The organism is Photobacterium atrarenae (assembly GCF_024380015.1).
Lineage (GTDB): Bacteria > Pseudomonadota > Gammaproteobacteria > Enterobacterales > Vibrionaceae > Photobacterium > Photobacterium atrarenae.
Window position 1 is genome coordinate 2494015 of the sequence record NZ_CP101508.1, and the last position, 115343, is coordinate 2609357.

Below are 115343 nucleotides of genomic sequence, written 5' to 3' on the forward strand. Positions count from 1 at the left end.
CGAAGGCCCATTTACCCAGGCTTTGCCAGAAAGTCAGTAAACTCAGCGGGAAGTACAAGCCATCGACATAATCGCCGGTCCCTTCACGCAGAGTGGTCGGGCCATAGAAAGGCACCATGAAATACTGACCGTTCGGCACGCCGTGATAACCCATCGCATCGCCAAAGCCAGGCTCGGCGGGTTTACGAATATCGGCGGCCGAGGCAATATCGATCAGGCCACCAATCCCGAACACGGTATTGATCCAGAACCGGTTGAAGTGAGTGACCGCTTGCTCGCCATCGAGCATGATGATGCTGTTGACCATGTTGGCCGGCTCATCCAGGTTAGAAAGAAAGTTGCGAATGCCTGTTCGTAACGGTGAAGGGACATAGTCAACGTAAGCCAGCGACACCGGACGCGCGATATATGGGTCAAGGTAGTTATAATTCAAATCCCACATCGTGCGGTTAAAACCTTCAAAGGGATCATACGTCCCTTCGACGTTATAAGCCGGGCCTGCTTCAGCCAACTCCGCATTGGTTTCTGCATCCACCGTGCTTACGGTGTCATCGTTGGGTGTCTCAGCACATCCTGTGAGCAACAATGCGAATAAAAAAGTGAGTAATGTTATTTTTTTCAATGAGATACCCTATGAAACAAAAAAGCAGACCGGACAATGATATCCAGCCTGCTCGAATTGTGCCAGTGTTGTGATCAGTATTGTTTATTGATCAGGACATTGGTTGAACCGCCCAGAGGGATCACGTCACTCTGACCATACCAGTCACCCTGTTTGGTCATCACATTGCCGTCGGTATCAATCCGTGCTTTCACGATCATGCTCGGCAGCGAAGACATCTGCCGCTCCGGGATCATACTGTCCCCATCGGTCAGAGTCAGAGAGATCGGGAACTGGGACAGTGGGATCCGCCGCGCCGCAACCGGCATCGGGGCACCGTCTGCTGAATGAACCGACACAATTACCACGCCCTCAGTCGGCAGATTCACCGTCGGATCCAGCTCAATCTTCACCGCCACAGAGGCATCGCTATTAGCTGCATTGTTTGCGGCCTGAAGCTGTGCCTGTGCCCGCTCAATACTGCGCGTCAACATTTGCGCACGCGAGTCCTGGTCACCAATCAGGTTTTTCATCATGGTCCAGTAAGACACCGCCTGCTCATAGTCTGCGCGTTCGTATGCATCAAAAGCCAGTAGCGACATCGCACGCAAGTTGGTGTGATCTTGCTTGACCACAGCTTTCAACAAGCGGCGAGCTTGCTCGCTCTGTGCCGGATCGCCAATCATCATCAGCGTCTGAGCATAGCTGAGCTGAACTTCCGGGTTATTCGGATCCAGCGCATAGGCGCGCTTCATCGCCCCCTGCGCCGTATCAGCATCGCGATTGGCCATCCCAATACGACCCAACAACAACCACCCCGTGGCATCATCCGGCGTTTCATGTAAACGGGTACGCAAGCCCAGCGTCATCGCATCCATTTCCTGATCGGTCAGTGGCTCGCCCTGATTGCCCTGCATCAGGCGCTTTGACAGCTCCGGAAGCTGCTGCACCGTCTGTTGCCAGCTGTCGACTTTATCGATGCTGCCGACGCTCAGGTAAGCACCATAACTGACCCCAACCAGGATCAGAAGTCCCGGGATCAAAATCGCCGGACTGCTCTTAGCTGTGCGCTGATCCGAGTTCGCCGGAACATCATCAAGCAGTGATTGCTGCAACTCAGACACCAGCTCTTCACGATTGGAGACCAGGCCCTCGCTGGCTTCAGATTCAAGCTCGCCGACCCGGTCTTTAAAAAATGCCTTGTTTAACTCATCACGGCTGGCGGTATCATCCTGTGCCTTACCGAAAAAGACCGGCGCGACAAAAATCAGGGCCGCCAGTAAAACCAAAGCGACGGTTACTAGCCAAAACAACGTCATTTCTTCACCTTCCCGTCGTGATTTGGTTTTAAGGGTTCCATTTCATTCAGCAACGACTTCAGTCGCTCTGCTTCTGCAGCATCCATGGTCGCTGATGATTTGGCCGCGCTGCTTTTACGCGAGCGCACCACCAGCACAGTAAAGCCAATGACAATAAACAACAAAGGCCCCAGCCACAGAATGATCGTCGAAAGCATCAACGGGGGATCATAAGTGACAAAGTTACCGTAGCGGGCAATCATATAGTCCACCACGTCCTGCTTGCTTTTGCCCTCACTGAGCATCTCAAATGCTTTCTGGCGCATATCTTTGGCCAGCTCAGCGTTGGAATCTGCAATGCTGTTGTTCTGACACTTAGGACAGCGCAACGTTGCGGTCAGCTCATGGAAGTCATCTTCCTGTGCAGCGCTCTCAAACTCATAAACATCAATGGCTGCGGACGTCGGCAAAGCCGCCCCAAGCACGAGACTCAGTCCAAACAGCAACGCTGCGAATTGCTTCATCATCCTTTGGCCTCCTCCAGTAATTCCTGGTACATCGGCCCCAGCGTGTCAGTCCAGTTACGGTCATTGACATCTCCGACATGGCGATAGCGGATGATCCCGTTGGCATCAATCAGAAACGTCTCCGGCGCACCATAGACGCCCAAATCCATCCCCAGCATACCGTTACCATCGAACAGGCTATGAATATACGGGTTGCCCAGATCATTAAGCCAACGCACCGCTTTCAGCCGCTCATCTTTATAATTCAGGCCGATGATTTTCACGCCCTGAGCCGCCAGCTCATTGAGATAGGTGTGCTCGGCATAACAGGTCGGGCACCAGGTCGCCCAGACATTGAGCAGCAACGGCTCCCCTTTAAAAATATCCTGCTCATACAGTTTTCCGGCTTCCACCAGATCCTCGAGCTTAAAGGAGGGCACCGGCTTACCGACCAACACAGATTCCAGCTTGGTCGGATCATCACCCTCGGCATTGCGAGTCAGCTGGATCATCAGTACCACGGCCAGGGCCAGAAACGCGACCAATGGAATAAATAACAATTTCTTATTCATCAGTGAACCTCAGCTTCTCGGGTCATCTTCGCTTGTTGCGCTGCTTTGGCCGTTTTGCGGAAGCGATAGCGCTTGTCGCTGATCGCCAGAGCCCCGCCCAGTGCCATCAGGGTTGCACCAAACCAGATCCAGTTCACGAACGGCTTATAATAAATGCGGATCGCCCAGGCATCATCGGTCAGCCTTTCTCCCAGCGCAACATAGAGATCGCGGGTCACACCGCTATCAATCGCCGCTTCGGTCATCATTGAGCCAGCCACGCTGTAGAAGCGTTTCTCAGCATGCAGCACCGTCACCATTTTGCCTTCGCGACGTATACTGATATCAGCAATGTAGCCGTCGTAGTTCGGACCATCGGCATCGCGCAAGCCATCAAAATGAAACTCATAGTTCTGAAGTGTCACCGTCTCGCCGGGTGCCAGGCGAACATCTCGTTCGATATCGTAGTTCGACACCAAGGTGATCCCAATCACCGAGATCGCCAAGCCGATATGGCCCAGCACCATGGCCCAGTGGCTGCGGCCGAGTTTGCCCAGCCCGGCCATCAGCGTGTGACGATGGGTCGCACGCTCATAGAGTTCGAAGCCGTGCATAATGATGATCCAGATGGCCATCACCATCCCCAGCACGGCCATCGGCTCAAGATGATCCGTCAAACCTACAATCAGCGCGAAGGATAAAGGCACCGTGATCACCGCAGAGATGATCATCTGCTTACTCAGGTTCGCCATCTTGTCACGCTTCCAGCGCACCAGCGGACCGATGCCGAGGAAGAAAGCAAACGGGATCATCAGCCAGGTGAACAGGGTATTGAAGAACGGCACCCCGATAGAGACCGAGCCCAGGCCAATTTGTTTATGCACCAACGGTAGCAAGGTGCCGATCAGCACCACCAGCAAGCCGGCGACCAGCAGCAGGTTATTGGCCAACAACAGGTTTTCCCGCGACAGCAGGCTGTAGTTACCTTGAGAGCGGATCTGGCCGCCCCGCAGGGCATAGAGTAGCAAGGAGCCACCAATCACCACGATCAAAAAGCCCAGAATGAACATCCCCCGCGCCGGATCGGATGCAAATGCGTGAACCGACACCAGCACCCCGGAACGAACCAGGAAAGTACCCAGCAAACTCAGGGAGAAGGCAGAAATCGCCAGCAGGACGGTCCAGGCTTTAAAGGTACCGCGTTTTTCAGTCACGGCCAGCGAGTGCATCAGCGCGGTCCCGGCCAGCCATGGCATAAAGGAGGCGTTTTCCACCGGATCCCAGAACCACCAGCCGCCCCAGCCAAGCTCATAGTAAGCCCACCATGAACCCAGTGCGATCCCCAGCGTCAGGAACGACCAGGCCGCAATCGTCCACGGACGCGACCAACGTGCCCAGGCGGTATCGAGACGTCCCGTCATCAGCGACGCAATCGCAAAGGCGAAGGCAACCGAGAACCCGACATACCCCATATACAGCATCGGCGGGTGAATAATCAGGCCCGGATCCTGCAACAGCGGGTTCAAGTCGCGCCCTTCTACCGGGAAGTACGGCAGGGTACGCAGGAACGGATTCGAGGTCAGAATGATAAACAACAAAAAGCCGACCGAAATCATCCCCATTACGGCCAGTACGCGGGAGACCGACTCTTGCGGCATGCCACGGCTGAACATCGCTACCGCTGCTGCCCAGGCTGCCTGGATCAATACCCACAGCAGCAAGGAGCCTTCATGGGCCCCCCAAACCGCAGTGATCCGATAGTACCAGGGTAAAATACTGGTCGAGTTGCTGGCGACGTAACCGACGGTAAAGTCATTGCTGTAGAAGGCGTAACACAGGATCACGAACGACAACAGCAACATACCGAAGATCCCATAGGTCAGCGGCCGCGCCATCCGCATTAAGGTTGAGTTACCGGTAGATGCACCGTATAAGGGGTAGATACTGACCAAGAGCGACAGCCCCAGGGCAATAATCAGGCTGAAATGCCCTAATTCTGCAATCATTGAACACTTCCCTGCATCTGCGCTTCAGTGTATTGAAGCGGTTCATGGGTCTTCTTCATCGCTTCGGCAATTTCTGGCGGCATGTACTCTTCATCGTGCTTGGCCAGCACTTCATGCGCCTCAATCGTCGTTGCGTCAACCAGAACCCCCTGGGCGACAATCCCCTGCCCCTCACGGAACAGATCCGGCAGAATACCGTCATACACAATCGTCACCGCCGGGCCAACATCAGCAACCTGGAAGCTCACTTTCAGTGAATTTGGATCGCGAGAGACCGAACCATCCACCACCATGCCCCCAATCCGCAGTCGCTGACCGACCGATGGTTTGGTGCCATCCGGTTTTCCCTGCACCAGTTCGGTCGGGGTATAGAACAAGTCCATATTCTGATTCAAAGCATAAAGCATTAAACCAACCGTTGCGCCGAGGCCCACTACCAACGCTACAATTAACGTCAGGCGCTTTTTCCGTCTCGGGTTCATAGTGTGTTCTCCAGTTTTTTCGCTGCTTTAATCCGATGCTCACGAGCGATTTTATTTTTGATCTCGGCCGACAGGCGGCGCGTCTTGCCCAGGCTTGAAAGTAAGATCCAAAGCAAAGCTGCAAAAGAGATCCCGTAGGCGGCCCAAACGTAGGAGGCATAGCCGCCCATCGCCAGAAAGTCACTGAAAGAGTCAAAATGCATAATGGCCTCACTTCATTAATTCACGTACCCACGGACGGTGGCTTTCCCGGGTAATAATTTCATTCCGCAGCCGGATCAGAGTCACCGCACCGAAGAAACAGGCAAAACCAACAATATTGAGCAGCAGCGGCCACAACATTGAGCTGTCGATTGAAGGCTTATCAAACTTGGTGATTGTCGCACCCTGGTGCAGGGTATTCCACCACTCTACCGAGAAGTGAATAATCGGCAGATTAATCACCCCGACAATCGCCAGAATACCGGCCGCCTTAGCAGCCGTTTTTTGATCATCAAAGGCGCTATAGAGAGCGATCACCCCCAAGTATAGGAACAGCAGGATCAACTCAGAAGTCAGGCGAGCATCCCACACCCACCAGGCGCCCCACATGGGTTTCCCCCAGATTGCGCCGGTCAGCAATGCAATCGCAGTAAAGACCGCACCAATCGGCGCCATCGCCGCAGCCGCCATATCCGATAATCGAATTTGCCACACCAGCCCGATAAAGGCGGCGATCGCCATCGACATATACGCGCCCATAGACCAGATGGCTGCCGGGACGTGCAGGTAGATGATCCGGAAACTGTCACCTTGCTGATAATCGGTCGGCGCGAACATCAGCCCCCAAAGGGTACCGGCAAGAATAGCCGAGAAGGCAATCACAGAAAACCAGGGCAATAACGTACCGCACAGACGGTAGCAATTTTCAGCTTTCGCGTAGGGATGTAACCACTTCCACATATTTCTGCTCTACTTGTGTAATAGTAATGAATACGTTTATTACCGGCCCATTGCTCACAGCCGGGGGAACAGGGCTTCAGCATATGACCTGATCATTCAGCCAGTGTACCGAAAGCAAAATACCCCTTTAAGGGTAATCGCTGCGATATCTGCCGCTTCCTTGTTCTCGCTCAAAGTTGTCGCACGAGATTTTGTCTCATGAGACGGTTTTGATGTGTGTGTAATTGTAATCTTTTATTGCACACTAATGCGTAGCGAAGCTGCGACAGCAAATGGAGACAAGGTTGCCGATCCGACCAACATCGCGCCCATCAACGCCAACTGACCGTTATATGCCATGCCCAGGCTGGCTGCATCAATCGCCGAGGTCGCAAAAATCAATACCGGAATATAGAGCGGCAGGATCAACAGGCTCAGCAGCACCCCGCCCTTACGCAGCCCCACTGTGAGCGCCACCCCTATCGCTCCGAGAAAGCTCAGGGTCGGCGTGCCCACCAGCAACGTCAGCACCACAGCCAGCCAGGTTTGCCAGTCGAGTGAGAGCAAAATCGCCAGCAGCGGGCTGATCAGCAACAGAGGCAACCCGGTCAGCATCCAGTGCGCGATCATCTTGGCAAATGCCAGCACCGGCAACGGGGTCGGCATCATCAGCATTTGTTCCAGCGAGCCGTCGACAAAATCGTCGCGAAACAGCCGCTCCAGAGACAGCAAGGCCGCCAGCAACGCCGCAACCCAGATGATCCCCGGCGCAATCCGGGCCAGCAGGTTCGGTTCCGGGCCAACCCCCAGCGGGAATAAAGTAATGGCGATAATAAAAAACCACAACGGATTGAACACATCCGCCTGGCGGCGAAAAGCGATCAGCAGCTCACGGCGGATCACCTGTACAATTGCATACATCATGAACGGCTACCCAGTTTAATTTTTCGAAGGTGATTGCTGTCGGTAAACATATCCTGATGGGTCGTCAGCAATACAATTCCGCCCCGCTCAACGTGGGACAGAAACAGCCGTTCAAGCACTTTCACCCCCTGCTTATCAATTGCTGTCAGGGGCTCATCGAGGATCCACAGGGGATGATTACTGATCCACAGGCGGGCCAGGGCGACCCGGCGCTGCTGCCCGGCCGAGAGTTGCCCGGCCGGGACATCTTCACGCCCGGCCAGGCCAACATGGGCCAGCGCTTGCCATAAATCCTCCTTTCCAGACACCTGGGCCTGGCCCTGGAGGGTCGCGGTGTCGCTTTCACTGTGCATGGCCTGGAAATAGGCCAGATTTTCATAAGCGGTCAGTTCCCGTTTCACCCCGGTTTGATGGCCGAGAAACAGCAGTGCCTGATAATAGTCTTCCCGGGCAGATTCGATTTTTTCATCGTGCCATAACACATCACCACTATCTGCCCGCCCAAGACCGGCTATAATCCGCAGCAGGGTGGTTTTACCGGCGCCGTTGTGCCCTTCTATCTGAACCAGCTCGCCCGATGACACAGAAAAGTTTAAATCATCGAACAAGACCCGCTCATCGCGGACACAGCTTAACTCTTGTACAGATAACATATGAAATGATGTATCCTAGGTGTCACAATTTAGCGGGCATATTACCACACTGGATCGCGATTATGTTAGACACCCTATGGGATACTTCTATCACCAAGATCATTAAATGTGACATCTATGCGTATCGATAACAGCCAGCACACCGCTTTCACCCCGAGTGAAACGTCAAAGCTGAAAAAAACGACGGCGACAGAGGTAAATCATAAAATACCTCAAACAGTTAGCACCATTTCATCCCCCCAGAGCCAGATCCCGCAACTGAGGAACCTGCTCAAGCAAATGAATGTGCTGCAACGATTTTTTACAACTTTTATTGCACACGGCACGCACACCAGCGCAACACCACCGCCGGTATTCACCCAGGCAATGGCCCAGCTCCTGATGCCGGAAAATCAGGCAGCCCTGATCCAATGGCTGCGCCAGGGCGCCGGCAAACAACCGTTGGCCCAATTGCTGGCCCAGAGCAACCAGCCAAGCAGCCCGCTCCATCAATGGCTGATGCAACTGACGCCTGAGCTAAAAGAAGAATTTCAGGCGATGCTCCGGCTGTCTGCCGAGCAACGGCTGGCCCCGGCCCACAAAGAGACAGAACAAGTTGTATTGCAACTGCCCTTACTGCACCCAGACGGTCGTGAGAGTAAACTGACCATCGAGAAAGACGCAGAACAAACGCGACACGGCAAGCCGGCACCGCCACGATGGACTGTTCGGATCGCACTACCGGTTGGCGAGAAAGACACCGTCTTCGCCACCGCATTATGGGATCAGCACAAACTGAGCCTCGGGTTTGAATGTGACAACCTGCAATTGCTAAAACGGGCACAATCACTCACGCCGTTGCTAACTGAGCGCCTCACCACCATGGGGATCCGCTGCGACACCACACAATTTAAACTCCGCCAACCCGAATCACCTCAACCAGAAAGCAAAGGGCTACTGATCCGGGTGTAGAGGTATCACAATGACCAATAAACGTGCAATTGCGCTTCATTATGATGGCGTCCAAACGCCGACCGTCGCCGCCAAAGGCTATGATCAGCTCGCCGAGCACATTATTACCCAAGTGAAACAACAGGGCGGCTTGATCCACGAAGACAAAGCCCTGAGCGACTTCCTGAATAATCTGGAGGAAGGGGATGAAATCCCCGAGAGCTTGTATCGTATCATCGCAGAGCTGATTGCGTTTTCCTGGCTCCTGAACGGAAAAACCCCTCCCGGATGGGAAGGGCTTTCAGGAATTGATGAGCAAGTGTAAGCCTACACGCTAAGTTGCCAGCCCCCTTGATGGCAGACTTCGGTTAACGGCGCCGGGGCTGAGCCATTTTCTGTTGCAATCGTAACAACAGCTCAGCTTCAGCCTTAGGCAAATCGCATTCTTCCATCAACTCATTGACATCAGCACCCAGCTCCACCATTTTGCTGGCACGGCTGTACAGCTTACCGTCTGGGTCAAGCATTGCCATTTCCCCCTGACGGTCATCCAGCACCTCCAGGTGCTCAGCCATGTCCGCCAGTTTCTGACTCATCCCAATTGTCCCGGCACGCAGCTCATTAAACTGCTTCAACAAACTTTCGTACTGTTGGCGGGAGTTTTTCAGAACCAGCTCCGTCGCGGCAAACTTGGCTTCGAGCGCCTGTCGGGCCTTGCGTTCACGGCTCACCAGCAGCCATGCCAAGATGACTGCCAGCATCGCAACCACCAAAGGAACCCATTGCAGAACCTGTTCCAGCATTACAGGTACGCCATCTCATCCCATTCTTCGTCAGACAGCAGTTTGTTCAAGTCAACCAGGATCAGCAGCTCACCGTCACGGTTGCTGACGCCCTGGATAAACTTGGCACTCTCTTCTGTACCCACACTCGGCGTGCTGTCGATTTCAGAGCTGCGTAGGTAAACCACTTCCGCAACACTGTCGACCAGGATCCCGATCACTTGCTTTTCAGCTTCGATGATCACAATCCGGGTGTTATCAGACGTCTCGCCTGGCATCAGGCCAAAGCGGGCACGGGTATCAATCACCGTCACCACGTTCCCACGCAGATTGATGATCCCCAGTACATAATCCGGCGCCCCCGGAACCGGCGCAATTTCGGTATAACGCAAGACTTCGCGTACTTGCATCACGTTAATGCCGTAGGTTTCATCTTCCAGCTGGAAGGTGACCCACTGCAGGACCTGATCGTTCCCGTCTTCTTTCTGTATTTCGGCTACACTAACCTGAGACATGCTGTTTCCTCTTCGGCCTTGCTCATATTACACTCTTAACATCTAAGCCCGCATTCAGCATAGATATTAGTTCGTTAACATGAATTAGAGCACACATTTTTTCTTTAACCATTCCGGCAAGCCACGGGCGTTTACCCGCCTGCTCCCGCCAACGAACACTTTGTGCTGTCAGGGTTTCAGTTCCATGAAGGACATGGCACGCAAGCCCCCATTTACTTTCCCCCAACATCACGATATAGCGATAATCTTCCTGATGTGCATCAGAGCTCAGCCTTTCCGGCATGACCCAGCGCGCGGTGTCGACCACATCGAGCTGGTGCTCACGATTTGTCATCAACCCTAAATACCAAGGCGGCCGCCCCGGCAAATTATTGACCTGGGTGAGCTGATGGATCCCCCCCAGCTCCGTCAACGGCACGGCAAAAACCACACCATTGACTTCAAAAAACAGTGCCTGAAACTCAGCGCCCAAGTCCTGCCCCGCCTGCCAAATCTGTGGCGGCTCATTCTCGCCGGCCTGGGTTTCCAGTGCAACTTCGATCTCAGGCTCATCCACCTCAGCTTCAGTCGCCAGAACTTCCGGTTCAGCACTCGGCACGGCCGTTTCTGCCGTAACCGCCTGGGACATTTCAGCTTCTTCCCGAAACACATCGTCCCAGGTAACCTCAGGCTCAATGCTCTCCGGCGCTGTGATCTCCGGTGCAACGTCAGCAAGCTCGACCGCAACCGCAAGATCTGTCTCAACCTGCGTTTCATGATCCGGCGACAACTGGCCGACCTGGCTGAGCAGACGCTGCACTGTCTCCAAATCCGGCTTATCGGCAAAGGTGACCGTTTCCGGCGCGGTATCCGGGAGCGTCCATTCCCGGGAGGCTGGCTGGGCCTGCGGCTGCGGTGCCCACCCCGACACATTCCCGGCGGGCGCCGACAAGTCCAGCGCGACAGACAGCGGCTTGCTGGCCGCAACGACCGCTTCATCCTCAGCGCTGGCCTCACTCAGACAATCAAAGTCAAACGGCGCGGCCGGCTCAGAAGCTGTCGGCGTTTGATGGCCTTCAGCAGTATCACTGTCTCTCTCACGGAACGTAGCTGCATCAGCGGCTTCTGTATCCATCACCGCATTGTCTTCGGCAGACATTACAGATGAAGCATCTGGTTCAGTCTTTTCAATCGCTGCACTCAGATCTTCCAATTCATCAGGTGTTTCTTCAGGGGACGCCGATTCGGCCACTTCACGCGCGTCACCCGGCAGCGAGGCCAAGGTGTCATCCTGTGCCGGCTCCTGAGGCGTCGCTTTCGAGGGCTCATCCGGGACAGGGACAATTTCTGGCTCTGGCGCCGCTTCCTCTGCCGGCTCCGCCAGCAGATCAAAAAAGTAATCATCCAGCGCCTGTTCACTGGAAAGAGGCTGTTTATCGTTCATCTTGCTCCAGGCGCTGTAAATAATTTAACAAAGTTTTATAGGCAAAAACCCCACGGCAGCTCCGCGCATACAACGACGGCGGCATGTGCTTGATACTGGCATCACGGAATTTGGTATCAATCGGTACCGCCGATGCCCAGACCTGCTCAGGAAACCGCACTTTCAATTCCTGCAGCGTTTGCAGCGAGGCGCGGGTTCGTTTGTCATACATGGTCGGGACAATCGTGACCCGAAAGCTCGACGCACGGGATTTTTGCATGATCTGCAAAGTCCGCATCATCCGTTCCAGCCCTTTCATGGCCAGAAACTCAGTTTGAACCGGGATCAGGATCCGATCACTGGCAGCCAATGCATTGACCATCATCACCCCTAGGATCGGCGGGCAGTCGATGAGGACATAATCATAGTCCTCGGCCAGGCTCTGGAGCGCCTTTTTCAGGATCAGCCCCATCCCGCCACGGTTTCCCATCACCCGATCCAGCGTCGCCAGCGACATATGCGCCGGAATAATATCAATGTTCTTGAACTGGGTCGGCAAAATGATCGGTTTGACCGTATCGCGCGATATCTCCTGCAATTGAAACAAGTCAAACAGACTGGCCGATACGGCATCAGCATCAAAATTTAAGTACGTTGTCAGCGATGAATGCGGATCGGTATCCACCAGCAACACCCGCTGATTACGTTCACTCAACAGGCCAGCCAGACTCACGGTCGTCGTCGTTTTCCCGACCCCGCCTTTCTGATTGGCAATGCTCCAAACGATCAAAGCGTGCTCCCTAGGCCATGCCGATCTCAACCAGGATCCGTTCGGCAATCCGCTCAAGCGGCAGATCTTCACTGGAAATCCCGGCTTTCGCAACCGCCTGCGGCATCCCGTACACCACACAGCTCTCTTCGTCCTGGGCCCAGATCGTGGAGCCGTTCGCTTTCAGCATCCGAGCCCCTTCACGCCCGTCGGCCCCCATGCCGGTCAGAACCATCGACAGCACCTTGTCATGGTACACTTTGGCCGCCGAGCCGAAGGTCACATCGACGCAGGGCTTGTAATTCATCCGATCGCCCCCGTCTAGGATCCGGAGCCGGGCAGCCCCCGGACGACCTTCCAGCATCATCTGCTGACCGCCCGGTGCCAGATAGGCCATCCCCGGTTTCAGGGTGTCGCCATCTTCGGCTTCCTTCACCCCGATCTTACAAAGGTTATTGAGACGTGAGGCAAACGCCGCGGTAAACGTTGCCGGCATATGCTGGATCAGGACAATCGGATACGGAAAATTAGCCGGCAGCTTGGTGAGAATTTTCTGCAGCGCCACCGGTCCACCGGTCGAGGTGCCAATCGCCATCAGCTGATATTTCTTTCCGGACGCTTTAAACCGTGCAGCCGGCCGTGCAACACGCGCCGCCGGACGAGCCGGTGCCGCCGTGGTTGCAGCACTGGTATGGCCGGCCAAAGGCTTGCGGATATCCCGATCGGCTGCCGGCGCTGCCGCAGCACTGATGGCCGGACGCGCCGGGCGGCGCATCAGCAGACGCTTGCGGGCGAGCTCCCCGACGCGTTTCTGAAGCAGGCTGACCGCTTCATCCCGGTTACGGGCAATGTCTTCAAATTTCTTCGGCAGAAAGTCCAGTGCCCCGGCATCCAACGCATCGAGGGTGGCTTTCGCCCCTTCATGGGTCAAGGAAGAGAACATCAGGATGGGCGTCGGCGTCTGCTGCATGATTTCACGCACAGCCGTAATGCCGTCCATCACCGGCATCTCAATGTCCATCGTGATAACATCCGGCTGCAGCTTACGGGTGAGTTCAACTGCTTCTTTACCATTCACAGCACTGCCGATCACCTCAAGTCGTGGATCGGCATTAATAATTTCGCTGACACGGCGGCGGAAAAAACTCGAATCATCCACCACCAATACTTTTACTGCCATGTCGTTTCTATCCCGTGATATATGAGTTACCCAGCCGAACAACAAGCTGAATCATTCCCAGTCCTGAGCCAAACAAGGGTTCAAAACCAGCGCATGATTCAACCCGCTTGTGACGGGTTAGGGGCTCAACGCCCCTAACTTTTTTCTTGGTTATGATTTGCCAGAGGGGGACGCTGCGTTTAACGTCCTGCGTAGTGTTTCAGCAGGTTTGGCACATCCAGGATCAGCGCAATATGGCCGTCACTGGTGATCGTGGCACCCGCCATACCCGGCGTTCCCTGCAACAGCTCATCAAGCGGCTTGATCACCACTTCTTCCTGGCCAATCAGGGTATCGACGACAAACCCGATACTCTGGTGGCCGATCTGAACGATGACCACATGGCCATGATCCCGATCCCGCTTCGGCAGGCCGACCGCTGTCAGCCAGTCTTGCAGATAGAACAACGGAATGGCTTTGTCGCGGACAATGATCGTCAGCTGCCCATCAACGGTGTTGGTTTTGCGCAAGTCGAGATGGAAGATCTCATTCACGCTGGCCAACGGCAGCGCAAATGGCTGCTCGGCAACGCCCACCATCAGGGTCGGCAGAATCGCCAGGGTCAGCGGCACTTTAATGTCGATACGCGTTCCGCGGCCCAGCGCCGAATCAATGCTGATCGAGCCATTGAGCTGGCTGATCCCGGTTTTCACCACGTCCATGCCGACGCCACGACCAGAAATATCCGAGATATCTTTCTTGGTTGAGAAGCCTGGGGCAAAAATCAGGTTGTAACACTCGCTGTCGGTCAAACGGGAAGCTGCATCCGTGTCCATCAGGCCACGCTCGACCGCAATCCCGCGCAGACGATCAGGATCCATACCGCCCCCATCATCCTCGATGGTCAGCAGAATATGATCGCCTTCCTGGGACGCCCCCAGCAGAACCGTCCCCACCCGGGGCTTGCCGGCTTTCTCACGTACATCCGGCATTTCAATCCCGTGGTCGACCGAGTTGCGCACCAAGTGAACCAGGGGATCGGCCAGGGCCTCGACCAGGTTTTTATCCAGGTCGGTCTCTTCGCCACGCATTTCCAGCACGATTTCTTTCTTCAGGCTGCGGGCTAAATCACGGACTACCCGAGGGAAACGGCCAAAGACTTTCTTAATCGGCTGCATCCGGGTTTTCATTACCGCGCCTTGCAGATCAGCCGTCACCACATCCAGATTCGAGACCGCTTTCGACATCTCTTCATCATTGGTGTTCAGGCCCAGGCTGACCAGGCGGTTACGCACCAACACCAGCTCCCCGACCATGTTCATAATGGTATCCAGGGTTGACGTATCAACACGCACGCTGGCCTCTGGCGCCGGCTTGGCCTTCTCTTTCGCACCGGCCGGTTTCGGCTTCGATGCAACAGGCTGTGGCGCAGGTGCAGCAGCCTCAGGCTGCGCAGGCGCACTGACCGGAGCTTGGGGCTGTGGCGATGCCGCCGGAGTCGGCGCGGGCTCGGGCTTCTCGGCCAGCATCTCTGCGACCGGCTTGGTCGCCATCTCCAGCTCTTCAGCGCTCGGGCCTTTGCCACTGCCATGTAGCTCATCTAACAGACGCTCGAACTCGTCATCTGTCATCAAATCATCATCACCGTCGCCGCCAACAGCTGGCGGTGTCGGCTGAGCCGGCACGGCTGGCACATCACTATTCCCCGGGCCTTTTCCGGCACCGTGAAGTTCATCCAGCAAGCGTTCAAATTCATCATCGGTGATGTCACCGGACTCGGGTGCCTCGACGGCCTGCGACTGGGGCGCGGCTTGCGGGGCGGGTGCCGGAGTGGCCGAGGCAGATGGTCCACAACCATTACCGTGCAGCTCATCGAGCAGACGGTCAAATTCATCCTGGGTAATTTCATCTACCGAGTCGCCAGCAATCGCCTTAGGATCAGTTGTCGCAGCCGGCTCTGGTGCAGGGGTCGGCTCAGCAACGGGCTCCGGAGCCTCAACCACCGGCTCTGCAACCGGTGCAGCAGCCTCAACCAGCTCTTCCTCACCCGGCGGCTGGCTAAAGCGGTGCAGGGCATCGAGCAGGTGCTGGTCGGCCGGATCAACCGGTTCACGGTCCTGAACCTGGCTGAACATCGCATTGATGGTGTCCAGCGCTTCCAGGATCACATCCATCAGTTCCGGTGTGACACTGCGCTTGCCCGTGCGCAATAAATCAAAAACGTTTTCGGCCCCGTGACAAGCATTCACCAGCGGAGTCAAAGAAAGGAAACCAGCACCGCCCTTGACGGTGTGAAAGCCACGGAAAATCGCATTGAGCAAATCGGAGTCTTCCGGGCTGCGTTCCAGCTCGACCAACTGCTCAGACAGCAACTCAAGAATTTCCCCTGCTTCAATTAAAAAGTCCTGCAGGATGTCTTCGTCTAAATCAAAGCTCATATATTTCCCCTAAAATCCAAGACTAGACAGCAAGTCGTCAACATCATCCTGGGAGGACATGACATCTTCACGATGCTCGCTGTTGACGATTGGGCCCTCGGGAGAAAGCTCACAGACGACGTTTTTCGCCTCAGCCCTGTCTTCTTGTTCCATGCCAAAGGCTTTAAGGATATCGACTAATTGATCTTCCACCTCGTGCACCAGTTCGATGACACGACGTATGATTTGTCCGGTCAGATCCTGAAAGTCTTGAGCCATTAAAATTTCAGTCAGTTGACTGCGAAGCGCATTGTTGTCGCTGTCGACCTGCTCCAGCAATCGATCGATTTCATGACAGAGCGCCTTAAACTCATTGAGCGCAATTTTCCCGCCCATCAGGCGTTTCCACTGCGGATGTACCTGGCTGAGCGTCTCACTCATCCGGTTGGCCAGCGGTTCGATATTGTCGATCGCATCCATGGTGGTGTTAGCCGCAGCTTCCGTTTTATCTATGACATAAGATAAACGGTCGCGGGCATCAGGAATTTCGTTTTTCGCAATATCGCTGATACGGGGATCAAGGCGAAAATTGGCCAGAGAGTTGTGCAGTTGGCGAGTCAACTTGCCCACTTCTGCGTAGACAGGATCACGGCTGTCAGAGACCAGTGATTGCACAAGCGTATTGGCTTCGTCTTGCTTGCCCTCTTCAAGCAGGCTGACAAGCTGTTTCGCCTGATCGAGTGAAATCATTTTTGTATTACCCTATTAGCGCCTGACGAAAATGATTACTGCATGCGCTCGAAGATCTTATCCAGCTTCTCTTTCAGTGTGGCAGCAGTAAATGGCTTCACGATATAGCCGTTTACACCCGCCTGAGCCGCTTCAATGATTTGCTCACGCTTTGCTTCTGCGGTAATCATCAACACAGGGAGGTGTTTCAATTCATCGTCGGCACGAATGTGCTTAAGCAAGTCAATACCTTGCATTCCCGGCATATTCCAGTCGGTCACTACGAAATCGAAACCACCTTTTTTCAGCATGGGTAGCGCAGTCAATCCATCATCCGCCTCCTGGGTGTTGTTAAAGCCCAGATCACGTAGCAAGTTTTTAACGATACGGCGCATTGTCGAAAAGTCATCGACAATGAGGATTTTCATGTTTTTATTCAAAGTTGCCTCCACTGAGGTCACAGTGTTTTTATCTAGTGTTTATTAAGCCGTCCAAGATTTCAGCTTGGATCGCAAGCGTTGCATCGCCTGACTATGAATCTGGCAGACCCGGGATTCACTGACCCCGAGCACCGCCCCAATCTCTTTGAGATTGAGCTCCTCATCATAGTAAAGAGACAAGACCAGCGCCTCTCTTTCCGGCAGTGTCTTTATTGCTTCAGCCAGTGAATGACGGAAATTATCATCTACAACACCCTGAAAGGGAAGATTTTCTTCAACCGCAGCCTCAGTCGCGACAGCATCTTCGGATACACCCAAATCATCCATCCCCACTAGGCGACCACAATTAACATCATTTAAAGCCTGATGGTACTGTTCGAGTGTCATTTCGAGATGTTCGGCAATTTCCTGATCATTCGGGTCTCGCCCAAGCTCTCCTTCAAGGAAGGAAATGGCTTCCGAAATCCGGCGACTGTTTTTGTACACCGAGCGCGGAACCCAATCACCACGGCGGATGTCATCCAACATCGCGCCGCGAATCCGGATCCCGGCGAAGGTCTCAAAACTGGCACCTTTGCTGGGATCATAATTCTGCTGTGCTTCAAGCAGGCCAATCATACCCGCCTGAATTAAATCTTCTAGTAGAACGTTAGGCGGTAATCGCCCCATCAGGTGATGGGCTATGCGCTTTACTAAAGACGAATAACGCTCAATAAAGGCATGCGGACTTTCCTGATAGCGTCCGTATGTCAGTGCTTTATTCACCTAGAGAAACCTCATTGGGTGTTTGTTTAACCAACAGCTTCTCCACGAAGAATTCCAAATGCCCGCCAGCGCTGTCCGGCACCGGCCAGGTCAGCGCTTTGGTCGCCAGCGAGCTCAGCGCCAGCGCAGCCGGGCTGCGCGGGAAAGCCTCAACCACCACCTTCTGCCGCTTCACCGACTGACGCACCCGATCATCCAGCGGAACACAGGCCACCAGCTCCAGGTTGGCATGCAAAAAGCGCTCGGTGACCCGGGTCAGCTTGGCAAACAGCTCGCGCCCTTCGCGGTAGCTGCGCACCATATTGGCGACAATCTTGAAGCGCTGAACATCATATTCGCGACTGAGGATCTTAATCAGGGCGTAGGCGTCGGTAATGGAGGTCGGCTCATCACACACCACCACCAGCACGTCCTGGGCGGCGCGGGAAAAGCTGAGCACCATGTCAGAGATCCCGGCCGCGGTATCGACCAACAGCACATCGACCTCTTCATCCAGACTACTGAATGCCCGGATCAGCCCCATATGCTGCGCGGCGGTTAGCTCTGCCATACTCTGGGTGCCCGATGCCGCCGGGATAATTTTCACTCCGTACGGACCTTCTACGATGATATCCTGCAAATCACACTGACCGGCCAAAACATGCGACAAATTGCGATGCGCGCGCAGACCCAGCATGACGTCGACATTGGCCAACCCCAAATCTGCATCCAGCACCATGACGCGCTTGCCTTCACGAGCCATGGACAGGGCCATGTTCAAAGTCACGTTCGTCTTGCCGACCCCACCTTTACCACCGGTTACGGTGATCACTTTGGTAGACGTTAGTTTTGTCATACGGCGCAAACCGCTCGCTTGATCGTACATTGCCTTCTCAATCATAAAAGTCCGCCGCCTGATTATCTGAACTATCGCTACTCCAGTAATGAGATTGCTGGCTTAATTCTTGCTCTAGTAATTCGTTGGCACGCGCCACCAGGAAATCCCCGGTTGCCACCTTAATATCTTCCGGTACCCGTTGGCCGTCAGCCAGGTAGGCAATCGGCAGTGCATTTTGGATCGATACACAAATCACTTCCCCCAGGCTGAGCGACTCGTCCAACTTGGTCAGCACACAGCCTGACAGTGGGATCCTGCGGAAATGTTCAATGGTTTCATTCAGCACCCGCCGCTGTGCCGTCGACGGCAACACCAGGAAACTGCGGATCTGCGAGCCGCTGTTTTGCATCAGGGTATCAAGCTGCTCCGACAGGCGAATATCGCGTTGCCCCATCCCCGCCGTATCAAGCAGTACCAAACGTCGGTGCCTCAACTGATGCAGTATATCGGCCAGTTCTTCGGCATCTTTAGCCACGCGAACCGGACACCCCATAATGCGGCCATAAGTCGCCAGCTGTTCATGGGCACCGATCCGGTACGTATCTGTGGTCACCAGGGCGATCTGCTCCGGGCCAAAATCCATCGCGGCCCGGGCCGCCAACTTGGCAATGGTCGTCGTTTTCCCGACCCCGGTCGGTCCGAGCAGCGCCACCACCCCACCGGTTTCCAGAATACAGTCATCGGTGGTGATGATCTGATCCGACAGCAAATCAAGCAGCGCCGGCCAGGCTTCATTGGCTGGAACATCCTCGGGAATATAGCAGGCCAGCTGGTCTGCCAGCTCCGGTGACAAACCCATTTTCTCCAACCGCTTGATCATCATTGCCCGCATCGGCTCGCGGCGCTCAACTTCCTGCCACATCAGCCCGGACAGTTGATGCTCCAGCAAACGGCGAATCGAGGCCATCTCATTGCGCATCGACTCAATTTCATCACTCTCGTGTCCACCCCGCGGCTCATACCGGCTGGGATCGAGACGGTTGCCATTGCGCTTGCCACCCTGCAAGGCATCCTTGCCACCGGCCTGGGGACGGCGATACTCGCCAATGTCCAGTGCATGCTTGGGCGAGGGGGCCGACGGGCGCGCCCCGTAAGCATTGCGCGGCTGACGACGTTCGGGACGGGCTTCGGGGTCATAGTTCCCCAGCCGACGATTGCCCTGATCCGGATTCTGCTGATCATACCCGCCCAGTGAAGCGCGACGCTCAGCGCGCGGCGGCGGCTCGTAGCTTCGCTCCTGGTCACGCGCCTGGCCGGGTGAATTTTTTGCCTGCCGCTTGAGCAGTGCAGATAAAGAATCAACCTCAGTCTCGGCCTGCGCTTCTTCCTGGCTGCCACCCGTGTAGTTTTGCAGCACATTGGCAAACCGGCTAGCGGGCGATTGCTTGAGCTGGACCTTATCATCCGCCAGTTTTCGCTTCGCCTGACCCAACCGATTGGCCAACGATTCCCGCGTGGCCTGGGAAGCCGGCGGCGGTTCATTGCCGGCGTCGGTATCGACTGCCGCGACAATTTCGACGCCACCCGTCACTTTTTTATTCGACATGATCACTGCATCAGCACCGAGCTCTTCTTTTACTTCGCTCAATGCAGTGCGCATGTCTTTGGCAAAAAATCGCTTAATCTTCAATCTCGTCTTCCCGTTTCATCACGCTATTGCGACCGCTTGCGCCGCAATGCCAGCCAGCTTCCACCCAGCGGGGACTTAATTGCCCACGGCATGGACAATCCGGATCTGCTTCTCATCCGGCACTTCCTGATACGACAGGACACGCAGTGATGGGATGGTATTTTTGACAAACTTGGCGAGCGTTGACCGCAGTACCCCGGATGTCAGTAATACGGCAGGCTCCCCTTTCAACTCTTGCTGTTGCGTTGCCTCAGTCAGAGAGCTTTGCAGTCGCTCTGCAAGACCAGGCTCAATACCGGACGACTCACCGCCGGCAGACTGCATAGTTTTATGCAATATTTGTTCCAACTCTGGCGCCAAAGTGATTACCGGCAGTTCAGGTTCTATACCATTGATTTCCTGACAAATTAGGCGTTTTAGGCCAATTCGCACCGCTGCGGTCAGGATGTCAGGATCTTGACTCTTCGCGGCATACTCAGAGAGCGTCTGAACAATCGTGCGAATATCCCGGATCGGGATCCCCTCATGCAGCAAGTTCTGCAGCACTTTCACCACCACCCCAAGCGAGAGCTGATCCGGCACAAACGCTTCCACCAGCTTCGGCGTCGTCTGCCCGAGCATCTCAAGCAGGTTCTGTACTTCTTCATGGCCCAGCAGCTGCGAGGCGTTATTGGTCAGGATCTGGCTCAAATGCGTCGCCAGTACCGTGGCCGAATCCACCACGGTATAACCCAGCGCCTGGGCATGTTCACGCTGTGATTCCATAATCCACACCGCTTCCAGGCCGAAAGCCGGATCCGTCGTCGCTTCCCCGTCAATGGTGCCGAACACCTGGCCCGGATTAATCGCCAGTTCCATATTGGGATGAATACTGGCTTCCCCGCACGCCACACCCATCAGGCTGAGACGGTAGGTATTGGGCGGCAGTTCCAGATTATCGCGGATGTGCACCGGCGGGATCAGAAAACCAAAGTCCTGCGACAATTTTTTGCGTACCCCTTTGACCCGCTCGAGCAGCTCTCCGCCCTGCTCTTTATCCACCATCGGAATTAAACGATACCCCACTTCGAGGCCAATCACGTCGACGGGCTGCACATCATCCCAAGAAAGTTCTTTTTGGGTCGGCTGTGTGGCCAGCTCGGTCGAAGGCGCGTTGGCTTCGGCTGCCGCAGCCTCTTTTTCTTTTTTGATCCGCCAGTAGGCAATGGCGCCTATCAGCACCGCCAGCAGCAGAAACGGGATATGAGGCATCCCCGGCACAATGCCCATCACAAACAAAATCACCCCGGTGATGATCAACGCCTGAGGATTGTTGAACATCTGGAACACCATCTGCTGTCCCATATCCTCGTCGGTATTTTGACGCGTCACCATCATGGCAGCGCCGATCGACAACAGCAGTGACGGAATTTGCGCCACCAGACCATCACCGATGGTCAGCAGACTGTAGATTTCAATCGCTTCGCCAAAGCCCAGCCCATGCTGGCCCATACCAATAACCAGCCCGCCGACAATGTTGATACACAGGATCAGGATCCCGGCAATTGCATCCCCTTTGACAAATTTCGAGGCACCGTCCATCGAGCCATAAAAGTCGGCTTCTTTAGTCACCTCAGAGCGGCGAGTTCTTGCCTGCTCCTGGTCAATCAGCCCGGCGTTCAAATCGGCATCGATGGCCATTTGTTTCCCCGGCAACGCATCCAGGGTAAAGCGGGCACTCACCTCGGAGATCCGCCCGGCACCTTTGGTGACCACCATAAAGTTGATAATCATCAGGATCAGGAACACCACCAGGCCGACAGCATAGTTGCCGCCAATCACTACCGAGCCAAACGCATCGATCACCTGACCGGCCGCATCCGGTCCTTCATGGCCATACAGTAACACCACCCGGGTCGAAGCCACATTCAGGGCCAGTCGCAGCAAGGTGGCAATCAGCAGCACCGTTGGAAACGCAGCAAAATCGAGCGGGCGGCGGGTATAAACCGTCACCAGCAACACCACCAACGCCAACGCGATATTGAAGGAAAAGGCCATATCCAGCAGCAGCGGCGGCATCGGCAGCACCACCATGGCCAGGGTCGCCAGGACCATGATCGGCGCCCCCACGGCCGGCATCGATTGCAGGCGGGATAATGGCAGTTTATCCGTAAAAGGTATCGAGAGCTTCATTCGGTATCTATCGTCGTTGGTCTGATTGAGAGGCTTGCGCAGCAGCTATAGTATCGTTTTCGCTGCCAAACCGGAACCTTCCTAGCAATTCCCGTTCCCGGTTTTCAGCCATAATTTTGACAACCCGCCAGCCCTGTTTTCCGCGATGCGCGATGGCGTATCACCGTCGTAGAAAGGCCTAGTAATGGTATTCCGGCGGCAGGTTCATCGCCTCTTTTGACAAGTTCGGCCGCTGCCCCCGGCCCTTGCGATATTGCTTGAGCTGGAAGATATAAGCCAGTACCTGGGCGACGGCGGCAAACAGGCCGTCGGGGATCTGCTGCTCCAGCTCGGTGGTATGGTACAGCGCCCGGGCCAGCGGTGGCGCAGGCACAATATCAACGTCATGTTTATTGGCAATTTCCCTGATTTTCAGGGCGATATGGTCCGTCCCTTTGGCAACTACCACCGGGGCGGCGTCAATCTTAGGATCATAACGCAGCGCGACCGAGAAGTGCTCCGGGTTGGTGATCACAACGTCGGCCTGCGGCACATCCGCCATCATCCGCCGCTGCGCCATTTCCCGCTGCAACATCCGGATCCGGCCTTTGACTTCCGGCTTGCCTTCCTGCTCCTTAAATTCATCTTTCACCTCCTGCTTGGTCATTTTCAACTGCTCGTTGTGCTGCCAGATCTGATAGGGGATATCAATGGCAACGACGACCAGCAATGAACAGCAGATCAGCAGGATAAACCCCGAGAGAATATCCAGGGCATGGAACAGGTTCTGCGGATACACTTCGATATTAAGCTGGAAGAAATCTTCCAGGTTGGCGCGCATCAGGAAGTAGGCCACCCCGGCGACCAGGGCGACTTTCAAAATCGATTTGATCAGCTCCACCACGCTCTGTTTGCCGACCATCCGCTTGAGGCCGCTTAGCGGATTCATTTTCGACAACTTAGGCCGGGCCGCCTCGGCGGAAAAACTGATCCCCCCCAGTCCGGCAGCCCCGGCAACGGCAGCGACAAATAAAAAGGCCAGCACGAGCACCAGCGGAAAAGCGACATGCCAGACCGATGCGGTGATCACAGCAAACAACTTATTGAGGTCGAACACTTCTTCCCGGCTCAGGCTGAACATTTTCGCCATCACCTCTGCCAGTCCTTTGCCGAGGATTTCGCCGAACCACATCAGGCCGACGGCACCGGCAACCAGGACGGCCACAGAAGCAAGTTCTCTTGAGCGCGGTATCTGCCCCTTTTCCCGCGCCTGCTGAAGCCTTCGGGGCGTGGCGTCTTCGGTCCTTTCCTGACCGTCTGATTCAGCCATCAGCAATCCACCCGGATCAAACTACAGATTTGTGAGAACCCCATCTCCCAGTGATACTCGTATTGCGGCATGATCGACGCCACCAAAAACCAGCAGATCACCAGGCCAAGTAACAGGGCAAAAGAAAAACCAAGCGAGAAAATATTGAGCTGCGGCGCAGCCCGGGTCATCACCCCAAACGAGAGGTTCACCGTCAGCAGTGCGACAATCCCCGCCAGGGCCATATTCAGTCCCGCCTTGAACATCAGGCCAAACCAGCCTGCCAGCTGGTAATAATCCGCCGGGCGCAACATCGATTCGCCAATCGGCAGCGTCTTGAAACTCAGCACCACCATATTGAGCATGGTCAGATGGCCGTCGGTGACCAGAAACAACATCACCGCCAGGAACATGAAGAACTGGCCCAGCACCGGGGTATTCTGGCCGTTGGCCGGATCGACCATGGACGCAAAGCCCAGGCTCGACTGCATCCCGAGAATTTGCCCCAGCAGGACAAAGGTTTGGGTAATAAACTGGGTGACCAGGCCCATGGCTATGCCGATAATCACCTGCTGCGCGGTGGTAATAAACCCGGCCAGAGAGAGCAACTCAATACTTTGCGGCACCTGAGGCAACACCGGCATCACCGCAAACGTCATAGTGATCGACAGGTACAACCGCACCCGGGCCGAGACAAAACGGGCGCCGAAAAAGGTCATCACCATCATCATCGAGGAGATACGTGTCAACGGCCAAAAATAATTGGCGATCCAGTCCAGTAACAGGGCTGACGGATAGGTCATCGCACGACTCTCATCTCAGGGCCAGGGGAAAACCGCTCAATAGAGCAGTTGCGGGATCTGTTCAATGATGCGATAAAAATAATCCATCAGCATCTGCGTCATCATATGGCCGAAAAACATCAGCGCCAGCAGGGTGACGATCAAACGCGGCAGGAAGCTCAGGGTCTGTTCGTTAATTGAGGTGGCGGCCTGAAACACCGCCACCACCAGGCCGATCAGCAGACCCGGAACCACAATCGCACTGACCATCACCAGCACCATGTACAAGGCGTCCTGGAAAATTTCGACAAAAGCTTCCGGATTCATCGCAACGCCTCCCGTCAGGTACCGAAGCTGCCGGCCAGGGTCGACAGGATCAGATTCCAGCCATCGACCAGCACAAACAGCATGAGTTTAAACGGCAACGACACGATCATCGGCGACAGCATCATCATCCCCATCGCCATCAGCACCGAAGCCACCACCAGATCGATGATCAGGAACGGCAGAAACAGCATAAAGCCAATCTGGAACGCGGTCTTGAGCTCCGAGGTAATAAACGCCGGGATCAGCACCGTCATCGGCACGTCCTGCGGATCAGTCGCAGTCGAGCCCGACATATTGACAAAGCTTTCCAGATCCTTCACCCGGGTTTGCTTGAGCATAAAGGCACGCAGCGGTTTCTGCGCCGCAGTCAGGGCCTCCTGAGCACTCATTTGCTCATTCATATAAGGTTGCAGCGCGGTGGTATTGATTTGATCCAGCACCGGCGACATGACAAAGAAAGTCAGGAACATCGCAATCCCGATGATCACCTGGTTCGACGGTGTTTGCTGCAGGCCCATCGCCTGACGCAAAATCGACATCACCACCACGATCCGGGTAAAGGAGGTCATCAGGATCACCACTGCCGGCAAAAAGCCCAACGCTGTCATCAGCGCCAGGATCTGCAGGGTCACCGAGTAATCCTCGCTGCCGTCGGGATTCACCGTGACCGACAGGGCCGGAATACCGCCGCCCTGCCCTGTGGTCATCAGCCGGGTTGCCCCGGCTTCATTTTGCATTTCACTGACCGTCACGCTGTTTGCGGCTGTCTCCGCCATCACCGGCAGCGCCAGCAGCAGCGTCATGGCCACCAGCAAGGCAGCGAGCAGGCTATTTCTTATCATGCTTTCTTAACAGGTTGGTTAATTGACTGGCAAACTCACCACCGCTGGCCCCCGTGTCAACAGACAAAGGCTGCTCCAGCTTACTGATCAGCGAAATGTTCTGCTGGGTGATCCCCACCAGCATCTGCTCCTCACCCACCTGCAACAGCACAATCCGCTCCCGCTGCCCGACCGGCAACTGACGGAGAATTCTCATCGCACTGTCACTTCCCTGGATCCCGGGCAGCTTCATCCGCTTGAGCAGCCAGGCCAGGAACAATATCACCACCACCACCAGCATCAGGGCAGCCAGCGTGGTGGCAATATTCATATCCGCCGGCGGCGCCGCACTGGCGGGGCCACTTGCCACCGCCGCCAGAACAATCGCCTGCCGTTTGCAACTCCTGATCTTGAGCATGTCCAAACCTAGCGCAGCTTTTTAATTCGTTCGGTCTGGCTGATCACATCGGTCAGACGGATACCAAACTTATCATTCACGACCACCACTTCGCCGTGGGCAATCAGGGTGCCGTTCACCATCACATCCAGGGATTCCCCGGCGATCCGATCCAGCTCGACCACCGAGCCCTGGTTCAGTTGCAGCAGGTTGCGGATACTGATTTGGGTACGGCCGACTTCCATCGAAATGGTCACCGGAATATCCATAATCGTGTCGAGCTTGCGACGCTCGTCATCGGTGATCGGCGTACTGTCATCCGTCAGCTCTTCCAGCGGCGCCGCTTGTACCCCTTCGTCACTCGCCTGCTCGGCCAGTGCTGCTGCCCAGTCGTCAGCAATTTGTTGATCATCTTGAGACATCACTTACACCTGCTATTCATCGTCATGTGGTTCGGCGTCGAGGAGCGCCTCGCCAATCGTACCATTTTCAAGGAAGGCCAGATCGGTTTTCACCATAGTCGGCCGCTTGAGTTTCTCACTAATCTTCAGCGCCACGTTATCGCCGGATTTGCCCATCTTCGCCCGGTAGGTCGGCAGATCTTCAACAAACACCGTTGCCGCTTCCGGCATATCAATCGGGATCACATCGCCCGGCTGCATTTCCATCAGATCCCGCAAGGAGAGCTCGACATCAAGCAGCTTGGCGCGCAGGTTCACCGGCACGTCCATGATTTCATCCCGCAGCGCCTGGCTCCAGCGCACGTCAGTATCCATCTTGTCACTCTGGACACCGGCATCGAGCAGTTCACGGATCGGCTCGACCATGGAGTATGGCATCACGACATGGAAATCACCGCCGCCGCCATCGACTTCAATATGGAACGAGCTGACAACAATCACCTCAGTCGGGCTGACGATATTGGCCATAGTCGGGTTCACTTCCGAGTCCAGATACTCGAACTCGACGCCCATCACCGGGGACCAGGCTTCGCGATAATCTTCAAACACCAGCTTGAGCAGCATCTGCACAATCCGCCGCTCGGTCGGGGTAAACTCCCGCCCCTCAATTTTGGCGTGAAAGCGGCCGTCGCCGCCAAAAAAGTTTTCCACCAGAATAAACACCAACCGCGCTTCCATGGTGATCAGCGCGGTGCCTTTAAGCGGGCGAAAACGCACCATGTTCAAACTGGTCGGGACATACAGTGTGTTCTGGTATTCGCCGAATTTAATCATCTGAACACCGTTGATCGACACTTCCGCCGTTTTGCGCAGCATGTTAAATAGACTGATCCGCATATGACGGGCGAAACGCTCGTTGATCAACTCCAGGGTGGGCATGCGCCCACGAACAATCCGGTCTTGCGATGAAAAGTCAAACTGGACAACACCGGCTTCGGGTTGCCCACCACCATCTTCATCTTCGACGTCATCAACCCCATGGAGCAGGGCATCGATTTCGTCTTGGGTTAATAAGTCACTCACATTAAACCTATTGCATTACAAAACCAGTAAACAATACGCGCTCGACGACCTTCTGACCGGACACCTTGACCATGGCATCCTGCACCGACGCCAGCGCCTGCTGGCGCAGATCCGCCCGGCCGGTCGGGGTCCGGAGCTGCTCAACGGTTGCCGCCCCGAACGCCTGAAGCAGGGTGCTTTCAATCAAAGGAATATGCTGGTTGGCCTGGGACTCATTGTCATCCCCACGCACCATCAGCTGAACTTTGACCTGGACCAGGCGATCCCGCTTATCGCCGGTCACATTAAAAATAAACGGCTGCGGCAGGATCACGTAATAAGCCGGGCCGGTCGGCATTGCTTGCTCAACCTGCGGCATCGCATCGGCGGTTTCGGCTTCAGGCTCATCATCGCCCATCAGGAAAAACCATGCCCCGGCACCGCCTCCCAGAAGCAACACCACCAGTGCGATGATGATGATCAGCTTTTTCTTCCCGCCGCCGTTCTCTGCGCCATCTGCCATAGTTCTGATTACCCTTGATTGGTTAAACCGCCATCCGGCGGTATTTGGTTGTTATGCGTAATAATCAACGCGGTCAGTCGGCTGACTCACGTACATTTCTAATGATTCACCGTCAGTCTGCTGGGCGTGGCGACCGGCATGCCCTTGCTGGCCCCCGCTCTGATCACTCCCAGACTGACCGGTATTTGTCTGTTGCTGCTGTCCGGACTGGCCGGCAAACTGCTGACGGCCACTGTCCTGCTGGACACTGCTTTGTGCCAGTTGCAGCCCCTGCTGGTTCATCAGCTCGCGTAGCCTTGGCATCGCCTGTTCCACCAGCTCGCGGGTTTGCGCGTTGCCGACATGGAACTGGACGCTGGCCTGATCCTGGTTCAGAGACAGTTTAATCTGTAACCGGCCCAGCTCAGGCGGATCCAGACGAATATCCACATGCTTGAGGTTTTTCGCCACCATCACCTGAACCCGCTCCGCCAGTTGCTCACCGGCTTGCTCTTTACTGAGCATCAGCGGGGTCTGTGCCTGCGCCGCTTCCGCTCGGATCGGACTGGCGTTGATCCCTTGCTGCTGATTCAGCGAAGTCACAGCTTGCGCCACTTCGGCGCCGCGCCCTTCACTGCCTTCCGCGCCATGCGGTAGGACACCCTGAGCCAGGGTGCCCGCCGTCAATGCTTCGGCTTGTACCTTGTTCATCGCCGCATGACTAGCATCGACGGCCGCCCCTTCACCGGTTGCGGCGATCAGACCGGGCATCGCTGCCGCGCTATGCTGCGGGATTGTCGCTGCCGCCGATAAAATGCCGGATCCCAAAGCGCCAGTTCCCATAGAACTGGTACCCAAAGAGCCTGAAACCGCTTCAGCTAACGCCTGCGGCGCTCCCGGCATTGGCGGTGCTATTTTAGCCCCACCATCCACCGATTGTACGCCGGCGGCTGATTTCACCTTCTGCGCCACGGCCTGTAACCACTCGGCATGCTCAGGCGACAGCACCTGGACAGACTTACCGCCAAGCGCAGGCTGCTCCAGCGCCGAATCTGCGTTGATTAAGGCTCCCTGCGCCGCCTGTCCCTGACCACTCAGCTTCGCCAAGGCGGCCAGCTGAGTATCATCGAGTTGAATGTCATCAACTTGAGTCTGCTCTGTTACAAACGGGCGCACCAGATGATGCTCATCGGCCGCTTTTTCGTCAACCGCCTCCTTCTGGATCAGGGCTTGCGAGACCACAGAGGCCGATCCCGTATGTCCGGGTCCAGAACTTTCAAGTGCTGCGCTTCTCCCAACCTCACCGCCCTGTCCTGACTGCCCGTCTGTCACTTTAGCCTGAGCCTGAACCAACCCTTGCGCTGATCCGGCTGACGGTTCGACAGCTTCATGTCCTTGCATCGCCACTGCCCGCGGCATCCCGCCAGCCGATGAGAGCGGCAATTCTTTGCCTGCTCGTGCGTGCTCTTTCCCCACTTCTGGGGCGGCCAGCCCATCAGCTTGCTGACTTTTGCCGCCAGCCAACTGTTTTTCAGCAGCAGCGAGGCGGCTCAGCAAAGCTTCACCGTCGTCCATTATCTGTCGCTTGTGGCTGGGATCAAGCCCATTTTCGCCATTATTCTGGCGGCTGCTCAGGTTTTCATCACTTGGTCGTGGCGCTGATGAAGGCGCAGGCTGGCCCATTGCCATCGTATCCAGCTGCTCTCCATCGGTTTCCAGCGCAATCACTTCCTCACTGCCTTGCTCGCCCGCAGCCGGTTCAATTTCAGCCTGTACGGAAGCATCGCCAGATACTTTTGCCGGTTGCGCCGATTTTTCGTCACCCGCCATGTCTGATGCAGTGGCCGATGGCGCGGCTTCGGCCAGCTTTGCCGCACTGGGATCCACGCCTTTCTGCGCGTCAGTGGCCTGGCTGTCACGGGAAGTCGTCACGCTCTGAAATGCATCAGCAAACTTTCCTTCCTCAGCAGTTTCAGCACCTTGCCCTTGCGTTGCCGTTTTCAGGCTAGCGTGACTCCCGCCCATAGGGGCTGCAGGAGGCGTCGACTCAGCGGAAAATAAGCGAGATGAAAACATAACGATGCTCGTCTGGATAAAGTCTTAAAGTGTTGATACGGAAATTATGCAAGAAGTGAACCATAAAAATAAGGGCCAGCGACACCAGCGCGGTGCCCTGACTTAAGCCACAGGCTAGCGGGAGAGCTTTCGGGCAAATTGCAAGGTCGAAAATTCATCCATGAGCTTCTGCTCCTGCTTGTCACGCAACCGCTGCTGCTCGGTCTGTTTCTTTTCCAGCAGCCATTCCACCGAGCGCCGTTTTTTGCGCATCTCATGCCAGTGCGCGCTACACTGCTCGACTTGTTGTTCAAACTGTTCCCCGGCGGCTTTCTGCTTGACCAGCGTTTCATCGAGCTGGTTGAGAAACTTCTGCAGATGGCCGAAGCTGCTGGCACTCAGTCCGCTCTGTCCCCGGGCTGTCATCTGTTTGCTGTAATCGAAACGGTACTGCTCAATTTGTTGCAGCTGCTGATGGTAGCTTTCCAGCTCCAGGCGCGCCTGATTAAGTGCCAGCGATGCCTGGTGCTCATCCTCTTTCGCTTTTTCCAGGATTAACGTCAGTGCCGTGTCTGCCATCTTGACTCCACTTTATCTCAGTCAGCTTGCACCTCAACCGCCCAGCGTCGAGCGGAGCATGTTGACACACATCTCATAAGGCACCGACTCTTTCATCGACTGCTGCAGGTAGGCATCGAGTTTTGGTTTGTAACTGAAGGCCTGATCGATACTCTGATCCGTGCCTGGCTTATACGCACCAATCGACACCAGATCCTGGTTCTTGCGACAAATCGACAGGATCTGACGCACGGCTTTGGCCATCAGCATATGTTCTTCGCTGACAATCGCCGGCATCACTCGGCTCACCGAACGCTCGACATCAATCGCCGGATAATGACCGGCATCGGCCATCTCCCGCGACAGGACGATATGGCCATCGAGAATTGCCCGTGACGCATCGGCAATCGGGTCCTGCAGATCATCCCCTTCGGTCAGCACGGTGAAAAAGGCGGTGATCGATCCCTGGTGCTCGCCACCGTTTCCGGCCCGCTCGACCAGCGCCGGCAATTTGGCAAACACCGATGGCGGATAGCCCTTGGTCGCCGGTGGCTCACCGACCGACAGGGCGATCTCACGCTGCGCCTGGGCAAAGCGGGTCAGCGAATCCATCAGCAGTAAGACATCCAAGCCCTGATCGCGAAAATACTCAGCAATCGTCAGCGCAGTCTGGCAACCTTTGAGCCGCATCAGCGGTGAAGCATCAGCCGGGGCTGCCACCACCACCGAACGCTGACGGCCTTCTTCACCGAGGATTTCATCGATGAACTCTTTCACCTCGCGGCCCCGCTCACCAATCAGGCCCACCACCACTACTTGCGCGGTCGTGCCCCGGGTCATCATTCCCAGCGTGACCGATTTACCAACCCCGGAGCCGGCAAACAGGCCAATTCGCTGTCCTTTGCCGACGGTCAGCAGACCATTGATAGCTTTGAGGCCGACATCCAGCGGCTCTTTAATCGGCTTTCGTGATAACGGGTTGATCGGCTCGGCATTAAACGCCGCGCGATCGGCGGTATAAATCTCGCCAAGCCCATCCAGGGGGTTACCAACCCCGTCGATCACCCGGCCCAGTAGTTCCGGCCCGACCGGCAGGCCGCTGTTTTGCAATACAGGCGTGACTTTGGCACCGGGCATGATCCCGTTTAGTTGTTCACTGGGCATCAGAAAGAGAGTCTCGCCGGAAAAACCGACCACTTCAGCTTCGATATCGCCGTTGAGGGTTTCCACCCGGCACAGGCTACCAACCGGGGCGCGGCAGCCAACAGCTTCCAATGTCAAGCCAACTACCCGCACCAGGCGGCCCGAAGCAACCGGACGGCTGGCCAGGTTCTCGGTTTTGTATCGGCCCAGACGTTCAGCCAAGGTTGCCGTCATTACTGGCCCCCGGCTTTGTGCTGGCTATTGGTACCCTGGAATTGTTGTAGTAAGTGGCGGATCCGATCCTCGAGCAGGTAGTCGACACTGGAATTACCAGCAACAACCTGGAGATCGCCGCGGTTGAGAGAAGGCTCAGCCTGGAGGCTCCATTGCCGCTCGGAGAGGTTCTCTTCACCATAGGCTTCTTTGACCACCGCCAGATCGTCCGGGTGCAGGTTGATCTGGGTTTGCCGCCCGGCAATCGGCAGCGCTCCCACCACTTCACGGATGGTATTTAAAATCACCTGCGGATTAGTCTGTACTTCAATTCGTATCAGCTCGCGGGTAAGGCTGGCCACCAGTGAGACCATCTGGTTTTCAACTTCGGCATCGACCTGCTGCAACGGGGTCGCCAGCTTTTCAATCAACGCCGTCAAATGGGTGACCTGTTCGGTGATCTGTGCCTGCCCCTGTTCCAGGCCTTGCGCCAACCCTTGCTCGAGCCCTTCTTGCCGACCGGCTTCCAGGCCCGCTTCGTGACCGGCCTGCAGCCCTTCGGCATGGCCGGCTTCGCGCCCTTCCGCTAGCCCCTCTTCATAGGCGGAGTGGCGGATCTCTTCCAGATCAGCAGCCGTCAGAGGGGGGGGGCCTTGCTCTTCAGCTTCTTCTTCAGGCTCCGGCGGCCACTGGGGATCGTAGTTCAGGGCATTATCATTCGGGCCCTGCGGCTCATCGGCATAATCAGGGTACGCCCAGCGCTCAAGCTCCTGGGCCTGGTGATCTGAGACGCGTAAAAAACCCCGGCGGCGATCAATGCTCATAGCTCATCCTTCCGACAATGCCGCAGCACCATCCCGTGATTAGAGGAATTCATCCGCGCCGCCTCCGGTCAACATCAGTTCACCGGCATCAGACAAGCGTCGGGCAATCGACAGAATTTCTTTCTGTGCCGCTTCCACATCGGAGACCCGAATGGGTCCCATCGCTTCGAGATCGTCCTGCAGCATTTCAGCAGCACGCTTAGACATATTGCGCAGGATCTTGTCGCGCAGCACGTCATCGGCACCTTTGAGGGCCTGTTGCAGCAGATCTTGCGGTACATCGCGCAGCAGAGTCTGGATCCCGCGATCATCAACCTCGGCCAGGTTATCGAAGACAAACATCAGATCGTCAATCTGGGTCGCCATATCTTCATCGGTTTCACGGATTTGCTCCATCAACAAGCCTTCGACATTATTGTCGAGGTAGTTCATGATCTCCGCCGCCGCCTTCAGGCCGCCAATCTTCGCGGCCTGGGCACCCGCCTGACCGGCAAACTGTTTCTCCATGATGTCATTCAGCTCATGCAAGGCAGCCGGCTGGACTTCTTCCAGGTTGGCGATCCGCATCATCAGATCCAACCGGGTCCGCTCCGGGAACTGGGCCAAGATCTCAGCCGATTGCTCCGGCTCGAGATACGACAAGACGATGGTCTGGATCTGCGGGTGTTCGTTGAGAATAATACTGGCCACCTGACGCGGATCCATCCATTTCAACGAATCCAGACCACGGGACCCGCTGCCCATCAGGATCTGATCAACCAGGTTGTTGGCCTTGTCTTCGCCCAGCGCCGCGACCAGGGTATTGCGGACGAAGTCTTCACTGCCCATCCCGATGCTGGTGTATTTCTGGATATCTTCGAGAAAATGTCGATGGACCGCAGAAACTTTATCCTGGCTCAGATCAGCCATGGAGGCCATCACGCCCCCCACCCGCTGAACCTGTTTCGGCTCGAGATGGCGAATAATACTGGCGGCATCCTGCTCGCTGAGACTCAGCAAGAGGATCGCCGCCTTGTCGGCCCCGGTCAGGGACGAGACATCAAATTTCTTCTCTTCGGTTGTTGCGACTTCGTTAGCCATCTTCGCTTACCCAACTTTTCACCACTTGCGCGGCCAAATCCGGCTCATTAGCCACCAAGGCCCGGACGGCTTTCAGCAAATCTTCATCTTTATGCAGGTTTGGCAGATCCAGGGTACTGCTGCTCAGCTCCAGCACTTCAGCGCCGTCCAGCTCAGAACCGATCAGATCCACACCGTCTTCGCCCAGCTGACTGATTGGCATGCCATTTTCATCCAACGGCGTCCCGTCCTGAGCCTGATTCGGATACAGCAGCTTGCGCATGGCCGGGCGAACCAGAACCAGGACCACCACCACAATCACCAGTGCAGCGGCCAGCCAGCGGATCCAGGTATTGAAATTCGGATGTTCCCATATCGGCAGGTCCGGTACCACCTGCTCTTCCGGCATCGCAAACGGGACGGAAATCACTTCCAGCATATCGCCACGCCGATCGGAAAAACCCACCCCGCCTTTGAGTAACCGGGCAATCTTTGCCAGCTCAGCTTCACTGACCGGCACCCGGGTAATTTCGCCGGTTTCCGGATTGGTCACTTGCTTGTAATCAATCGCGACGGAAACCGTCTGGCGACTGACGACTCCGGTTTGCGCCCGCTTGTGACGGATGGTGGTATCAAGCTCAAAATTCCGGGTCGACTCCCGATGCACCGAACCATTGTTCGAACCTTTACCAGCCTGCATCTCGGCAATATCCTGCGGGATTGATGAATCTGCCGGCGGCTGGTTGCTCAACGCACCAGGGATCCCTGCCACCACATTACCGTTGTTGTAATCTTCGAGGGTGTATTCACTCCGGGTTGAAGGCGTCGTTGGATCGTATTGTTTGCGGGTCTCTTCTACCGCACTGAAATCCAGCGACACATCCACCTGCGAGGTATAGTTGCCAAGGCCCAGCACTGGGATCAGGATCGCATCGATCTTCTCCCGCAGCGCCTGCTCTTGTTTTCGCTCGAGCTCATACTCTTTCCGTTGCGCGGCCGCACTCGGGTCTTCGGTACCGGAACTCAGCAGGCGCCCGTGTTGATCGGTAACCGTGACCCGGGTCGGCTTCAGGCCGGGTACGGCTGTCGCCACCATATCGACAATCGAGTCAACTTCTTCCTGGCGCAGGCTAGCGTTGGTGCCCAGGGTCAGAAAGACCGACGCCGAAGCTTCCTGGTTATGACGGACAAACACACTTTGCTTGGGCATCGCCAAAAGCACCTGTGCCTTGCGCACCTGTCGGATCTGCTCAATCGCCCGGGCCAACTGACGCTCACGGCTCAACTTCAGACGCTCGCGTTCAAGACGCTGCGACACCCCGAAGCCCATATCCTGCAGCAGGATCTCATCGCCTTCGGCGACGCTATTATTCAGACCGGCACGGGTCATCTCCAGCTTGATCGAGGAAAACGTATCGGCCGGAACGCGGACAGTATTGCCGTCGAGGGTATATTCAATCTTCTTCTGATCAAAGTGATCCAAAATCGGGATCAACTCTTCAGTTTCAAAGGTACCGAGCGGACGCATTTCTGGCTCTTTGATCCAAGCCACGACCAGGACAATTAACGCAACACAAATGGCGATCGACAGCACCAGGATCACCTGGCGTAACAGATCCAGGTTCCCCAGCAAACTATCAACTCGTGCGGCGCTTTTTTCCTCGGTATCGGGGTTTTGCAGCTCAGGCTCCGGCTCAGTCACCGCCGGTGGCGGCGCATTCCCGGCAACAGCCAGTTCGTTGTTGGTAGATGATTCCGACACTAACTATGTTCCTGAGATTAAACCGGCATATTCATGAGTTGCTTATATGCGTCCACGAGCTTGTTACGCACCTGGACCGTTGCTTCGAAAGCAACACTGGACTTATTTCGGGCAATCATGACATCAGACAGCGACACACTGCGGTCACCCTGATCGAAACGTGTTGCCAGCTCACCGGATGCTGACTGCAGGTTATTGACGGTTTTAATCGCATCACCCAGCACTGCGCCGAAGTCGGCACTGACCTGCTGACCGGTTGCCGGACGCGATGAATTCTGGGCTTCCAGTTTCATCGCCTGCATTTCTGCCTGAAATCCGTTAACTTTCATGGTATTCCCCGTACAGTCAAAAAAGTGTCACCCTTGATAGCAAGTGACGGATTTTATTCGTTTGAATTCGTTTTGCCTAGCCATAAAAACAAGCTTAACGCCAGCTTCCGCTGAAAGAACAGCACCAGGACGGTTTTTAGTTAAACTGGGATCTCGATTCCAGCATCGCGCATTTTCGCCAATTTATAACGTAAAGTGCGCGGGCTGATCCCGAGCTTTTCAGCCACGTCTTTGCGGCGGCCTTCACAGGCGCGAATGGTATCCAGGATAATCGCAAACTCCTGCTCGCGCAGCTCGCTGCCCAGACCTTCGGCACCGCCCGGGATCTGAAGCGGCTCGACCGTTGGCACCACAGCCGTCGATTCTACCGCGGTTTGTAGGCTTTGTGCATCGAGCCAGTCCAAACCTTCTAACAAAATATGTTCACTTTCAATACTATGACCATCGGCCAGGATCAGGGCCCGCTGGATCACATTATCCAGCTCACGCACATTGCCCGGCCAGCGGTACTGTTGCAATTTTTGTACTGCTGCTGGGCTCAACCCCGGCACCGGCAAGCCCTGCTTCATACAGTGGCGCTCGGTCAGATAACTGGCCAACGGTGCGATATCACCGATCCGCTCCGCCAGCGCCGGCCATACTAGCGGAAAAACATTGAGACGGTAATACAGATCTTCCCGGAAATGCCCTTCTGCCACATATTGTTTCAGATCCCGGTTACTGGTGGCCAGCACCCGGACATTGAGCTTGATACTCTTGCGACTGCCGAGCCGTTCGACTTCCCGCTCCTGCAGCACCCGCAGCAGCTTGGCCTGAAGGTTTAAATCCATTTCACTGATCTCATCCAGCAAGATGGTGCCGTCCTGCGCCTGCTCAAATTTTCCCGGGCAGGCCTGAACCGCGCCGGTAAAGGCACCTTTTTCATAGCCAAACAGGGTTGCTTCCAACATGTTATCCGGGATCGCCGCACAGTTAATCGCAACGAACGGGCCGTCCCGGCGCTGCGAATGCTCGTGGATATACCGCGACATCACCTCTTTGCCAGAACCGCTCGGCCCCAGCACCATCACGCTAGCATCGGTTTTCGCCACTTTCTCCGCCAGCGCCAGCAATTTCTTCGACTTTTCATCTTCAGCAATTGCATGGCTCGATTCACTTTTTACCGGTGCGTAACGGCTGACCATATTCAACAGCACTTCCGGGGCAAAGGGCTTAGCCATATAATCAATGGCCCCATCTTTCATCGCCGAGACCGCATCTTCAATATTGGCATAGGCGGTCATCAGCAACACCGGCAGCTTCGGCCAGTGCTGTTTGATGCTGCGCAGCAGACCCAGGCCATCCATGCCGGCCATCTGCACATCGGACACCACAATATCAACCGGCTCGGATTTCAACAACAGCAACGCCTGCTCAGCGCTGTCCGCTTCCAGCCATTGGTAACCGGCCAGTGCGAGGGTATCGACCAAGGCTTCACGCAGCCCTTCATCATCTTCGACGACCAATACACGGCTTTGATTCATCTCAACTCTCCAATTGATTGTTGTGGTGATTGTTGTGAAATAGTATTCGTCGTCTCCGGGATCGACGCCGAATGACCTGCCAGAGGCAGGGTCAGGGTAAAACAGGCTCCCTGGCCAAGCTCAGACGCCAGCGACAGCTGCCCTTTGTGGGCTGTAGCCACCATCTGGACCACAGCCAGCCCTAGCCCGGTTCCCTGTTGGCGCGTGGTAAAGAAAGGCTCCAGGATTTTCGGTTGCATCTCGGGCGCAATCCCCGGCCCGTTATCCGTCACAGATATCCGGACCATGTCCCCCTGCTGGCGGCACTGCAGCGCGACCCGGCATTGCTTACCCGACATCTGAATCGCATTGGTGATCAAATTCCCCAGCGCGCTGGCAAGCGCATTAGCATTGCCGAGCAAAGTCAGACTTTCATCGTCACAGTCAATGCTGAAGTCCACCTGATTCGTCACCACCTGCGCTTCAACCATATTATCAAGTTCATTGAGCAGGCTCTCGAGGGTAAAGGTTGCCACGACCTTGTTGTCGCCCCCCTTTGCAAATAAGAGCATATCATTAACCTGCTTTTCCAGATCATGCAGGCGATCAACTAATTTGGTCTGAAATCGCTGTCGAGTCTGCTGATTGAGATTCGGCGCCGATAAATTGGCGGCATACAGCAAGGCACTCGACAATGGCGTGCGCACCTGGTGTGCCAGGGAAGCGACCATTTTACCAAGTGAAGATAACCGTTGCATTTCACTGAGTCGCGATTGCAGCAGCCGGGTTTCTGTCATATCAGTAATAAAAATCAGCTGGCCGCTATCCGTGGCAGAAATCGCCAGCTTAACCTTACGCCCGCTGCGCAAAGACACCTCATGGCCGTCATCTTCCTGCGGCGCAAACGCCCTTTGAATGACGGCAAACCACCGCTCTCCGACCAGCGGCTCACCAAGCAACCGCCGGGCTTCCGGGTTCGCCTCATCAACGACCCCGGTCGAGTCCAGAAAAATGACGCCGGACGGCATCACATCTAACACCTGTTGATACCGGCTTACCTGTTGGGTGAGCGTTTCAGATGGTGGCGCATTGTCAGCCATGAGTTCCCTGATAAAATCGCATTAAAACACCAAACAAGCATGTTTTATGCCAAAATAAATTTCATGTTATCAATGGGTTGGGCAAAAGAAAAGAAAACAGGTGGTGTCAGAAAAGTGACACCACCTGTGATAGAGAGAGGGGTTAGCGGAGATCGTCTTTATTCAGGCCGTACTTGCGCATTTTTTCGACCAGCGTGGTCCGGCGCATACCCAGCATATCAGCCGCCCGCGCCACCACCCCGGATTGTGCCTCCAGGGCCTGGCGGATCATATCGACTTCCAGCTCTGCCAGCATTTCTTTCAGGTTGACCCCTTCCGGCGGCAGATCGCTCATCCCGGTATGCTCTTCCAGCTCATCAGAGCTGGCGGCAAACATATCGGCCAGCGCTGCTCGCTCCTGATCTTCAGTCGACAGGGAGTGATCCTCCGGCTGAAATTCAGGCAGATCATTATAGCGGTACTTCATCGGCAGATGATTCACATCCACCATTTCACCCGGATAGAGGATGATCAACCGCTCGACCAGATTGGCCAGCTCACGAACATTCCCCGGCCAGTCATGCTCCATCAGCGACGTGATCGCCCGCGGCGTGAAATGGATCTGCTTCGCCCCTTCAGCCTCCAACCGCGCCAGCAATTCTTGCAGCAGCAACGGAATGTCGCCAATACGCTCGCGCAAGGCCGGCATTTCGATCGGAAACACATTCAGGCGATAGTAGAGATCTTCCCGGAATGTGTTGCTCTGGATCATCTCGTCGAGATTACGGTGTGTCGCTGCAATGATCCGAACGTTAACCTTGATGGTGTCGTTGCCGCCGACCCGCTCAAAGCAGCGTTCCTGCAACACCCGCAGGAGTTTCACCTGCATCGGCATCGGCATATCACCAATTTCATCGAGGAACAGGGTGCCGCCTTCAGCCAGCTCAAAACGCCCTTTGCGGGCCGAGATCGCCCCGGTAAACGCACCTTTCTCATGGCCGAACAGTTCGCTTTCCAGCAACTCCGGCGGGATAGCGCCACAATTCACCGGCACAAACGGCCCTTGGCCACGAGAGGAATGGTAGTGAACATTTCGCGCCACCACCTCTTTTCCGGTACCGGATTCACCGAGGATCAGCACACTGGCATCCGTTGAGGAGACCTGTTCGATCAGATGACGAACCTGGCTGATCGCCTCACTGCGGCCAACCATGCTCCGGAATAAAGTGTTTTTCCGTCCAAGCTGCGGCACCTGAAAGGCGCGCTTACCCAGGAATTCCTGGCAATGGCGCAACGCATCCGAGAGCTGTCCGTAATACAACGGCAGCTCGAGCTCACCTACATAATTAGGTAATCCCGCCAGCTCTTCAGCATGGCATGATAATGCAATGATAGGAATATGATTATGGATCCTGAGATCATCCAAAATCTTTTTCAGGGATTTCCCATTATTTACTTTTCCCAGTAAACAGGCACCCCATTCCTTTTCCCAAAGCGAGTTATCCACCTCACCAGTCGACACAGCTTCGTACTGCTCACCGACAAAATTCAGGATCACACTTAAGTCATGACGGTGCTGCCGGTCGTCATCAATAACGAGGGTTTTTGCTAAACCTTGCATAGGAGAGATATTGCCTGCCTTTATAGGATTCTTCTATTCTATGGCTTTTATACCAAACGAAAGGATCAGTCGAGCTCAACCGATCTTCATTCTGTTTGATATTACTGAGGAACAGCAACCAAAAGTATTGCCGACCATTGTAATAAAAGCACAGGATAAGGCAACCGGGGACACGCAAAAGCTGTGACCCCAGTACAAAGGAATGTGTGGATCGGGGCATTGGTGGCGTTATTTTGACTAAGCAGGCGTACAGTCAATCACCAATCCCCTTGTGGAATTGCAGCTGTCCTAGACGTCGAGCTGCGTCATGTTGTGATACTCTGCCGGGATTTGATCCCAGGCCGATTTAATTTCGCGCAGCATCTCGATCACTTCATCGATGGGCTCACCCAGGTTTTCCTGATTGGCCTTGTAGATCTGCTGGATCATATAGTCATACAGTGCGTCCAGATTCACGGCGATCTCTGCGCCATCTTCCATCGACAGACAGCTCCGTAAACTGATCACGATATCCAGTGCCTTGCCCAAGCGTTCGCCCTTAGTGGCAACATTACCCTGCACCATGGCTGCTTTGCCCTGGATCAGGCGCTCAATGGCCCCAGACATCAGCATCGAAATCACGCGGTGGGGTGATGCCGAAGTTAACTGACTGTCGACAGAGACACGTTTGTAAGCCTGTAGCGATCCTCTCATTGCCATTTTTCTAACCTTACCGAAATGTATTGTAAACCTGCATCGAGCGTTGCCCGTGCTGTAGTCGCTTTAGCTGACCTGCCGATCGCTCCCGATGTCGGCGAATCCGGTCAAGTAAACCCGACGTGCGTTCTACGGCAGCCCGCCATTCATTGTGATCCAAGTGCTCGGGCGCTGCCATGAGTTGTTGTAATAGCTGATTACGATGTTGCAGCAATTGTGCCAGCTGGCCGGCATCCACATCATCATCCGTTGCCAGCAGTGCTTCTAATTGTTCGTCAAGCTGTTGTAATTGCTGCATGGATAACCTCATTCATCCGGAAATCAGGACGGCAGCATACTCATCATCGAGCTGAGCTGTCCTTTCATTTCCCCCATTGCCTTATCCATCGCCGTAAATTGGTCGTGAACCCGTTTTTGCACACTATCCATCCGGCGATCCAGCTTTTCTTGCTCACTATTAAGCGACATCCGCTGCTCGTTCAGACTGTCCTGCCGCCCTTTGATGCTGCCGGTGATCCCGGTGTGGGCGTGGATCAAATCTTCCACCTTGCGGGCGAATCCTTCCCGGCTGGAGAAAAACTCACCGACATCAGCAAAGTTCTGCGCCAACTGACGATCGAGCATGTCATAGTCAATTTCTAGCTGGCCCTGCATCGTGGTGGTGATCCCCAGCTCACTCAAAGTCCTGAGGCTCTCCGGCGCCCCTTCCACCGGAGTCGAGAACGCCGCACGCAGCTGATTGTCGACGCTGCGAATGATGCTATCGCCAACCAGCGGGCCTTTTTCCTGAGTTTCCGGATCAAATTTAGCCAGTTCCTGGGATGTCGCATAAAACTGGTTGTATGCATTGACGAACTGCTCAATCGCACCACCAACAGCATTGCGATCATAGGCCACATCAACAATCACAGGTTTGTCCTGCAGCTGACCATTTTCATCGTCCTTCGCCAGCGCCTGGAGATTTAAGTCCACCCCTTTAATCGCATCTTCGATGGTATTGGTGTCGCTGGTCACCACAGCCAGCCCGTCAATCACCACTTTGGCATCCGTCGCAGCCTGCATCTCCCGCATCGAGTTAATCTCGTTATTGGGGTTGAAGCCAAACTTTTGCAGCGTACTGGCCACCGGGGCATCGACCCGAACCTTAATACTATTTTGCTCGCCGCTTTTATCCGACGACAACACCAGGCGCGCACCGACATCATCTTTGATCACTGAAGCCATCACCCCGTTATTTGAGGGGTGGCGGTTGATCAGTCGAACCACGTCCAGAATCTTACTTTCATCTTCCGGGATCTCGACGTTAAATGAGCTCGCTCCAAGCGAGATCGCCAGTTTGCCGGCCCCCATCTTTTCTGTATCGTCAAAGCTTCCGGAGACAATTTTGTGCGCCCGGGCCAGTTGTTCGACTTTGACACTGTACTTGCCCGGCAGCGCTTCGTGCGATGCACTTGCGGTCAGCACCTCTGGCGTATCCGATGAGACAGTCCGTGCCGATAAGGTATGATTCCGACGAAAGTCCGCCATCAGGTACTTCATTTCATCCAGCGTACCTTTCAGCTTCCCGTAGGCGCTGATACTGACATCAACATTCTCGCGGCGTTCGTTAATACGCGCTTCTTTCGGTGCCCGCTCCGCCTCAACAATCTTGTTCACCATACTGTTAATGTCGAGACCGGAAGCAGTCGCAGCTGCGCCTATATTCATTACCACCTCTATTGATACCGCATCAAACTTTCGTCGTTACCAAACCTCCCGAATGATGCGCCAGCTGTCGTGATAGTGACAACATCTCTTCGTCAGGAATTTGGCGAACGACCTCTCCGGTACGCTTATCGTAAATCGTAACCACATTTTTACCCGACTCTTCATCGATTCGAAATGCCAGGCCTTTATTAAGCGTTGTTCCAACAAACTCTTCAATCCGCGCCACCACCTTCTCCAGTTGCTCTCTCTGCAGCTGGTGCTGCTGCTCTGCATTGGCGGACTGCTCGACCCGTCGGACATCACTCTTGCCATGATCACTGCTGGCGGTGATGTGCATACCGGATGTCGTTGTTGCCGCTGGGCTCTCTGGGGATTGACTCTTAGATTTATTAGCAATACTTGTGCCAACAGAAGAATGGGTGCCATTCTCGGCAGAACGGGAGAGAAGTGAAGAAGTTGAAACAGATTTGACATCCATATTCATTCACCTTCTGAAAGCAGAAAGCGGCAAGGGGGCAGCCCCTTGCCGCTTTCAGGGGTATTAGCCCAGCAGGCTCAGTGCAGCCTGAGGCGCTTGCTTGGCTTGTGCCAAGATAGACGTCGAAGCCTGTTGCAGAATTTGGTTCTTCGTCATGTTGGTGGTTTCTTTCGCAAAGTCAGTATCACGGATACGGCTATTCGACGCATTCACATTTTCGTTGACGTTGTTCAAGTTATTGATGGTGTGGTTCAGACGGTTCTGAGAAGCACCCAGCTCAGCACGGTTTGAATCGACATACTTCATCGCGCCGTCCAGAACCGCAACGGCTTGCTGCGCACCACCAACAGATGTCACGTCAATCTCAGACACGGTGGTGTTGGCTGCAGTACCGGCAATGGAAGCGTCAACCGCAGCACCTTTGCTGTCAGTCATCGCGATACCACCAGTGGTGACCCCAACCGTCCCTTCATTTGAGAACAGCTGCAGTTCGCCTTTTTCAGAAACCGACGCGTTGATCTTGTCATTCTGACCATTGATACGGGTAGCAATCTCTTCGATATCATCGCCTTTGACCAGATCAACCTTCACAGCAGTGGCAGTACCGGCGGAGTCAGTCACGCTCAGTTCAATCGAGGTATCGGCGTCCAGGGTGGCGTCCGGCGTCGCGGCATTGGTCGAAACAAGCATACTGCCGCCCATTTTCGCTTCGTCAGAACGAATGTTGTTGAAGTTCATCTGAACCGCTTCACCCGAGTCAGCACCGACCTGGAAGGAACGGGAACCGAAAGTACCGTTCAGCAGTTTGGTACCACCGAAAGAAGTCGTTTCTGCAATCCGGTTCAGCTCATCGTTCAGCGCGGTGACTTCTTCCTGAATCGAGTCACGGTCTTCCTGAGAGTTAGAGCCGTTGGCCGATTGCAGGGCCAGGTCACGCATCCGTTGCAGGATATTGGTGGTTTCCTGCATCGAACCTTCAGCGGTCTGCGCCATCGAAATACCGTCATTGGCGTTACGCACCGCAACATCCAGACCACGGCTCTGGGTCATCAAACGGTTCGAGATCTGCAGGCCCGCCGCGTCATCTTTCGCACTGTTGATTTTGCTACCGGTTGCCAGGCGCTCCATTGAGTTTGCAGTCGCGTCAGTCGCCTGACCCAGGTAACGCTGAGCGGTCATTGCAGAAACGTTCGTATTTACTGTAACTGCCATAGTGTCTCTCCTTTCCTATTCATCATGGCTTGACCAGCTCAGCCGGAAAAACCTTGTTATTCTGTGTTCATGAGTTGTAACGGCATGGATTGAAAAACCTTTAAGCTTTTTTTGGAATTTTTTTGTGGCCGTTTTGAAATGTGATCGCACGCATGAAAATGAGAGCGCCCTTGGTTGGCTCAAGATACTGAACCCCAAATCCCGGTATACAAAAACGGCAAGGGGTTGCCCCTTGCCGTTTTTGAAAGATATAACTGCTACTGCGCAGAAACTTACTGCAGCAAGCTCATCGCCGCCTGCGGCACCTGCTTGGCCTGGGCCAGGATAGAGGTCGACGCCTGTTGCAGGATCTGGCTCTTGGTCATTTCCGTAGTTTCCTTGGCAAAGTCAGTGTCGCGGATCCGGCTGTTCGAAGCTGACACGTTCTCGGAGACATTCGCCAGGTTGTTGATCGTATGACCCAGGCGGTTTTGCTTCGCACCCAGATCAGCACGCTGGCTGTCGATGTATTTCAGTGCCGCATCAATGATCGGCACCGCATGCTGCGCACCACCGACGGTTTCCACATCAACCGAAGCAACGGTGACATCTTGTGCTGCGCCCATCGCCATGGTGGTCTGCGTGCCGTCTTCGTTGTTCATCACAACGCTGCCCGACGTCATGGCCACCGTGCCGTCACCGGAGAAGATCTGCAGTTGACCTTTTTCATCGACGGATGCATTGAGCTTGTCATTCTGGCCATTGATGCGGGTCGCGATCTCTTCAATATCATCGCCTTCGACTAGCGTCACATCAACATTCGTCACGTTCCCCAGGCTATCGGTGATACTAAACTGAACCGGGGTATCGGCACTCAGTTTTGCATCCGCCTGGATCGGGGTCGTAGACTGCATCAGGCTGCCGCCCATTTTCTCGTAGTCGGCACGGACACTGTCAATCCCCATGATGATGGCTTCACCAGAATCGGCACCGATCTGGAACGCCGCTTCACCGAAAGTGCCGTTGAGTAATTTACGGCCACCAAAGGCAGTCGTTTCAGCAATCCGGTTCAGCTCGTCCTGCAGGGCGCTCACTTCTTCCTGGATCGCGACACGATCATCATCTGAGTTCGCACCGTTGGCAGACTGTAGGGACAGATCCCGCATCCGCTGCAGGATACTGGTTGATTCTTGCATCGCCCCTTCCGCTGTCTGGGCAATTGAAATGCCATCGTTGGCGTTACGCATGGCAACATTCAGGCCACGCGTCTGGGCAACCAGACGGTTCGAGATCTGCAGACCCGCCGCATCATCTTTTGCGCTGTTGATTTTGCTACCGGTCGACAGACGCTCCATCGATGTACTCAGGTCACTTGTTGCTTTGCCCAGGTAACGCTGCGCCGTCATGGCAGAGACGTTAGTGTTCACGGTTACAGCCATTTTGCTCTCCTTTGACTTTCGCTCTTGGTTGGCGAAACAGCCTACCCGCAACAATCGGAACAAAGACCTTGAAGCGGGGCCAGCTATAAGTTGTAAATCATATCGGCAACATTTTTGCCGAGAATTCATGGTAGTGCCGTTATCAAGCAATCATCATGCCAAAAAATAAAACCGTTTAATAACAGCAGGTTATACCATCGGGTCGCGGTGTATTTACGAAAGCGGCAAGCCGGTGCCAGTTCAGTTGCCACTTTGCCGGAAACCGCATTCATCTTTTGCCGCTGGCACCATCAGCCAGCCGAACCTGGTTCTTGGCGGCCGACCCGATCAATCGGATCAGATATAATTAAACAAATTCAGATCTTTGGTTTTAGCAAAGGCCTGCTGGGATGCCTGCAGGGCCATCATGTTTTCATTGAGTTCAATCACCGCCGTCGCGTAATCGAGATCTTCCAGCGTCCCGCGGGCCTGCTTCATCACGATCCGGAAATCTTCATGCATATCTTCCTGGCGATCTAAAGTTTGCAGCCGGGTACCAATTTCTGACCGGGCCCGGTTAATATGCTTGAAGCCTTCAGACAACTCTGCCGCAACCTGATGCAACTCAGCAGATGCCGAAGCATCCGACACGCTGCGATCCGACAGCTCGATACCGCGGCGAAAAGCATCAAACACGTTCACTTTGTCCTGGCGGGATAAATCGATCACATCCCCGTTTTCGATTTCCCCTTCAATGTCCACCTTCAGGGTGCCCCATTCAATCCCTTTGCCGGGTTCGAACGGTGCACTGCTGACCACCGCGCCATTCTGGTACAGCTGGTACGAGGTACCGGACGGCGAGGTCGTGAACTCAACCCGGTACGCTGACTGATCGGCATCATTACTGTTGGTCGCTTGCGAGAGCAGCAACATCGAGCCTTCCCGCAGCTGATAGTCCGGCTGATAATCACCATACGGATTGGTGACTTCCATAAACAGCTTGTCACCGGCATCATTCATGGGGACTTCGACGGCCGGTGCCACCTTCGCCATCCGCTGATAGCTATCACCGACGTAGCTGACATGACCGTTATTATCCCGGAAAAACGGCTGTTTGCTGTACTGGGTCCCGGCAAACACATAGTTGCCGGATTCATCCTGGGTATTGACCAGGTTCATGAACGAATCAAACAGCCCCTGCATATCCTGTTTGTGTGCCAGGCGATCATCCCCGGATAAGGAGCCGTTCACCATCATCATCGACTTGCGTTTGGCTTCATCAAGCAGGTTTTCAACCTCCGTGATCGCGGTTTCTTCATTGTCCAGTCGGTTTCGTGCCAGCGTGATCGACTTCAACGATTGCTCGATTTGGGTATTTTGCTGATCAAAGTTCTGGATATAGATGGACGAGACCGGGTCGTCTCCGGCTGTCAGCAAGCGCTTGCCGGATGCCAGCTGCTGCTGGTTTTCTGCAACTTTTACTTGCTGGCGGTTCATGTCATTGGCCACCGACTGATAATTATGGAAGCTGGCAATTCGGCTAATCATGGTCTGTCAGTCTCCTAGCGTGAAGCATTCAGTAAGGTGTCAAACGTTTCATTGGCGACGGTCATGATCCGGGATGAAGCCATATAGGCTTGCTGAAACTTCATCATGTTTGCCGCCTCTTCATCGAGGTTGACCCCGGCAATTTCCGCCACCCGGCTCTCGGCCGCATCTTTCTCGACCAGTCCGACTTCTTTCAAGCGTGCGGCGGAAGCCTTCTGCACACCCATCTCGGTGTTCAGCCCCTGGTAAACATCAATCACGGTGGAGCGGCCACCATCCATCCGCTTATCTGCCTGCAGATCCTGCATCCGGAGCAGGTTGCCATTGTCCCCATCCGCCGCATTGAGGTTCACCGCGAACAGATCGCCTCCGGCTGCCCCCGGCCCCAGCGTGAAGCCACTGCCACCAATCACCACTTCGCCGGACGGTGGATAAGGTTGCGGCGGCTGTAAAATATTGCCTTGCTTATCCAGCACCGCGTACTGGCTGGCATCCGGTGAGACGGCCACCTGGAATTCATGTAAGCTACCGCCACGGGTCACATGAAACTCGGCACTGCCCTGGATCTGGCTGGCTGAGCTTAAATAGCTTTGCGCGGCAATACCGGCCGGATCGGTCAGGCTCATGCTGATCTCCCCCGCTGCCGAGCGGGTCGGACGCAGCACAATCCGCTCCCCGGCTTTCATTGGTGCTTCCATTTCGACCCGGAAACCATCCATCGCAAAGGTCGGCGGGGTACCGCTCGGGATCACCGTCTGGCGGCTGCCATCCGGCATCGCCAGGGTGTGCTGACTGCCGTCAAACGTCAGGCCATATTCGCCGATCTTCATTTGACTGAGATCCTCGACATAGACTTTCAGATCCGCACTGGATCCCGCCGGCAACATCACCCGAGCCGCAGCAACGGCCGGATCGTTGACATCCCGGAACATGTTCTGCCCGACCTGCCCCTTCAGATCCAAGCCCTGCTGCTGCAGCTCATTCACCGAATGCGAAAAGCCGATGGCAATCCGCCCGATCTCATCCATGGCATGGGTCAGGGTCTCATCACGAAACTGAAACAAGGCCGCCATTTTTCCGCCGATGTCATCATTTCGGATTGTTTTCAGCGATTTCCCTTCCACGATGGCCAATTGGGTCTGCTGCGGATCCGGTTTGCCGCTGACCATGCGCAGCTCACTGGCTTCCGTTCCGGAAACCAGGGTATGGCCGCTGCCAATCATCACGTTGAAGCTCTCGTCATTCTTGTGGGTCACCGTAACCTTGGTGTATTCCGACAGTTCATTGATCAAGCTCTGATGGCGATCCAGCAGATCGTTGTCATGACCGGACGCCGGGGTTTTCACCAGCGCCTTGTGCACATCCACCAGCTCTCGGGCAATGTCATTGACCCGGTTCAGGGTGCGTGACAGCACTTCATTGGTTTCTGACTGCTGACGCGCCAGAATGGTGTAATTGTCATTGAGGCCAGCCGCCACCATCTTGCCTTTTTCCAGCACCACCTTGCGCGAGCCCATATCATTCGGGCTATCCGCCAGTGCCTTCACAGCGTCATACCACTGGTTCATATCTTCCGGGATTTTCTTGGCACTGTTGGCCAGCATATTGTCCAACCGTCCCAGTTGCCCTTCCCGCTCCATGGCATAACTCAGGTTGGTGGTGGTCAGATTCAGCTCGTTGGTGGCAAACTGATCAAACCCACGGCGAACTTCTGCCGCATGCACCCCGGTGCCATACTGGTTTCCCCCCCACCAGATCGGATCATTGGCTTGCTGGACCACAGACTGACGGCTGTAGCCTTCGGTATTAACATTGTTAATGTTATGGCTGGTGGTGTTGAGCTGCCGCTGAGCAGTCATCAACCCCTGTGAGCCAAGGTTGAGCAAGTCAAACCCCATGGATCCTCCAACGATTGAGGGGGTTAATGTAATCTAAAGTTAACCATGCAAAATTCATTCCATAATAAGAATAAATTTATCTTATTGAATTTAAATAACTTTTTGTTGGGCGAAAGGAAAATATGGGTGTGGCGGGCAAGAGTTTGCCGTGACGAAGAAGCGCAGAGGCTGGAGGAGCAGCGGCAGGAATCACCCGCCCTGCATCAGCAGGGCAGTTACGTTTATTTCATCAAGCGCTTTACGGTATCCATCACACTGATCACTTTATCAGAATATTTGGGGTCGGTCGCATAGCCGGCCTGATGCAAATTGCGGATAAAGCGAACCGGATCAGCCGGTTGCTCTAAGGCTTGGGAATAGCGTGGGTTCTCATTGAGGAAGCGAACATAATCATTAAAGCTCTGCTGATAATTATCATAAGAGCGAAATGCCGCCTTTTCCTGAACCGGGATCCCGTTGTGAAACTCCAGGGTACTGGTCGCGACTTTGTTGCCCGACCATCGCGGGTCGGCCTTGATATTAAACAGGTTATTGCTGTTTCCGGCCGCATTGCGGATCACTTTCTTGCCCCAGCCAGTCTCCAGCGCCGCTTGTGCGATCAATACCGAAGGCTCTGTGCCCAGGGCATGGGCAGCCTTCTCTGCATACGGACGCATCCGGGTCACAAAATCTTCCGGCGAGCGAAACTCAGGCTCGGAGGCTGCCAACTTTCTCGGCGGCACCGGCGCAGTGAAAGATGCCGGCTGCGTTTTTTGCATCAGCGCCAGCGCATCATCCGCCGCTTTTTCGATCATGGCTTTATCCGAAATCATAGCTTTATCCGGCTGGCGATCCGGCAAAGGCTTCAGTTCAGACGGCAAGTTCAGCGGCACGGCCTTGGCCGCCTCACGAAACGCCGTATCATCGGCGCTCACCGTATTCTCTTCACCGCCACCCAGCTGCTCGACAATCAGATCTGCCAATCCAAGCGAGCCGGTTGAGCTCAGCTCACTGGCCATCTGCTCATCACGCATCTGCTCGAAAAATTTGGTGCTATTGCTACTCATCAAATCTGACTCAAACGCCTCGTTCGCCTGGCGCATGGATTTAAACAGCATCTGGGTAAACAGCGCCTCGAACTGCTGCGCCGCACCGCGTAATGAGGCACTCTCGTCGCTGTTAATTCCCGCCCGCAACCGTTCAAGGTTGGAGATGTCGTGAATAAAGCCCGGATCAGTGGTCTTCATAGCTAGAAACCTAAGATTCGTCGCAGTTGCGATTTAAATAATAATGAGCTGGCCTTCAATGGCCCCGGCCTGTTTCAGAGACTGCAAAATCGCCATCAAATCTGACGGCGCAGCCCCGACCTGGTTGACCGCCCGAACCAGCTCGTCCAAAGTCACGCCCGGCTCGAACTTAAACATCCGCGAGTCTTCTTCCTCAACATTAATATCTGAGTTCGGCACCAGCACGGTATTACCGCCAGAAAACGCATTCGGCTGGCTGGCGGTGAAATTTTCTTTAATCGTTACCGTCATCCCGCCATGGGTAATTGCCGCAGGTTTCAGCCGCACATGCTGGCCGACCACAATAGTGCCGGTCCGTGAGTTGACGATGATCTTGGCCGCGCCGTCAGCCGGCTCAAACTCCAGGTTTTCGATCGTCGATAAAAATGCCACCCGCTGGCTGACATCCCGTGGTGCCCGTACCCGGATCGAGGTGGCGTCTATCGCTGCGGCCATTTGCGGCCCGAGGAACTGGTTGACCGCATCTGCCATGCGCTGGGCGGTGGTAAAGTCGGACTCAAACAGGTTAAAAGTCAGAAAGTCCCCGCGACCAAACGGGTTAGGCACTTCCCGCTCGACCATGGCACCATTGGAAATCCGTCCAACCGTCGGCGTATTACCGACGACCTTAGAGCCATCGGCCCCCTCAGCACTAAAGCCGCCGACGACCAGGCTGCCCTGAGCAATCGCATAGACTTTACCGTCCAGGCCTTTGAGAAAGGTTTGTAGCAAAGTACCGCCGCGCAGGCTTTTTGCGGAGCCAATCGAAGAGACGGTAATATCAATAGTCTGCCCCTGCTTGGTAAACGGCGGCAAGGTTGCATTTACCGCCACCGCTGCGACATTTTTGGTTTTCGGCTTGGTGCCCGGCGGTAGCTGGATGCCGAAATTCTGCAGCATGGCATTGAAGCTCTGGTCGGTAAACGGCGTGGTTTCCCCGGTGCCCGGTAAGCCAACCACCAAGCCATAGCCCACCAGCTGGTTACTCCGTACGCCGGCGACCTGTGCCACATCTTTGATCCGCGCAGCTTGGGATGGCATCGCCAACAGCAGGATCAGGCCCATAAACAATGTCGAGAGTCTCACTTTGGTGCTCCGAAAATCCTTGAAATCAAGCTTGGCTGAATCAAACATGACCCATTAAATTAAATACTGACGTTGAAGAACCGGGCTAGCCAGCCCTGCTCCTGAACATCCTGGCGATCGCCGGTGCCGGAATACTGAATCCGGGCATTGGCAATCCGGGTGGAAGCAATGGTATTTTCCTGGCTGATATCATCCGGGCGAATCGTGCCGCTGACCCGGATATATTCATCCCCGGTATTTAACGTCAGCCATTTCTCGCCACGGACCAGTAAGTTACCGTTGGCCAGCACTTCAACCACTTCAACCGAAATCGAGCCCTGGATACTGTTGCTCTGATCCGCCGAGGTACTCCCGGCATAGGTATTGGCATTGCTCAGCTCATAGGATAAATCCCGATCGCCGATAGTGATCGGCTGCCCGCCCAGCACAATCGGATCCATCGCCAGATCAGCCGATTTGTCGACATCCGAGCTGGCGCTTTTCTTGGCCTGGGTCTTCTCTTCCAGCAGCACGGTGACAATATCCCCCAACCCGCGCGGCTTGGTATCGTCATACAGGTCCTGGGCACCGTTGGCATCAAACAGCGAGCCGGTCGCGGTTGAGTAATGCTCCGGCTTTTCCTGCGGTCGGATACCGGTCCAAGCCGGATCGCCGGCTTGCGGATCATCACGGCGACGCATGCGATCAATCAGCCCCGTCTCCTGCTCCGACGTCCCTTCCACCGCATCCACCGACGAGGTTGCCTGTGCCACATCCGATTCCTGCGCCTGTTGCTGCTGAAATTGGGAACAACCCGAGAGGGCAATCACCAACCCCAAGATAAGCTTTTTCATCGCTACGTTAACTCCCGATTAGAGCTGCTGATTGACGTAACTGAGCATCTGATCCACGGTCGAGATCACTTTCGAGTTCATCTCATATACCCGCTGGGCTTCGATCATATTCACCAGCTCTTCCGTCACATTCACGTTCGACGTCTCCAGCATGGACTGGCGAATTGAACCCAACCCGTCCAGTCCGGGAACCCCTTCCTGGGCATCACCGCTGGCACCCGTTGGCAAAAACAGGTTCTGGCCTATCGGCTCCAGACCGCCCGGGTTAATAAAATCAACCGTGGTGATCTGACCCAGGACCTGGTTTTCCTGCTGGCCGCGGATCCGTGCCGACACTTCCCCGTCGGTCCCGACGGTGATCCCAACGGCATCTTCCGGCACCACAATCTCCGGCTGAACCACATAACCTGAGCCCGTCGTGACCAGCTGGCCTTCACCATTGATCGTAAACTGACCGTTGCGGGTGTAACCCATGTTGCCGTCCGGCAGCAGGATCTGGAAGAAACCATCGCCTTCTATCATCATGTCCATGGCATTGTTGGTAGTCTGGGTATTGCCCTGGGTGTGGACTTTCTGGGTCGCGACCACTTTGGAGCCGGCACCCAGCATCAGGCCTGAGGGCAACTCGGTATCCTGCGTCGACTGACCGCCCGGTTGGTTAATATTCTGATAGAACAGATCCTCAAACACCGCACGGCTTTTCTTAAAGCCCACCGTCGAGGCGTTGGCCAGGTTGTTCGAAATGGTCGAAATATTGGTTTGCTGAGCGTCAAGACCTGTTTTACTGACCCATAGTGCCGGATGCATATTGAATTCCTCTTATCGGTTTAGTCTAAACGCAGCAGTGACGAAGATGCCGCATCCATTTCTTCTGCTGTTTTCATGAGTTTTACCTGCATTTCAAAATGTCGCTGCAGGTCGATCATGCTGGTCATTTCACCCACAGCGTTGACATTGCTGCCTTCCAGCGCCCCATTAAGCAGCTTGACGCCGGCATCTGCGTCAAACACTTCATTCGGGGTTTTGGATTTAAACAGGCCATTGGCGTCTTTGCGCAGGTTAGCATGATCCGGGCGAACCAGTTTCAGGCGATCAACTACTTCCATCGCTTCTGGTGGCGCGCCCTGTGGCAGAACGGAGACTGTACCGTCCTTACCAATTTCAATTTTGCTGATTGGCAGAGGAATAAAGATTGGGCCGCCGTTTTCGCCCATCATCAGATGGCCGCTGCCATTTTGCAGCATCCCGGTCTGATCAATTTTCAGGTGGCCGGCCCGGGTATAGGCTTCCTGACCCGACGGGTCCAGCACCGTCAACCAGCCATCCCCTTCGACTGCAACGTCAAGATCCCGCCCAGTGGTCATCACCGAGCCTTGCGACATATCCTGACCCGGGCTCTCCGTCATCGAGAACACCCGGCTCGGCAGTCCTTCACCGTAGGCCTGCATACTGCGCGCCTGCGCCAGATCAGCACGAAAACCCGCAGTTCTCACGTTGGCAAGGTTATTGGCATGCAGTTGCAGCCCATACATATCTTGCTTCGCGCCACTCATGGCCAAATACAGTGAACGATCCATTATTGCCTCTCCAATCACAATCTGGACAAAATAAAGCAATAACTATGCCACCACTAGATAGCAACTATAAATCAGAAGGTTAGGAAATTCAGCAGGCCGAAGCGGCCGGGAAAAGACAAATTTATGGCAGGTGCGGACAATCATTGCCGCTTTTTTAACACTGTGCTGTCCTCACACCACGGCAATCGAAAAAACGGCAAGCATCCGATGAGACGGCACCAGAGTGCCGTCAGCGAGGCAGTCTTGATTAGCGGATCTGCAAGATGGTCTGTTGCAACTGGTTATCAACTTCCAGCGCACGCGAGTTGGCCTGGAAGTTGCGCTGTGCGGTGATCAAGTCCACCAGCTCCTGGGTCATATCGATGTTGGATTGCTCCAGGGTGCCACTCTTCACCGCGCCGAATGCGCCCTGGCTGGCTTCCCCCCAAATCGCAGCGCCAGAATCTTGACTCACCACCCACTGGGTTCCGCCTTTAGACACCAGCCCCTGCTCATTCGGTACACGAACCATCCCAACCCGACCCAAGGTGACGTTTTCACCGTTACTGTAAGTCGCCACAATCGAGCCTTTGGCATCGATGTCCACTTTCGCCAGGTACCCTGTCGTTGCCCCGTCTTCATTGAAGCGACGAATTTCGAACGGCGCCGCATATTGAGTCGGTTCGTCAAAATTAATGTTCAGCGTCTGGCTCTCATCCGCGCCATTCAAATCCAGCCCGGCGCCGGTTGCGCCAAGCGGCTCCGTTTGGATGGGGTTGCCGCCATTCACCGAGGCCACCGAGCCATCAGTGTTAAAATCAATAAAGCTGCCCTGTTGGCCGGTCGCCGTTGCCGAGCCACCATTGGTTACATTAACCGGCTTTTCACCGGTCGCATCCGTCGCCGTGTAGTAAACTGCCCAGCGATTCGGAGCCGTATTGTCTTTGACGTAATAGGTCGTCATCTTGTAGGGCTGGCCCAGCGAGTCATAAATCGTCACCGAGGTCGATTTATTGTAAGAGTCCGGGTCATTAAAGTTGAACTGCTTGGGATCTTTCACATCTGCATTGGCCGGCAGGTTGACCCCAACCTCAACATTGCCTGATGCCCGTGGCTGACCAAACTGATCCGGCACTTTCAGAGACTGAGACTCATAAGAGGTCACCTGATCTGTCTCTTGATCCACCTGGTAACCCAGCAGGTACTGGCCCTCGGAGTTGACGATATTGTTGTCTTTATCCAGATGGAACGCGCCGTTTCGGGTCAGGCTGTTGTTCTGCGGCTGCAGCTTATCGTCCGCGACCGCAAAGAAGCCGCTGCCGGAGATCCGAAGATCCATCGGGTTATTGGTGTAAATGCTCGAGCCTTCATGGAACTGCTGCGCAACCACAGAGGTTTGTACCCCGCCTCCGGTGGTGGTTTTGGCATTCGAGAAAATCGAACTTGAATATACATCACCAAACTCGGCACGGGACTCTTTGAAACCGTAGGTATTGGAGTTGGCAATGTTGTTACTGGTGGTATTGAGGTCTTTCTGCGAAGCTCCAATACCGCTGAGCGAAATATTAAATCCCATGTTTTAAATCTCCTAAAACCGGTTAAACCTTGCCGACTTCCAGTACTTCAGATAGCTTGAATGGCGATTCAAAGCCCGCCAGGTTGAGCATGACATTACCGTCTCCGTTGCCCAGCAACACACTGTTCACATTGGCATAGGTAGACACATCAAACTCACGGCTTTCGCCGTCCACTAGCCCGGCAACTTTGAGCTGGTAACGACCTTCTGGCAAAACATTGCCTTGTTCGTCTGTTCCATCCCATTCCACCCGGTGCTCCCCCGGTGGCTTGGCGCCCATATCCAGGCTCTTAATCAATTGACCCTGCTCGTTTTCAATCCGCAGCATCATGTTATTCAGGGCCTTCGGCAGCTTCACCATGCCGGCAACGGAGCCTTCGGCTGTTTTCACCCCGGTAGCACTCGGGATCAACACATCCCGCCCGACCAGGGAGGAAGCTTGCAATGCCTGATTCGAAGTCATGGCTGAGTTCAGGCTGCCAAACTGCTCGTTCATCTGGTTGATCCCGTCCACAGTGGCAAAGGAAGCCATCTGGGCAATCATCTGATCGTTGCCGACAGGCTTGAACGGATCCTGCTGGGCCAGCTGCTTAGTGAGCAGGGATAGAAAGTCTTCCTGTTTCAGCTCATTCTGGCCAGTGACTTTCTGCTCTTCCTGCAGCTTTTTCTCTTGCATCCCCTTGAGTTGATCAAGGTAGGACAAATTGCTTTGACCTGCGCCGTTAATACCGGTCATAACAGTCACTCCTTACCCTTATTTACCCATCTGCAATGTTTGCATCAGCATCTGCTTGCTCGCATCTGCCACCTGCACGTTGCTTTGATAGGAACGAGAAGCTGAAATCATGTTGGCCATTTCTTCCATCACATTCACATTCGGCTTGTAGATATACCCTTCTGCGTTGGCCAGCGGGTGCTCCGGGTTGTATTCGGCTCGCAGTGGCTTTTCACTTTCGACAATCCCATTCACCTGCACCGGCACACTGTCTTCACGGTTATAGCTGGCACTTTCCAGTGCAGCGGCAAAAACCGGATGGCGCGCGCGGTAAGTTTCTTCCGCCGAGCTGCTGACACTGTTGGCATTGGCCAGGTTACTCGAGGTGGTGTTCAGGCGAACAGACTCGGCACTCATGGCAGAACCAGTGACATTAAAAACATTAAACAAGCTCATGATTATTCTCCTTTTAATGCCTTGCTCAGGTTCTTGAATTTAGAGCCCAGAAAGTCAAGCGATGCCTGGTATTCCAGTGCGTTTTGCATAAACAGGTTTTGCTCCACCTGCGCATCTACCGTATTACCGTCGCCAGTATCCGGCTGGGTCGGCACCCGGTATTTCTGCTCGCCCATCACCTTGGTGGAGGCAGAGATATGCCGCTCATTGGTCCGGCTCAGGCCAATACTTGCCTCTGAGGTTGCCGCATTCAGCGCGCGCTGAAAGTCGATATCTTTTGCTTTGTATCCCGGCGTGTTGGCGTTGGCGATGTTACTTGCCAGAGTTTCCGCGCGCTTACCGCGCACGCCAACCGTATGCTGGTGAATACCTAATGCTTTATCGAATGAGATGGACATCGCAGCCTCCAAAAATCGTTAACAAGTTAAAAGCAAAGGCTGTGCCAATTTTATCAATTAACGGAATCAGTAGAGAAAAGGCTGTCGGTGATGGCACCGGAGGAAATGGTGCCGGAGGAAGAAAGCCGAGCCTGGAATTGATTCAGGCTCAGCTCAGTGGCGGTTATTTCAGCTTGTAGATAATACCCGGGTTACAACGGATCATCTCGAATTTATCGGTCAGACCGGTCAGCGACTCCGAGGCTCCCAGCAGCAGGTAACCACCGGGGTTGAGGCTGGCTGCCATTTGGTTCAACACTTTCGCCTTCATCTCCGGCGAAAAGTAAATCAGCACGTTACGGCAGAAAATGACGTCAAATTTGCCCAGCAGCGCATAGCTGTCTTTCAGGTTCTGCGGACGGAAGCTGACCATGCGTTTGACTTTGTCATTGATCTTCATCCGGCCGTCACCGTTGTTTTCAAAAAACGTCCGCCGGCGCTCCGGCGATAAGCCACGGCTTAAGGCCAAGTTGTCGTAAACCCCAGCACGGCAGGTATCCAGCATCGTCTGGGAAATATCCGTCGCGGTAATTTGAACCCCACTACTGAGCATGCCCGGCCGCCGGTTTTGTGTTTCCAGCACCGTCATCGCAATGGAGTATGGTTCCTGGCCGGATGAACTAGCCGAAGACCAAATCTTTATCGGACGCTTGTTTGCCGCCAGCTCCGGCAAAATCTTGTCGGCCAATACCGTAAACGGATAGGTATCGCGAAACCACAGCGTTTCATTAGTCGTCATCGCATCGACAGCTGCCACCCGCAGCTCGCGGTTCCGGCCACTGATGACCAGTTGCAGCAACTCAGATAGCGATGATAACGAAAATCGGCTGACCAACGGACTGAGTCGACTCCGGACCAAATACTGTTTGCTATCGCCAAGAACTATGCCGCACTGCGACTCTAAAAAACGACAAAAGTCACGGTATTCCTGATCTTTTATGGTTATGGCTGTCATCTACTACTCTTAATTCCGATTATTCCGGCATCGCGGCTTTTACCGCAGCACCCAGCTCATCCGGGTTAAATTTAGGAATGAACGCATTGGCACCCACTCGCTCAACCATCGCCTGGTTAAAGACCCCACTGAGGGAGGTGTGAAGGATAACATGTAAATCCTTCAACTGGGCATTGTTACGAATCTCAGCGGTTAAGGTATAGCCATCCATCTCCGGCATTTCGATATCGGAAATCACCAGCGCCAGCTGCTCATAAATGCTCTGCTCTTTAGCCATTTCGCACAGCTTATCAATCGCTTCTTTGCCGTCTTTCACCAACACGCATTCACAGCCTATTGCTTCGATTGCGCGCTGCACCTGCTTACGCGCAACACTGGAGTCATCGGCAACCAGCACCCGACGCACGGTCGGCGTCTCTTCCACCAGCTCTTCCAGCACGGTACCGGTAATATCGGTACTGACCGGAGAAATTTCGTCAAGGATCTTTTCCACATCGAGAATTTCAACCAGCTCGTTGTCAATCTCGGTCACGGCGGTCAGGTAATTTTCCTTACCGGCCCCTTTGGGCGGCGGCAGGATCGATTCCCAGTTCATATTGATGATGCGCTCAACCGATGAGACCAGGAACCCCTGGATCGAGCGGTTAAACTCGGAAATGATCACAAAACAGTTGTCCAGATCATCAATCGGGCGGCCACCGGTGGCCAGGCTCATATCAATCACCGAGATCGTCTGACCACGAATATGGGCGATCCCTTTGACCAACGGGTGCAGGTTCGGCATAGTGGTCAGTTTCGGGCACTGTAGCACCTCTTTGACTTTAAATACGTTTATCCCGTAGCGCTGGCGTCTTTTGAGCCGAAAGGTGAGTAGCTCCAAACGGTTTTGACCAACAAGCTGGGTGCGCTGATTCACTGAATCCAGTATCCCCGACATAAGGTGACTCCATGTTATTCGTTTTTTCTGATGATGCGTGTTTGATGAGCATTATCACCGCAAATTTCATAAGATGAGCTCGAGGCTAATTGTAGCCCCTTCGACCCTGCATTAAAGAGTAAAAACCGTGAACCGAAGAACACATTTCACACTCCTGTCTTTGCTTTTCGGCCTGCTGACCATTTTCTTTAACGGTTTTGTGTCAGCTGAGACTCAAAATCCGCTCGATCAGGTCCAGCATACCGCCGAAGAATACGTAAAGACAATCATTGATCAGCCTGCAAGGGGCCAGTTGACGGTTCAAGCGGCCAGCCTGGACTCCCGGTTAAAACTGACTCACTGCGCAGCCCCGCTGGAACCATCGATTCCAGGTAAGCAGTCACTTACCGGAAATATTACCGTATTGGTCCGATGTCCTACAGACGGCTGGCAAGTCTATGTTCCCGTCCAGACTCAGCTGTTGCTGCCACGGGTCGTCGCCGTCAAGCCACTTGCCCGTGGGGCGGTTCTAAGTGCCGCTGACCTCGATATCCGGCTGGTCGAAGCCCGATTCCTGCGCGGTGTCCTGTTTGACAGGCCGGAACAAATCATTGGCTCTAAGGTCAAGCGCGGTGTTAAGATTGGCGAAGCCATTGAGGGCAATGATATCTGCCTAGTCTGCCGCAATGATGCGGTGCTGATTAAAGCCGGCCGAAGCGGGCTGAATGTCATCACCAAGGGCACCGCCCTGTCTGACGGCTCACTCGGAGAGCAAATCCGGGTGCAAAACAGTAAGTCCAAACGTATCGTCGACGGGGTGATCACCGGCGTCGGCGAAGTCACGGTTAACTTTTAAAAAATGCTAAAGTTATCATATGGGCTGCCGATGTAGTGGCTGTATCTAGTTTTTTGTGCAAAGGCATTTTACTATGGCAAGTATTGATCAGCTTCGCGCTGGCCATTTGATGACGACCTCCCGCAATGTAAACGGTAATACACCGAATGCGGCGTCATCGACTGCGAAAAATCAGCAATCTCAGGGAATCGGCAACAGCCAACAAGATGCGGTATCACTCAGCTCGCAAGGAAAAGCAGTGGGTCAAATCCATCAACAACTCGCCGCAGAGCCCAGCTTTGACAGCGCCAAAGTCGCGGCGATTAAAAATGCCATTGCTAATGGTGCTTACAAGGTGGATGCTGAAAAGCTGGCATCGAACATGCTTAAATTTGAAGACGAGTTACGCGGCCTGTAACTCAGGACGCGGCTCTATATCGCGACAGTCTTTTCTGAATGGCGAAGCAATTTCTTATGGCGCAAAGCATCGAACAACTTCTGGCACTGCAACTGGCTACGCTGGAGTCACTCCGTCGCCTGCTTGAGCAGGAGAAAACGGCGATTGTCGATAGAAAGTCCGCGGATATTGCCCGCCTTGCCGGTGACAAGCAGGCCTTGCTCAACCAAGTCCAGCAGCAGGACCACCTGATTGCCAGCCATACCCACCGCCAGCAACTGACGGACAACCCGGCACTGGCAGAGCAAGTCAGCACAATCAAAGCTGCCGTCACCCGCTGCAAAGAAATCAATGAAGTGAATGGCGAAGCATTACAGCGTGCACAACTGAGCTTTCACAAGCTCAATAACCTGTTCCAGCAAAGCCGGGGCAAGCAGCAAATGACTTACAACAGCAGCGGCGTCGCGCAGAATGTTCGCTCCCTGGGTACCAATATCAAAGCCTGATCTTTCTTTCCAGATCTGTTAAGTCAGCCCAGCGGAAGCCATCTCTCCGCCATACAAGCTGGCGAGCAGCCAAAAATACCAACCCCACTGGGTCATATCCCTCAATCGCAAGAGAGGCCGCAGAGCAAGCAGCGGCTCCGCGCGTAACACCGATCTGGTATTGTTCTGATAAAAAAAACCAACGACGACGCTGGAAAGGAAATCTTGGCCTTGGAGCCAATCATGAAAGGCGCGCCTTGGCCAGGCTATTTGCTCCAGTGAGAAAATAGCCTAAGGCGGGGGTGACTAAAGCTCTAGAACAGCGTTTCCTGGTTCGCCGGCACGTGGAAAACTTCCCCATGCTGTTTCATCCGATCCATCTTGCTCAGATCCAGTTGCATCTCAGTCACAAAACTATCGCCGACCGGGTAGCTCCGGAGTATTTCAGCGCCCCGGATGATCCCATCAACGGCACCGTCGGTTCGCTCCGTGCCAAGCTGTTGGTCTTCCATGGCCGCTCTGGCGCTGATCCGCATGCCATAAACCTGCTCGGTTAACTCACGGTAGGCATCTATTTTGGACGCCCGCATCGCCCGGACCCGCTTTTCTTCCAGCGTACTGCCACGCTGCTCACTAATCGAGGCGTAACCGACTGCAGTGATCAGGTTTTCGTTACGGATTTCAGTTAAAGGCTGACATCCGACCAACAGTGCAACCAGCAGCATAAACCAGTAGCGCATATCAACTCCTAGGGTTTCAACACAACAGTATTTCGATCAAAGGTTGTCGCATCATTACGAATAATGACACCATTCCGGAGTCGCATTTTATTCAAAGTATCGAGGTCACGTCCAATCCGATCTGCCGGCAGGAAGCCCTGGGCCGACGCAATCACCACCCGTGAGCGCATGCCGATAATCCGGGCATTGACCAGGACCCCGGCGCCCTGACGCAGCATGGTTCCCGTTAAGACATAATCAACCGGCTGCTCACCAGCCAGATCGCGCCAGTTACGGCTAATCGCAAAATCACCATCTGACGTCACTTTAATCGCCCCGGTCGCCTTGTAGTCCACCACCGTAAAGCCGCGTTGCTGCATTTGGTACATAAACCCTTCGGTCACCGTATTACCAAGCCAATTGGTCTCGTTCATCTGCTGTAAGTCCACAAAGGAAGTTACTGCCAGCGGGGTTTTGGCACTGAGATATTGATTCGACGTCAGCAGTTGCTCAGTCAGCCCCTCAATGAAGAAGTCCATGGTATGGCGCGGCGTCTCCTTCAGCAGGAAAGCGCTCCCCATATACGGCTCTTTACCGTTATAGATCGGAGAGTAGGTGCAAGATACAGTCATCGCTGCCAGTATCAGGACTATCCATTTTTTCATTCTTGCCAACTCCGGGTGAAAATAGCCTTGTAGCCTGTTATCGTTCAAAGAAAGAAAAACTTTACCGATGAATCCATTATTCTATTGTCGGGAACGCTCTTTGCATATGCTGATTGCGTGTCAATCAGCCGACACGGCAAATTTTCTAACACTAAATAGTGGAAAGCAATTTTCATACCGAAATCGAGAGATAATGAAAAGATTAATCAATTTCCTTATGGCATTTGGCCTGCTGGCTTCGGCGCCGCTACATGCTGCCTGGATGGAAGTCACCGGCTCCGCCGTGATGTTGGAAAGTGAAAGTAACGCCCGGGCCAATGCGCTGGAAGATGCGGTTTATCAGGCCATGGCCCACGCCGGTGCCGATATCGCCAGCTTTTCCCACCTCAAGCCTTATCTGGCGACAGCGCGAAAAGAATATCAGTTCAGTGGCAACGAGGTTCGCCATATCATCGTCCTCAACTCGGGACAGCAAAGCGGCAAATATTACCTGACCGCCCGGATCGATATTTATCCATCGGCAAATACTTGCCACAAAGTGCAGTATAAAAAAGGTGTACTGCTGAGCAACTTTTCCATCATTTCTCCGCAGCACGCTGCCATGGGCGGCATCTACCAGCTCGGCAATGATTTTACTGCCCTGGTGCAACGTCAGATTGCCCGCCATTCACAAAGCTTCGTGGTCTCAGGCACAACCCGGGTTGCCGTCAATCCCGGCCAACCTGCTGCGATGATGATGCTGGCCGAAGACAACGATGCCCAGTACATCGTTAGCGGCCGGATCACCGATTTGACCTCAACTCTGGAACAAAAGCGTTTTAGCGACGATCAGGTCAACCGCCAGTTTGCCGCCACCCTGGAGATCATGGACGGCAAAACCGGCGAAATCCTGCTGCAGAAAAATTACCGTGAAGTCGCACAATGGCCATTTGCCCGTACGAGCCATGTCGACACCCAAAGTGCCCGCTTCTGGCAATCCCCTTATGGCCAGGCCGTCCAGCGCGTCAGCCGCAACATGATGCTGGACCTGGAGAGCTCGCTCTCTTGCCGCACCAGTTTACCGGAAATCGTGAATGTCTATGGCAACAGTGTTCAGGTGAACGTCGGCCGGATCCACGGTGTAAAACGGGGCGATCAGCTGGCACTCTGGCACAGCGCCGGGTTTATTGATCAACAAGGGATCCCGCGTAACCGCATGGTTCAGACTGAAATCACGCTGCAAGTGGAGCGCGTCTATGAGAAATCTGCCGAGCTCATCGTGATGCAGCCGGATCTGGCAAGCAGTATCCAGCCTGGCGATTTACTGACCAAGCAACGTCTGCGCTAATAATAAGCGCTTAAAAAATGGCGGATTCTAGGTATAATGGCGACGTTATTGACAGACAAGGCTCCCTTAGCTCAGCCGGATAGAGCGTCCCCCTCCTAAGGGGAAGGCCGCAGGTTCGACTCCTGCAGGGAGCGCCATTCCCAATCCGCCTTTCTTCGTCACACCCATAGAGCCCCCAAGATTTTTCGGGTTTGTGCGGTCATGTGACTCAACTACTTATCACCTGGCCTTTGACTGCCTTTCCTCTCAGTGGACTGAACCGCTTTGGTTTGATTTGGTGGAAGTATCGATAGAGTGCATACGCCAGAAAACAAAAAACCCCGCCAAAATGCAGGGTTTCTGTGTTGCCTGGTTCCAGTTTGTAAACCAAGCCTGGGATAATTTGGTGGAGCTAAGCGGGATCGAACCGCTGACCTCTTGCATGCCATGCAAGCGCTCTCCCAGCTGAGCTATAGCCCCAGAAAACGTGAGCTATCATAAAAACAGAGTAAATTCATGTCAATAGACAACTTCCCAGCTAAACATCCAGCGTTGTCTTTTTGCAACCCAGCTCACACTCCTGCCAGAGCAATCAGGTATTCGCACCAGGTGCTAAAAAAACGGAAGCGTCAGACGCTTCCGTTTGTACCGGCTCTGTATTGCTGGCATCTTATGCGTTGGCTTCGCGGCCTGCGATAAATTCCAGCGCCATCTTAATCCGGGCAGCCACGCGCGTTTTGCCGATCAACTGCATCACAGCATCAACCGATGGTGACTGGCCCTGGCCTGTCACGGCAACACGCAGCGGCATCCCCACTTTACCCATTCCCAGATCCAGCTCTGCACAGGTGTCTTTGATCACCGCATGCAGGTTCTCAGTGGTCCACTCTTCCAGCGCTTCAACTTTCGCCAAAGCCAGCTCCAGCGCTTCTTTCGCCACCGGACGCAGGTGCTTCTTGGCCGCACCGGCTTCAAACTCGCTGAAGTCCTGGTAGAAATAACGCGACTGCTCTGCCAGCTCGATCAAGGTATTGCAGCGCTCACCAACCAATTGGATCACCTCAGTGATCGCCGGGCCGTTCGCGGTATCAATCTCTTTCTGATCCAGGTGCCATTGCAGATATTTCGCCACGTATTCAGGATCCGAGGATTTGATATAATGGTTGTTCAGCCACAGCAGCTTGTCGGTGTTAAAGGCAGATGCAGACTTACTAATCGAGTCCAGGCTGAACAGCTTGATCATCTCTTCCAGCGAGAAAATCTCCTGATCACCATGGGACCAGCCCAGACGCACCAGGTAGTTCAGCAGCGCCTGCGGCAGGTAACCTTCATCACGGTACTGCATCACACTAACCGCACCGTGGCGCTTGGACAGTTTCGCCCCGTCATCGCCTAAGATCATGGCACAGTGGGCAAACTCAGGCACCGGCGCACCCAGTGCTTCATAGATGTTGATCTGGCGTGGGGTGTTGTTGATGTGGTCTTCCCCACGCACAACCTGAGTGATCCCCATATCCCAGTCATCCACTACCACACAGAAGTTGTAAGTCGGACTACCGTCAGTCCGGCGAATGATCAGATCATCCAGCTCACTATTGGCAATTTCGATCCGGCCACGGACGTGATCGTCAAAAACAACCGTGCCCGTTTTCGGGTTACGAAAACGGATCACGAACGGGCTGTCTTCTGTAGCTGCTTCATTCGCCGCAACCACTTTCGGATGATCAGCATCGTAGCGCGGCTTTACACCAGCAGCCATTTGCTCTTCACGAATTTCATCCAGCAGCGCTTTCGGACAGTAGCACTTGTACGCCTTGTCTTCCGCCAGCAGCTGATCAATGAGCTGGTTATAACGGTCAAAGCGCTTGGTTTGGTAGTACGGGCCTTCATCCCAGGTCAGGCCAAGCCACTCCATACCTTCCAAAATGGCGTCAATCGCTTCCTGGGTCGAACGCTCAAGATCCGTGTCTTCAATCCGCAGGACAAATTCACCGCCCATGTGTTTCGCAAATAACCAAGAGTACAGAGCAGTACGAGCACCACCAACATGCAAAAAGCCAGTCGGGCTCGGTGCGAAGCGAGTTTTCACCGTCATTTGAAATACCTAAATGAAATAAGATACGTCAGGCAGCACAATCACTGCCCGAGGAATAAGATGGCAGCTATTCTAGCACTGTGAGTCAAGAGTACCAACATTCACGCAGTAGGCCGCAAGAGGGGGGGATACCCAGATACAATGATAACTTGACCGCGGATTGCAATCGCTAAAGGGTTGAAAGCCGTTCAACATGCTTTCAACCCCAGCGAAAATATAAAATTCCCCATCAGGGGAAATTAGAACACGGTTTTACCACCTCTTTGCTGGCAAATATGATGGGGAACCCACTGCTGGGTGGTTTTACCATCCAACTCAATGACACAGCGATAAATTGGCATACTCGGCTGTCCACCCGAGCCTTGATTACTGGCCAGAGCCCAGGCAGAAGAAAGTGACATCAACACTACCACCATACTTGTAACAAATGCTTTCATACAACCTCACTAATTCAGGTGATCACATCAGTTTGGAGTATAGGTCATGCTTTGAAACACATTGATGCCAAACAATTATTTTTTAAAACAAAGAAATGGTTTATCTCAAGCTTGATACGGGCATCGCCAGCGGCACTTTATGCTACCCCTGTTGTACAAGCTGTATCGACGCAGGGCCGCTCGCTCACAGCAAAAAGCCGGGCACATGGCCCGGCTCCGAGATAGCTGTTCACACATTACTTGATGGTGTAAGGGATTGTCAGTGTCACTTTAATATCTGTCTCATCCTGGAACAGGTTCGTCCAGCCGCTCCAGTTATCTGTCTCTGTATCGTTGACGTACTCAGTATAGTGGAAACCAACGTTTGCTCCTTCCAGAGCGCCGTTTGAAATCGCATAGTTGGCGAAGATACTCCCGGCGTACTCAGACAAATCATCCAGGCCGTCGACATCCGATGAAGCAACCCCCATCGCAGCCGAAACCCCTGCGGTAAAGCCAGCGGCGCCAATATCACTGAAGTCACGAGACAATGAGCCAAAAACAGCCAGTTCACCATCGTGGTTGAAGTCTGAACGGTTGTTCCACCACACATCATAGGTACCGTTCGAGCCGCCGTATTGCGCTGTCAGGCGGTAAGCAAAGTTACCCATGGCACCATCAGCTTTCGCATCGGCTACCGTATAGGTTGCTTCTGCACGGACCGAGTATTGACCGAATGACTTACCGGACATGAATGCAAACTGATAAGCCGTGCTGTCATACAATTGGTCATCATCAACAGCGTACAACTGGCCGGCCAGGTACAGACCGCTGTCTGAGGTCGAATTCAGTTTCAGGTGCGCTGTTTTACGATCGCCATCCGTCAAGCCTGCGTATGCACCATCAATATTCAGGCCGCTCGGCAAGGAGTAGCGTGCACCGATTGAGTAGGCATCACCGGCATCTGTACCGTCTGTCTGCTGGAACTTGTAGGTATCTTTGAACCAAGGCGCTTTATATCGATCAGCATAGACCAGACCCAGTTGCAAATCGCCCAGGTTCATCCCCAGCTCACCACCGAGGTAGGTACCGGCAGCAAAGCTCCAGTTTACACCAATCGCCGTTGGTACAGATGGCTGGAAATAACCTAATTTTGCTGTAGCGCTGTCACCAAACTTAAACTTGGCCGCAACCGTCTGGTAGCTAATGCCATTCTCATTACAGTCAACATTCCATTTGCTTTCAGTACCCGCATCCCCTTTCTTATCCAGACACTCACCGCTCGCCGGACCATCACTGCCGTATGGACCACTGACATTCCAGAAGTTCATTTCATGATCTGGTGAAGCATTCTGCCACATATCAAAGGTGGTATAGACATTCAGGTCCAGGCCCGCAACATCACCCGCGTAACCAGAATTAAAGCCGAGGTTCATGAAGATTGAACCATGATCCAGATTCGGCTTCTTAGGGGTATCTTTTTTGGTAGCCGCATCAAATCCGCCACGCTCACGATCGCGCAGGAAGAAGTTGACTGAGCCATTCATTGATGAGTCATCGAGAAAGCCACTAGCCTGAGCGGTCGAGGTGACAGTCAGTGCCGAGCCAGCCATCACGCCGACCACAACAGCACTTAATACTGAACGCTTAAACATTTTATCCATGGAAAAACTCCTAAAAATACTAGCTGATTTACCTGTGCCTGAAAGGTTGGCCGCCGAAGGCACTAAGCAACTCCCAATATGTCAGCCCCGTTGATCAACAGTGCTAAATCATATTCTTAAGTTCACTTGGAACGTTTGATTTACTTCATTCACAAGACTACTTTCGCAGCGCAAAACATCAACGATAACTTACTTAATCGTTCAAAAAATATGAGGCAGTGCAAACTTTTTCGCCATTAGTGATCCAGGTCAAGCCATATCACGACTGACGACAAAAAAGATAAAAAACAGCACTTTATGATAAATCCATTACCATACCGTGATCTGACTCGAGGAATGTGTGATCTATCACTTAGCATCTTTCATAAAAACAAGCGCTATTAACGAAGTATTTTCAAAGGGTATTTTTAAGATGAAAAATATGTATGAGGTATATTATGAAGACAATAAAAAAGTGGCCTGGGTTACCCCAATGCCACTTTACTTAGTGAGAGAGCCTAATTAATTAACGCTGCATAAAATCAACCAGCGCCTGCTCATCCCAGATTTCGATCCCCAGCTCCTGCGCTTTCGTCAGTTTCGATCCGGCCGCTTCACCGGCAACCAGCAGATCCGTTTTCTTCGAGACGCTGCCCGTTACTTTAGCTCCCATCTCCTGCAATGCTGCTTTGGCTTCCGAGCGGGTCAGTAGGGACAAAGAGCCTGTCAGCACCACCGTTTTACCATCCAGTGGAAGCTCGACATCGTCTGCCGGCTTCTCGATCGCCGGCCAGTTCACGCCGACATCGCGGAGCGCCTGAATCACTTCCAGGTTATGGGCTTCGCGGAAGAAATTCACAATATGCTCCGCCACAATATTTCCGACATCCGGCACTTCAATCAGCTGCTCCTGCGTAGCCTGACTCAGCGCTTCGATGGTTTCGAAATGTTTGGCCAGGTTCGCTGCTGTGGCCTCGCCGACTTCACGAATTCCGAGCGAGTACAAGAAACGCGGTAATGTGGTCAGCTTGGACTTTTCCAGCGCTGCCACCAGGTTCTGCGCTGATTTCGGCCCCATACGCTCGAGGACCGTCAGCACCCCGGCGGAGAGTTTGAACAAGTCGGCCGGAGTGGTCACCATTTCCCGCTCCACCAGCTGTTCAATGACTTTTTCACCACAGCCATCCACATCCAGGGCTTTGCGGGAGACGAAATGCTTCAGTGCTTCCTTACGCTGAGCACGGCAGTACAATCCACCGGAGCAGCGCGTCACCGCCTCCCCTTCGACACGCTCGACCTTAGACTGACACACCGGACATGTCGACGGGAAGCGGATCTCAGCCGCGTCCTCGGGACGTTGAGACGCGACGACGGAAACAATTTGCGGGATCACATCCCCGGCGCGGCGCACAATCACCGTATCGCCGATCATCACCCCGAGCCGTGCCACTTCATCGGCATTGTGCAGCGTGGCATTACTGACAGTCACGCCCCCGACAAACACCGGCTCGAGCTTGGCCACCGGAGTAATTGCACCGGTACGGCCGACCTGAAATTCGACATTGTTCAGCCGGGTCATTTCCTCCTGAGCCGGAAACTTATAGGCAATGGCCCAACGCGGCGCGCGGGCAACAAACCCTAACCGTTGCTGAGTTTCAATATCATCGACCTTGATCACCACCCCGTCAATCTCATAGGGCAGGATTCCGCGCCGCTCACCAATATCCTGATAATAGCCAATGACTTGCTCAATATTACTCAGCCGGCGGCTTTCCGGGCACATCGGAATTCCCCAGCCCTTGAGCTGGACCAGACGCTCAAACTGACTGTCCGCCAGCGTTCCACCTTCCACCACACCGACGGAGTAGGCGTAAAAGCTCAGCGGACGGGTCGCCGTAATTTTCGGGTCCAACTGGCGCAAGCTGCCTGCCGCAGCATTGCGCGGATTGACAAACGTTTTCTCACCTTTTTTCTGCGCGCTGGCATTTAAGGCGTCAAAACCTTGCTTGGGCATAAAGACTTCGCCCCTGACCTCCAGCCGCGCCGGCCAGCCTTCGCCATGCAGCTTCAGGGGCACAGCGCGAATGGTCCGGACGTTGGCGGTAATATTCTCACCTGTGGTCCCGTCTCCCCGTGTAGCAGCCTGCACCAGTACCCCATTTTCGTACATCAGGCTGACCGCCAGGCCATCGAGCTTCGGCTCACAACAAAATGTCAGCGCAAAGCTGGCAGGCAATCGATCACCGATGCGTTTTTCAAACGCTTTGAGTTCTTCATCACTAAACGCATTATCCAAAGACAACATCGGCAGCTCGTGACGCACTTCGCTAAAGCCGTCCAACGGCTTACCACCCACCCGCTGGCTTGGCGAATCAGCCGTGATCAGCTCCGGATGCGCCGCTTCCAGGGCAAGCAATTGCTGCATCATGCGGTCATATTCAGCATCGGGAATTTCCGGACTGTCTTCAACGTAATAACGGTGACCATGATAAGCAAGTTGTTCGCGCAGCGCCGACAATTGCTGCTGAATATCGTGACTCATTCTTATTCCTATCGTATAAAAATAAGGCCCCAAGAGGGGCCTGTTCAAATCGATGCTATACCCGCAGTTTTACGCCTGAGTATATCGCTTGGCTTTATCTCGGCACGCTTCAATGCGGTGAGGAGTGATCAAAGCCCGCTCGTGATCCAGAATGTCTGCGCCCAGCTGATCGGCAACACGCTGAGCCGTCTGCAACATCTGATTGAAGTTGTTATCCGCACGTCCCGGACACGGCAACATCAGGTAAAACGCAATTCCCGGGGTCTCAAACGCCGGATCATCGCTCTCCGGGAAATGGCCCGGGCTGACCATATTGGTCACCGAATAGATGATCGGCCCGGTTCCTGCGGCATCAGCATGGCGGTGATAAACAGAGTTTTCACCGAAATAGAGACCATTGCTCTCGAGACAGCGAAACAATTCACTACCACGGATGATCTCGCCATGTCGGGCATGGACGTTCAGGACCAGATAATCCGGCGGCAGGGTTTCCTGCACCTCAGTGGCTGGTTCCGGCGCAACCTCCGGATTCTGGGCTTGGGCCTCAGTATCAACGCTATCAGCACCACCAGCAGGCACCTCAACCACAGGCTCGGCTGCTACACCTGAGTCCCGGTCACCCGCAACCGATACCGGATCGGTCTGTTCGACTACAGGCGTCGGCGACAAGGCTTCTTCAGACTCACGCACTTCCACAAATGCCGCCTGAGATTCAACATGCTCAGGTTGCACGGGCGGTGCCGATTCAAGGGCCGCTGTCGCCTCATCCACCGCGCCCTGAACAGGCGCTTGAACGGCCTCTGGTACTGGTTGCGGCGCAACATCCTGGAGCGGTGCCGTCTCAGCCGTCACTGACACCTGGGCAGAGTCATCGGATACTTTGGGTGCTGGCGTCGATTCCGGCGCCTGGACTGACGCTTCAGCCGACATTGCCGGTAACTCAGGCTCGGCTTGCGATACCGGGCGTGCCGGCGCCATCAGCGGATCCGCTTCCAGTTTATCGCCAAAATGAAGCTCTGGCTCTTTCCGGGGCGCCTTGTCCCGGTTCGGGCTGTCAGAGTTGACGACTCTCACGCTGCCGACACCATCCTGATCAAATCCATCAGCATCGACACTGCTTTCTTCACCCAGCTTGCCCAGCGGCTTTTCACCAAACTTAGCGGGTTTTTCCTTTCGGCTGCTCCACAGGCCATGCAGCAATAAAGCTGCGATCGCCAGGGCGCCGACAATAATAAGGACCAGACGCAATTCCTGCATATGAATACTCTGACTTTACTCGTTACCCGTTACGGGGGTTATGACAATCACTATAACTTGGGCAATCCGGCTAGAGCCTTTAACTTGAAGGTCGCCCCAACCGCTCTGCTCAATTCCTTTAATCACCTTGCCAGAGTGGCGCAGATAATTAAAGGAATGGGCTCTAATGTACCAAAACTCAAATCAGAATGAGAAGACGATTATCGCGATTCAGGCAAGATAGTGCTCCTGAGCACAAAATCGCACAAATTTCAGCCTATAAATTGGATTTTTCTACTTTTATCAGCCACAGCCCTCACTTGACATTTGCTTCTCTGCCCGGCTCCCCGTTAACATGCTTTCACTCGTTGCGACCTCTTTGCTTCGCATCATCCGTCGGTATATTCAGAGGAGAACCCGATGTCACAGTCCACGGCCCATCGACAACCGAGCAGCGGCGCCGGCTATTTCTTCCACGGCATGTCATTGGCCATGCAACCCGGCACCCGCCGTTTCGTGATCCTGCCGTTACTGATCAATATCCTGCTCTTTGGCAGCGCCTTTACCTACGTGCTGGTACAGCTCGATGACTGGATCAATCACTGGATGTCGGCCCTGCCAGCCTGGCTCGACTGGCTGTCGTACCTGCTCTGGCCACTGCTGGCAATTGCGGCACTGGTCACGTTTTCCTACTTTTTCAGCACCCTTGCCAACTGGATTGCCGCGCCGTTTAACGGCCTGCTGGCCGAGCACCTGGAAGCCAAGTTAACGGGCAGCAAGGCGCCGGATGCCGGCCTCAGTGCCATTTTGAAAGACTTGCCCCGAATCATGCACCGGGAGTGGGTGAAGCTCAAATACTACCTCCCCAAAGCTATCGGGCTGCTGATCCTGCTGTGGATCCCGGCCATCGGCCAGACCTTGGGCCCGGTGCTCTGGTTCCTGTTCAGTGCCTGGATGATGAGTATCCAGTATGCCGACTACCCGTTTGACAACCACAAGGTGCCGTTCCCGGCCATGCGCGATGCACTCAAGCAAAAGCGCGGCAAGTCCCTGAGTTTCGGCAGCCTAGTGATGCTGTTTACCATGACCCCGCTCCTGAACCTGGTGGTGATGCCGATTGCGGTATGCGGCGCAACCGCCATGTGGGTGGACCATTACCGCGGCCAGTTCCGCAATTACTAATCCCGAATCTGTCCCTGCGCTGGCAAGTGCTCTTCTGCCTTGCCAGCGGCTCTTCTCTTCAGCTTATTTCTGCTTACAACTCCCTCCTATATAACAATAAGATATAACAATTAATTACTTTTCAAATGCAGGACACGGTTTATGCTTAAGTCTGTTAACTGTTTAAACATGTCACGAAGGAACGACCAGCATGAGCAAGATTTACGAAGATAATTCATTAACGATTGGTAATACCCCGCTCGTTCGCCTCAACCGTGTCAGCCAGGGGAATGTTCTGGCAAAAGTTGAAGCCCGTAACCCAAGCTTCAGTGTCAAATGCCGTATCGGCGCGAACATGATTTGGGACGCAGAGAAGAAAGGCTTGCTGAAACAAGGTGTTGAGCTGGTTGAACCAACCAGCGGCAATACCGGGATTGCACTTGCCTTTGTCGCTGCTGCCCGCGGCTACAAGCTCACCCTGACCATGCCTGAAAGTATGAGTCTGGAGCGCCGCAAACTGCTCAAAGCCCTGGGCGCCAACCTGGTGCTAACCGAAGCACCAAAAGGGATGAAAGGTGCGATTGAAAAAGCCGAAGAAATTGTGGCCTCTGATCCGGAAAAATACCTGTTGCTACAACAGTTCAGCAACCCGGCGAACCCGGAAATCCACGAGAAAACCACAGGCCCTGAACTTTGGGAAGCCACCGATGGTGAAATTGATGTCTTCGTCTCCGGTGTCGGTACCGGCGGTACCCTGACCGGTGTCAGCCGCTTTATCAAGCAACAGAAGGGCAAAGCAATCACCACCGTTGCAGTCGAGCCGTCCGAGTCGCCAGTGATCACCCAGGCGCGCAATGGCGAGGAAATCCAGCCCGCACCACACAAGATTCAAGGGATCGGTGCCGGCTTTATTCCGGGCAACCTCGACCTGGCCCTGATTGATGAAGTCGAGCGTGTCAGTTCCGAAGATGCCATTGAAATGGCCCACCGCCTGATGGAAGAAGAAGGGATCCTGGCCGGGATTTCATCTGGCGCGGCCGTGGTAGCTGCCAACCGCATCGCAGAACGTTCTGAATATGCTGGTAAGAACATCGTTGTTGTGCTACCAAGCTCAGGTGAGCGTTACCTTTCAACAGCCCTCTTTGCCGGTATTTTCACTGAAAAAGAAACCCAACAGTGATCACACTTTAAAAGGTTCGAGGTCCGATAACTGCCTGAAAGCTCCCCCAGCGGGGGCTTTTTTGTTGCATTTCATACCGAGCTTTAATATAAAACCGTTGCGTTTTATTTCTAGCGTCGAAATAAAAGGTCACTTATTGACCAATTTGACACCTGGAATGCCATAAATGTCACAAAACATTGACTTGGATTAAGCTAAAACGCCGAACTGTTGGGTAGTTTATACTCCAGGTGAGCAAAGTCAGGTTATCCGGATTACGCTTACTTTCAGTTACGTTAATATTAAATAAATACTAAATTTAATCGGGGTGAAAAATGTATCAGAAGCAAGTTGAGATCACTGCAGAAAACGGTCTACACACACGTCCGGCAGCACAGTTCGTCAAAGAAGCCAAAGGGTTTGACGCAGACATCACTGTAACGTCCAATGGCAAAAGCGCAAGCGCTAAGAGCCTGTTCAAGCTACAAACTCTGGGCCTGGTGAAAGGCACTATGGTGACAATCTCAGCTGAAGGAGCTCAGGCACAGCAAGCTGTTGATCACCTGGTTGCCCTTATGGACGAGCTGCATTAATTCGCAGCCCGTTTACATATCTCCAAGTTTCTAGTTAATTTAAGGTAAGGCTATGATTTCAGGTATCCTGGCATCTCCTGGTATTGCTTTTGGGAAAGCACTACTGCTGCAGGAGGAAGAGATTGTTCTGAACAAGACTCCTATCACTGCAGATCAATTCGAGAACGAAATTCAGCGTTTCTTCGACGCTCGAAAAAAATCTTCCGAGCAGCTGGAAGTGATCAAAGAGAAAGCACGCAAGACCTTCGGTGAAGAGAAGGAGGCAATCTTTGAAGGTCACATCATGCTGCTGGAAGATGAAGAGCTGGAAGAAGAAATCATAGCCTTCATTAAAGACAACAAGGCGTCTGCGGATTTAGCGATTCACTCAGTGATCGAAGAGCAAGCAACCACGCTGGAGTCTCTGGATGACGAGTACCTCAAAGAACGTGCGACGGATATCCGTGATATCGGTAACCGTGTGGTGAAAAACGCCTTGGGGATTAATATTGTCAATCTGAGCGCGATTAACGAGGAAGTGATCCTGGTTGCCAACGATTTGACCCCTTCCGAGACCGCCCAGATCAACCTCAACTACGTGCTGGGTTTTATCACAGACATCGGTGGCCGTACTTCCCACACCTCGATCATGGCCCGCTCCCTGGAGCTACCAGCAATTGTCGGCACCAACGACATCACCAAACAAGTGAAAAACGGCGACATGCTGGTGCTTGATGCCATCAACAACGAAGTGGTGATCAACCCAAGCGACGCTGAACTGACCAAATTCAAAGCTATCCGTGATGCCCACATCGCGGAGAAAGAAGAGCTGGCCAAACTGAAAGACCTGCCTGCCATCACACTGGACGGCAAGCAAGTTGAAGTATGCGGCAACATCGGTACCGTCAAAGACTGCGACGGTGTCAACCGCAATGGCGGTGAAGGCGTCGGCTTGTACCGGACTGAATTCCTGTTCATGGACCGCGACGCCCTGCCGACGGAAGAAGAGCAATACCAGGCATACAAAGACGTGGCCGAAGCCATGCATGGTGAACCGGTGATCATCCGCACCATGGACATCGGTGGCGACAAAGATCTGCCGTACATGGATCTGCCGCAAGAGATGAACCCGTTCCTGGGCTGGCGTGCGGTTCGGATCAGCCTGGATCGCCGTGAGATCCTGCGCGATCAGCTGCGTGGCATTCTACGCGCATCTGCCCATGGTAAAATCCGCATCATGTTCCCGATGATCATCTCGGTAGAAGAGATCCGTGAACTCAAATCAGCACTGGACGCCTATAAAGCCGAACTGCGTGCTGAAGGCCTGGCCTTTGACGAGAGCATCGAAATCGGTGTGATGGTGGAAACACCTGCAGCAGCGGCCATTGCCAACCACCTTGCCAAAGAAGTTGATTTCTTTAGTATTGGTACAAACGACCTAACCCAGTATACTCTGGCTGTTGACCGTGGTAATGAGCTGATTTCTCATCTGTATAACCCGCTGTCGCCTGCCGTCCTGACCGTGATCAAGCAAGTCATCGATGCTTCTCACCAAGAAGGGAAGTGGACTGGCATGTGCGGCGAGCTTGCCGGTGACGAGCGTGCAACCCTGCTGCTGTTGGGGATGGGTCTTGACGAATTCAGCATGAGCGGGATTTCAATCCCGCGCATTAAGAAAATTATCCGTAACGCAAACTTTGCTGACGTTCAGGCGATGGCCGAGCAAGCACTGGCGCTACCGACAGCAGCTGAAATCGAAGCACACGTAGAAAAATTCATCGCAGAAAAGACCATCTGCTAATATAGCTGCAGATAGAATAACAACGCTTAGGAGCAACGATATGGGTCTGTTTGACAAATTGAAGAAGCTGGTATCAGACGACAACAACGAAGCGGGTGCCATTGACATCATCGCACCGCTGTCTGGCGAAATCGTGAATATCGAAGATGTGCCAGATGTTGTGTTTGCAGAAAAAATCGTTGGTGACGGTATCGCGATCAAGCCAGCAGGCAACAAGATGGTTGCCCCTGTAAACGGGACCATTGGTAAAATCTTCGAAACCAACCACGCCTTCTCTATCGAGTCTGACGATGGTATCGAGCTGTTTGTTCACTTCGGTATCGACACCGTAGAGCTGAAAGGTGAAGGTTTCACCCGCGTGGCGGAAGAAGGCCAAACCGTGAAAGCCGGCGACACAGTCATCGAGTTCGATCTGGCCCTGCTGGAAGAAAAAGCCAAATCAACGCTGACGCCTGTTGTTATCTCAAACATGGATGAAATCAAAGAACTGAGCAAGCTGTCTGGCCCGACAACTGTGGGTGAGACTCCGGTTCTGCGCGTGAAAAAATAATTTCACGCCATCTCTGAGGTGAGATCTAAAGCGCGACCATTGGGTCGCGCTTTTTTATCACTCCTATGTGTGCTGAGACCGCTTACAGTGAATTGAGCATCTCCAGGGACGGCGCGAAGAAATAGGCCCCGGTCACCGCGCGGGTAAAGCGCAGCATGGTATCGGTTTGGCCATCCGTTTCACCATACATGCTCTCCAGCATAGCTTTAAAATTGTGCTGGGTGTTACAGTAAGCAATGAACAGCAGACCATGATCACCTGTGACCGTGCCGTAAGGCAGGCTATGGCGAACAATCTTCAGCCCTTTGCCCTCTTCCTTAATATCCACCCGGCCCACATGCGAGTTCGCCGGCACATCCTCCAGCTCAATAGAATCCGGTTTCGTGCGGCCAATCACTTTCTCCTGTGCCTTGACGTTAAGGCGATGCCAGGCCGGCAGGTTGTGAACAAATCGCTGGACCATGACAAAGCTGCCCCCGGCAAACTCACCGTCCGGGATCAAGGCGACTTCACCGCGAGATTCCAGGGTTTTCGGATTTTCGGTCCCGTCAATAAACCCGGTCATATCCCGCGCATCCAGATAACGGTAACCATAGGTCTCATCCAGGATCTCAACCGCTTCTGCAATCGGCTGCAGAAACTGGCGCAGGGCAAAAAAGTTCAGATCATGGCGGCTGGAGTTCAGGTGCAGCAGCACATCGCCGCCCGTTGCCGGCGCGGTGATCTCCCCGCTCCCCAGCGGTCGGAAATCATCCAACTGTGACGGCGGTGTCTGGCCCAGGCTCTGCCAAAATGACCGGCCAAATGCCACGCAGGCCCGCAGGTTGGCATCCGGTTGCTGATGATTCAGTTCAGCCAGGGCGTCATGCCACTGCTGGCACTGACGAACCACAGCCGCCTGATCCCCAATCACCTTCAGCACAACGTAAAGTGCAAAAGGGCCCGCTTCCGGCAAAATTGCTGGTTGAGGGTGAGTCATAATCCTCTCCTACTTCTCGATTAGCTATAAATCAATATATTATAACGGGATTTTATAACCTGAATTTGATTCCTGCCAGCGTTCTCAATAAATCACCTCCCCCCTTTACTTCCCTGTATTTGTTCCACAAAATTGGGGCCGGCCTTTGTGAAGAGTTCTGATTGATTGTGAAAAAAAAACGTGCGGTGCTGCTCTCTCTGCTCTTGATGGTTCTGGCTCAACCTACCTTTGCGCTGGAGCCGGTCAGCCTGCAGTTGCGTTGGCTCCACCAGGCACAATTTGCCGGTTTTTACATGGCCAAAGAAAAAGGGTTCTACCAAGATGCCGGACTGAATGTGACCATCAAGCCCGGCGGAAACCACAAAGTCCCCATTACAGAAGTACTCAGCGGCCGGGCTGAATTCGGTGTCGGCAATACCGAAGTGCTGGTGGCCTTCGGTCATGGATTTCCGGTTACGGCCATGGCTGCCATTTTCCAGCACTCCCCCTCCGTGCTAATCGCCAAGGCCAACAGCAATATCCAGACCATTCACGATCTGGTTGGCAAACGGGTAATGATGTTTGCCGGCGCCGAGGACGCCGAGTTATTGGTCCTGCTGGCCCGTAACAATATTTATCTTTCGGATCTGGAGCAGATCACCACTTCTGCCGATGTTGACGATTTACTCTCCGGAAAGATCGACGCTTTCAATGGCTACCTCACCAATGAGCCCTATTACCTCCAAAAACAGGGAGAGCAGCCCTTAATTTTTAACCCGGCGGATTACGGCGTCAGTTTTTACAGCGATATTATCTTCACTCACCAGGACTTCGCACAGGCCCACCCCGATACCGTTGAGCGCTTTCGCAATGCCAGCCTCAAGGGCTGGTACTATGCCCTGACCCATATCGATGAAACCCTGGATGTGATCGAACAGCAGTACCGGCCAATGAAAAGCCGCGACCATCTGGCCTTTGAGCTCGAATCCAGCGCCAAAATGATCATGTCTGATTTAATAGAAATTGGGCACATGAACCCGAACCGGTGGCAAACCATCGCCGATGAGCTCAGCCAGCTCAATATCATTCCCAAAACCCACATTGATGAAAACTTTCTCTACCCGCAACGGGCAGAGCTGACCTGGAAGGATGTCCAGCTCTGGCTCCAGTCCGGGATGTTGCTGCTGGGCGGGACATTTCTGGCCATCACCTATCTCACGTTGGTCAACCGACAGCTCAAACGAGAAATCGCCCGCCGCATCGAGGCCGAGCGAAAAGCTTCCGAAATGGCCCGCAAAGATACATTAACCGGGATCGCCAATCGCTACGCCCTGGTGGAAGAGTTGCACCGGGTGGTCAGCCAGATCTCCCCGTATCAAGCCAAGCCTGCACTGCTCTTTATCGATCTGGATGACTTCAAACAAGTAAATGATACCTATGGACACCATGCCGGAGATCGCGTATTGCAGCAATTTTGCGCCCGGATTACACATTTACTGGCTGGGCAACGCAGTTTTTTCGCCCGTCTGGCCGGGGATGAGTTTGTCATATTACTTGAAGCCACCGCCAAAGATGACGCCAGGGCGTTAGTTACGCAGATCTCAACGGCAGCGCAGCGACCATTCCCCCACGGACAAACGCAAATCCAAATTGGCGCCAGTGTCGGTATTACCTTCTACCGGCCGGGAGATACACCCGATTATTTCCTGTCCCGGGCGGATAATATGATGTACAGAAACAAAAGACGCTCCCAAAAGGAGCGCCTTGAATCCGGTCAAAACACGGCCGAGTATTAAACGGAAGTCACCTCGACCAGCAGTTTGACTTGCTGCTCTGCATCCTTACCGCTTTCAAATGACGCCGGTGTGTTGAGCCCGGTTGAAATGGTCGGCGCAATCAGGATCCGCCAAGCACCATCATCAAGCTGCTCTTTGACCTTAAAGGCAATTTTCACTTCTTCGGCCGAAACCTCCAGCAGCTCGGCACTGCCTACCAGCCGCCTTGCGTTCATACTCTGGACCGGGATGTCAGTATCTTGAACCGCGGTTCCAAAAAAGACGGTTTCTTCACCCGGCAGCAACGACAGCGATGTATTGACGGTCTGCGTCCGACCGGCACTGGAGAGCTCAAAGTTCACATCAAGCAGCCAGTCAGCCATCGCCAGCGGGCTCAGTAGTGCACTAAACAGAATGAGTCCTTTACTCAATTCATTCATGTTGTGTTACCCCTTACTCAGGTTGATCCGCAAAAGTATTTCTGACTCGGGTGCTTCTGATCAAGTAAGCCAATAACCACAAGGTCAGCAGCAAATTGACGGCCTGAGGCCAGCGAAAAACACCCTGGCTCAGCGCCAGTTGATACCCTTGCGATAGACCATCCGCCAGGTAGGCCAACAGTAAAATCACTTTTCCCTGCTGCCAGATGGCGGTGATCCATTGATTCTTCTTATATCGTTGCCCGGACAGCCACATCAGCAGTAGCGCCGGCAACCCCACGCCCATGGCGACGTACAAATGGTCGCGCAGTGGGTAGAACACTTCCAGGAGCTGGGCTCCCTGAGTCCGGCTGGCACCGGCCATCAGAAAAATCAGCCAGCCTTTGGCACTGAACGCCAGGGTCAGCCACAGCATCCCGGAAGGTTTTAATAAACCATGCTTGTCATAAGCCTCTATCGGATAAAGCAAACCGATTCTCCATGTTCTTACTCTGATCTTGCAATGGAGACGAACGTTGCTTTTTTCAACCACGATGACGGCTGGTGCATCATGTCATCACCATAATTCATTCGGTCAATTTCCCCACCCCAAGGAGATAAATTCTGTGGCCCATCGCACGGTTCAGTTGTTCATCTTGTAGCCAAGATCACGAATCTGGTAATAAAAATCGTAGTTTTATTAAATCCATAGATTTTTCGGGGTCAATGAAGTCGTCTTCGATAAGATATGAACAGCATTCAAATGTAGCTATATCAGCGCTTTATTCACAATTGATAATAGTGCCACCTTAAACGAGACTGAATAATATGATGAAATTTTCCTACATATTATTCAGCCTCCGGGGAGGTTTCAACCGGGCACTGGCACGGTATAATTCCAGGGAAACAATGAATCAAACACATGTTTTACTGATCTTTACGGGGACAATATGGCAACCAGTAGGAAACAAACCGCACCTTCACCGGAAACTCAGGCGGAAGCGATGCAAATTGCCCGTGCCACCCAAAAGCCGGGTCAGACCAAAGAGCAAACCAAGCTGATTGCACAGGGGATCCAAAAAGGGATTGAGCAATACAAGAAGCAACAAAAGGCCAAAGCGCGCGAGCGGGACAAGTTGCGCAAGAAACAAACAAAAGAAAAACAAGCCGCCCAAACCACAGGCTCGACTCAGGATGGCGCCCTTGATTCCAACAGCCCCTCAGTCGTGTACAAGCAACACTGGCTCCCCTGGCTGCTGCTGATCGCTTCCTGGGGTGGGTTTGCTGCTTATCTGCTGCAATAGCTATATTGGTCCCAGGCAGCCATCACCGAGAAGGAAATGTGAAATGACAAACCTCAGCCGGGCAGCCATGATCTGCCTGCTTATCACCGGGTGCTCCAATGGCGAGATCTCGACAAACCGGCCGGATCGCACCAGTGAGCTTTGTGGCGAAAAGCCCAACTGTGTCTCCACGCAAGATCCACGGACAGACTTCCACCTGACACCATTTAAACTCAGCCAACAAGGATTAGCGAATTGGGCACAAATTCAGGAACTAGCACTCTCGCTGCCCGGTGCCAGCCTGGGCCAGCAACACCCGCACTACCTACGGGTGGCATGTCGCAGTAAGATCTTCCGCTTTGTGGATGATTTTGAACTCAGGCTCGCGGGGGATGCTTTAATTGTGCGCTCCGAGTCCCGGGTGGGCTATTCAGACTTTGGGGTCAATCGGGACCGAGCCGAGCTATTCCGTGCCAAACTGCAAGCAGCCGGCTATCTGAAATAACCATCCAACTGCGGCACATGGGTGTTGATAATGATTGCTATTTAGATTTAAGATATCCCCAACAGGTATCGGGGGATGGGACATGGACAATCGATCATTTCTGGTGTTCAGTTTTTGCGGGTTACTGACAATCACCGCCTTACATCTGGCGGATCTCTGGTTGCAACAAGAGAGCGAAACATTTCGCCAGTTCATAATGGAGTGGCTCCCCCTGTATCTGGTGTGGAGCGGCATGGTGCTGATCGGATTGTGGAAGCGGGCGACCTCTTCGTCGAAAAAGCCACCCGACAATGGTTATGCTTGATAACGCAGCGCTTCCCTCAATCAATACGCCGATCTTTCCCCAGCGACAGCAACCCAATCGAAATGGCTGCCACAATCGCAAATCCGGTCAGGATAATCACCGGCATCGCCGCATACCCCAGCACATGCCAGATAACCGATTCTAATGTACTCATGGTCTGCTCCTTCTTACTCAGTCTGGTAATGCCTGATGTGGCCTGCCTTCAGCGGCTCACCAGCCCTCGACGTCTTTCATGTCAGGCAGTTTATGCGCAATCCCCTTATGGCAATCCACGCAGGTTTTTTCACCGGATGCCAGCGCGGTCGAGTGCTGTTTCACACTCCGCGGTCCCTGCTCTGAAAAGTCCATGTATTCAAAGTTATGGCAGTTCCGGCACTCCTTGGAGTCGTTGTTCTTCATCCGGTGCCACTCCCGGTTTGCCAGGTAACCCCGACGTTCTTTGAATTTCTCTTCGGTACTGATAGTGCCCATGGCAAAAGCCACCAGCTCTTTCGAGGCCTGAACCTTACGCACAATTTTATCTGTCCAGTTATGCGGCACGTGACAATCGGAACAGATGGCCCGGACGCCGGAGCGGTTCGAGTAATGGATCGTTTCTCGGATTTCCTTCACAATCGGCGCATGACAACCAGAGCAGAATTCCTCAGTATTGGTGGCCTCCATCCCGGTGTTAAACGCCCCCCAGAACAACAAGCCGCCCATGAAGCCCATAAAGAGCACCAGTCCGACCGCCACCTTACTCGGTGACGTCAACCTGCGCCAAAATGTTTTTAATATTTTCATCTATAGCCTCTCTTCTCACTGTGGCTATTCATTGCGCAGCGCATCAACACGCTGGAAGGTATTTTCAACCAACGGCTTGGCATCTGCCTGAGGCACATGGCACTGCAGACAGAAATAGCGGCGTGGCGACACATCTGACAGCACCTGACCTTCGCGAGACTGGTAGTGGGTCACACTGATTTTGGTCGCCCCCATTTCATTGGCATTTTTCCAGCTGTGGCAGGCCAGGCACTTATTGGCATTGAGCGAGACTTCGTAATTGCGGATAGTATGCGGCACCAGCGGCGGCTGATACACATAATCACTGTCAATCGTGTCCCGATCACGCGGGAAACGTTTCATGGCATCGGCCGGGCGCGTTGACTCCAGCTCAGTCATCCCACGAAGCGATTCCACGCCCCCAATCCCACCTGGATTATGAAGCTCTTCTGCACTCTGTACGGCACCGGCGACCAGCATCCCTACCGCCATGACCGCTAACACTAATCGTTTCATTTTCTTCTCCGCCTACTGGCTAAAACTCGGTCCCTGCGAATGACAGCCCGGTCGCTTCCGGACTGTCATCGCAACCTTGATTCGTTAACTTATGCTTTGGTGATTTTGATTGGACATTTCTTGTAGTCGGTCTGCTTGGACAACGGATCCGTCGCATCGAGGATCAGCTTGTTGATCAGGATCCGAGCGTCAAAGAAAGGTACGAATACCAAGCCGACCGGCGGACGATTTCGGCCCCGGGTTTCTACCCGACAGCGCACTTCACCACGACGTGACGCCAGCAGCACTTCATCTCCCCGGCGCAGGCCCCTTGAGCGGGCATCATCCGGATGGATATAACACACCGCGTCCGGCATCGCTTTATACAGCTCAGGCACCCGGCGGGTCATGGAGCCTGTATGCCAGTGCTCCAGCACCCGGCCGGTACAGAGCCACAGATCATACTCTTCATCCGGGACTTCCGGCGCTGGTTCAAACGGTGCGAAGATAATATTGGCCTTGCCATCAGGCTTGCCGTAAAAACGGTAGCCGGCCCCTTTAGGGACATACGGGTCGGAGCCCTCGATAAACCGCCAGCGGGTCTCTTTGCCATTGACGACCGGCCAACGTAACCCGCGCTCCTGGTGATACACATCATATGGGGCAAGATCATGGCCATGGTCACGGCCAAAGGCGGCATATTCCTCAAACAGGCCTTTCTGGAGATAGAAGCCTTGCGACTGGGCGTCGTCGTTCAGTGCCTGTGCTTCAGAAAGCGGGAACTTGTCGACCTGACCGTTGCGGAACAACACATCGTACATGGTCTTGCCGCGATACTGCGGTGCCTTGGCCAATAAGGCCTCATCCCACACTTCTTCCACTTTAAAGCGCTTGCTGAACTCCACAATCTGCCAGAGGTCTGATTTCGCCTCACCTTGCGGCGCTACCTGCTGGTACCATACCTGGGTCCGGCGCTCAGCATTGCCGTATGCCCCCTCTTTTTCCACCCACATTGCTGTCGGCAAAATCAGGTCGGCTGCCTGGGCTGTTGCCGTCGGATATGGATCGGAGCAGACAATAAAGTTCTCCGGGTTACGGTAGCCCGGCAAACGCTCATCATTAATGTTTGGCCCGGCCTGCATATTGTTGTTACACATCACCCAGTAGGCATTCAGTTTGCCGTCTTTCAGCATCCGATCCTGCACCACGGCGTGATAGCCAGGCTTCGGTGGAATCGTGCCTTCCGGCAGTTGCCAGATCTTCTCTGCAATCGCTCGGTGTTTCGGATTTTTTACTACCATGTCGGCCGGCAGGCGGTGGGAGAAGGTACCCACCTCACGTGCCGTACCACATGCTGACGGCTGGCCGGTCAGCGAGAACGGACCGCTACCCGGCAGGGAAATTTTACCGGTCAGCAAATGAATGTTGTACACCAAGCTGTTCATCCACACCCCACGGGTATGCTGGTTCATCCCCATGGTCCACAGCGACATCACCTTGACATCCGGATCGGCATAGAGCTTGGCCATTTCCAACAGCTTGGACTCTGGAACACCCGACATTTGCGCCGCTTTCTCCACGGTATACTCTGCAACCGATGCTTTATATTCTTCAAAGGTCATCGGGTGCATTTTGCCCGAATTGGCATTGGCCGCTTGTTGCTGCAATGGGTGCTCATCACGCAGCCCGTAACCGATATCGGTCGTGGCTCGCTTAAAGTGGGTATGTTTATTGACAAAATCCCAGTTCACGGCATCGTTCTGGATAATGTAATTGGCAATAAAGTTGGCAATGGCCAAATCGGTCTGCGGCTCAAACACCATGCCGTTATCTGCCAGCTCAAACGTGCGGTGGTAGTAAGTCGACAGCACGTTCACTTTCACATGCGGATTGCTCAGGCGACGGTCGGTGATCCGGGTCCAGAGCACCGGATGCATCTCAGCCATGTTGGAGCCCCACAGCACAAACGCGTCGGCATGCTCAAAATCGTCATAACAGCCCATCGGCTCGTCAATCCCGAAAGTCCGCATAAAGCCACCCACCGCAGAAGCCATACAGTGACGCGCGTTCGGATCAATATTGTTGGAACGGAAGCCGGCTTTCATCATTTTGGATGCCGCATAGCCTTCCATCACCGTCCACTGCCCGGAGCCGAACATCCCGATCCCGGAAGGCCCGTGCTTTTTCAGCGCCGCTTTCCATTTCTCGGCCATGATGTCGAACGCCTGATCCCAGCTGATTGGCTGGAAATCGCCATCTTTATCGAACTTGCCGTTTTTCATCCGCAGCATTGGTGTCTGCACGCGATCTTTACCGTACATGATCTTCGACAGGAAATAACCTTTGATACAGTTCAGGCCCTTGTTCACCGGCGCTTCCGGATCCCCCTGGGTCGCAACAACCCGGCCATTCTGCGTGCCCACCAAAACCGAACATCCCGTTCCGCAAAAACGACATGGCGCCTTGTCCCATTTAATTTTGGTTTGATCAGAACTTACGATTAAGTTCGTCGCCGACGCAGGCAACGAGATGCCTGCCACAGCTGCTGCCGATGCAGCGGCGTTTGCTTTCACAAACGCGCGTCTTGTCATTTTCATGCGTCATCCTCAGATTGCGAATCAAAGTGTTCGATTTGGTGATACACTAAGAAAGTGGTTAATACGTGTTCTAAGTTATTGATTTTATCTATGGTATCTGTCACATAGCCTTGGTTTTCCGTCTCCAGCACCACGATGATTTTTCCTTCTTCGCTCTCGCCGTGAATTTCAGTATTCGGAAACTGCAATATGGCGTCTTTCACAGCCGCCAGGTAGGCCGGCTTAACGTGAACAACCAGGCTTGAAATATGTACTTCTTGTAATGCCATGACATGGCCTCTTATTACTGGTTTGGTTGAGTCATCGTGATGGCTGAAGCCGGGCAGACCGACACGCATCCGCCGCACCCGGTACACAGCTCAGTATCCAGCTCAGGGGTGGCCACACCGCCCGCCTGCAACCGGAATCGGATTGCCTGCGGCTCACAGGCATCGCCACAACTGCGACACTCAATCCGCTGGTGTGTCAGGCAGCTCTCTCCGATTTGCGCAACCATCGGCCAGGGCGCTGCCGTTTGTGCCCGAAACAAGGGCTCCGGGCAGACCTCGGCACAGCGGTAGCAGAAAGTGCACTCCCCGCGCTGAAAATCCACTTCGGGAAATCCGCCGTCGCCTTTAACGATGATCTGAGTGTCGCACGCCGCCTGGCATTGCCCGCACCGAGTACATGCATCAGTAAACGCCATCTCTTCGATTGCCCAGGGCAACCGCGGCAAAGCCGCTGCCCGGCGTCGGGTCAGGAGTCGTCGGCGGGATGGATCAAACATGGTGCTCACTCCGATAAAGGTTCATGACGTTGAATAAAGCACATTCTTGGGCTGTATGGCGCGAAAATGCCTGACTTTTAAACATTATTGCCTGCCAACGAACAGCCCTATTCATAACCCGTCATTTTTTTACATCGCCAGTGTAAATCCCGTAATATTTGCTTAAATACCCAGGAAGGGTTAAATGGGGGGGAACCTTGTTTTGGATCAAAAAAGCAAAATGATAATGCTCACACTATTGCAGGCCTGACGCCCATCCGCCTGGGCAATCCGGTATTGTTGGGATAAATCAATGAATCAAGCCCCCCTGGCCGGGACTGAACCTATGCACGACAACGACAACCGTTATCCAGAAGAAGAGCGCGTGAAAAAGCGGCCGCTCAAGCCTGTGACTGCCACAATCGCCCGGGCCATGCTGGTGATTTTACTGCTCTCAGTCACCACCACCAGCCTGGCGCTGCTCACTCTGGCCTCAAGCCTCAATGATGCCGAAGCAATCAATGTCTCCGGCTCGATGCGGATGCAGAGCTATCGGCTGGCGTATGATATTCAAACCCAATCGCCGCTCCTGCCGGCCCACCAGGCGCAATTCGAACAGTCACTCTTTTCAACCTCCATGGCGGCACTGGACCACTGGACCGTTCCTGACGAGATCAAGCACCACTACGCCAGCCTGATCACGCGCTGGGAGTCGCTGCATCCCCTGCTTCACAGCGGCGAGTCGCAAGGGTTTCTCGATGAAATGGTCAGCTTCGTCGATGATATCGACCGCTTTGTCTTCGAATTGCAGGAGTTTTCAGAGATCAAGCTGCAAATCCTGTCCATCACCGGCGGACTCGGGCTCAGCCTGATCCTGCTGGTGGCGCTGTTCACCATTCACTTTACCCAACGCAAGATCGTCTCCCCGCTCAACCAGCTGGTCACGGCCAGTGAGCAGATCCAAAGCGGCCAGTTCGATGTTAAGCTGGCAGTGAAAAGTGACAATGAACTGGGGGTTCTGGCCGGGACGTTCAGCCAGATGGCCACAGAGCTGGGCAAACTTTATCGCGGCCTGGAAAAAACAGTCGATGAGAAGACCCGCCGCCTGCGCCATGCCAATGACTCACTGCAAGTGCTCTACCAATGCTCACAGGAGCTGTCGGTCAGCCGCTTATCATCGCAGCATTTCTCAGCCATGCTCGATACCCTCATCAACATCGAAGGGCTGACCGCTGCCAAGCTGGTGATCGATGAGAGCAACGGACGCAATACAGAAATCACCGCCGGCACCCCGGGCGACAGTACCTGGCATTACCAGGATCTGGATCTGGACGGCCACATTCTCGGTCAATTGTGGTGGCAGTACACCTTGCCCTGTCCGGACAAGAGCCTGATAGATAACCTGGCCCGCACCCTGGCGCGCGGGATTTACTACAACCGGGCACAGAAGCAGGCGGAGCAACTATTACTGATGGAAGAGCGGGCGACCATTGCCCGGGAATTACATGACTCACTGGCGCAATCCCTGTCTTATCTCAAAATCCAGATGACCTTACTCAAACGCCAGCTCGACAGCCGCCAGCATGACAGCGCGATGGCAATCATCGGCGAAATCGATCAGAGCCTGTCCGGGGCATACACCCAACTGCGGGAGCTGCTCAGTACCTTCCGCCTGACGATCAAGGAAGCAAACTTCGGCGAAGCACTGGTTGAAATGCTCAAACCACTCGATGAGCAAACAGATGCTATGCTCATCATAGAGAACCACTTGTCATCGCTGAACCTGGATGCCCACCACCAGGTCCACCTGCTCCAGTTGATCCGTGAAGCGGTGCTCAATGCCATCAAACATGCCGGGGCTGATGAGATCACGGTGCATTGCGAGCAGCGCGGCGAGCTGGTCAAAATTGAAGTTACCGATGACGGCCGGGGTTTTGACCCGGCCGATGAAAAACGCAATCACTACGGACTTGCCATCATGACCGAGCGCGCATCCCGCCTCAATGGCGAGCTTTCGATTCACACCACCCAAGGCACAGGCTGTAAAGTCGCCTTAAGCTTTACACTGGAGCCTCAAGGATTATAACGATGACACACTGGAAATTAATGATCGTGGATGATCACCCTCTGATCCGCCGGGGGATCAGCCAACTGCTGAGCTTTGAACCGGAATTTGACATTATCGCCGAAGCCAGTAACGGCTCCGATGCCGTGCGGCTCGCCGGGGACCACGAGCCCGATCTGATCCTGTTGGATCTGAATATGAAAGGGATGTCAGGACTCGACACCCTGCGCGCCATGCGCGCGGAAGGCATTGCAGCCCGTATCGTCGTCCTGACCGTATCCGACAGCCGCGCCGATATCCGGGCACTAGTGAACGCCGGGGCCGACGGCTATCTGCTCAAAGATACCGAACCGGACCAGCTGGTTGAATTATTGAAACAAGCCTTGCACGGCGGCAAAGCCTACAGCGATTTGGTGAAAGAATACCTCGAAGACAGCACTGAAGACGAGTCACTGCTCGATGCTTTGACTGACCGGGAGATGCAGATCCTACGCGAAGTGGCGAAAGGACACCGCAATCGCCAGATTGCCGAGTCGCTATATATCTCAGAAGCCACCGTTAAGGTGCATATGAAAAGCCTGCTAAAGAAATTACAGGTGAAGTCGCGCACGGCGGCGACAGTGCTCTATCTGGAAACCCAGGGGCAATAGCAACCGGCAACCTGAAACGCCGACGGGCAGTGAGCATACTGCCCTTCGGTCGGCACGTCGCCATCACGGGAAGTGCTAGCTGGAAACAGACGTAATAATATCCTGCTCTTTCGACACCACCCACTGCAAATCAAACGGCCCCCAGTCACTCAGCTGGTAGTAGCCGTCATTATGGCGTTTGCCATCCTGAACAAAAGCAAGTTCAATCCCGAAACCGGGCAGTGCCTTGAGCACATCCTGAATCGTACGACGCGGCCAGCCGGTAATTTCAATCAGCTTCGGCACATTCGGTCGCTCGACTTGCTCGACCAATAAGGCTAAATATAAACGACGGGCAAAAACCGGATTCAATTCCATTGAGACCTCCATTCTGTGATGGTTAGTTATTATTCCGACTTCTGCTTTGGGGATGTTGCGTTTGATCAAAATGAAGTGATATTTCGCAGCTGTGGCACTCATTTCACGATGAAGGGCGAATTTCAGGACTTTTCGCCCTCAGACAGGGCCGCTGGTTGCACACGCAAAAAATATCGCCGGGCGCAAAGGCCCGGCGATATCATACGAAGTCACAGGCTCAGAAACTGTAGCCGGCAGACAGCATGAAGACCCAAGGATCAATTTCGGTATTGATGGAGACTTTATCGGCGCCCGCGTTGAAGGTCACATCAGTTTCAATATCGGCATACCAAACTGACGCGCCCAAATACCAGTTATCTTTCACCCGATAATCCAGGCCGACATTGGCCGCCAGGCCCCAGGAGTCATCCAGCGACAGATTGTCTAGCCCCAACCCTTTGGCTTGACTATTAAAGTCTTCATTAAAGAAGGTGGTGTAGTTCAGGCCGGCCCCGACATACGGGCGGAACTTGCTGTTGCTGTCCATGAAGTAGTACTGCAACATCAGGGTTGGTGGCAGGTGTTCGACTTCCGCGATATCGCCCAGTGGGCCTAAAGAAACAGTGTGCTTAAACGGGGTCGCAGCCAGGAGTTCAACACTGATGTTATCGGTCAGCATATAGCCGACGGTCAGCCCCAGTTGGGTGTCGGAATCAATCCCGAACTCACCAAAACCCAGAACATCATCGCTGCTTTCATTCGGCGAAACCGTCGCCGCGCCGGCACGAACCAGAATGTCACCTTGCTGGTGAGCAAGCGCTTGCGGAGCAATAGTCATTGCAGCCAGCACAGCTGCAGCACAAATCGTTGTTTTCATTATAATTGACTCCATCCTTTTGAAGATCCCATCAAGGGAATAAATTGAGCTTCTTACTGAACGGAGCCAAATGTAACGGGATTGAAACCTGGCTGTATTGATTGAAATCAAATTAAAAAAATTAACACCAACAAATAACTTTTGATACAGATCAACAACTTATAAGCAAGAATTTCCCACATCTCCCAAGACTGCGCAACTGTTACTTGTTCCACGCATTTTATGCTACATGACTCGCAGTTATTTATTGATCTGGCACAAAATCACATTCCGGAAAAATCACAATAACCACTTGTTTTGTATTGTTAAATATCCCGGCACACCAGGCCGTATCAAGGCTGACGGTGAATTCACCGCCCGTCATCAAGACCATTGCGAAGCCCTGACATTCTCGTTATAAAGGAAGGCCTAGCGATAACAACCAAAAGTCAGCCTGATTATGAGTACAATTGCCTACGGCATTAAGAATTGCGATACCATCAAAAAAATGAAGAAGTGGCTGGAAGCAGAGAACATTGACTACCGCTTCCATGACTACCGTGTGGACGGCCTGGATCCGGCCCTGCTGGAAACGTTTGAGGCCCAACTGGGTTGGGAGGCCATGGTGAACAAACGCGGCACCACCTACCGTCAGCTGAGCGACGAGCAAAAATCCGGCCTGAACCGCGACACCGCCCTGGCCCTGATGCTGGAACACCCGGCGATGATCAAGCGCCCGCTGCTGGTTCACGACGACAGCTATCACCTCGGCTTTAAGCCGGAGCAATACCAAGCTATTTTCCACGCCAACCAATAAATAAGGATACAAGGATGTCAGACAGCCCGGTTATCGCTCTGGCGAAAGACCTGATCAGCCGCATTTCCGTGACCCCGGAAGATGCCGGCTGCCAGGACGTGATGATTGAACGTCTTGAAAAGCTCGGCTTCAACATCGAGACCATGATTTTTGAAGATACCACCAACCTGTGGGCACGCCGCGGCACTGAGGCACCACTGCTGGTGTTTGCCGGGCACACCGATGTCGTCCCGGCCGGGCCGTCAGAGCTTTGGCATACCCCGCCGTTTGAACCCACCATTATCGATGGTTACCTCCATGGCCGTGGCGCCGCCGATATGAAAGGCTCCCTGGCCTGCTTCGTCGTCGCCATTGAGCGCTTTCTGGCAGAAAACCCGGATCATCCGGGCTCCATCGGCCTGCTGATCACCTCGGACGAAGAAGGGCCGTTTATCAACGGAACCACCCGGGTGATCGATACCCTCGAAGCGCGCAATGAAAAAATCGACATGTGTATTGTCGGTGAGCCCTCCAGTACCCATTTCGTGGGTGATGTGGTGAAAAACGGCCGGCGCGGCTCAATCACCGGGGATATCACCATCAAAGGGACCCAGGGCCATGTTGCGTACCCGCACCTGGCAGATAACCCGGTCCACCGGGCGATGCCGGCGCTGGCAGAACTGGCCGCGACCACCTGGGACAACGGCAACGATTATTTCCCGCCGACCAGCTTCCAGATTGCCAATTTACAAGCCGGTACCGGCGCGTCGAACGTGATCCCGGGCGAGTTCCATGTCCAGTTCAATTTCCGCTTCAGCACTGAGCTGACTGCCGACGATATCAAGCGCAAAGTGCATTCCGTGCTTGATGCCCATGGCCTGGACTATGATCTGAAGTGGACCTTCAGCGGCCACCCGTTCCTCACCGATGAAGGGACGCTGCTGGAAGCCGCGGTCGAAGCAATTGAAGAGGTTAACCACCAGAAGCCGGAGCTGCTCACCACCGGCGGCACCTCAGACGGACGCTTTATCGCCCGGACCGGAGCCCAGGTTGTGGAGCTGGGACCAGTGAACGCTACCATTCATAAAGTGAACGAATGCGTTAAAGTGGCGGATCTGGAAAAGCTGACCGATATGTATCAGAAAATCCTGGAAAAATCCCTGTAATGACAGCACCCACTGACGCCCGGCCGCTCACGGCCGGGCAACTTACCGGCCAATCGGAAACCCATCTTGTCAGCCACCAGCAGTACCAGCTACACCGTGAGACCCGCCCGGCATTGCAAGCCTTGCAACAGGCTGCCAAAGAAGCCGGATTCGATCTCAAAATCGCCAGCGCGTTTCGCAGTTTCGAACGCCAGCTGATGATTTGGAATCACAAGTTTGATGGCAACCGACCCCTATTGGACAGCAACAGCCAGCCGGTAGACGCAGCAGCGCTGAGCGAGATAGAGCGCATTCATACCATCATGCGCTGGTCGGCCCTGCCCGGCGCCAGCCGCCATCACTGGGGCACGGACCTTGATGTTTATGCGGCCAACTGTCTGCCGGACGGAGCCAGCCTGCAATTAGAGCCCTGGGAATATGCCCCGGGCGGCCATCAGGCCGAGTTCAGCCAATGGCTGCAAGCCTCCCTCGCCACGTTCGACTTTTATTTACCCTACGCCGAAGACCGCAACGGCGTTGCGGTGGAGCCCTGGCATATCAGCCATGCCCCCGTCAGTTCGCCTCTGCTGGCCCAACTGACGCCCGAGTTGCTCCATCGCACACTTCATGCCAGCCAAATCGCTGGAAAGTCGCAGATTTTGGCAAACCTTGATACGCTTTATACAAGGTACATTGCAAATGTCTGCGAGGTTTAAATGGCGGAATGGCTCCTCAACCCCTGGGTGATCACGATCATTATCGTCAGTGTGATCGTCAGTAACATTGCAGCAATCAAATACACGGCCAATATGAAATTTGGCTACCGGGACAAAGTCAAATACATGCAGGAGAAGCACAAGCGCGAACAAGCGCAGCAGGACGACCCGGAGAGCAGCGGCACCCACAGCGCCGAGCAAAGCAACGAAAGCGATCGCCGCGATCCCTGAGCACACTGAATCAAAAAACGTACTCAATAAAAAAAGCGAGCGTCAAATCGACACTCGCTTTTTTGTCTTCGCCATTCAGCTTACCGCCAGTTTTCCCAAGCACAAAGATAAGCGTAATCCACTTCACCCCGGAGCAATCAGCCCACAGTCAGTCTTGTGAGAACAAAGAACAAGCGCGGAGTTTACGGATGTAAATGAGCACTTGTGATGCCGTTATCGCAAGACTGACGACTGGCTGTTTGTTACGGGCGAGGCAGGTAATCTGCGACACCAACCCACTTGTAACTGGTCAGCTCTTCCAGCCCCATCGGGCCGCGGGCATGCAGTTTCTGGGTCGAGACCGCGACTTCCGCACCCAGGCCAAACTGCGCCCCGTCGGTAAAGCGGGTGGACGCATTGACGTACACCGCCGCAGAGCCGGCTGCATTGACAAACCGCTCGGCGGCCTGGAGGGTATTGGTCAGGATCGCATCAGAATGGCTGGCGTTATGCTTGCGCATGTGAACAATGGCCTCATCAACACCCTGAACCACTTTCACCCCGAGGGTGAAGCTGAGCCATTCGGTATCGAAATCCCCATCCGCCACGGGGCGTAGCGAAGCCGCCTTCCCTTCCAGCAGGGCAAGGCTGGTTTCATCAGCGACAAAGGTTACGTTCGACTGATTCAGGCGCTCGGCCAGACGCGGGAGAAACGCTTCCGCCACCGCTTCATGCACCAGCAGGGTATCCAAGGCATTACACGCCGATGGGCGCTGCACCTTGGCATTCTCGACCACATCGAGCGAGCGGGCCAAATCGGCGCTGTCATCCACATAGACGTGGCTGATGCCAAAACCACCGATGATCACCGGAATGGTGCTGTTTTCCTTGCACATTTTATGCAAGCCGGCACCACCGCGCGGAATGATCATATCGACGTACTGATCCATTTTCAGCAGTTGGGAAACCAGCTCGCGATCCGGCTTTTCGATATACTGTACCGATGCTGCCGGCAGCCCGGCTTTCTCAAGGGCTGTCTGGATCACCTTGACCAGCGCCATGTTGGAGTGGAAGGTTTCCCGACCACCACGCAGAATGCTGGCGTTGCCGGTTTTCAGACACAGCGCCGCAATATCGATGGTCACATTCGGACGGGCTTCATAGATCACCCCGACCACCCCCAACGGTACCCGGCGACGGCTCAGGCGCATCCCGTTTTCCAGCACTTTGCTGTCGAGCTCGGCGCCGACCGGATCATGGAGTCCAATCACATTGCGGACGTCATTGGCGATACCGCTCAGGCGTTCCTCGTTCAGCAACAGGCGATCCACCAGCGCCTCACTCATACCCGATGCCTTGGCCGCTTCAATATCCTGGGCATTGGCAGCCAGAATCGCATCACGATTGGCTTCCAGCTCATCAGCGATAATCGCCAGTGCCTGGTTCTTCTGTTTGGTGTCTGCCGTTGCCAGTTCAAACGCCGCCTGCTGCGCCGCTTTCCCCATCAGTTCAAGATCCACTGTGTATCCCCTATCCTTTAATTATTTGTTCACGCCGTACCTGTTTTCGGGCTGGGCCTGGTTTAAATCAGCACCAGATCGTCACGGTGAATGGCCACCGGACCGTATTCATATCCCAAGACCTGATGAATTTCCTGGCTGTGCTTGCCAGCAATTTTCGCCATATCCCGGCTCGAATACCGGCAGATCCCACGCGCTAGCAGGGTGCCCCGGGCATTGAAAATCCGGGTCACTTCCCCACGTTCAAACTGCCCTTTCACTTCCAGGATCCCTTTCGACAGCAAACTGCTGCCGCGCTGCTGCACCGCCATCGCTGCACCGTCATCAATCACAATATCGCCGGCTGGCGGCGGCCCGGCCAGGATCCAGCGCTTACGGCTTTCCAGCGGCGACTCCAATGGTAGGAAGCGGGTGCCCACCGACTCACCAAGGACCAGGTCGGCAATCACCTCCGGGCGACTGCCCGCGGCAATCACCACCTCAATCCCGGCGCGACGGGCAACATCAGCCGCCTGCAACTTGGTCGCCATACCGCCGGTCCCCAAGCCACCGACACTGCCGCCGGCCAGTTTGTGCAGGGTCTCATCAATGGTGTGCACTTCACGGATCAGCTCCGCATCCGGATTGCTGCGCGGATCGGCAGTAAACAAGCCTGGCTGATCAGTCAGCAGCAGCAGTTTATCTGCACTGGTTAAAATGCCGACCAGCGCGGATAAATTATCATTATCCCCCACTTTGATTTCTGTAGTCGCCACGGCATCGTTCTCATTGACCACCGGGATAATACCGTTATCGAGCAGGGCTACAATCATATCGCGAGCATTAAGGTAGCGTTCCCGATCGTCAAGATCAGCCCGGGTCAGCAGCATCTGCCCGACATGCAGCCCGTAAATCCCGAACAGGTGTTCCCACTCCTGGATCAGCCGGCTCTGGCCGACGGCTGCCAGCAATTGTTTACTGGCCATGGTCTTGGGCAACTCGGGATATCCCAGATGCTCGCGACCTGCTGCAATTGCACCGGATGTCACCAGGATCACCTTATGCCCCTGCTTACGCAGGGAAGCGCACTGGCGGACCAGCTCGACCATATGGGCCCGATCCAGCTGCAGGGTCCCACCGGTCAATACACTGGTGCCCAGTTTAATGACAATGGTTTGCTGAGGGGAATGAACCGACTGAGTGTCAGAAGCGTGCGCGCTTGAGAGGGTCTGCGCGGTCACCTGAATATGATTCGTCTCTGCCATTGGGATAAACAACTGTGATGAAAAAAGAATACCCGTTGTTTTATCAATCCCCTTGGTAGATCACAAGAAAAATGCGCCGGTAAAGCGCATTTATCAAGTCACTGGCTTGATCAGCGATGCTGCGTTCATCAGGCCGGGGTTCCCAGCTCGGCTTCTTCCAACTCTCTGGCCGGAGTCACCGTCAGATTCAGCTCATCCTGAAGCAAGCCCGTCAGCTTGGGGTAAAAGTCATTGAGGGTTTGCAGCACGGCCTGCTCATGCTTGGCCGGTACGGCTTCTTTCAACCATTCACCTTCGCTGTCAAAGCGACCAAAGAAATAGCGATACTCAAAACCGGTTTCCGTTGCCGACAGGATCAACCACCAGCCCCAGAATTCGCGCACGTCCGGTTCTTTTTTGGCACTGATACAACTGGCCAGACAATCAAAGAAAAAATAGCCTTCAGATGAGTGCTGTTGGCGCAGATACGGCCCCAGCGCCGTCAGTTTGGTCATCAGTCGGCCATGTGGCGGGAAGGTTGTTGTAGTCATAGCGTTTCTCCATCCTTAGACAATCGCACAGGAACAGCAATCGCCGAACTTCAGGGTGTCATGCCCAGCGCCCACCCTGTTGTATTCCATTTAAGCCATAACCGCCGAAAATGGCAACAGTTTATTTACAAGTGATGCCTTTTCGACCACCCGCAAATAACCATCGCACTAAGCCAGCTTGTCCTTTAACCAGTCCACCACGGTGAGCATAGCCCTGTGGTAGCCGTCATGCAGCGGCTTTTCAGGCAAGGTGATCGCTTTGCCGCCGCGGCTGGACATGGCAATCAGCTGATTATCGATTTCCGGGCAAATGGGATCGTGCTTGAGGCTGATCCCCAGCATCGGCATATCGATCTTGCGTCGGCCCAGCAGGCCCTGATTCTTCAACGACCAGGCTGGCAGGTGCGAAGTCAGGCTGGCTTTCGACACGCCCCGTTTGCCCATACGAGATGCAATCATGTCCAGATACATCCGGGGCATCTTGTCGAGCGCTTGCGGATTGGCCAGTGCCTGATGGATCACCCCGCCCAGGCTGATACAGGTCTTGAGGCGAGTCGGCTCGAGAAAGCCCAGGCGGATCGCCGCATTGCCGCCAAAGCGCAGGCCCAGCATGGCCACCCGGGTATGATCTACCCAGGGGACATCCCGGATCTGCTGAAGCAAGGCCTGGTGCAAGCGGCTGGTGTCTTCCGTAAGCGCCCAGTGCGAACTATGGCCCACCGACGGCATATCAAGCGTTACCATTGCAAATCCGGCCGGGCCGAGGTAGTCCTGGTACAAGCGCCACAAGTCGGTCTGCAGGGTATCCAGACCGCCAGTGACCACTACGGTCGGTAACAGCTTATCCATCCGGGGCATATGAATGAAGGCCTGGAACGTTTTCCCTTCATATTTCACATCGATGGTTTTCATCTTGGTCGGCAAATATTTCATCGCCTCGCGGTAAGTCTGGTTGGCCTGAAGCTCTGCCTGGGCAGCCAGTTCGTCTCCCTTGATGTGCGGGTACGCTGCCACACTGTAATACATACTGGCACTGAGCAGCGCGTCCGCGGCCGGCTCCAGCTGCCCCTGCTCCACCAGGTAACGTGCCTTGTGCTGATGTTTAGCCCCTGACTGGCACCACTCGTAAATCCAGTTACCAGGCTTATAACCAATCACGGTATCAAGTAAGTCATCCCGGGTCCGGGGTGCATCCGAGCAAGCCATGCGCGAAAAGATCGCTTCCATCTCAATCGGATCGATCCCCTGCCAGACCCATTGTGGTCGCCGCAGCACCCGGTACCAGCCCGTTTCGCTGTCGCCGTCAATCGGATTATGGATCGGGGTGTCGGCAACGTGGGCCAATCGGACCAAACTGGAGGTTTCTCTTGACGTTTGCCGGGGGGCAAAGAGTTTTTCTGAGAGGTTCGTTTTTGATGGTTCAGACACAATGGGCTCCACTCATCCGGTGCTTTGGGTACATCAGGCATGTGAGGCGTGCCGAAAGCGGCTCGCACTACCTGCATACAATCATTTTAATCTCAACAGTATATCACTGACCGGAAGGGGTCTGCGTAGAACCGAAGGCAAAAACAAGACCCGCCAGCCAAGTTTTCTGAACTATGCTGATAGGACTGAGAAATATTTTCAGTGAGGATGGTATGAAAAATGTAGTCGCAGCAGCGAGTTTGCTGGTGTTTTCAAATGCCGTACTGGCCTTCGGCAGTGGGGGGGTTCTAGGGGGCAACCCGGGAGAGGCCTCCGGTGCCGTCAACGCCAAAATTGCGGTTTGTCTTGATGCCTCAGGCAACCAAATCCCCGGCTCTTACCAGGCTAAGCTGGACAGGCAATGCCAGCTGACCGGCGATGATATGATCGATCTCATCAACTACAACAACTTTTACCGCAATAAACCCAATGGGGAGTCCCTGTCCGATATTCGCGCCAAACGCTCAACATAAACACTTCCAAGCCCGATAACCAAGAAAAGGAGCCATCGGGCTCCTTTATCTTCACAACATCTGTTGCCGGAAACTTATTGCTTTGAAATCGGCTCAACGAAAGAGACGGCCATATCCCAAGGTTGCTCAATCCAAGTCTCCTGGGGGATATCCACAACATAGTCGTCCACCAGGTGTTTCCCGGCAGGCTTGGCACAAACCGTCACAAACTTGGCTTTCGGATACATCGCACGGATCATCTCAGCCGTGCCGCCAGTATCAACCAGATCATCAACCACCAGGAAACCTTCACCGTCGCCGTCGGCTTTTTTCAGCACTTTCATTTCACGCTGGTGATCATGGTCGTAGCTGGAAATACAAACGGTATCGACGTGGCGGATCCCCAACTCTCGTGCCAGGATCGCAGAAGGAACCAAACCACCGCGGCTCACTGCAATAATACCTTTCCACTGATCAGCCGGAAGCAGCTTTTCAGCCAGCTGACGTGTATACATTTGCATATTATCCCAGGTGATGACGAACTTGTTACTCATATCCGATGAACCTCTAAATCAGCAGCAGCGCCGCTGGATATTTATAAAACTGTTATAAGAAGATAATTTTAGCAAGAAACAGGGCCGAGATAGCCCAGACGCTAAGATTGACATCCCTTCCCTTGCCGCTCAGGACTTTAACCGCAGCATACGTAATAAAACCTAGGCCAATACCTTCAGCAATTGAGTATGTTAACGGCATTAACAGGCAAACGACAACTACAGGTGCCGCTTCTGTTAAGTCGCGCCAGTCTACGCTCACTAAACCGGACATCATCAGGATCGCGACATAGAACAAAGCGCCCGCAGTTGCATAGGCCGGCACCATGCCAGCCAACGGTGCAAAAAACAGCGCCAGCAGGAACATCCCCCCAACGGTGACCGCAGTCAGGCCGGTACGCCCACCCACGGCGACACCGGAGACACTCTCGACAAACGAGGTGGTATTAGAGGTGCCCAGCACAGCACCGACTGAAGTCGCCGTACTGTCTGCCAATAGCGCACGGTTCAGACGCGGCAGTTTTCCCTCTTTATCAATCAACTCAGCCTTAGTCGCAACACCGACCAGCGTACCTGCGGTATCGAACAGATCCACAAACAGGAAGGCAAAAACCACAGACACCAGACCGACTTCCAGCGCGCCATTGAAGTCCATCTGCATAAATGTCGGCGCAATGCTCGGTGGCATCGACACAATCCCGGCATATTGAATATCACCAAACGCAATGCCCATCACGGTGACGGCCAGAATGGCAATCAGGACCGCAGCCTTATAACCACGGTGCACCAAACCAATCGTCAGGAAGAAACCCAGAGATGCCATCACCGCAGGAAAGCTGGTCAAATCGCCCACGTGTACCAGGGTTGCCGGATTGTCGACCACAATTCCGGAACTTTGCAGCGCAATAAAGGCCAGGAACAGCCCGATACCGGCCGAGATCCCGGTTCGCAAAGCGGTTGGGATCGCATTAATGATCCACTCCCGAACCCGGAACACACTCAGCGCAATGAAACACAAGCCTGAGAAGAAAACCGCCGCCAGAGCGACCTGCCAGGTATGGCCCATGCCCAACACAACACTGTACGTGAAGAATGCGTTGAGTCCCATGCCCGGTGCCTGCGCAACCGGATAATTGGCGACAAAGCCCATGATAAAGCAACCCACCATCGCGGCCAGGCAGGTGGCGACAAAGACCGCCCCCTGATCCATTCCCGTGGTGGCCAACATCGTCGGGTTCACAAAGATGATATAAGCCATCGTCAGGAAGGTTGTCACACCGGCAAGCACTTCGGTTCGGACATCAGTCCCGTGCTCTTTCAGTTTGAAAATTTTCTCAAGCATTGCTCTCGGTTCCTTGGAGATAATCTGCGCTGGTTAGCATGGGCAATAGAAAACGTTTGCGTCCTCTATTTTTGGGGGGCGATTATAGTCGCCTTCATCGATAATTTCCAGCCAATCACGTAATTATCAGTAGCACGTCGAGCCAACTGGGCAAAACCACATCACTCAAAGCACGGAACTCAAAAAAGTAATTTTAAATCAGTAAATTAATCACAATAGAGTCGGTTCAACAATTGAACACATCGCTTTTTTAAGTCCGCCGCAAACGATTAATATGCACTAGGTTAATGGATAAAATAACGCTTAACACGCAATGTAATCGAATACAGCCTGAAAGCGGGCAATCTAACGATGTATCAGCAGCGGATAAAAAAAACGCCACGCCAAATCTGGCGTGGCGTAAGAATGTACTGAGTCACCCTAGCGGGTGGCCCTGAATTCTCAACAGAGTGGGGGGTGAACAATGCATCACTGTTCAGGGGTTGTGCCGGCCTACAGAAATAAGCCGACGCAATTTAAATTAGTAGCCGAAAGAGCTTGGGTACTGGAAGTTACCTGTGTACACAGAGCGGTTATTCCAATAGTTTGCAATTGAGTCAAATACTTTCATCTTTTATCACCATTTATATTAAGTAATTACAACACATTATTTCAGTGTTTCGCCATCATGGCATGACTTAATCTCGGTTCCTTGGAGGCGATATCTCGGGCTCATCCCAGAGCAGTTTACTGTGTCATTCGTCTTCAGCAGAAGATGGGAGAACTATACCCATCAAGTAATAAACTTTCAAGCATTTTCTTTAACCTCGTCACAGTTTTTATTTTTTAGTGTGATAGATCACTTTATTTTGTAACTTTATTACAATTTAATGACGATCACGTTTTTCACCAATCACGACTAAAGTGTAATCCTATCTTATTGATCTGCACCGCGGCCTCAACCTAATCTAAGCAATGATGGACCTAGAATAATAAACACAACAAGACAAAGGACTGGCTATGGGCATCATACAAAACCTCAGAGTGATCTCGATCAGCCGCCGGCTGTATTTGCTGGGCATCACCATCACCGTACTATCGCTCATCCCGCTCGTCATTTTTGCCTCCAATTATCAATCCAACATGCTGGAGCAAAAACGGATCAAAACCCGTCATTTGGTTGAGTCTGCCCACAGCCTGTTTCGCTTTTATTACGAACAGGAACAACAAGGGCTGCTCAGCCGGGAGCAGGCACAGGCGCAGGCAACCCAGGCTATTGCCGCACTGCGTTATGAAGATAAGGACTATTTCTGGATCAACGATTTAGAGCCGCGCATGGTGATGCATCCATTTAAGCCAGCCCTCAATGGCAAGCCGCTGGGCAGCTTCGCGGATCCGCACGGCAACCGACTATTTAGCGATATGGTCAAAGTAGTCAAAACGCAAGGTGCCGGCTTTGTTGACTATTATTGGGAGAAACCGGGCGCAGATATCCCGGTGGCCAAGATTTCTTACGTCAAAGGGTTTGAACCCTGGGGCTGGCTGGTCGGCTCAGGCGTCTATATCGATGATATCCAAGCCCAGTTCATCTCAGAGGTGAAAGCGCTCGGGCTGATACTGCTCGGCTTTCTGTCAGTGATGTTCGTGATGGCCTCGCTGATCGGCCGCTCGATCACCGCACCGTGCGAGGAAACCCTGGCAGCGATGACAGACATTGCCGAAGGGGATGGCGACCTCACCCTACGCCTGCCGGACCATGGCAATGATGAGCTGGGACGCCTGGCCCGTGCCTACAATACCTTTGCCGATCGGATCTGTGACATGCTCAGAGATGTCGCGCCAGTTAGTGAACACATCAGCTCGACCGCCACCCAACTCAACGCAGTGTCGCGCCAAACCGTTCACAGCGCCACCGAATCCCACACCGGAGTCGACAGCGTGACGGCGGCGATGCAACAACTCCATACCAATAACCAGCAAGTGTCCGGCTCGGCCCAACAGGCAGCTGAAGCCGCATCAATAGCCCATCAGCAAAGCGAAAACAGCATCGCGGTGGTGTCGAACTCGTCAACAGAAATGCATGCCCTGCTCCAGCTCCTCGACAATACCGACGCCAGTGCCCAAGCCCTGGCCAAAGACTCGCAAACCATCGGCTCTGTGCTCGTGGTGATCCGGGAAATTGCCGAGCAGACCAATCTTCTGGCCCTCAATGCGGCCATTGAAGCGGCCCGGGCCGGGGAGCAAGGACGCGGCTTTGCCGTGGTAGCCGATGAAGTGCGAACCCTGGCGACCCGGACCCAAAGCAGCACCAATGAAATCGAAAGCATCATTGACAGCCTACAAGCCCGGGCAACGGAAGTGAGCGAGGCACTACAGCAAACCCGGGAGCAGTCAACCAACACCGCCAGGCACTCCGAAGAGGTCGCCGACGCACTGACCGCAATTGGCCAGCAGATCCGTACCATTCGTGAGCTGAACCAGCATATAGCAGGCGCGAGCACTCAGCAGACCGAAGCCGCTGAAAATATCAATCATAACCTGCTGCAACTGGCTGAGCACAGCCAGACGACAGTTCATCAGGGCGAGCAGATTTCATCGGCCAGCGAGCAGTTACTTGCGAGCGGTCACAAACTCAATCGCCATCTGTCACATTTTAAGATTTAGCTGTCACCGTTTCAGGCACAGTGGTATCCTTGGGGCAATCGCGATAGTTTAATCTGCTAACTTATTTAGCTCATTGGCCGATAATCAGCTAGTGAATCGCTTCAGTCCAAAAGTTTATAAGGGAGACTGCTGTGTCTGAGATCAGTCAACTGTCACCGCAACCAGTGTGGCAATTCTTCGATCAAATCTGCTCAATTCCTCACCCTTCCAAACACGAAGAGCAACTTGCTCAGCACATTATCCGCTTCGCTGAAAGCGAAGGCCTGGACGTGCGTCGTGACGCGGTCGGGAACGTCTTCATCAAGAAACCTGCGACCCCGGGCATGGAAAACCGCAAAGGTGTCGTCCTGCAAGCCCATATCGATATGGTGCCGCAGAAAAATGAAGATACTGAGCATGAGTTCACCCGTGATCCGATCCAGCCGTATATTGACGGTGAATGGGTGACTGCCAAAGGCACCACCCTGGGTGCAGACAACGGTATGGGCATGGCCGCCTGTCTGGCAGTTCTGGCTGCGAAAGACATTGAACACGGCCCGCTGGAAGTGCTGCTGACCATTGATGAAGAAGCTGGCATGACAGGTGCCTTTGGCCTGGAAGCCGGTTGGCTGGAAGGCGATATCCTGCTCAACACCGACTCTGAGCAGGAAGGCGAAGTGTACATGGGCTGTGCCGGCGGCGTCGACGGTGCAATCACCCTGGACATCGCACGTGAAGGCGTGCCTAGCGATCACGCCGGCGCCAAGCTGGTGATCAAGGGGCTCAAAGGCGGCCACTCCGGCTGTGATATTCACACCGGTCGCGGCAACGCCAACAAGCTGCTGGGTCGCTTCCTGTACGCTCACGCCGATGAGTTAGGCCTGCGCCTGAATCACGTAAGCGGCGGCACCCTGCGCAATGCGATCCCGCGCGAAGCATTCGCCCAGGTTTCCCTGCCGGCAGCCAATGTCGACAAACTCAACACGTTATTTGCCCACTACCAGACGATCCTGACTGCCGAGCTGGGCAAAATCGAAACTGATTTGAACCTGTTTGTCGAGCCGGCAGATCGACCTGCCGATGTTATGACCACAGCTGCCCAGCAGCGCCTACTAGCGGTGCTGAACGCCTGTCCGAACGGCGTGATCCGCATGAGCGATGAGATTGAAGGCGTCGTTGAAACCTCACTAAACGTCGGGGTGATCACAACTGAAGCAAACCAAGTGACAATCCTGTGTCTAGTTCGCTCACTGATTGACAGTGGTCGCAGCAACGTCGAGGGCATGCTCAAGGCCGTCGCTGAACTGGCTGGTGCAACATGCGAGTTCTCCGGCGCTTACCCGGGCTGGAAGCCGGATGCCGACTCTGAAGTCATGCACCTGTTCCGTGAAACCTATGAGTCAATCTATGGGAAGAAACCGAACATCATGGTGATCCATGCCGGTCTGGAATGTGGCCTGTTTAAAGAGCCGTACCCGAACATGGATATGATCTCTTTCGGGCCGACCATCAAGTTCCCGCACTCTCCGGATGAGAAGGTCAATATTGAAACCGTTGGTCTGTTCTGGGAGCAAATGGTTGCGATCCTGAAAAATATCCCGGTCAAAGCGTAAACCGCGCTTTCCCGCAAGACGAAGGCGAGTGTAATACTCGCCTTTTTATCGCCTGTGCCCCCTGCCCTGCCGAGGCTAAAATCCTTCGAAAGACAGCTGCTGTGCTTTGATCCCCTGCTCTAGCCCGACGCTGATCCCAATCAAGCGAATTTCCCGATCCTGCTGCCGGGTCAACGCTTCTGTTAACAGCCCGACAAACTGTGCTTTATCCAGCTGGTGCTGGGTATGCTCGACCGTGGTCTGCTGAAAATCGGCAAATTTAACTTTCACGCCCTGCTTGGCAATATTCAGCGCTGGCCTGACCCGGCGCAGGCGTTTTTCAAGCTCCGGGTATAGCCGCTCAACCACTTCCCAGCACTGTTCATAACTGCTGATATTCTGGGCAAAGGTGCGCTCAACCCCGACCGACTTGCGCTCGCGCTCAACCACCACCTCGCGCTCATCAATCCCATGCGCGCGCGACCAGAGCGACTGACCGAACTTGCCAAACTGCTTGAGCAGTAAATGCCGGTCATACTGTTGAACATCCCGCCCGACGTACAGACCTTTCTCATGCAATTTCTGGATGGTTACCTTGCCGACACCCGGGATCTTTTCAAGCTTAAGAGTGGCGACAAAATCCGGCACCTCTTCAGGGATCACCACAAACTGACCATCCGGCTTATTCAGATCGGAAGCGATCTTGGCAATAAATTTAACTGGCGCAATGCCGGCTGACGCCGTCAGATCCAGCTCCTCGCGGATCGCCCGGCGAATATCCTGCGCAATCAGCGTCGCGGAGCCATGCAGCTGCTCACACTCTGTCACGTCCAGGTAAGCTTCATCCAGAGAGAGCGGTTCGATTTTATCAGTATAACGCTGGAATACGGCCCGGATCTGGCGCGAGACTGATTTGTAGACTTCCATCCGGCCCGGAACCAATGTCAGATGGGGACACAGTTGCATTGCTTTGGCTGTCGGCATCGCCGAGCGTACACCGTATTCACGGGCCAGGTAGTTACAGGTACTGAGCACACCACGCTGCTCTGAGCGGCCACCAATGGCAATGGGTACCTCCTTCAGTGCCGGATTATCCCGCATTTCAACCGCCGCAAAAAAGCAATCCATATCAACATGGATGATTTTGCGCGGGTACTGTTGAGGAGAAGAAGGGTTAGCCATGTCCGCTCAATACTCATCATCGATCGCAGCGCGCCGCGAACGTCAGGTAACTGTTTTTATATACAGTAACCATTATAGTGAGTGAAGCGTATCATGGGAAGCCGCAGAGCTGAAAAACAACAACCCCGGCGAACGCCGGGGTTGGTTTCGTTTCACTCAGCGCGAAGAATCAAATAATCTGATTCTTCTTCCACTCTGCAGCACGAGCCGCACGGGCTTCACGGCGCTTACGGGCATCGCATGGTTCCGGACAATCACATTCCTTCTCAATCCCGATACTGCCCAAACCACCACAGCTACCGCTGACAGTTTTGCGTTGGAAAATGTACCCGACCGCCATCGCCGCGATCACCAGAATAAAAACCGCAAAGGTCGTTAAATAGACAACCATGATAATTCTCTACTTCTTCTGCAAATAAGGAACGAAAGCACTCGAGGTAAACTCGCTGAAACCTTCGTCAGTTTTTACCACCAGCAACACAGGCAAGTTTTCCTGCTCCGCCAGGGCCAGAGATTTTTCTTTTCCCATCACCGAGAACGCAGTCGCCAGGGCATCCGCCGTCATACTGGACGGGTGCAGCACGCTGACAGAAACCACGCGATTGGTGATCGGTTGACACGTTTTCGGATCGATCAAGTGCGAGTAGCGTACACCATCTTGCTCAAAATAGTTCCGATAATCGCCGGAAGTCGCAACCGCCATATCCCCGGGCTCAATAATTTCCTGTACAGCCCGACTACCATCTTCGGTCGGCTTCTCAATCGCGATCCGCCACGGTGCCCCTTCCTTGTTATGCCCCTTCAGACGCAGCTCACCACCGATTTCGACCAGGTAGTCCGACACCTGCAGCTCATCAAAATAGTCCGCGACCACATCCACGCCATAACCTTTCGCAATCGAGGACAAATCCACGTACAGATCCGGAATGCCTTTTTGCAGCGACTCACCATGAACCGATAAATGACGGATCCCAACCCGCTGTTGACGCTCGGCGATTTCCTCCGCGGTCGGGCTTCTTTCCGGACGCGCTTCCGGGCCAAAGCTCCACAAATTGACCACCGGGCCAATAGTAACATCTAACGCACCGTCGGTCAGCTTTGCCAAGCGAATCGCTTCGCTGACCACTTTCGCTGTCGCAGCTGAAACCGGCACCGGCGCTGTCGAGCGCGACTGATTAAATTGGCTGAGCTCGGAATGCTTACGGTAGGTCGACATCTGATCATTGACCAGCTCCAGACGGCGATCAATTTCGGCCTGAATCTCTGACGATGGCGGTAAACCTTCCTGCTTAATCAACTTAATTGAGTAATAAGTCCCCATCGTCGAGCCGTTCAAGTGGATCATCTCCCGCTGATCGCTACAAGCCGACATCGTCAACACAAGGGCAAACAAGAGCACACATTTGCTCAAGAACGTCTTCATTCAACAACTCCAACGATACAATACAGAGTACACCTCTGCATCAAACCGATAAAAGCAGCAAGCTGCTGCAAGCTTCAGGACGAAAAAAGGCTGACCCAAACGGGTCAGCCATAGTTTACATCGAGTGGGCTAGTTAGCCACCGAAGTCATCCAGCAGGATGTTTTCGTCTTCAACACCAAGGTCTTTCAGCATGCCAATCACGGCTGCGTTCATCATTGGTGGACCACACATGTAGTATTCACAGTCTTCCGGTGCTTCGTGATCTTTCAGGTAGTTTTCATAAAGCACGTTGTGAATGAAGCCTGTGTAGCCGTTCCAGTTGTCTTCCGGTAGCGGATCAGACAGGGCACAGTGCCAAACGAAGTTATCGTTTTCAGCCTGCAGCATGTCAAAGTCTTCTACGTAGAACATTTCACGCTTAGAACGGGCACCGTACCAGAACGACATCTTACGATCAGAGTTCAGGCGCTTGAGCTGGTCAAAGATGTGAGAACGCATTGGTGCCATACCTGCACCACCACCGACGAAGACCATCTCTGCATCCGTGTCTTTCGCGAAGAACTCACCAAACGGACCTGAAATCGTACACTTGTCACCTTCTTTCAACGACCAGATGTACGAGGACATGATGCCCGGTGGTACGTCTGGGTTGTTCGGCGGCGGCGTCGCGATCCGCACGTTCAGCATGATAATGCCTTCTTCTTCCGGGTAGTTCGCCATGGAATACGCACGAATCGTCTCTTCATTGACTTTTGACTCGTAGCGGAACAGGTTGAACTTCTCCCAGTCCTCACGGTATTCCTCAGGAATATCGTAGTCGGCATACTTCACGTGGTGAGCCGGCGCTTCAATCTGGATGTAACCACCAGCACGGAACGGTACAGACTCGCCATCCGGGATTTGCAGCTTCAGCTCTTTGATGAATGTCGCTTTGTTATCGTTAGAGATAACCGTACATTCCCACTTCTTCACACCGAAGATTTCTTCCGGCAGCTCGATATCCATGTCGGTCTTCACGTTGACCTGACAGGCCAGACGCTCCCCTTCACGGGCTTCACCTTTGGTGATGTGGTCAAGCTCAGTCGGCAGGATGTCACCGCCACCTGATTTCACTTTCACCCGGCACTGGCCACATGAACCACCACCACCACACGCAGATGATACGAAAATACCGTTTCCTGCCAGTGCACCTAGCAGTTTGCTACCCGCAGCGGTTGTAATCGCTTTTTCCGGGTCGCCATTGACTGAGATAGTAATGTCACCTGATGGTACCAGCTTGGATTTAGCGAACAGAATCACTAATACCAGAGCCAGGATAATCAGGGTGAACATGACTACGCCAAGAATAATATCCATTGATTATTCCTTTTATCCTGTTTACAGCTGAACACCGGAGAAGGACATAAAGCCCAACGCCATAAGGCCGACAGAGATGAAAGTGATGCCCAGGCCACGCAGACCGGCAGGAACATCAGAGTACTTCATCTTCTCGCGAATCCCCGCAAGAGCTACGATTGCCAGCATCCAACCGATACCAGAACCGAAACCGTATACCACAGATTCAGCAAAGTTATAGTCACGCTGTACCATGAAAGCTACACCGCCGAAAATCGCACAGTTCACGGTGATCAACGGCAGGAAGATCCCGAGCGCGTTATAGAGCGGCGGGAAGAAACGGTCCAGAATCATTTCAAGAATCTGTACCAGGGCCGCAATCACCCCGATGAAGGTGATGAAGTTCAGGAAGCTGAGGTCAACACCTTGAACCAGCGCGCCATCTTTCAGCAACAGGTTGTAAACCAGGTTGTTGACCGGAATCGCGATCGTCAGTACAACGGTAACCGCAATCCCCAGACCGAAAGAGGTCTTCACTTTCTTGGAAACCGCCAGGAAAGTACACATCCCGAGGAAGAATGACAGCGCCATGTTCTCGATAAAGATCGAGCGAACTAGCAGGCTTAGATAATGTTCCATGTTCCCCTTACTCCTTCGCTTCTACTTGTTCTGGACGGAAGGTACGGATAGCCCAGATCAGGAAACCAATCAGGAAGAAAGCAGACGGCGCCAGCAGCATAATGCCGTTTGGCTGGTACCAGCCACCTTCTGAAATCAGTGGCAGCACCTGCGCACCAAACAGTTTTCCTGAGCCCAGCAGCTCACGGAAGAAACCGACTGTGATCAGAACAAAACCGTAGCCCAGACCGTTGCCGATACCATCGAGCAGTGATGGCAGTGGCGCTGATTTCATGGCATATGCTTCTGCGCGACCCATCACGATACAGTTGGTGATGATCAGACCAACGAAGACAGAAAGCTGCTTCGAAATATCATACACCGTCGCTTTCAGGATCTGGTCAACCAGGATTACCAGAGAAGCGATGATTGCCATTTGGGCAATAATACGCACACTGCTTGGAATGTGGTTGCGGATCAGCGATACGAAAAAGTTCGAAAACGCCGTTACGAAGGTTACTGCCAGCGTCATTACGAAGGCTGTTTCCAGTTTGGTGGTCACAGCCAGTGCAGAACATACCCCCAGGATCTGCAGCGCGATCGGGTTATTACTGATCAGCGGACCAAACAGGACCTTCTTCATTTCTTTAGTATCAGCCATTGTTCAGGCCTCCCTCACGAACCTTAGCCAGGAACGGACCAAAGCCGTTTTCACCCAGCCAGAATTTGAAGGTATTCTCGACACCATTACTTGTCAGCGTTGCACCTGACAGACCATCGATACCATGCTCACTACCTTCCGGTGCGCCGCCTTTCACGACACGGATAGCCGGCTGACCGTTTTCATCAAACAGTTTTTTGCCTTCCCACTGTGCACGCCACTTCGGGTTCTCAACTTCGCCACCCAGACCGGCGGTTTCACCCTGCTGGTAGTAAGTGATGCCCGATACCGTGTTGCCGTCGGTTTCAACTGCAACAAAGGCGTACATCATCGACCACAGACCATTGCCGTGAACTGGCAGGATCAATTTATCCACACCATTGTTGGTGTCGCGTACCAGGTACACCTTGGCAACATCGGCACGGCGAATGATTTTGCCGAAATCGACAGCCGGATCCAGCTTCTCTGACTGTGCCGGCGTTTTCGCGGCATTACGCTGGTCATACTCAGCAGGCGTCAGACCGTCCACAGACTCAACGAAGTTGCCTGTATCCAGGTCTACCAGGCGAGGCTCAATGAACTGCTCGTAAGTCTCTGTGACGTTGATGCCATCTTGCAGAAGGCCGGCAACGGACAGAATATTACGCTGCACATCCAGCTTGGCGTTGTATTGCTGCATTGGACGCAGCATCACTGCTGCAGTTGAAACCACGATCGAGCACACCAGGCTCAGCGTGATAACAACAATCAGCGTCTTTTTAATGCTATCGTTATTACTTGACATGACGAGCCAGTCTCCGTTTGATGTTGCCCTGAACTACTAGGTTGTCAAATAGAGGTGCAAACAGGTTTGCAAACAGGATTGCCAGCATCATACCTTCCGGGAATGCCGGGTTCACCACACGAATCAAAACAGCCATCACACCGATCAGTGCACCGTACCACCATTTACCTTTGTTGGTGAAAGCAGCAGAGACTGGGTCGGTCGCCATGAACATCATCCCGAATGCAAAGCCACCCAGAACCAGGTGCCAGTGCCATGGCATGCTGAACATCGCGTTGGTGTCAGAACCAATGATGTTGAACAGAGTCGCCGTTGCTATCATCCCGATCATGGTACCGGCAATGATGCGCCAGGAAGCAATCCCCATGAACACGATCATCGAAGCACCCAGCACGATAAACAGCGTCGAAACTTCACCAATTGAACCCGGGATACGGCCGATGAAAGCATCCATCCAGCTGATCGCTTCGCCGGTCACGGTGTTGATCAGCGCAGATTGACCGCCGTTCGCCCACTGGCTCAGTGCTGTTGCGCCTGAGAACCCGTCGGCTGCAGTCCAAACCAGATCACCAGAGATCTGAGCCGGGTATGCAAAGAACAGGAATGCACGGCCTGCCAGCGCAGGGTTGAGGAAGTTACGGCCTGTACCACCAAAGATTTCTTTCGCAACCACAACACCGAAGGTGATCCCCAGCGCGGCTTGCCATAGTGGAAGTGTTGGTGGCACGATCAGCGCAAACAGGATCGAGGTCACGAAGAAACCTTCGTTGACTTCGTGCTTACGGACCATACAGAACAGGACTTCCCAGACCCCACCGACAGCAAACACTGTCGCGTAGATAGGCAGGAAGAAGGTCGCACCCAGCAGCATCTTGCTGCCCCAACCGGCGTCGGCAGCCAGGGTTCCACCCAGCATTTGTGTCAACCAGTAGTGCCAGTCCCCTGCGATCACCGCAGCCAGTTGCTCACCAGCATACATGTGGTTCAGGGCAACAATTGCCTGGTGACCTGTATTGTACATACCCCAGAACATAGCTGGGAATACGGCAAACCACACCATAATCATGATGCGCTTCAGATCGATGTTATCACGAACGTGAGCACCGGTACGCGTCACCTGGCCTGGGGTATACAGCAGCGTGGCAACCGCTTCATACAGCGCAAACCACTTCTCATGCTTACCGCCCGGCTCAAAATGGGGCTCGATTTGCTCTAGGAAATTCTTGAGGCTCATGAATTACCCTTCCTTCTCAATCTTGTCCAGGCACTCGCGCAGCAGTGGGCCGTACTCGTACTTACCTGGGCATACAAACGTACACAGAGCCAGATCTTCTTCATCCAACTCCAGCGCACCCAACTGCTGGGCACTTTCAGTGTCACCGGCACACAGGTCACGCAGTAGCAGGGTCGGCTCGATGTCCAATGGCATCACTCGCTCATAGTTGCCGATTGGCACCATGGAACGCTCGGAACCATTGGTCGACGTCGTCATGTTAAACAGCTGGTTCGGGAAGAACTGGCTCAGGAACGCGCGGGTAACCGAGAACTTGTTCTTACCTGGCGCAATCCAACCCATGAATTCTTTCTCACGGCCTTCACGCAATGCAGTCACCTGCAGGTGGTAGCGACCCAGGAAAGCATGTGGACCCGCAGCGTGTTTGCCGTTCAGCACAGAGCCAGACAGCACGCGCAGTTCACCCGGCATCAGCTCGGAATCTACCAGTTGCTCGATAGACGCACCCAGCGTGGTTCGAACCAGGCGAGGATTGTTCACAGCAGGACCAGCCAGAGAAACCACACGGTCAGTGTACAGCGCACCGGTCAGGAACAGTTGACCGAAGGCGATCACGTCCTGGTAGTTGATGTGCCATGCCACATTGGCCAAGTCAGCACCGAACAGCGAATGGATATGCGTCCCGACCAGACCCGCAGGATGCGGACCGTTGAACACATGCTCTTCCACATTCGACTGCTGGGAACGCGGCAGGCTGGCACCGGATTTACAAACCATCACCTTGCCGCTTGTCAGGCGTGACAGCAGCGTCAGACCGGCAACAAAGGCATCGCTCTGTTCGTTGATGATGATTTCCGGATTCGCCGCCAGTGGATTGGTATCCATGGCAGTGACGAAAATCGCCTGAGTTTCAGCGTCGATGGCAGGTACCTTGCTGAAAGGACGCGTCCGTAACGCTGTCCACATGCCAGATTCAACCAACTGCTCTACAATCGCATTACGCTCCAGCTGTGCCAGCTGGTCTGCTTCGTAGCGGTTAAATGTGACTTGCTCATCGCCTTCTGCTTCAATCACAACGGATTGCAGCACACGCTTCGCACCACGGTTGATTTCTACGACCTTGCCGCTGGCTGGAGCAGTGAATTTCACGCCTGGATTCTTCTTATCTTCAAAAAGAACCTGACCTTTCTTCACTACATCCCCTACGCGGGCATGCATTGTAGGACGCATACCAACATATTCTTCGCCAAGCAAGGCGACTCGAGTGATGGCCTTGCCATCATTTATCGCCTGGGCAGGAGTCCCTGCAATTGGGATATCCAAACCCTTTTTTATTGTAATCATACGCACTTGCACTACATTAAAGGGAAAAAGAATTTTCTATTGCGTAATTTAGACACGACTTTCCTTCGTCCGAAGCCGGTTTGAACCCCACCGGCACCGCAACATCCTATTTACTTATCGATCACAGCCTCTGTGACGGATAATTTGAGGCCGCGATTCTATCATTAATCGACGGCTTTTTACTATGCCAAACCACGCTAAACGAGGTGAAAATCAGTGAAGATTTCAAACACAACCCGTTTATAAGGCTGTAAATTTGAGCTAACGCACAATTGTGAACCACTCACTGATTTATCAAGCCAGCATCACCTTGATAACGCTGACCAACAAAAAACCAATAAAATCAAAACAACCACAACAAGAGAGCAACAAGCATCCGTTTCATTCGGTTAGAATCTGTCACAATTTGTTAATCGGCGTTCACATTTCCACCGTTTGAGACCCGGTTATATAGTCGGGTATCGGTCAAAAACTGCTGATAGGATGCATAAATCTGAGCCAGCGCCGGGTCACTTTTGCTTTTTTCGATAAGGAGCTCCCGGGTCAATTGCTTAAGTTCAGCCAGTACCGGCGCAGGAAAACGCCGCAATGCGACATGATGCTCGCGAACCAGCACATCCAGCGCTTGCATATTCTTGACAGTATACTCATCCAGCAAATCCTGGTTCACCGCCCGGGCCGCTGTCACCACCAGTTGTTGTAAGTCATCCGGTAAACTCTGCAGCGCCTGCTGGTTGACCAGAAACTCCAACGTTGTGCTGGGCTCCTGCCACCCCGGATAATAGTAGTATTTCGCCGCATTATGTAAACCGAATGCTAAATCGTTATAGGGGCCGACCCACTCTGCCGCATCAATGGTGCCCGTTTCCAGAGCAGTAAACAGCTCTCCGCCTGAGAGGCTGACCGGGATCCCGCCGGCGCGCTTAAAAACATCCGCCCCATAACCGGGTAACCGCATCTTCAGCCCTTTAAGATCATCAATCGTCCGGATTTCTTTGTTGAACCAGCCCCCCATCTGAGCGCCGGTGTTACCGCCTGCCATCGGGATCACGCCGTAAGGCTCATATAATGCTTGCCACAGGCCAAGCCCGCCGCCATAGTGGAGCCAGGCATTCATTTCCTGTGCTGTCATGCCAAAGGGGACGGAGGTAAAAAAGGGTGCGGCCGGAATTTTATCCTGCCAGTAGAATGCAGCCGAATGGCCCATTTGTACGGTGCCTTTGGCCACAGCATTAAAGACATCAAAACTTGGCACCAGCTCGCCGGCGCCATAAACCCGGATCATCAGACGGCCCTGACTTAACCGGTTCACGATATCGGCAAATCGTTCCGGTGCCACCCCCATACCGGGAAAGCCTTTAGGCCAGGACGTCACCAGCTTCCACTCGATAGCCTGAGCCGACGACACGGCTTGCTCCCCCGGCTCACTGCAAGCCGCCACCGCGCATAAACAAAGTACTCCGAGTAACCATTGACGACAACGCCTCACCATGCAATATCCTTTTGCTTGATTTTCGCCCAATGATATCCAGCCCAGCCTGAAGGCCCACTGAATCCGGGACATAATACCAATCGCAGTAAATAACTGGCTCCGCCGGACTGAATCTCTCAGCCCTGAACAGCGAAGCACCTTACCCAGTATAGCCAGATTGCCAGCGCTGACTCACACCGAAGCAGCACTGAATTGACAACCTTTATGCCGCTTCATCGACGGTAGAGGATTCATCATACGTGAAGGGACGCAAGATTATTGCCCGTCATCTCAAATTTTAAATGTCGGGCATACAATAAATCAATTCGTTAGGATACGGCGGCGAGGTTCATCGCCGCACGAGAAAGAAAGGATGAGAAAAATGCTAGCCCAGCTTGCTACCGCCGCGACACGCCGGCGAGGCAGGCGCTTCACCTTGTTTAGCCTGCCATTCGTCTTCGGTATAGGTATGGATCGCCAGGGCATGAATGTGGTTGGCCAGCTCATCAGCCAGCACGGTATTCACCGCCCGGTGGCGCCCAATCAGGCGTTGGCCGGCAAATTGATCACTGACAATCACCACTTTAAAATGGCTTTCCGAGCCGGTCGGAACATTGTGCATGTAGCTTTCATTGATAACGTCTAGATGGACCGGGGCAAAGGCCTGGTGCAATTTTTCTTGAATGCGATCCTGGATCATAACTCTCCACCCTCAACGCTGACTCACCTTTCCCCCCGCCAGTATTCAGCCAAGCCAAAGACAGCTGTGAAACCATCTGATCG

Annotated in this window: 119 protein-coding genes and 2 tRNA genes (1 of these 121 running past the window's edge); 25 read left to right on the forward strand and 96 right to left on the reverse strand. The window is 53.9% G+C overall.

What is annotated here, in order from left to right; all coding sequences use genetic code 11:
• The 10 genes from NNL38_RS11675 to ccmA form a co-directional block, all read right to left on the reverse strand.
• On the reverse strand, positions 1-622 hold the 5' portion of the coding sequence (locus NNL38_RS11675) for an MlaA family lipoprotein (protein WP_255388206.1). Its footprint begins 194 nt before the window's first position; only the first 622 of its 816 coding nucleotides appear in the window; it begins with the start codon at positions 620-622; its stop codon lies off the left edge, out of view.
• A 74-nt stretch (positions 623-696) separates the two neighbouring features.
• On the reverse strand, positions 697-1920 hold the full coding sequence (gene ccmI, locus NNL38_RS11680) for a c-type cytochrome biogenesis protein CcmI (protein WP_255388207.1): 1224 nt from the start codon (positions 1918-1920) through the stop codon (positions 697-699).
• Complete coding sequence (locus tag NNL38_RS11685) at positions 1917-2423, reverse strand: cytochrome c-type biogenesis protein (protein WP_255390630.1); 507 nt, start codon at positions 2421-2423, stop codon at positions 1917-1919. Before NNL38_RS11685 ends, ccmI begins: the two co-directional genes overlap by 4 nt.
• Positions 2423-2977 carry a DsbE family thiol:disulfide interchange protein gene (locus NNL38_RS11690; protein WP_255388208.1) on the reverse strand — a complete coding sequence of 185 codons (555 nt, stop codon included), beginning with the start codon at positions 2975-2977 and terminating at the stop codon, positions 2423-2425. The genes NNL38_RS11685 and NNL38_RS11690 overlap by 1 nt, the downstream gene beginning before the upstream one ends.
• The gene (locus tag NNL38_RS11695; RefSeq protein ID WP_255388209.1) at positions 2977-4962 is read right to left on the reverse strand and encodes a heme lyase CcmF/NrfE family subunit; all 1986 of its coding nucleotides are present in this window, start codon (positions 4960-4962) and stop codon (positions 2977-2979) included. The genes NNL38_RS11690 and NNL38_RS11695 overlap by 1 nt, the downstream gene beginning before the upstream one ends.
• On the reverse strand, positions 4959-5444 hold the full coding sequence (gene ccmE, locus NNL38_RS11700) for a cytochrome c maturation protein CcmE (protein WP_255388210.1): 486 nt from the start codon (positions 5442-5444) through the stop codon (positions 4959-4961). The genes NNL38_RS11695 and ccmE overlap by 4 nt, the downstream gene beginning before the upstream one ends.
• The gene (gene ccmD / locus NNL38_RS11705; RefSeq protein ID WP_255388211.1) at positions 5441-5647 is read right to left on the reverse strand and encodes a heme exporter protein CcmD; all 207 of its coding nucleotides are present in this window, start codon (positions 5645-5647) and stop codon (positions 5441-5443) included. Before ccmD ends, ccmE begins: the two co-directional genes overlap by 4 nt.
• Positions 5648-5654: 7 nt before the next feature.
• Positions 5655-6386 carry a heme ABC transporter permease gene (locus tag NNL38_RS11710; protein ID WP_255388212.1) on the reverse strand — a complete coding sequence of 244 codons (732 nt, stop codon included), beginning with the start codon at positions 6384-6386 and terminating at the stop codon, positions 5655-5657.
• 234 nt (positions 6387-6620) lie between these two features.
• Entirely contained in the window at positions 6621-7289 is a 669-nt protein-coding gene (ccmB, locus tag NNL38_RS11715) for a heme exporter protein CcmB (protein ID WP_255388213.1), read from the reverse strand.
• The gene (gene ccmA, locus NNL38_RS11720) at positions 7286-7942 is read right to left on the reverse strand and encodes a cytochrome c biogenesis heme-transporting ATPase CcmA (RefSeq protein WP_255388214.1); all 657 of its coding nucleotides are present in this window, start codon (positions 7940-7942) and stop codon (positions 7286-7288) included. The genes ccmB and ccmA overlap by 4 nt, the downstream gene beginning before the upstream one ends.
• A 117-nt stretch (positions 7943-8059) precedes the next feature.
• On the opposite strand from ccmA, the gene NNL38_RS11725 reads away from it, so the two are divergent.
• The gene (locus NNL38_RS11725; RefSeq protein ID WP_255388215.1) at positions 8060-8893 is read left to right on the forward strand and encodes a hypothetical protein; all 834 of its coding nucleotides are present in this window, start codon (positions 8060-8062) and stop codon (positions 8891-8893) included.
• 10 nt (positions 8894-8903) lie between these two features.
• A complete protein-coding gene (locus tag NNL38_RS11730; RefSeq protein WP_255388216.1) occupies positions 8904-9197 on the forward strand; it encodes an EscU/YscU/HrcU family type III secretion system export apparatus switch protein in 294 nt (97 codons plus the stop codon).
• 43 nt (positions 9198-9240) lie between these two features.
• Here the strand turns inward: NNL38_RS11730 and NNL38_RS11735 are convergent, their stop codons facing one another.
• The 49 genes from NNL38_RS11735 to NNL38_RS11975 form a co-directional block, all read right to left on the reverse strand.
• Complete coding sequence (locus NNL38_RS11735; RefSeq protein WP_255388217.1) at positions 9241-9675, reverse strand: DUF2802 domain-containing protein; 435 nt, start codon at positions 9673-9675, stop codon at positions 9241-9243.
• Positions 9675-10169 (reverse strand): chemotaxis protein CheW, encoded by a 495-nt coding sequence (locus NNL38_RS11740; RefSeq protein WP_255388218.1) that lies wholly within the window; start codon positions 10167-10169, stop codon positions 9675-9677. Before NNL38_RS11740 ends, NNL38_RS11735 begins: the two co-directional genes overlap by 1 nt.
• 22 nt (positions 10170-10191) lie before the next feature.
• Positions 10192-11592 (reverse strand): chemotaxis protein CheW, encoded by a 1401-nt coding sequence (locus NNL38_RS11745; protein WP_255388219.1) that lies wholly within the window; start codon positions 11590-11592, stop codon positions 10192-10194.
• On the reverse strand, positions 11582-12361 hold the full coding sequence (locus NNL38_RS11750; protein ID WP_255388220.1) for a ParA family protein: 780 nt from the start codon (positions 12359-12361) through the stop codon (positions 11582-11584). The genes NNL38_RS11745 and NNL38_RS11750 overlap by 11 nt, the downstream gene beginning before the upstream one ends.
• Before the next feature lie 10 nt (positions 12362-12371).
• The gene (locus tag NNL38_RS11755) at positions 12372-13520 is read right to left on the reverse strand and encodes a protein-glutamate methylesterase/protein-glutamine glutaminase (RefSeq protein ID WP_255388221.1); all 1149 of its coding nucleotides are present in this window, start codon (positions 13518-13520) and stop codon (positions 12372-12374) included.
• Between the two features lie 179 nt (positions 13521-13699).
• Entirely contained in the window at positions 13700-15937 is a 2238-nt protein-coding gene (locus NNL38_RS11760) for a chemotaxis protein CheA (RefSeq protein ID WP_255388222.1), read from the reverse strand.
• A 9-nt stretch (positions 15938-15946) separates the two neighbouring features.
• Positions 15947-16666 (reverse strand): protein phosphatase CheZ, encoded by a 720-nt coding sequence (locus NNL38_RS11765; protein ID WP_255388223.1) that lies wholly within the window; start codon positions 16664-16666, stop codon positions 15947-15949.
• Between the two features lie 35 nt (positions 16667-16701).
• Positions 16702-17073, reverse strand: a complete 372-nt coding sequence (gene cheY, locus NNL38_RS11770; protein ID WP_036800231.1) for a chemotaxis response regulator CheY — start codon at positions 17071-17073, stop codon at positions 16702-16704.
• Between the two features lie 54 nt (positions 17074-17127).
• A complete protein-coding gene (locus NNL38_RS11775) occupies positions 17128-17850 on the reverse strand; it encodes an RNA polymerase sigma factor FliA (RefSeq protein ID WP_255388224.1) in 723 nt (240 codons plus the stop codon).
• The gene (locus NNL38_RS11780) at positions 17843-18730 is read right to left on the reverse strand and encodes a MinD/ParA family protein (protein ID WP_255388225.1); all 888 of its coding nucleotides are present in this window, start codon (positions 18728-18730) and stop codon (positions 17843-17845) included. The genes NNL38_RS11775 and NNL38_RS11780 overlap by 8 nt, the downstream gene beginning before the upstream one ends.
• Entirely contained in the window at positions 18723-20357 is a 1635-nt protein-coding gene (gene flhF, locus NNL38_RS11785; protein WP_255388226.1) for a flagellar biosynthesis GTPase FlhF, read from the reverse strand. The genes NNL38_RS11780 and flhF overlap by 8 nt, the downstream gene beginning before the upstream one ends.
• A gap of 75 nt (positions 20358-20432) precedes the next feature.
• Complete coding sequence (gene flhA, locus NNL38_RS11790) at positions 20433-22529, reverse strand: flagellar biosynthesis protein FlhA (RefSeq protein WP_255388227.1); 2097 nt, start codon at positions 22527-22529, stop codon at positions 20433-20435.
• 178 nt (positions 22530-22707) lie between these two features.
• Positions 22708-23838 (reverse strand): flagellar biosynthesis protein FlhB, encoded by a 1131-nt coding sequence (flhB, locus tag NNL38_RS11795; protein ID WP_255388228.1) that lies wholly within the window; start codon positions 23836-23838, stop codon positions 22708-22710.
• A complete protein-coding gene (fliR, locus tag NNL38_RS11800; protein ID WP_255388229.1) occupies positions 23838-24620 on the reverse strand; it encodes a flagellar biosynthetic protein FliR in 783 nt (260 codons plus the stop codon). Before fliR ends, flhB begins: the two co-directional genes overlap by 1 nt.
• A gap of 36 nt (positions 24621-24656) precedes the next feature.
• Positions 24657-24926: a flagellar biosynthesis protein FliQ gene (gene fliQ / locus NNL38_RS11805; protein ID WP_255388230.1), complete on the reverse strand. Its 270-nt coding sequence runs from the start codon at positions 24924-24926 to the stop codon at positions 24657-24659.
• A 14-nt stretch (positions 24927-24940) separates the two neighbouring features.
• Positions 24941-25729 carry a flagellar type III secretion system pore protein FliP gene (fliP, locus tag NNL38_RS11810; RefSeq protein WP_255390631.1) on the reverse strand — a complete coding sequence of 263 codons (789 nt, stop codon included), beginning with the start codon at positions 25727-25729 and terminating at the stop codon, positions 24941-24943.
• A gap of 25 nt (positions 25730-25754) precedes the next feature.
• Positions 25755-26165, reverse strand: coding sequence for a flagellar biosynthetic protein FliO (gene fliO, locus NNL38_RS11815; RefSeq protein ID WP_255388231.1), 411 nt, complete (start codon positions 26163-26165; stop codon positions 25755-25757).
• An 8-nt stretch (positions 26166-26173) separates the two neighbouring features.
• Complete coding sequence (gene fliN / locus NNL38_RS11820; protein WP_439651354.1) at positions 26174-26566, reverse strand: flagellar motor switch protein FliN; 393 nt, start codon at positions 26564-26566, stop codon at positions 26174-26176.
• Positions 26567-26578: 12 nt separating this feature from the next.
• Positions 26579-27628: a flagellar motor switch protein FliM gene (gene fliM, locus NNL38_RS11825; RefSeq protein ID WP_255388233.1), complete on the reverse strand. Its 1050-nt coding sequence runs from the start codon at positions 27626-27628 to the stop codon at positions 26579-26581.
• Between the two features lie 7 nt (positions 27629-27635).
• Positions 27636-28130: a flagellar basal body-associated protein FliL gene (fliL, locus tag NNL38_RS11830; RefSeq protein WP_255388234.1), complete on the reverse strand. Its 495-nt coding sequence runs from the start codon at positions 28128-28130 to the stop codon at positions 27636-27638.
• 51 nt (positions 28131-28181) lie between these two features.
• Positions 28182-30185, reverse strand: coding sequence for a flagellar hook-length control protein FliK (locus tag NNL38_RS11835; RefSeq protein WP_255388235.1), 2004 nt, complete (start codon positions 30183-30185; stop codon positions 28182-28184).
• A gap of 114 nt (positions 30186-30299) precedes the next feature.
• The gene (gene fliJ / locus NNL38_RS11840) at positions 30300-30743 is read right to left on the reverse strand and encodes a flagellar export protein FliJ (protein WP_255388236.1); all 444 of its coding nucleotides are present in this window, start codon (positions 30741-30743) and stop codon (positions 30300-30302) included.
• Positions 30744-30776: 33 nt separating this feature from the next.
• Positions 30777-32099, reverse strand: a complete 1323-nt coding sequence (gene fliI / locus NNL38_RS11845; protein WP_255388237.1) for a flagellar protein export ATPase FliI — start codon at positions 32097-32099, stop codon at positions 30777-30779.
• Positions 32099-32902, reverse strand: a complete 804-nt coding sequence (gene fliH / locus NNL38_RS11850) for a flagellar assembly protein FliH (RefSeq protein WP_255388238.1) — start codon at positions 32900-32902, stop codon at positions 32099-32101. The genes fliI and fliH overlap by 1 nt, the downstream gene beginning before the upstream one ends.
• Before the next feature lie 39 nt (positions 32903-32941).
• Positions 32942-33982, reverse strand: a complete 1041-nt coding sequence (gene fliG, locus NNL38_RS11855; protein ID WP_255388239.1) for a flagellar motor switch protein FliG — start codon at positions 33980-33982, stop codon at positions 32942-32944.
• Positions 33975-35723, reverse strand: coding sequence for a flagellar basal-body MS-ring/collar protein FliF (fliF, locus tag NNL38_RS11860; RefSeq protein ID WP_255388241.1), 1749 nt, complete (start codon positions 35721-35723; stop codon positions 33975-33977). The genes fliG and fliF overlap by 8 nt, the downstream gene beginning before the upstream one ends.
• A 17-nt stretch (positions 35724-35740) precedes the next feature.
• The gene (gene fliE / locus NNL38_RS11865) at positions 35741-36052 is read right to left on the reverse strand and encodes a flagellar hook-basal body complex protein FliE (RefSeq protein ID WP_255388242.1); all 312 of its coding nucleotides are present in this window, start codon (positions 36050-36052) and stop codon (positions 35741-35743) included.
• A 140-nt stretch (positions 36053-36192) separates the two neighbouring features.
• Positions 36193-37575: a sigma-54-dependent transcriptional regulator gene (locus NNL38_RS11870; RefSeq protein ID WP_255388243.1), complete on the reverse strand. Its 1383-nt coding sequence runs from the start codon at positions 37573-37575 to the stop codon at positions 36193-36195.
• Positions 37572-38654 carry a sensor histidine kinase gene (locus NNL38_RS11875; protein WP_255388244.1) on the reverse strand — a complete coding sequence of 361 codons (1083 nt, stop codon included), beginning with the start codon at positions 38652-38654 and terminating at the stop codon, positions 37572-37574. Before NNL38_RS11875 ends, NNL38_RS11870 begins: the two co-directional genes overlap by 4 nt.
• Before the next feature lie 142 nt (positions 38655-38796).
• Positions 38797-40254, reverse strand: coding sequence for a sigma-54 dependent transcriptional regulator (locus NNL38_RS11880; protein ID WP_255388245.1), 1458 nt, complete (start codon positions 40252-40254; stop codon positions 38797-38799).
• A gap of 288 nt (positions 40255-40542) precedes the next feature.
• On the reverse strand, positions 40543-40947 hold the full coding sequence (fliS, locus tag NNL38_RS11885) for a flagellar export chaperone FliS (RefSeq protein ID WP_255390632.1): 405 nt from the start codon (positions 40945-40947) through the stop codon (positions 40543-40545).
• Positions 40948-40963: 16 nt separating this feature from the next.
• Positions 40964-41248 carry a flagellar rod protein FlaI gene (locus tag NNL38_RS11890; RefSeq protein ID WP_255388246.1) on the reverse strand — a complete coding sequence of 95 codons (285 nt, stop codon included), beginning with the start codon at positions 41246-41248 and terminating at the stop codon, positions 40964-40966.
• Between the two features lie 23 nt (positions 41249-41271).
• Positions 41272-42657: a flagellar filament capping protein FliD gene (gene fliD, locus NNL38_RS11895; RefSeq protein WP_255388247.1), complete on the reverse strand. Its 1386-nt coding sequence runs from the start codon at positions 42655-42657 to the stop codon at positions 41272-41274.
• A 22-nt stretch (positions 42658-42679) separates the two neighbouring features.
• Positions 42680-43135 (reverse strand): flagellar protein FlaG, encoded by a 456-nt coding sequence (locus NNL38_RS11900; RefSeq protein WP_255388248.1) that lies wholly within the window; start codon positions 43133-43135, stop codon positions 42680-42682.
• Between the two features lie 63 nt (positions 43136-43198).
• Positions 43199-44347, reverse strand: a complete 1149-nt coding sequence (locus NNL38_RS11905; RefSeq protein ID WP_255388249.1) for a flagellin — start codon at positions 44345-44347, stop codon at positions 43199-43201.
• 272 nt (positions 44348-44619) lie between these two features.
• Positions 44620-45765, reverse strand: coding sequence for a flagellin (locus tag NNL38_RS11910; RefSeq protein WP_255388250.1), 1146 nt, complete (start codon positions 45763-45765; stop codon positions 44620-44622).
• Positions 45766-46101: 336 nt separating this feature from the next.
• Entirely contained in the window at positions 46102-47292 is a 1191-nt protein-coding gene (gene flgL / locus NNL38_RS11915; RefSeq protein ID WP_255388251.1) for a flagellar hook-associated protein FlgL, read from the reverse strand.
• A 14-nt stretch (positions 47293-47306) separates the two neighbouring features.
• Positions 47307-49190 carry a flagellar hook-associated protein FlgK gene (gene flgK / locus NNL38_RS11920; protein ID WP_255388252.1) on the reverse strand — a complete coding sequence of 628 codons (1884 nt, stop codon included), beginning with the start codon at positions 49188-49190 and terminating at the stop codon, positions 47307-47309.
• A gap of 221 nt (positions 49191-49411) precedes the next feature.
• Positions 49412-50416 (reverse strand): flagellar assembly peptidoglycan hydrolase FlgJ, encoded by a 1005-nt coding sequence (flgJ, locus tag NNL38_RS11925; RefSeq protein ID WP_255388253.1) that lies wholly within the window; start codon positions 50414-50416, stop codon positions 49412-49414.
• Between the two features lie 33 nt (positions 50417-50449).
• On the reverse strand, positions 50450-51520 hold the full coding sequence (locus tag NNL38_RS11930; protein WP_255390633.1) for a flagellar basal body P-ring protein FlgI: 1071 nt from the start codon (positions 51518-51520) through the stop codon (positions 50450-50452).
• 80 nt (positions 51521-51600) lie between these two features.
• On the reverse strand, positions 51601-52374 hold the full coding sequence (gene flgH / locus NNL38_RS11935) for a flagellar basal body L-ring protein FlgH (protein WP_255388254.1): 774 nt from the start codon (positions 52372-52374) through the stop codon (positions 51601-51603).
• Positions 52375-52392: 18 nt separating this feature from the next.
• Positions 52393-53181 carry a flagellar basal-body rod protein FlgG gene (gene flgG, locus NNL38_RS11940; RefSeq protein WP_255388255.1) on the reverse strand — a complete coding sequence of 263 codons (789 nt, stop codon included), beginning with the start codon at positions 53179-53181 and terminating at the stop codon, positions 52393-52395.
• A 20-nt stretch (positions 53182-53201) separates the two neighbouring features.
• Entirely contained in the window at positions 53202-53951 is a 750-nt protein-coding gene (gene flgF / locus NNL38_RS11945) for a flagellar basal-body rod protein FlgF (RefSeq protein ID WP_255388256.1), read from the reverse strand.
• Between the two features lie 247 nt (positions 53952-54198).
• A complete protein-coding gene (gene flgE, locus NNL38_RS11950; protein ID WP_255388257.1) occupies positions 54199-55506 on the reverse strand; it encodes a flagellar hook protein FlgE in 1308 nt (435 codons plus the stop codon).
• 22 nt (positions 55507-55528) lie between these two features.
• Positions 55529-56242, reverse strand: a complete 714-nt coding sequence (flgD, locus tag NNL38_RS11955; RefSeq protein WP_255388258.1) for a flagellar hook assembly protein FlgD — start codon at positions 56240-56242, stop codon at positions 55529-55531.
• An 18-nt stretch (positions 56243-56260) separates the two neighbouring features.
• Positions 56261-56677, reverse strand: a complete 417-nt coding sequence (flgC, locus tag NNL38_RS11960; RefSeq protein ID WP_255388259.1) for a flagellar basal body rod protein FlgC — start codon at positions 56675-56677, stop codon at positions 56261-56263.
• 2 nt (positions 56678-56679) lie between these two features.
• Positions 56680-57075 (reverse strand): flagellar basal body rod protein FlgB, encoded by a 396-nt coding sequence (gene flgB / locus NNL38_RS11965; RefSeq protein ID WP_255388260.1) that lies wholly within the window; start codon positions 57073-57075, stop codon positions 56680-56682.
• Positions 57076-57238: 163 nt separating this feature from the next.
• Entirely contained in the window at positions 57239-58069 is an 831-nt protein-coding gene (locus NNL38_RS11970; protein WP_255388262.1) for a CheR family methyltransferase, read from the reverse strand.
• A gap of 19 nt (positions 58070-58088) precedes the next feature.
• Complete coding sequence (locus NNL38_RS11975; protein WP_255388263.1) at positions 58089-59006, reverse strand: chemotaxis protein; 918 nt, start codon at positions 59004-59006, stop codon at positions 58089-58091.
• A 127-nt stretch (positions 59007-59133) separates the two neighbouring features.
• Between NNL38_RS11975 and flgA the strand changes: the two genes are divergently transcribed.
• The 3 genes from flgA to NNL38_RS11990 all read left to right on the forward strand — a co-directional run bounded on the left by flgA (position 59134) and on the right by NNL38_RS11990 (position 60723).
• A complete protein-coding gene (gene flgA / locus NNL38_RS11980) occupies positions 59134-59841 on the forward strand; it encodes a flagellar basal body P-ring formation chaperone FlgA (RefSeq protein WP_255388264.1) in 708 nt (235 codons plus the stop codon).
• Between the two features lie 73 nt (positions 59842-59914).
• Positions 59915-60238 (forward strand): flagellar biosynthesis anti-sigma factor FlgM, encoded by a 324-nt coding sequence (gene flgM / locus NNL38_RS11985; RefSeq protein ID WP_255388265.1) that lies wholly within the window; start codon positions 59915-59917, stop codon positions 60236-60238.
• Positions 60239-60294: 56 nt separating this feature from the next.
• Positions 60295-60723 (forward strand): flagella synthesis protein FlgN, encoded by a 429-nt coding sequence (locus tag NNL38_RS11990; protein ID WP_255388266.1) that lies wholly within the window; start codon positions 60295-60297, stop codon positions 60721-60723.
• 293 nt (positions 60724-61016) lie between these two features.
• On the opposite strand, the gene NNL38_RS11995 is transcribed toward NNL38_RS11990, so the two are convergent.
• Positions 61017-61442, reverse strand: coding sequence for an LPP20 family lipoprotein (locus tag NNL38_RS11995; protein ID WP_255388267.1), 426 nt, complete (start codon positions 61440-61442; stop codon positions 61017-61019).
• A gap of 8 nt (positions 61443-61450) precedes the next feature.
• A complete protein-coding gene (locus NNL38_RS12000) occupies positions 61451-62086 on the reverse strand; it encodes a FlgO family outer membrane protein (RefSeq protein ID WP_255388269.1) in 636 nt (211 codons plus the stop codon).
• Between the two features lie 193 nt (positions 62087-62279).
• On the opposite strand from NNL38_RS12000, the gene NNL38_RS12005 reads away from it, so the two are divergent.
• Together NNL38_RS12005 and NNL38_RS12010 are read left to right on the forward strand one after the other, a co-directional pair.
• Positions 62280-63413 carry a flagellar assembly protein FlgT gene (locus NNL38_RS12005; protein WP_255388270.1) on the forward strand — a complete coding sequence of 378 codons (1134 nt, stop codon included), beginning with the start codon at positions 62280-62282 and terminating at the stop codon, positions 63411-63413.
• Between the two features lie 60 nt (positions 63414-63473).
• Positions 63474-63550: transfer RNA gene (locus NNL38_RS12010), tRNA-Arg, on the forward strand.
• Between the two features lie 246 nt (positions 63551-63796).
• On the opposite strand, the gene NNL38_RS12015 is transcribed toward NNL38_RS12010, so the two are convergent.
• From NNL38_RS12015 to zipA, 6 genes are all read right to left on the reverse strand, one after another.
• Positions 63797-63872, reverse strand: a tRNA-Ala gene (locus tag NNL38_RS12015).
• 190 nt (positions 63873-64062) lie between these two features.
• The gene (gene gltX / locus NNL38_RS12020) at positions 64063-65487 is read right to left on the reverse strand and encodes a glutamate--tRNA ligase (RefSeq protein ID WP_255388271.1); all 1425 of its coding nucleotides are present in this window, start codon (positions 65485-65487) and stop codon (positions 64063-64065) included.
• Between the two features lie 239 nt (positions 65488-65726).
• Complete coding sequence (locus tag NNL38_RS12025) at positions 65727-65924, reverse strand: hypothetical protein (RefSeq protein WP_255388272.1); 198 nt, start codon at positions 65922-65924, stop codon at positions 65727-65729.
• Positions 65925-66160: 236 nt separating this feature from the next.
• Complete coding sequence (locus tag NNL38_RS12030) at positions 66161-67567, reverse strand: multidrug transporter (protein WP_255388273.1); 1407 nt, start codon at positions 67565-67567, stop codon at positions 66161-66163.
• Between the two features lie 505 nt (positions 67568-68072).
• Entirely contained in the window at positions 68073-70088 is a 2016-nt protein-coding gene (ligA, locus tag NNL38_RS12035) for an NAD-dependent DNA ligase LigA (protein WP_255388274.1), read from the reverse strand.
• Positions 70089-70157: 69 nt separating this feature from the next.
• The gene (zipA, locus tag NNL38_RS12040; protein WP_255388275.1) at positions 70158-71345 is read right to left on the reverse strand and encodes a cell division protein ZipA; all 1188 of its coding nucleotides are present in this window, start codon (positions 71343-71345) and stop codon (positions 70158-70160) included.
• A 399-nt stretch (positions 71346-71744) separates the two neighbouring features.
• Between zipA and cysZ the strand changes: the two genes are divergently transcribed.
• From cysZ to crr, 5 genes are all read left to right on the forward strand, one after another.
• Positions 71745-72506 carry a sulfate transporter CysZ gene (gene cysZ / locus NNL38_RS12045; RefSeq protein ID WP_255388276.1) on the forward strand — a complete coding sequence of 254 codons (762 nt, stop codon included), beginning with the start codon at positions 71745-71747 and terminating at the stop codon, positions 72504-72506.
• A 190-nt stretch (positions 72507-72696) separates the two neighbouring features.
• Positions 72697-73665: a cysteine synthase A gene (gene cysK / locus NNL38_RS12050; protein WP_255388277.1), complete on the forward strand. Its 969-nt coding sequence runs from the start codon at positions 72697-72699 to the stop codon at positions 73663-73665.
• 314 nt (positions 73666-73979) lie between these two features.
• Positions 73980-74237 carry a phosphocarrier protein Hpr gene (gene ptsH / locus NNL38_RS12055; protein WP_255388278.1) on the forward strand — a complete coding sequence of 86 codons (258 nt, stop codon included), beginning with the start codon at positions 73980-73982 and terminating at the stop codon, positions 74235-74237.
• 52 nt (positions 74238-74289) lie between these two features.
• Positions 74290-76017 (forward strand): phosphoenolpyruvate-protein phosphotransferase PtsI, encoded by a 1728-nt coding sequence (gene ptsI, locus NNL38_RS12060; protein ID WP_255388279.1) that lies wholly within the window; start codon positions 74290-74292, stop codon positions 76015-76017.
• A gap of 40 nt (positions 76018-76057) precedes the next feature.
• Complete coding sequence (crr, locus tag NNL38_RS12065; protein WP_255388280.1) at positions 76058-76567, forward strand: PTS glucose transporter subunit IIA; 510 nt, start codon at positions 76058-76060, stop codon at positions 76565-76567.
• Between the two features lie 82 nt (positions 76568-76649).
• On the opposite strand, the gene NNL38_RS12070 is transcribed toward crr, so the two are convergent.
• A complete protein-coding gene (locus NNL38_RS12070; RefSeq protein ID WP_255388281.1) occupies positions 76650-77546 on the reverse strand; it encodes a Dyp-type peroxidase in 897 nt (298 codons plus the stop codon).
• A gap of 167 nt (positions 77547-77713) precedes the next feature.
• Between NNL38_RS12070 and NNL38_RS12075 the strand changes: the two genes are divergently transcribed.
• Positions 77714-79321 (forward strand): GGDEF domain-containing protein, encoded by a 1608-nt coding sequence (locus NNL38_RS12075; protein WP_255388282.1) that lies wholly within the window; start codon positions 77714-77716, stop codon positions 79319-79321.
• Here NNL38_RS12075 and NNL38_RS12080 read toward each other — a convergent pair.
• Complete coding sequence (locus NNL38_RS12080; protein WP_255388283.1) at positions 79318-79740, reverse strand: hypothetical protein; 423 nt, start codon at positions 79738-79740, stop codon at positions 79318-79320. The genes NNL38_RS12075 and NNL38_RS12080 overlap by 4 nt on opposite strands.
• 13 nt (positions 79741-79753) lie before the next feature.
• Positions 79754-80209: a DUF2919 domain-containing protein gene (locus NNL38_RS12085; RefSeq protein WP_255388284.1), complete on the reverse strand. Its 456-nt coding sequence runs from the start codon at positions 80207-80209 to the stop codon at positions 79754-79756.
• Positions 80210-80669: 460 nt separating this feature from the next.
• On the opposite strand from NNL38_RS12085, the gene NNL38_RS12090 reads away from it, so the two are divergent.
• The 3 genes from NNL38_RS12090 to NNL38_RS12100 all read left to right on the forward strand — a co-directional run bounded on the left by NNL38_RS12090 (position 80670) and on the right by NNL38_RS12100 (position 81811).
• Positions 80670-81023, forward strand: coding sequence for a DUF2956 domain-containing protein (locus NNL38_RS12090; protein WP_255388285.1), 354 nt, complete (start codon positions 80670-80672; stop codon positions 81021-81023).
• Positions 81024-81066: 43 nt separating this feature from the next.
• Positions 81067-81507 carry a DUF1499 domain-containing protein gene (locus NNL38_RS12095; RefSeq protein WP_255388286.1) on the forward strand — a complete coding sequence of 147 codons (441 nt, stop codon included), beginning with the start codon at positions 81067-81069 and terminating at the stop codon, positions 81505-81507.
• 82 nt (positions 81508-81589) lie between these two features.
• Positions 81590-81811: a hypothetical protein gene (locus NNL38_RS12100; protein WP_255388287.1), complete on the forward strand. Its 222-nt coding sequence runs from the start codon at positions 81590-81592 to the stop codon at positions 81809-81811.
• 16 nt (positions 81812-81827) lie between these two features.
• Here NNL38_RS12100 and NNL38_RS12105 read toward each other — a convergent pair whose 3' ends face one another.
• The 6 genes from NNL38_RS12105 to napF all read right to left on the reverse strand — a co-directional run bounded on the left by NNL38_RS12105 (position 81828) and on the right by napF (position 86431).
• Complete coding sequence (locus NNL38_RS12105; protein ID WP_255388288.1) at positions 81828-81965, reverse strand: TIGR02808 family protein; 138 nt, start codon at positions 81963-81965, stop codon at positions 81828-81830.
• 56 nt (positions 81966-82021) lie between these two features.
• Positions 82022-82594: a NapC/NirT family cytochrome c gene (locus NNL38_RS12110; protein ID WP_255388289.1), complete on the reverse strand. Its 573-nt coding sequence runs from the start codon at positions 82592-82594 to the stop codon at positions 82022-82024.
• Positions 82595-82618: 24 nt separating this feature from the next.
• Complete coding sequence (locus NNL38_RS12115) at positions 82619-83089, reverse strand: nitrate reductase cytochrome c-type subunit (protein WP_255388290.1); 471 nt, start codon at positions 83087-83089, stop codon at positions 82619-82621.
• Between the two features lie 89 nt (positions 83090-83178).
• Positions 83179-85665, reverse strand: coding sequence for a periplasmic nitrate reductase subunit alpha (gene napA, locus NNL38_RS12120; protein ID WP_255388291.1), 2487 nt, complete (start codon positions 85663-85665; stop codon positions 83179-83181).
• The gene (locus tag NNL38_RS12125; protein WP_255388292.1) at positions 85662-85934 is read right to left on the reverse strand and encodes a chaperone NapD; all 273 of its coding nucleotides are present in this window, start codon (positions 85932-85934) and stop codon (positions 85662-85664) included. The genes napA and NNL38_RS12125 overlap by 4 nt, the downstream gene beginning before the upstream one ends.
• Positions 85935-85948: 14 nt before the next feature.
• The gene (gene napF, locus NNL38_RS12130; protein ID WP_255388293.1) at positions 85949-86431 is read right to left on the reverse strand and encodes a ferredoxin-type protein NapF; all 483 of its coding nucleotides are present in this window, start codon (positions 86429-86431) and stop codon (positions 85949-85951) included.
• A 364-nt stretch (positions 86432-86795) separates the two neighbouring features.
• Between napF and narQ the strand changes: the two genes are divergently transcribed.
• Positions 86796-88496, forward strand: coding sequence for a nitrate/nitrite two-component system sensor histidine kinase NarQ (gene narQ / locus NNL38_RS12135; protein WP_255390634.1), 1701 nt, complete (start codon positions 86796-86798; stop codon positions 88494-88496).
• Between the two features lie 2 nt (positions 88497-88498).
• The gene (locus NNL38_RS12140; RefSeq protein WP_255388294.1) at positions 88499-89125 is read left to right on the forward strand and encodes a response regulator; all 627 of its coding nucleotides are present in this window, start codon (positions 88499-88501) and stop codon (positions 89123-89125) included.
• Between the two features lie 75 nt (positions 89126-89200).
• On the opposite strand, the gene NNL38_RS12145 is transcribed toward NNL38_RS12140, so the two are convergent.
• Both NNL38_RS12145 and ompW read right to left on the reverse strand, forming a co-directional pair.
• Positions 89201-89482 carry a winged helix-turn-helix domain-containing protein gene (locus tag NNL38_RS12145; protein WP_255388295.1) on the reverse strand — a complete coding sequence of 94 codons (282 nt, stop codon included), beginning with the start codon at positions 89480-89482 and terminating at the stop codon, positions 89201-89203.
• Positions 89483-89699: 217 nt separating this feature from the next.
• Positions 89700-90338: an outer membrane protein OmpW gene (ompW, locus tag NNL38_RS12150; RefSeq protein ID WP_255388296.1), complete on the reverse strand. Its 639-nt coding sequence runs from the start codon at positions 90336-90338 to the stop codon at positions 89700-89702.
• Between the two features lie 439 nt (positions 90339-90777).
• Here ompW and NNL38_RS12155 point away from each other — a divergent pair, with 439 nt between their 5' ends.
• The 4 genes from NNL38_RS12155 to NNL38_RS12170 are packed head-to-tail and all read left to right on the forward strand — an operon-like array spanning position 90778 to position 93205.
• Positions 90778-91134 (forward strand): ArsC family reductase, encoded by a 357-nt coding sequence (locus NNL38_RS12155; protein WP_255388298.1) that lies wholly within the window; start codon positions 90778-90780, stop codon positions 91132-91134.
• A gap of 14 nt (positions 91135-91148) precedes the next feature.
• Complete coding sequence (gene dapE, locus NNL38_RS12160; RefSeq protein ID WP_255388299.1) at positions 91149-92279, forward strand: succinyl-diaminopimelate desuccinylase; 1131 nt, start codon at positions 91149-91151, stop codon at positions 92277-92279.
• Positions 92279-92974: a M15 family metallopeptidase gene (locus NNL38_RS12165; RefSeq protein ID WP_255388300.1), complete on the forward strand. Its 696-nt coding sequence runs from the start codon at positions 92279-92281 to the stop codon at positions 92972-92974. Before dapE ends, NNL38_RS12165 begins: the two co-directional genes overlap by 1 nt.
• Entirely contained in the window at positions 92975-93205 is a 231-nt protein-coding gene (locus tag NNL38_RS12170; protein WP_255388301.1) for a DUF2897 family protein, read from the forward strand.
• Positions 93206-93447: 242 nt separating this feature from the next.
• Here NNL38_RS12170 and NNL38_RS12175 read toward each other — a convergent pair whose 3' ends face one another.
• The 4 genes from NNL38_RS12175 to frsA form a co-directional block, all read right to left on the reverse strand.
• A complete protein-coding gene (locus NNL38_RS12175) occupies positions 93448-94704 on the reverse strand; it encodes a glutamate-5-semialdehyde dehydrogenase (protein ID WP_255388302.1) in 1257 nt (418 codons plus the stop codon).
• 62 nt (positions 94705-94766) lie between these two features.
• Positions 94767-95948 carry a glutamate 5-kinase gene (gene proB / locus NNL38_RS12180; RefSeq protein ID WP_255388303.1) on the reverse strand — a complete coding sequence of 394 codons (1182 nt, stop codon included), beginning with the start codon at positions 95946-95948 and terminating at the stop codon, positions 94767-94769.
• 128 nt (positions 95949-96076) lie between these two features.
• Positions 96077-96478: a sigma factor-binding protein Crl gene (crl, locus tag NNL38_RS12185; protein WP_255388304.1), complete on the reverse strand. Its 402-nt coding sequence runs from the start codon at positions 96476-96478 to the stop codon at positions 96077-96079.
• Between the two features lie 168 nt (positions 96479-96646).
• Complete coding sequence (frsA, locus tag NNL38_RS12190; RefSeq protein ID WP_255388305.1) at positions 96647-97906, reverse strand: esterase FrsA; 1260 nt, start codon at positions 97904-97906, stop codon at positions 96647-96649.
• A gap of 212 nt (positions 97907-98118) precedes the next feature.
• Between frsA and NNL38_RS12195 the strand changes: the two genes are divergently transcribed.
• On the forward strand, positions 98119-98418 hold the full coding sequence (locus NNL38_RS12195) for a hypothetical protein (protein ID WP_255388306.1): 300 nt from the start codon (positions 98119-98121) through the stop codon (positions 98416-98418).
• Positions 98419-98492: 74 nt separating this feature from the next.
• On the opposite strand, the gene gpt is transcribed toward NNL38_RS12195, so the two are convergent.
• The 3 genes from gpt to vcdP form a co-directional block, all read right to left on the reverse strand.
• Positions 98493-98951: a xanthine phosphoribosyltransferase gene (gene gpt / locus NNL38_RS12200; protein ID WP_255388307.1), complete on the reverse strand. Its 459-nt coding sequence runs from the start codon at positions 98949-98951 to the stop codon at positions 98493-98495.
• A 52-nt stretch (positions 98952-99003) separates the two neighbouring features.
• Complete coding sequence (locus NNL38_RS12205; RefSeq protein WP_255388308.1) at positions 99004-100293, reverse strand: NCS2 family permease; 1290 nt, start codon at positions 100291-100293, stop codon at positions 99004-99006.
• A gap of 520 nt (positions 100294-100813) precedes the next feature.
• Positions 100814-100903: a small protein VcdP gene (gene vcdP / locus NNL38_RS24860; protein WP_500797074.1), complete on the reverse strand. Its 90-nt coding sequence runs from the start codon at positions 100901-100903 to the stop codon at positions 100814-100816.
• 389 nt (positions 100904-101292) lie between these two features.
• On the opposite strand from vcdP, the gene NNL38_RS12210 reads away from it, so the two are divergent.
• The gene (locus tag NNL38_RS12210; RefSeq protein WP_255388309.1) at positions 101293-102936 is read left to right on the forward strand and encodes a methyl-accepting chemotaxis protein; all 1644 of its coding nucleotides are present in this window, start codon (positions 101293-101295) and stop codon (positions 102934-102936) included.
• Between the two features lie 131 nt (positions 102937-103067).
• Positions 103068-104528 carry an aminoacyl-histidine dipeptidase gene (locus tag NNL38_RS12215; protein ID WP_255388310.1) on the forward strand — a complete coding sequence of 487 codons (1461 nt, stop codon included), beginning with the start codon at positions 103068-103070 and terminating at the stop codon, positions 104526-104528.
• A gap of 75 nt (positions 104529-104603) precedes the next feature.
• Here NNL38_RS12215 and dinB read toward each other — a convergent pair whose 3' ends face one another.
• The 11 genes from dinB to bolA form a co-directional block, all read right to left on the reverse strand.
• Complete coding sequence (gene dinB, locus NNL38_RS12220; protein WP_255388311.1) at positions 104604-105689, reverse strand: DNA polymerase IV; 1086 nt, start codon at positions 105687-105689, stop codon at positions 104604-104606.
• A gap of 169 nt (positions 105690-105858) precedes the next feature.
• Positions 105859-106080 (reverse strand): (Na+)-NQR maturation NqrM, encoded by a 222-nt coding sequence (nqrM, locus tag NNL38_RS12225; protein ID WP_255388312.1) that lies wholly within the window; start codon positions 106078-106080, stop codon positions 105859-105861.
• A gap of 9 nt (positions 106081-106089) precedes the next feature.
• A complete protein-coding gene (locus tag NNL38_RS12230; protein WP_439651393.1) occupies positions 106090-107100 on the reverse strand; it encodes an FAD:protein FMN transferase in 1011 nt (336 codons plus the stop codon).
• A 145-nt stretch (positions 107101-107245) separates the two neighbouring features.
• Positions 107246-108469 (reverse strand): NADH:ubiquinone reductase (Na(+)-transporting) subunit F, encoded by a 1224-nt coding sequence (gene nqrF, locus NNL38_RS12235; protein WP_255388313.1) that lies wholly within the window; start codon positions 108467-108469, stop codon positions 107246-107248.
• 21 nt (positions 108470-108490) lie between these two features.
• On the reverse strand, positions 108491-109087 hold the full coding sequence (gene nqrE / locus NNL38_RS12240; protein ID WP_255388314.1) for an NADH:ubiquinone reductase (Na(+)-transporting) subunit E: 597 nt from the start codon (positions 109085-109087) through the stop codon (positions 108491-108493).
• A 7-nt stretch (positions 109088-109094) separates the two neighbouring features.
• Entirely contained in the window at positions 109095-109727 is a 633-nt protein-coding gene (locus NNL38_RS12245) for an NADH:ubiquinone reductase (Na(+)-transporting) subunit D (RefSeq protein ID WP_255388315.1), read from the reverse strand.
• On the reverse strand, positions 109720-110511 hold the full coding sequence (locus NNL38_RS12250; RefSeq protein ID WP_255388316.1) for a Na(+)-translocating NADH-quinone reductase subunit C: 792 nt from the start codon (positions 110509-110511) through the stop codon (positions 109720-109722). Before NNL38_RS12250 ends, NNL38_RS12245 begins: the two co-directional genes overlap by 8 nt.
• The gene (locus NNL38_RS12255; RefSeq protein WP_255388317.1) at positions 110501-111745 is read right to left on the reverse strand and encodes an NADH:ubiquinone reductase (Na(+)-transporting) subunit B; all 1245 of its coding nucleotides are present in this window, start codon (positions 111743-111745) and stop codon (positions 110501-110503) included. Before NNL38_RS12255 ends, NNL38_RS12250 begins: the two co-directional genes overlap by 11 nt.
• A gap of 3 nt (positions 111746-111748) precedes the next feature.
• Positions 111749-113089 (reverse strand): Na(+)-translocating NADH-quinone reductase subunit A, encoded by a 1341-nt coding sequence (locus NNL38_RS12260; protein WP_255388318.1) that lies wholly within the window; start codon positions 113087-113089, stop codon positions 111749-111751.
• Between the two features lie 409 nt (positions 113090-113498).
• Entirely contained in the window at positions 113499-114581 is a 1083-nt protein-coding gene (locus NNL38_RS12265; RefSeq protein WP_255388319.1) for a TRAP transporter substrate-binding protein, read from the reverse strand.
• Between the two features lie 364 nt (positions 114582-114945).
• Entirely contained in the window at positions 114946-115260 is a 315-nt protein-coding gene (bolA, locus tag NNL38_RS12270; RefSeq protein ID WP_255388320.1) for a transcriptional regulator BolA, read from the reverse strand.
• Positions 115261-115343 lie beyond the last annotated feature (83 nt).

Coding starts and splice junctions, on each gene's coding strand:
- flhA (WP_255388227.1), bottom strand. CDS start 22,529: ATGAAGCTCTCGATACCTTTTACGGATAAACTGCCATTATCCCGCCTG.
- dapE (WP_255388299.1), top strand. CDS start 91,149: ATGTCAGACAGCCCGGTTATCGCTCTGGCGAAAGACCTGATCAGCCGC.
- NNL38_RS11760 (WP_255388222.1), bottom strand. CDS start 15,937: ATGAGCTTTGATTTAGACGAAGACATCCTGCAGGACTTTTTAATTGAA.
- flgH (WP_255388254.1), bottom strand. CDS start 52,374: ATGAAAAAGCTTATCTTGGGGTTGGTGATTGCCCTCTCGGGTTGTTCC.
- NNL38_RS12080 (WP_255388283.1), bottom strand. CDS start 79,740: ATGAATGAATTGAGTAAAGGACTCATTCTGTTTAGTGCACTACTGAGC.
- NNL38_RS11995 (WP_255388267.1), bottom strand. CDS start 61,442: ATGCGCTACTGGTTTATGCTGCTGGTTGCACTGTTGGTCGGATGTCAG.
- flgD (WP_255388258.1), bottom strand. CDS start 56,242: ATGACCGGTATTAACGGCGCAGGTCAAAGCAATTTGTCCTACCTTGAT.
- NNL38_RS11990 (WP_255388266.1), top strand. CDS start 60,295: ATGGCGCAAAGCATCGAACAACTTCTGGCACTGCAACTGGCTACGCTG.
- flgK (WP_255388252.1), bottom strand. CDS start 49,190: ATGGGGTTTGACTTGCTCAACCTTGGCTCACAGGGGTTGATGACTGCT.
- fliS (WP_255390632.1), bottom strand. CDS start 40,947: ATGAGAGGATCGCTACAGGCTTACAAACGTGTCTCTGTCGACAGTCAG.
- NNL38_RS12195 (WP_255388306.1), top strand. CDS start 98,119: ATGAAAAATGTAGTCGCAGCAGCGAGTTTGCTGGTGTTTTCAAATGCC.
- zipA (WP_255388275.1), bottom strand. CDS start 71,345: ATGCAGGAATTGCGTCTGGTCCTTATTATTGTCGGCGCCCTGGCGATC.
- fliP (WP_255390631.1), bottom strand. CDS start 25,729: ATGACGCTGCTGCTGGCGCTGCCGGTGATGGCGGAGACAGCCGCAAAC.
- NNL38_RS11710 (WP_255388212.1), bottom strand. CDS start 6,386: ATGTGGAAGTGGTTACATCCCTACGCGAAAGCTGAAAATTGCTACCGT.
- nqrM (WP_255388312.1), bottom strand. CDS start 106,080: ATGGTTGTCTATTTAACGACCTTTGCGGTTTTTATTCTGGTGATCGCG.
- flgL (WP_255388251.1), bottom strand. CDS start 47,292: ATGATTAGCCGAATTGCCAGCTTCCATAATTATCAGTCGGTGGCCAAT.
- NNL38_RS12070 (WP_255388281.1), bottom strand. CDS start 77,546: ATGACTCACCCTCAACCAGCAATTTTGCCGGAAGCGGGCCCTTTTGCA.
- NNL38_RS11880 (WP_255388245.1), bottom strand. CDS start 40,254: ATGCAAGGTTTAGCAAAAACCCTCGTTATTGATGACGACCGGCAGCAC.
- NNL38_RS12245 (WP_255388315.1), bottom strand. CDS start 109,727: ATGGCTGATACTAAAGAAATGAAGAAGGTCCTGTTTGGTCCGCTGATC.
- ligA (WP_255388274.1), bottom strand. CDS start 70,088: ATGAGTCACGATATTCAGCAGCAATTGTCGGCGCTGCGCGAACAACTT.
- nqrE (WP_255388314.1), bottom strand. CDS start 109,087: ATGGAACATTATCTAAGCCTGCTAGTTCGCTCGATCTTTATCGAGAAC.
- gpt (WP_255388307.1), bottom strand. CDS start 98,951: ATGAGTAACAAGTTCGTCATCACCTGGGATAATATGCAAATGTATACA.
- fliQ (WP_255388230.1), bottom strand. CDS start 24,926: ATGAATCCGGAAGCTTTTGTCGAAATTTTCCAGGACGCCTTGTACATG.
- NNL38_RS11745 (WP_255388219.1), bottom strand. CDS start 11,592: ATGAACGATAAACAGCCTCTTTCCAGTGAACAGGCGCTGGATGATTAC.
- fliJ (WP_255388236.1), bottom strand. CDS start 30,743: ATGGCAGACACGGCACTGACGTTAATCCTGGAAAAAGCGAAAGAGGAT.
- fliD (WP_255388247.1), bottom strand. CDS start 42,657: ATGAATATAGGCGCAGCTGCGACTGCTTCCGGTCTCGACATTAACAGT.
- NNL38_RS12155 (WP_255388298.1), top strand. CDS start 90,778: ATGAGTACAATTGCCTACGGCATTAAGAATTGCGATACCATCAAAAAA.
- fliH (WP_255388238.1), bottom strand. CDS start 32,902: ATGAGCATTGATCGCCGCCGGGGTTTTTTACGCGTCTCAGATCACCAG.
- fliR (WP_255388229.1), bottom strand. CDS start 24,620: ATGACCTATCCGTCAGCCCTGTTACTGGACTGGATCGCCAATTATTTT.
- NNL38_RS12125 (WP_255388292.1), bottom strand. CDS start 85,934: ATGGCATTACAAGAAGTACATATTTCAAGCCTGGTTGTTCACGTTAAG.
- gltX (WP_255388271.1), bottom strand. CDS start 65,487: ATGACGGTGAAAACTCGCTTCGCACCGAGCCCGACTGGCTTTTTGCAT.
- NNL38_RS12105 (WP_255388288.1), bottom strand. CDS start 81,965: ATGAGTACATTAGAATCGGTTATCTGGCATGTGCTGGGGTATGCGGCG.
- NNL38_RS12095 (WP_255388286.1), top strand. CDS start 81,067: ATGACAAACCTCAGCCGGGCAGCCATGATCTGCCTGCTTATCACCGGG.
- NNL38_RS12255 (WP_255388317.1), bottom strand. CDS start 111,745: ATGAGCCTCAAGAATTTCCTAGAGCAAATCGAGCCCCATTTTGAGCCG.
- NNL38_RS11970 (WP_255388262.1), bottom strand. CDS start 58,069: ATGACAGCCATAACCATAAAAGATCAGGAATACCGTGACTTTTGTCGT.
- cysZ (WP_255388276.1), top strand. CDS start 71,745: ATGTCACAGTCCACGGCCCATCGACAACCGAGCAGCGGCGCCGGCTAT.
- proB (WP_255388303.1), bottom strand. CDS start 95,948: ATGGCAGAGACGAATCATATTCAGGTGACCGCGCAGACCCTCTCAAGC.
- NNL38_RS11685 (WP_255390630.1), bottom strand. CDS start 2,423: ATGAAGCAATTCGCAGCGTTGCTGTTTGGACTGAGTCTCGTGCTTGGG.
- NNL38_RS12165 (WP_255388300.1), top strand. CDS start 92,279: ATGACAGCACCCACTGACGCCCGGCCGCTCACGGCCGGGCAACTTACC.
- flgJ (WP_255388253.1), bottom strand. CDS start 50,416: ATGAAGACCACTGATCCGGGCTTTATTCACGACATCTCCAACCTTGAA.
- ptsI (WP_255388279.1), top strand. CDS start 74,290: ATGATTTCAGGTATCCTGGCATCTCCTGGTATTGCTTTTGGGAAAGCA.
- NNL38_RS11900 (WP_255388248.1), bottom strand. CDS start 43,135: ATGGATGTCAAATCTGTTTCAACTTCTTCACTTCTCTCCCGTTCTGCC.
- NNL38_RS12025 (WP_255388272.1), bottom strand. CDS start 65,924: ATGAAAGCATTTGTTACAAGTATGGTGGTAGTGTTGATGTCACTTTCT.
- NNL38_RS11780 (WP_255388225.1), bottom strand. CDS start 18,730: ATGATTGAGAAGGCAATGTACGATCAAGCGAGCGGTTTGCGCCGTATG.
- NNL38_RS12005 (WP_255388270.1), top strand. CDS start 62,280: ATGAAAAGATTAATCAATTTCCTTATGGCATTTGGCCTGCTGGCTTCG.
- NNL38_RS12115 (WP_255388290.1), bottom strand. CDS start 83,089: ATGAAACGATTAGTGTTAGCGGTCATGGCGGTAGGGATGCTGGTCGCC.
- ptsH (WP_255388278.1), top strand. CDS start 73,980: ATGTATCAGAAGCAAGTTGAGATCACTGCAGAAAACGGTCTACACACA.
- NNL38_RS11975 (WP_255388263.1), bottom strand. CDS start 59,006: ATGTCGGGGATACTGGATTCAGTGAATCAGCGCACCCAGCTTGTTGGT.
- napA (WP_255388291.1), bottom strand. CDS start 85,665: ATGAAAATGACAAGACGCGCGTTTGTGAAAGCAAACGCCGCTGCATCG.
- fliI (WP_255388237.1), bottom strand. CDS start 32,099: ATGACGGCAACCTTGGCTGAACGTCTGGGCCGATACAAAACCGAGAAC.
- ccmA (WP_255388214.1), bottom strand. CDS start 7,942: ATGTTATCTGTACAAGAGTTAAGCTGTGTCCGCGATGAGCGGGTCTTG.
- NNL38_RS12250 (WP_255388316.1), bottom strand. CDS start 110,511: ATGTCAAGTAATAACGATAGCATTAAAAAGACGCTGATTGTTGTTATC.
- NNL38_RS11835 (WP_255388235.1), bottom strand. CDS start 30,185: ATGTTTTCATCTCGCTTATTTTCCGCTGAGTCGACGCCTCCTGCAGCC.
- crl (WP_255388304.1), bottom strand. CDS start 96,478: ATGACTACAACAACCTTCCCGCCACATGGCCGACTGATGACCAAACTG.
- NNL38_RS12260 (WP_255388318.1), bottom strand. CDS start 113,089: ATGATTACAATAAAAAAGGGTTTGGATATCCCAATTGCAGGGACTCCT.
- NNL38_RS12110 (WP_255388289.1), bottom strand. CDS start 82,594: ATGAAAATATTAAAAACATTTTGGCGCAGGTTGACGTCACCGAGTAAG.
- ccmD (WP_255388211.1), bottom strand. CDS start 5,647: ATGCATTTTGACTCTTTCAGTGACTTTCTGGCGATGGGCGGCTATGCC.
- NNL38_RS11905 (WP_255388249.1), bottom strand. CDS start 44,347: ATGGCAGTTACAGTAAATACGAACGTTTCTGCAATGACCGCTCAGCGT.
- NNL38_RS11890 (WP_255388246.1), bottom strand. CDS start 41,248: ATGCAGCAATTACAACAGCTTGACGAACAATTAGAAGCACTGCTGGCA.
- nqrF (WP_255388313.1), bottom strand. CDS start 108,469: ATGGATATTATTCTTGGCGTAGTCATGTTCACCCTGATTATCCTGGCT.
- NNL38_RS11690 (WP_255388208.1), bottom strand. CDS start 2,977: ATGAATAAGAAATTGTTATTTATTCCATTGGTCGCGTTTCTGGCCCTG.
- fliE (WP_255388242.1), bottom strand. CDS start 36,052: ATGAAAGTTAACGGATTTCAGGCAGAAATGCAGGCGATGAAACTGGAA.
- NNL38_RS11735 (WP_255388217.1), bottom strand. CDS start 9,675: ATGCTGGAACAGGTTCTGCAATGGGTTCCTTTGGTGGTTGCGATGCTG.
- ccmE (WP_255388210.1), bottom strand. CDS start 5,444: ATGAACCCGAGACGGAAAAAGCGCCTGACGTTAATTGTAGCGTTGGTA.
- NNL38_RS12145 (WP_255388295.1), bottom strand. CDS start 89,482: ATGGAATTGAATCCGGTTTTTGCCCGTCGTTTATATTTAGCCTTATTG.
- NNL38_RS11755 (WP_255388221.1), bottom strand. CDS start 13,520: ATGGCAGTAAAAGTATTGGTGGTGGATGATTCGAGTTTTTTCCGCCGC.
- flgB (WP_255388260.1), bottom strand. CDS start 57,075: ATGTCCATCTCATTCGATAAAGCATTAGGTATTCACCAGCATACGGTT.
- NNL38_RS11870 (WP_255388243.1), bottom strand. CDS start 37,575: ATGAATCAAAGCCGTGTATTGGTCGTCGAAGATGATGAAGGGCTGCGT.
- flgE (WP_255388257.1), bottom strand. CDS start 55,506: ATGGGATTTAATATTTCGCTCAGCGGTATTGGAGCTTCGCAGAAAGAC.
- NNL38_RS12140 (WP_255388294.1), top strand. CDS start 88,499: ATGACACACTGGAAATTAATGATCGTGGATGATCACCCTCTGATCCGC.
- NNL38_RS11730 (WP_255388216.1), top strand. CDS start 8,904: ATGACCAATAAACGTGCAATTGCGCTTCATTATGATGGCGTCCAAACG.
- NNL38_RS12100 (WP_255388287.1), top strand. CDS start 81,590: ATGGACAATCGATCATTTCTGGTGTTCAGTTTTTGCGGGTTACTGACA.
- NNL38_RS12000 (WP_255388269.1), bottom strand. CDS start 62,086: ATGAAAAAATGGATAGTCCTGATACTGGCAGCGATGACTGTATCTTGC.
- NNL38_RS11695 (WP_255388209.1), bottom strand. CDS start 4,962: ATGATTGCAGAATTAGGGCATTTCAGCCTGATTATTGCCCTGGGGCTG.
- crr (WP_255388280.1), top strand. CDS start 76,058: ATGGGTCTGTTTGACAAATTGAAGAAGCTGGTATCAGACGACAACAAC.
- flgG (WP_255388255.1), bottom strand. CDS start 53,181: ATGCATCCGGCACTATGGGTCAGTAAAACAGGTCTTGACGCTCAGCAA.
- dinB (WP_255388311.1), bottom strand. CDS start 105,689: ATGGCTAACCCTTCTTCTCCTCAACAGTACCCGCGCAAAATCATCCAT.
- napF (WP_255388293.1), bottom strand. CDS start 86,431: ATGTTTGATCCATCCCGCCGACGACTCCTGACCCGACGCCGGGCAGCG.
- NNL38_RS11910 (WP_255388250.1), bottom strand. CDS start 45,765: ATGGCTGTAACCGTGAACACTAACGTCTCTGCCATGACGGCGCAGCGT.
- NNL38_RS12210 (WP_255388309.1), top strand. CDS start 101,293: ATGGGCATCATACAAAACCTCAGAGTGATCTCGATCAGCCGCCGGCTG.
- NNL38_RS11725 (WP_255388215.1), top strand. CDS start 8,060: ATGCGTATCGATAACAGCCAGCACACCGCTTTCACCCCGAGTGAAACG.
- NNL38_RS12265 (WP_255388319.1), bottom strand. CDS start 114,581: ATGGTGAGGCGTTGTCGTCAATGGTTACTCGGAGTACTTTGTTTATGC.
- fliL (WP_255388234.1), bottom strand. CDS start 28,130: ATGGCAGATGGCGCAGAGAACGGCGGCGGGAAGAAAAAGCTGATCATC.
- flgF (WP_255388256.1), bottom strand. CDS start 53,951: ATGGATCGTTCACTGTATTTGGCCATGAGTGGCGCGAAGCAAGATATG.
- NNL38_RS11930 (WP_255390633.1), bottom strand. CDS start 51,520: ATGGGCCTGATCCTGCTGTTGGCGATGCCATCCCAAGCTGCGCGGATC.
- flgM (WP_255388265.1), top strand. CDS start 59,915: ATGGCAAGTATTGATCAGCTTCGCGCTGGCCATTTGATGACGACCTCC.
- NNL38_RS12030 (WP_255388273.1), bottom strand. CDS start 67,567: ATGGATAAAATGTTTAAGCGTTCAGTATTAAGTGCTGTTGTGGTCGGC.
- fliG (WP_255388239.1), bottom strand. CDS start 33,982: ATGGCTAACGAAGTCGCAACAACCGAAGAGAAGAAATTTGATGTCTCG.
- NNL38_RS11765 (WP_255388223.1), bottom strand. CDS start 16,666: ATGATTTCACTCGATCAGGCGAAACAGCTTGTCAGCCTGCTTGAAGAG.
- flhB (WP_255388228.1), bottom strand. CDS start 23,838: ATGGCTGAATCAGACGGTCAGGAAAGGACCGAAGACGCCACGCCCCGA.
- ompW (WP_255388296.1), bottom strand. CDS start 90,338: ATGAAAACAACGATTTGTGCTGCAGCTGTGCTGGCTGCAATGACTATT.
- NNL38_RS11740 (WP_255388218.1), bottom strand. CDS start 10,169: ATGTCTCAGGTTAGTGTAGCCGAAATACAGAAAGAAGACGGGAACGAT.
- fliN (WP_439651354.1), bottom strand. CDS start 26,566: ATGTCTCAAGATGATCAACAAATTGCTGACGACTGGGCAGCAGCACTG.
- NNL38_RS12170 (WP_255388301.1), top strand. CDS start 92,975: ATGGCGGAATGGCTCCTCAACCCCTGGGTGATCACGATCATTATCGTC.
- NNL38_RS11875 (WP_255388244.1), bottom strand. CDS start 38,654: ATGGCTGACAATGCGCCACCATCTGAAACGCTCACCCAACAGGTAAGC.
- cheY (WP_036800231.1), bottom strand. CDS start 17,073: ATGAAAATCCTCATTGTCGATGACTTTTCGACAATGCGCCGTATCGTT.
- NNL38_RS12090 (WP_255388285.1), top strand. CDS start 80,670: ATGGCAACCAGTAGGAAACAAACCGCACCTTCACCGGAAACTCAGGCG.
- cysK (WP_255388277.1), top strand. CDS start 72,697: ATGAGCAAGATTTACGAAGATAATTCATTAACGATTGGTAATACCCCG.
- ccmB (WP_255388213.1), bottom strand. CDS start 7,289: ATGATGTATGCAATTGTACAGGTGATCCGCCGTGAGCTGCTGATCGCT.
- fliO (WP_255388231.1), bottom strand. CDS start 26,165: ATGCTCAAGATCAGGAGTTGCAAACGGCAGGCGATTGTTCTGGCGGCG.
- vcdP (WP_500797074.1), bottom strand. CDS start 100,903: ATGAAAGTATTTGACTCAATTGCAAACTATTGGAATAACCGCTCTGTG.
- ccmI (WP_255388207.1), bottom strand. CDS start 1,920: ATGACGTTGTTTTGGCTAGTAACCGTCGCTTTGGTTTTACTGGCGGCC.
- flgC (WP_255388259.1), bottom strand. CDS start 56,677: ATGAGCTTGTTTAATGTTTTTAATGTCACTGGTTCTGCCATGAGTGCC.
- NNL38_RS12205 (WP_255388308.1), bottom strand. CDS start 100,293: ATGCTTGAGAAAATTTTCAAACTGAAAGAGCACGGGACTGATGTCCGA.
- bolA (WP_255388320.1), bottom strand. CDS start 115,260: ATGATCCAGGATCGCATTCAAGAAAAATTGCACCAGGCCTTTGCCCCG.